Source organism: Nocardioides sp. FY1077 (assembly GCF_058681775.1).
Window position 1 is genome coordinate 228,399 of sequence record NZ_JBZWDB010000002.1, and the last position, 112,520, is coordinate 340,918.

The window sequence follows — 112,520 nt, forward strand, 5'->3', positions numbered from 1 at the left end:
AGCGGGGTGATCGTGAACAGCGAGGCGTTCTGCGCCGCGATGGTCGAGCCGTCGGGCTCGGCCGCCTTGACCTCGGCCGCCGACAGCGCGCCGTTGGCGCCGGGGACGTTGATCACCGGGAAGGAGCCGCCGAGCTCGTCGGCGAGGCCCTGCGAGACCTGGCGGCTGATCAGGTCGCTGGAGCCGCCGGGGTCGGCGCCGACGTACATCTCGACGGCACCCGAGGGGTACTCGCCGCCGTCGTCGCCGCCGGTGCTGGTCTCGACACCGCCGCAGGCGGTGAGGAGGAGGGCTGAGGCGGTAGCGGCAGCACCGAGTCGGGCCGTCGTCGCGAAGGTCGCCATGGGAATCACTCCTGGTCCGTGTGGGCCCGCCCCGCGAGCGGCGGTGTCCTGTGTGGGTCGTGGTGCCGGCCCTGTGGCCGGCGTCACTGACGGTACGAGCGGTTGACGATGCCTGTCCAAGAGGTATCAGGCATTGCTCCATGCAGCCAAGGCATCACCACCAGGCTACCGTGGTCGACATGAACGTGACCCTCGACCAGGTGCGCTGCTTCGTGGCGGTCGCCGAGGAGCTGCACTTCGGGCGGGCCGCGGAGCGCCTGGCCATGACGCAGCCCCCGCTCTCGCGCCAGATCCAGAAGCTCGAGCGGGTGGTGGGCGCCCAGCTGCTGGAGCGCGACAACCGCCGGGTGGCGCTCACCCGCGCCGGCGCGGCCTTCCTCGAGGACTGCTACCGCCTCACCGCGACCCTCGACGAGGCCGTCGCCCACGCCCGTCGGGTGGAGGGCGGCTGGGCCGGCACCCTCCACCTCGGCTTCACCGCGGTCTCGGCGATCGGCGTGCTCGGCCCGCTGCTGGGCCTGCTGGCCCGCGAGCTCCCGTCGGTGGAGGTGGTGCTGCACGAGCGCGTCACCGGCGGGCAGGTCGACGGCATCCGGCGCGGCGAGATCGACCTCGGACTGGCTCGACCTCCGTTCGACACCACCGTGCTGTCGTCGCGGGTGGTGGCCCGCGAGCCGCTGCGCGCCGTGGTGGCGCTCGACCACCCGCTGGCCGCGGCGCGCGGGCCGCTGGGTCCCGAGGACTTCGACGGGGTGCCGGTGATCGGCTACCACCCCACCACCGCGCGCTACTTCCACGAGATGACCGTGCGCTTCCTGGTCAACGGCCACTCCCGCATCGAGCAGCACGTGCAGCAGGTGCTGACCGCGGTGATCCTGGTGGCCGCCGGGCAGGGCGTGGCGTTCGTGCCGGCCAGCGCGGCGGCGCTGTCGGTGGAGGGCGTGGTGTTCAAGCCGCTGACCGGCCTCGGCGGCGGCCACCCCGACAGCGACCCCGCCCGCCCCGTGGAGCTGCACGCCATCTGGGCGCGCGGGCAGATGACGCCGATGCTGCGCCAGGTGCTGCACCTGGTGCAGCGCTCCGCCCAGGAGGTCGACGATGCTCTGGGGGAATGAGCGGATGCAGATAGAGCGTTGGACGGGCATCGACGGACCTGCCTAACGTGGCAGCGGGTCAGCGAGAGCCGCCGGCCCGCGCGAGAGGAACCACCGTGGCCCACGTGTCCCCCGACGAGCTCGCCCGCACCCTCGGGAGCGGGCTCCTGTCCTTCCCCGTCACCCACTTCCGCGAGGACGGCGAGCTCGACGAGCCCGCCTACCGCGAGCACCTCGAGTGGCTCAGCAGCCACCCCGTCGCCGCCCTCTTCGCCGCCGGCGGCACCGGGGAGGGCTTCTCCCTCACCGGGCAGGAGACCGACCGCGTCGTGCGCGCCGCCGTGCAGGCCGTCGACGGCTCCGTGCCGGTGCTGGCCCCCGCCACCGGCTCCACCGCCAACGCGGTGGCCCAGGCCAAGGCCGCCGAGGCTGCGGGCGCCGACGGCCTGCTGCTGATGCCGCCGTACCTCACCGAGGCCGGTCAGTCCGGTCTCGTCGACCACGTCTCCGCGGTCTGCGCGGCGACCTCGCTCGGCGTCGTGGTCTACAGCCGCGCCAACGCCGTGCTGCAGGCCGAGGCCGTGGAGCAGGCCTGCGAGCGCAACCCCACGCTGATCGGCTTCAAGGACGGCGTCGGCCGCATCGAGGACATGACCCGCACCTACGCCCGCAACGGCGACCGCCTGGTCTACATCGGCGGGCTGCCCACCGCCGAGATGTTCGCGCTGCCGCTGCTGCAGCTCGGCGTCACGACGTACTCCTCGGCGATCTTCAACTTCGTGCCCGAGTTCGCGCTGGCCTTCTACGACGCCGTGCGCGCCCAGGACCAGACCCGGGTCTACGGCATGCTGAATGAGTTCGTCATCCCCTACACCCAGCTGCGCGACCGCGAGCAGGGCTACGCCGTGTCGATCGTGAAGGCCGGCATGAAGGTGATCGGCCGGCCCGCCGGGCCGGTGCGCACCCCGCTGACCGACCTCACCGAGCTCGAGCTCGCCACCCTGACCGACCTGGTCAAGCGCATCGAAGGAGTCACCGCGTGACGTCTGCAGGCACCAGCCCCACCACCCCCCTCCCGGAGGTGCCCGCCTCGGTGCGCGGCGTCTCGTTCGTCGCCGGCGAGGAGGTCTCCGGCACCGGCGGCACCCTGCGCGCGCTGGCCGCGGCCAGCGGCGCTGAGATCGGCCCGGAGTTCGGGCTGCTCGACCTCGACCAGCTCGACCGCGCCGTGGCCGCCGCCGCCGAGGCCGCCGCGACCTACCGCGCCACCAGCCCCGAGGAGCGCGCCGCGCTGCTCACCGCGATGGCCGAGGAGATCGAGGCCGACCGCGCCGACCTGGTCGCCTGCGCCGTGGCCGAGAGCGGCCTGCCCGAGGGCCGCATCGCCGGCGAGGTGGGCCGCACCACCGGCCAGCTGCGCCTGTTCGCCGAGGTCGCCCGCCGCGGCGACCACCTCGGGGTGCGCCTCGACCCCGCCCTGCCCGACCGCACCCCGATGCCGCGCGCCGACCTGCGCCAGCGCTGGGTGCCGCTCGGCCCCGTCGCGGTCTTCGGCGCCAGCAACTTCCCGCTGGCCTTCTCCACCGCCGGCGGCGACACCGCCTCCGCGCTGGCCGCCGGCTGTCCCGTCGTGGTCAAGGGCCACCCGGCCCACCCCGGCACCGGCGAGCTCGTCGCCCGTGCGCTGACCCGCGCCGTGGCCCGCACCGGCCTGCCCGCCGGCACGTTCTCCTTCGTGCTCGGCGCCGGCAACGAGTTCGGCGCCGCGCTGGTGGCCGACCCCCGCATCAAGGCCGTCGGCTTCACCGGCTCGCGCGGCGGGGGCCTGGCGCTCGTCGACATCGCCCGGCGGCGCCGCGAGCCCATCCCGGTGTACGCCGAGATGTCGTCGGTCAACCCCGTCGTGCTGCTTCCCGGCGCGCTCGCCGCCGGCGACCCCGCCGCCCTGGCCGAGGCGTTCGTCGCCTCGCTGACCCTGGGCGCCGGCCAGTTCTGCACCAACCCCGGCCTGGCGCTGGTGCCGGCCGGCGAGGCCGGCGACGCGTTCGTGGCCGAGGCCGGACGCCGCATCGCCGCGGCCACCGGCCAGCCGATGCTCACCCCCGGCATCGCCGCGGCCTACGAGCAGGGCGTGTCCGACCTGGCCGGCGCCGACGGCGTCGAGCAGGTCGCCACCGGCAGCGCCGGCGGCCAGGGCGCCCCGGCGCCCGCGCTCAGCGTCGCCGCGTGGGGCCAGGCCGCCGAGGCCGCCGAGCAGGAGGTGTTCGGCGCGTCCGGCGTCGTCGTGCGCTGGGCCGACCTCGACGAGCTGCTCACCGTGCTGCGCGGCATCGAGGGCCAGCTCACCGCCACCGTCCACTACGACGCCGCCGACGCCGAGCACGCCCGGGCGCTGCTGCCGGTGCTGGAGGACCGCGTCGGCCGCATCCTGTTCAACGGCTGGCCCACGGGCGTCGAGGTGGGTCACGCGATGGTGCACGGCGGGCCCTACCCGGCCACCTCCGACGCGCGCACCACCTCGGTGGGCTCGCTGGCGATCGAGCGCTTCCAGCGCCCGGTCTGCTACCAGGACGTGCCGGCCGACCTGCTGCCGCCGGCCGTGGCCGACGCCAACCCGTGGGGCCTCGCGCGCCGCGTCGACGGCGTCCTGCAGCTCGGCGACCCCGCGTGAGCGCGCCCACCGTCGCCCGCATCGAGGTCGTGCCGGTGGCTGGCCACGACTCGATGCTGCTCAACCTGTCGGGCGCCCACGGGCCGTTCTTCACCCGCAACATCGCCCTGGTGACCGACTCCGAGGGCCGCACCGGCCTGGGGGAGGTGCCCGGGGGCGAGGCCATCGGGCGCACCATCGAGGACGCCGCCGGCGTGCTCGTCGGGCAGCCGGTCGCCCGGTTCCGCTCGCTGCTGCGCGAGGTGGCCGCCCGCTTCGCCGACCGCGACGCGGGCGGGCGCGGCCTGCAGACCTTCGACCTGCGCACCACCGTGCACGCGGTGACCGCGCTGGAGTCGGCGCTGCTCGACCTGCACGGCCAGGAGCTCGGCGTGCCCGTGGCCGAGCTGCTCGGCGAGGGCCAGCAGCGCGCCTCGGTGCCGATGCTGGGCTACCTGTTCTTCGTCGGCGACCCCGACCGCACCGACCTGGCGTACCTGCGCGAGCCCGACGGCGCCGACGACTGGGAGCGGCTGCGCCGCGAGGAGGCGATGACCCCCGAGGCCGTCGTGCGCCTCGCCGAGGCCACCGCCGAGCGCTACGGGTTCCGCGACTTCAAGCTCAAGGGCGGTGTGCTGCCCGGCGAGCAGGAGGTCGAGGTGGTGCGGGCGCTGGCCGCCCGCTTCCCCGACGCCCGGATCACCCTCGACCCCAACGGCGGCTGGCTGCTGCGCGAGGCCGTCGAGCTGTGCCGCGACCTCGGCGACGTGCTGGCGTACGCCGAGGACCCCTGCGGCGCCGAGGGCGGCTTCTCCGGTCGCGAGGTGATGGCGGAGTTCCGCCGGGCCACCGGCCTGCGCACCGCCACGAACATGATCGCCACCGACTGGCGCCAGCTGGCCCACGCCGTGCGCGAGCACGCCGTGGACATCCCGCTGGCCGACCCGCACTTCTGGACGATGGCGGGCTCGGTGCGCGTCGCGCAGCTGTGCTACGAGTTCGGCCTCACCTGGGGCTCGCACTCCAACAACCACTTCGACGTGTCGCTGGCGATGTTCACCCACGTCGGCGCCGCGGCGCCGGGTGAGATCACCGCGCTCGACACGCACTGGATCTGGCAGGACGGCCAGGGCCTGACCACCGCGCCGCCGCAGGTCGTCGACGGCGCCATCGCAGTGCCGACCGGCGGCGGCCTCGGCGTGGAGGTCGACCGCGACCGGCTCGCCGCGGCCCACGAGCTGTACGTCGAGCACGGCCTGGGCGCCCGCGACGACGCCGCGGCCATGCAGCACCTCGTGCCGGGATGGTCCTTCGACCCGAAGCGGCCCTGCCTGGTGCGGTGAGCCCGGTGCGGTGAGCCGGGCGAGGCCGGTTCGTAAGGGGTTGGTCGGTTCTGCCTGCTGAACCGGCCCGTCCAGACGTTCATGAATGTGGACATGGTTCTTGACTGTGTGTGACGTGCGCCATAGCGTCGGCGTCACCCCAGTCAAGGAGCCTCATGAACCTGCCTCCCAGGCCCGCCCGCCGTCGTGCCCCGGTGCGCCCGCGCCGCACGGCCGCCCGGTCGGCGACCGCGCTCACCGCGCTGGCCGTCGCGCTGCCCGCCCTGGGCGCCGTGGCGCCGGCGTCCGCAGCCGCGTCCGCCGCCCCCGGTGACGACGTCATCGCCTGGGCGGAGGTCGAGGACGGCGTGATCGCCGGCGGTCCCGGCTTCAACTCCGGCGACCACAGCAACTTCTCCGGCCGCGGCTCCTACACGTTCCGCGAGACCGGGATGTCGTCGACGATGAGCGTGACCGCGCCCGCGGCCGGCACCTACCCGGTCTACGTGCGCTACGCCGCCGGCCCGCTCGGCCCGGACGAGAACGTCACCCGGTCGATGGGTCTGCTCACCAACGGGGGCGCCCGCCAGCAGATGCAGCTGCCGATGACCAGCACCGACAACTGGGAGGCGTGGCGGTTCGTCCGCTACGACGTGACCCTCGACGAGGGGGCCAACACCGTGGCCCTGCAGTGCGACCGCAGCGTCGACTTCTGCCGGCTCAACTTCGACGCGATCCAGGTCGGCGGCACCGCCCCCGACCCGTGCGTCGCGACGCCGACCAGCCCCGGCTACCGCAGCCTGTTCGACGGCACGTTCGCGTCGTTCGACGGGTGGCGCAAGGCCGGCGCGGGCGGCTTCGGCCGGCAGACCGACTGCACCATCTCGACCTTCGGCGGGCGCGGCGCGGAGTGGCTCACCCAGCAGCAGACCGGCCCCTACACCCTCGAGCTCGACTGGCGCCGCGAGGCCGCCGACGACGACTCCGGCGTGCACCTCGCCTCGACCAGCCGCGGGGGCGCCGACCCGGTCGGTGGCCTCAGCGTCCGGATCGGCGACGACACCGGCGCGATCCGCACGGCGTCCGGCGCCACGCAGGCCGCCGACCAGGCCGCCGTCGCCGGGGCGCTGCGCCCGGTGGGGGAGTGGAACCGCTACTCGATCCGGCTGGCCGGCTCGCAGGTCACCGTCGCCCTCAACGGCACGACGGTCAACACGTTCAGCAGCCCCCAGGCCCTGCCCACCACCGGGTACGTCGGGCTGGAGAACCGCAGCGCCGGCGACCAGGTCGACTTCCGCGACATCCAGGTGATGGGCGAGGACGACCCCGGCACCCCGGGCGAGGGGACGCCGATCCGCTACGCCTTCGACGAGGGCACGGGCACCACCGCGGCCAACACCGGCGACGACCCCACCGTCGGGTCGGCCACGCTCCAGGGCGCCACGGGGTGGACCCAGGAGGGCCGGTTCGGCCCGGCCGTGTCGCTGCCCGGCGGCGGCGCGGAGACCGGCAACCACGTCAGGCTGCCCGACGACGTGCAGGCCGGCATGGACGACGAGTTCGCCGTGTCGGTGTGGGCCCGACCCGACGACCTGCCCAACTGGGTGACGCTGCTGCAGATCGGCAGCAGCACCGACACCTTCTTCCTGCTGCAGTCCTCGACCCAGGCCGCCGGCGCCACCGGCTTCGCCGCCACCTTCAAGGCGCCGGGCTCGGCGCAGGAGCGGCTGACCCTCGGGGCGGGCAACGACCTGCCGCTGGGGGAGTGGACGCACGTCGTCTACACCCACAGCGGCACGACCGGCCGGATCTACTTCGACGGCGAGCTGCAGGCCGAGCGCACCGACTTCACCCTCGACATGGGCGACGTCGGCGTGGGTGGCTCCACCACCGCCAACTTCGTCGGCGGCACCAGCTGGCCCGACCCTCGCTACGACGGCGCGGTCGACGAGCTGCGGATGTTCGACCGCACGCTGAGCGCGGCCGAGGTGGCCGAGCTGGCGCAGGGCCCGTCGGCGGGCACCGCCCCGGTCGGGGTGGCCGACGCGTACTCCACCGAGGAGGGCGAGACCCTCGCCGTCGCCGCCCCGGGCGTGCTGGGCAACGACACCGACGCCGAGGGCGACCCCCTCACCGCGACCGGCGCCACCCAGCCCGACCACGGCCAGGTGACCCTCGAGGCCGACGGGTCGTTCACCTACGTCCCCGACGCCGGGTTCGCCGGCACCGACACCTTCACCTACACCGCGACCGACGCCACCGGCTCCTCGGCGGCCACGACGGTGACCCTCACGGTCACCGAGGCGCAGGGCCCGCCCGCGACCACCGTGGTCACCGGGTCGACGCGGGCCGTCGCGCACGGCAGGCCCTCCACCGTGTCGGTGGGGGTCGCTCCCACCCGGGGCGACAGCACCGCCACGGGGACCGTCGAGGTGCTCGACGGGGACGAGGTGCTCGGCACCGCGACACTGGCGGGTGGCGGGGCCCCGGTCGCCCTGCCGGCGAAGGCGCTCGAGCCCGGCAGCCACACCCTGGGCCTGCGCTACCTCGGCGACGCCGACCACGCGGCCTCCACGGGGTCGATCACCCTGCAGGTGCTCAAGGCGACGCCGCGCACGACGGTGCGGGCGCCCGACCGGATCGCCCAGGGCCGGCGCGCGAAGGTCACGGTGGTCCTGCGGGCCGCGGGCAGCGTGCCGGTCACCGGCCGGGTCGAGCTGACCGTCACCGGCGGTGTCGCCGGCTCAAGGACCCTCAGCGGGAAGGTGCGCGCCGGCAAGGTCGCGTTCACCCTGCCCCGGGCCACCCGCACCGGCCGGATGACGGTCGAGGCGGCCTACCTCGGCAGCAGCCTCGTCAAGGCGGCGACGAAGCGGGTCACCGTCCAGGTCGTGCGCTGAGCGTCCCCACCTCGCAGCGACGACGCGGGCCCGGAGGACCCCCTCCGGGCCCGCGTCGTCGTCCCGTCCCGGCCGATCGGCCGCTGCTGGGCGGGTCTGGGAGGATGAGCCCATGAGTGAGGCCACCCCCACCCGCCCCCGGCAGGTGACGATCGCCGGCTGGCTCATCATCCTGGGCTCCGTCGTCGTCGTGCTGTCCGTCTTCGACCGCATCTCGGGCCTGAGCTCGGTCGAGACGCGTGAGGGCATCGAGCAGTTCCTGTCCACGCCGCCCGGCGACGGGCTGGGCCTCGGCACCGAGGACGTGCTCGAGGTGCTGCGCCTGGTCGCGATGCTCACCGGCGCCTGCGCCGCGGCGTGCGCCGTGCTCGGCTGGTGGGTGCTGCAGCGCTCCCGCTCCGCCCGCACGGTGCTGTCGGTGCTGGCCGTCCCGCTGTTCCTCGGCGGCACCGTCACCGGCGGCTTCATGTCGTCGCTGGTCGCCGCCGCCATCCTGATGCTGTGGCTGCAGCCGGCCCGCGACTGGTTCGCGGGCATCAGCCCCCGCCAGCGCGACGACGAGCGCGCCGCGGCCGAGCGCCTCGACGCCGCGTCCCGCCCTGCGTCGGTGGAGCAGCCGGTCGGTGCGGCGTGGCCGTACGCCCCGGTCACCCCGCCCGACCACGGCCAGCCCCGTCCCGACGGCGGGTCGGCGCCGGCGTACCCGCAGCAGCCGCAGGGCCCGACCCCGCCGCAGCAGCCCGGTCAGCAGGCCGGTCAGGGGCCTGCGCCGTTCTCGGGCTTCGGCGACGGTCCGGCCCGGCCGACCGGCGCCACGTCGTACGCCGGCGGGCGCCCGCCCGCGCCGGCCCGCCGTCCGGCCGCGGTGGTGTGGGCCTGCTCGCTCACCTGGGCGTTCAGCGCGCTGGCGATGGTCGGGATGCTGCTGACCGCGCTGGTCGTGGCCGCCACGCCCGACGCGCTCTTCGACGAGGTCTACCGGCAGAACCCGTCGCTGGCCGACGCCGACCTCGCCCGCGGCGACGTCACGACCGCGCTCTACGTGATGGCCGCGATCGTCGTGGTGTGGTCGGTGGCGGCCTGCGTGGTCGCCGCCCTGGCCTTCCGCGGCAGCCGGCCCGCCCGCACGGCGCTGATCGTGTCGGCCGCGGCGGCCGCGGTGGTCTACGTCGCCACCGCCCTCACCAGCCTGGTGATGGCGCTGCCGCTCGCGGCGTGCGTGGCCACCGTGGTGCTGCTGGTGCGCCCGGAGGTGCGGTCGTGGTACTCCGCCGTGGGGAAGGGCGACGGCGCCCCGCCCGTGCGACGATGACGCCATGAGCGACTCGTACCCCGGCCCCTCGGGCCCGGCGAACCCCTCGAACCCCTACGGCCAGCCCGGAGGCTCGGGCCAGCCCGCCCCCTACGGCCAGGGCGGCGGCTACGGCCAGTCCGACCCGTACGGCCAGAGCAACCCCTACGGCGGCGGCGCGTACGGCGGCTCCGGCCACGGCACGCCCGGCCACGACGCCGACAAGCGGCCCGGCCGCGTCACCATCGCCGCGATCATCTCCATCGTGCTCTCCGCGCTGGCGGCCCTCCTCTTCGGCCTCCTGACCATCGCGCTGGCGGTGGCCCGCGACGACGTGATCGACAGCATCGAGTCCGATCTGCGCAACCAGGCGGGCGCCCAGGACCTGTCGGCCGACGCGTTGGCCACGGCCGCGCTGGCGGTGTGCGCGGTGATCACGGTGTGGGCGCTGCTCGCCATCGTGTTCGCGGTGATGACGCTGCGCCGCTCGAAGGCCGGGCGCATCCTGCTGGTGATCTCCGCGGCGATCACGGTGGTCTTCAGCCTGATCAGCATCGGCGCGCTCTTCCCGGTGGTGACGCTGGCGGCCGGCATCGCGGTGATCGTGATGCTGTTCACCGGCGGGGCCAACGACTGGTTCGCCCGGCGCAGCCCGTCGGCGTCGTACTGACCCGACCGACCGATCGACGACCCTCCGGGCGGCCCTGCGGGGCCGCCCGGAGGCGTCTGCGGCTGCTGCGCCGACCGCCGCTCAGCGGGCGTGCAGGTCGGCGGCGGCCAGGCGGGCGACGCCCTGCTCGACCACCTCGGTGGTCTTGCAGAAGGCCCACCGCACCAGGTGGCGTCCCGCCTCGGGGTCGGCGTAGAAGCCCTGCAGCGGCACCGCCACCACCCCCGCCCGCTCGGGCAGCGCCAGGCACAGCTCGCGCCCGTCGCGCCAGCCCAGCCCGGCGGTGTCGGTGAGCGCGAAGTAGGTGCCCTCCGGAACCCGCGGGTCGAGCCCGACCGCACGCAGCCCCTCGCAGAGCAGGTCGCGTCGCGCCTGCAGGTCGAGCGCCAGGCGGGCCGGGAACTCGGGCTCCTCGTCGAGGGCGTGGGCCACCGCGGGCTGCAGCGGCGCGCCGGAGGTGAAGGTCAGCCACGTCTTCGCCGCCATCAGCGCGCCCACCAGCTCGGCCGGTCCGGTGGCCCAGCCGACCTTCCACCCGGTCAGCGAGTAGGACTTGCCGGCGCTCGACAGGGTCAGCGTGCGCTCGGCCATGCCGGGCAGCGTGGCCAGCGGCACGTGCTCGTGGTCGTCGAAGACGAGGTGCTCGTAGACCTCGTCGGTGACGACCACCAGGTCGTGGGCGACCGCCACGTCGGCCACCACCTGCAGCTCGGCGCGGGTCAGCACCGTGCCGGTCGGGTTGTGCGGGGAGTTCAGCAGCACGACGCGGGTGCAGGGCGTGACGGCCGCGCGCAGCGCCTCCGGGTCGAGGCGGAAGTCGGGCCCGCGCAGGGTGACCGGGCGCCGCACGGCCCCGGCCACCTGGATCATCGCGTCGTAGGAGTCGTACGACGGCTCCAGCACCACCACCTCCTCGCCCGGGTCCACCAGGCCCAGCAGCGCCGCCGCCACGCCCTCGGTGGCGCCGGTGGTCACCACCACCTCGGTGTCGGGGTCGAGCTCGATGCCGTAGTGGCGGGCCTGGTGGCGGGCGACGGCCCGGCGCAGCGCCGGTACGCCGGGGCCGGGGGCGTACTGGTTGGCGCCGCCCTCCAGCGCCCGCACCGCGCGCGCGATCACCTCGGGCGGGCCGTCGACGTCGGGGAAGCCCTGTCCCAGGTTGACCGACCCCGTGGCCACCGCCAGCGCCGACATCTCCGAGAACACCGTCGGGGGGATGCCGTGCAGCCGGCGGGCCAGACGCGGTCGTGACATGCCCGCCACGCTAGCCGTACGGCTCCTGCTCAGCGGGGTCACAGGCGCAGGCGGTTGAATGGACCCGTGACCACCTCTGCGACGACCGACCCCACCCTGGCCGCCGACGTCGACGCGTGCTGCCGGCTGCAGGGCACCTTCACGCTGCGCTCGGGGCAGAGCGCCACCGAGTACTTCGACAAGTACCTCTTCGAGTCCGACCCGGCGCTGCTGGCGCGGGTGGCCCGGCAGATGGTCGGCCTGCTGCCCGACGACACCGAGCTGCTCGGCGGCCTCGAGCTGGGCGGCGTGCCGATCGCGACGATGGTCAGCAGCCTCACCGGCCACCGGGCCCTGTTCGTGCGCAAGCAGGCCAAGGAGTACGGCACCTGCAAGCTGGCCGAGGGACCCGACGTGGCCGGGCGCCGCGTCACCCTCGTCGAGGACGTGATCACCACCGGCGGTGCCGTGCGCGACGCCACCCGCGCGCTGCGGGAGGCCGGCGCGGTCGTCGAGGTCGTGGTCTGCGCGATCGACCGCAGCCCCGCGGGCAGCGACCCGCTGGCCGACGTCGGCCTCGAGGTGCGCGCGGTGCTGACCAAGGCCGAGCTCGACGCCGTCCGCGGCTGACGCCCGACCGCCGTCTAGCCTGCGACCATGCTCCGCTCCTCCCTCGCCACCGTGCTGCTGCGCGCCGCCGACGACACCACCGCCGACCTGGGCGGGTTCGCCGGGTGGGCCGTCGACGTCATGGAGAAGCTCGGGGTGGTGGGCGCCGGCGTCCTGATCGCCCTGGAGAACCTCTTCCCGCCGCTGCCCAGCGAGATCGTGCTCCCGCTGGCCGGGTTCACCGCCAGCCGCGGCGACTTCGGCCTGGTGGAGGCGATCGTGGCCACCACCATCGGCTCGGTCGTGGGCGCGCTGGTGCTCTACGGCCTCGGCGCCGGGCTCGGCCGCGAGCGCGTCTTCCGGCTCTGGAAGTGGCTGCCGCTGGTCAACGAGGGCGACTTCGTCCGCACCGAGGAGTGGTTCGCCCGGCACGGCCGCAAGGCGGTGTTCCTCGGCCGCATGGTGCCGATCTTCCGCAGCCTGATCTCCCTCCCGGCCGGCGTGGAGCGGATGCCGCTGTGGCAGTTCCTCGCCCTGACCACGGCCGGCAGCCTGATCTGGAACACCGTCTTCGTGGTCGCGGGCTACCAGCTCGGCGAGCAGTGGCGCGAGGTGGAGCCGGTGGTGTCCTACCTGCAGTACGCCGTGATCGCCGCGGTCCTGTTCGGCGTGGCGTGGCTGGTCATCCGCCGGTTGCGAGCTCGTCGGGTCCCGACGTCGTGACCGGCGACTGGCCGGCCCCGTCGGTGCCGCGGGCGCTGCCCGTGCCGTGCGCGGCGTGCTGACGGCGCGAGTGCCACCACTCGTAGGCGATCGGCACCGCGGTGAAGGCCAGGATCGCGAAGATCGCGAGGTCGATGTTGTCCTCCAGCCACGGCACGCGAGTGCCGAGCACGTAGCCCAGCGTGCTGATCGACCACACCCACGCCGCACCGCCGACCAGGCTCCAGAAGTAGAACCGGCTGCGGGCCATGCCGGTGATGCCGGCCACCACGGTGATGTAGGTGCGCACGAACGCCACGAACCGGCCGATCACCAGCGCCTTGTTGCCGTGGGTGTCGAAGAAGGCCTCGGTGTGGTCGAGGTGCTTGCGCTTGATGATGCGCCCGTCGCGCTCGCGCAGCGGCGGCCCGAGGCGGCGTCCGATCTCGTAGCCGACCACGTTGCCGGTCCACGCGGCGGCCAGCAGCAGCCCCATCGCGATGGTCATCTCCACCGGTGGTGAGCCCGGGAAGAGGTCGAGCTCGCCGGTGGCGATGAAGATGCCGAGGGCGAAGAGCAGCGCGTCGCCGGGCAGGAACGGGAAGAGCAGCCCGCACTCGACGAAGATGATGGCGATGCTGAGCCAGAACAGGGTGCTGCCGAACTCCGAGAGGAGCCAGTGCGGGTCCATGAAGTCGATGCCCAGGAACATCGGCGACACGAGCGCGAGGATCGTCGTCACCGCGCAAGCGTACCGCCGACCTCCGACGGTGAAGAGGGCTCCTAGCCGGGGGCCCGGGGCGGGCTCGTGACCGGCGACGACGCGGGCGCCGAGGACCGCGACGAGGGGCGTGCCGAGGAGCGCGCCGAGCCGCCGCGGCGGGCGCCGTACGACCCGATGCCCCACGGCCCCGCGGAGGTCGGGGTGGGACCGTGGCCGGGGGAGTGGCCGAGCGGACCGGGCGCCGAGGTGTACGACGAGCAGCTGCTCGCCGAGGGCGACCGGCGCAACGTCGTCGACCGCTACCGCTACTGGTCGATGGCCGCGATCGTCGCCGACCTCGACACCCGCCGCCACGACTTCCACGTGGCGATCGAGAACTGGCAGCACGACTTCAACATCGGCACGATCGTGCGCACCGCCAACGCCTTCCTCGCCGCCGAGGTGCACATCGTCGGCAACCGGCGGTGGAACCGGCGCGGCGCGATGGTCACCGACCGCTACCAGCACGTGCGCCACCACGAGAGCGCCGCCGACCTGCGCGTCCACCTCGACGCGCTGCCGGGGGAGCCGGCCGGCGGGCGCGTGGCGCTGCTGGGCATCGACAACCTGCCCGGCTCGGCGCACCTCGAGACGATGGCCGTGCCGCGGCGGGTGTGCTTCCTGTTCGGTCAGGAGGGCCCGGGGCTCTCGGCCGCCGCGCGGGAGGCCTGCGACGGCACCTTCTCGATCGCGCAGTTCGGCTCCACCCGCTCGATCAACGCCTCCGCCGCGGCCGCCATCGCCATGCACGCGTGGGTGCGAGCGCACGCCGACCTCGGCGACGACCGGGCCTGGCGGGGCTGAGCTGCTCGACCGGCGCGGGTCAGCGGGCGCAGGAGCCGTCGTCGCAGCCCACCCGGCCGCGGCTCACGGTGGCCGCGAGGCCGAGGGTCCAGCAGGTGGGGCAGCCGCGCCACGCGACCACCGCCGGCACCGCCAGCAGCAGCCACCACGCGCTGCGCCCGGCCAGCGCGAGCGCCACGACCACCAGCACCAGGCCCAGCACGCCGCGCACGACGTGCTCGACCACCGAGCCGCTCGCGAACAGCTCGCCCACCGGGTCGCCCTCGCCGGCCTGGTCGGCCGTGGGCGGGCGGGTTGTCGTGGTCACCTCGCCAGCCTACGGGCGGGGGGTCTCGACACCCCTCGTCGCTGGCGCTCCTCGGCACTCGACCAACGGTGGCCGTTCGTTCGTTGGTCGAGTGGCGAGCGCCAGCGAGCGTATCGAGACCCCGGAACGAGTGACGGCCGTTCGTGGGTCCGGGGAGGTCTCGATACACCTCGTCGCTGGCGCTCCTCGGCACTCGACCAACGAGGGTTCCTCACCGGTCTGGTGCGGACTTCGTTGGTCGAGTAGCGAGCGCCAGCGAGCGTATCGAGACCCCGGCTCAGCGGGCGTGGCGCAGCACGTCCTGCACGACGCGGTGGTGCACGAGCTCCATCAGGATCTCGCGGGCCGGCAGGTCGCTCAGCAGGTAGGCGCGACCGAGCAGGCCGCCGGGGGAGAAGGTGACCGAGTTCTCCACGCGGCACACCGAGCCGTCGGGGCCGGCCAGCGGCACGACGGTGGTGCGCCAGGTGACCAGCCCGGGGGCGCGCACCTCGGCGTCCATGACCAGTCGGTGGCCGGCCCCGCCGTGGGGGCCGTGGGGGCCGGCCGCGACCACGCGCCAAAAGCCGGCGGTGTCGCCGGCGCGCAGCCGCGCGTGCTCCGGCACGGGCCAGCGGCGCCCGCGACCCAGGGTGAGCCGGTCGATGCCCCCGCGCACGGCGAACGGGCGGGCGTCGACGTACCAGCGCGGCTCGCCGCCGGCGGCGACCACCGCGGCCCACGCCTGCTCGGCGCCGAGGGGCAGGTCGCTGGCGCGGGCGCTGGTGTGGAGGGTGGTCCGGCGGCTCATGCCCCGAGGCTACGGCGGCGCCGTGAACACGTCCGGGCGCGGTGTCCGCCGCACGGTCTAGGGTGGGCCGGGTCGCCGTCAGACCCCCGTCCGAGGAGAGCCCGTGCCGATCGCCACCCCCGAGACCTACGCCCAGATGCTCGACACCGCCAAGGAGAAGGGGTTCGCCTTCCCGGCGATCAACGTGTCGTCGTCGCAGACGCTCAACGCGGCCCTCAAGGGCTTCGCCGACGCCGGCTCCGACGGCATCATCCAGGTCTCCACCGGAGGGGCGGAGTACCTCTCGGGCCCCTCGGTCAAGAACATGGTCACCGGCTCGGTCGCGTTCGCCGCCTACGCCGCCGAGGTGGCCAAGGCCTACCCCGTCAACATCGCGCTGCACACCGACCACTGCCCGAAGGACAAGCTCGACGGCTTCGTGCGTCCGCTGCTCGACATCTCCGCCGAGCGGGTCAAGGCCGGCCAGGCGCCGCTGTTCCAGTCCCACATGTGGGACGGGAGCGCCGTGCCGCTGGAGGAGAACCTCCGCATCGCCCAGGAGCTGCTGGCCAAGGCCGCCGCGGCCCACATCGTGCTCGAGGTCGAGATCGGTGTCGTCGGCGGCGAGGAGGACGGTGTCGACAACGCGATCAGCGAGCACCTCTACACCACCCCCGAGGACGCGCTGGCCACCCTCGACGCGCTCGGCAACGGCGAGAACGGGCGCTACCTCACCGCGCTGACCTTCGGCAACGTGCACGGCGTCTACAAGCCCGGCAACGTCACCCTGCGCCCCGAGATCCTGAAGGCCGCCCAGGCTGCGGTCGCCGAGCGCCTCGGCCTGCCGGCCGGCGCCAAGCCCTTCGACCTGGTCTTCCACGGCGGCTCCGGCTCCACCGCGGAGGAGATCAGCGCCGCCGTCGACTACGGCGTCATCAAGATGAACGTCGACACCGACACCCAGTACGCCTTCACCCGCCCCATCGCCGGGCACATGCTCGCCAACTTCGACGGCGTGCTGAAGATCGACGGCGAGGTCGGCAACAAGAAGACCTACGACCCCCGCGCCTGGGGCAAGGCCGGCGAGGCCGGCATGGCCACCCGCGTCGTGGAGGCCTGCGAGAACCTGCGCTCCTCCGGCAAGACCGTCGGCGCCTGACCCCGCGCCCGACCCCGCGCGTGACCCCGGGCGTGACCCCGCGCCCGACCCCGGGCGGGTGGGTGTGGCGGGCCGGGACACAATGCTGCCCATGAGCCCCGTGATCCCCGGACAGGACCTGATGGCCGGTCCGCCCCCCACCCACCTGCCGCCCGACCCCGCCACCGCCGAGCTCGCCGCGGGCGGGTCGCCGGCCGACGTCGTACGCCGCCACCCGGAGTCGCCCTCGGCGTGGGCCGCGCTCGCCACCGAGGCCGCCGCCTCGGACGCCGACGCGGTCACCGTCTACGCCTACTCGCGCGTCGGCTACCACCGCAGCCTCGACCTGCTGCGCCGCAACGGCTGGAAGGGCCACGGCCCGGTGCCGTGGGAGCACGAGCCCAACCGCGGCTTCCTGGTGTGCCTGTCGCTGCTGGCCAAGTCGGCCCGCGCCATCGGCGAGACCCCCGAGTGGGAGCGCTGCCGCGACTTCCTGCGCGACTCCAGCCCCACCGGCTACGCCGCCCTGATGGCCGACTGACCCGTCCGTCGCCCTCGGGGCGCTGCTCGCCCGCGCCCCTTTCGCCTCGCCCGTTGTCGGCTGGTCGGCGCGGCGGGCCGGACGTCATACGTTGCGTGGAGTCGCTTGCACGGTGCGTATGACGTCCGGCCCCGTTGGCGCCGTGAGGTGTGGCGCACTCGCTGCGCCGTGCGTCACAACGCGCGTCGCGTCTGCAGGTGACGCCCGAGCCGCGCGATTGCGCGCCCCGGGGCCGAATGGTGCCGAGGCCGACCTCGACCTCGAGGCTCTGCTGCCCGGCTCGCTGAGCACTGGGCCTACGACGGCAGCCTGACCACCCCGCCGTGCAGCGAGGGCGTGCGCTGGATGGTGCTCGACCAGCCGGTGCGGCTCGGCACCGACCAGATCGCCGCGCTCGAGTCGGCGTACGTCGACGACAACCGGCCCGTGCAGCAGGCCGGCGAGCGCGACGCGGAGGTGCTCAGCGCCTCCGTCGACTGAGCGGCGGGACGGACTAGGAGGCGGAAGCTGCCACTCGGTGGCCGAAATTTCAGCCACCCAGAGGCGGTTTCCCCGGCCGGCCGGGGAAACCGCCCCGGCCTCAGGCAGGCGGGGTGAGCAGGCTGCGGACGGTGTCGGCGCCGAGGGCGAGGAACAGCGTGGGCAGGCGCGGGCCGCGCTCGGCGTCGACCAGCAGCTGGTAGAGCAGCCGGAAGAAGGCCTTCTGGTCGGCCTTGACCTGGTCGGTCGGGGCGTCGTCGAGGCCGAGACCGCGGGCGAGCTTCGGCACGCCGTAGACCAGCGAGGTGGTGGCGTCGAGGTCGAGGTCGTCGGGCATCCGGTCGAGCAGCTGGCGCAGCCAGAGCTCCTCGTCGTCGCTGAGGCGGGCGAGCCGCTCGAGGTCGGGCTCGGTGCGCACGGTGGTGCGCTCGGTCTCCGGCACGTACTCCGCCATCCACGTCATCGCCCGGCCCAGCCGCGGCTCGAGGTCGGCCACGGTGTCGTGCTCGTGGCCCACGTCGCGCACGATGCGGCTGACCAGCTCGGCGCTGCCGGCGGTCACGTCGGCCACCGACGACAGCAGGCGGAACGGCACCACGACCCGCGGGGTCGGCAGCGTGCCGGCCGCGGCGGTGGCGGAGGCCCGCTCGAAGGCCAGCACCTGCGCGTCGCGCTTGGCGGGGTCGGCGGCCTTGCGGGCCAGGCCGTCCCACTCGTCGTACAGGCGCACGACCTCGGGGCCGAAGTCGACGGTGAAGGCCTGCTTGGGCTGGCGGCGCACGTAGAGCCAGCGCAGCACCGGGGCCTCCAGCACCTGCAGCGCGTCGGCCGCGGTCGGCACCCCGCCGCGCGAAGACGACAGCTTCACCTGGCCGCCGGCACCGACGAAGGAGTACCCGACGAACGACGGCGCGCGGCCGTCGTACAGCTTCACCAGCTCCTTGCCGACGGTGTACGACGACCCCGGGCTGGCGTGGTCGACGCCGCCCGGCTCGAAGTCGACGCCCTCGAACGCCCAGCGCATCGGCCAGTCGACCTTCCACACCAGCTTGCCCTCGTCCTGCGTGCGCAGGTTCGTGACGCCCTCGAAGGGGCACGCGGTGCAGGTGTAGGCGAGGTCGGTGGTGTCGTCGTCGTAGGAGGTGATGATGGTGGTGTCGCGCCCGCAGTCGCGGCAGTACGGCTTGTAGGGGAAGCGGGCCAGGTCGTTGGTGGCGCCGAGACCCGACGGTGCGGCGTCCTCGCCGTCGTTGGCGACCGAGTCGGCCAGCGCTGCGGCCTCCTCGTCGCTCTCCGCCGCCTCGGTGAGCGGGGCCTGCTTGGTGCGGTAGCGCGCCATCACGCTCTCGATGCGGTCGCGCTGCTCCACGGCCCGCAGCACCTGCGCGCGGTAGGTGCCGGCGCGGTACTGCTCGGTCTGCGAGACCTCCTCCATCTCCACGCCCAGCGCGCGCAGCGAGGCCACCAGCGGCTCCTTGAAGTGCTCGGCCCACGAGGGGTGGCACTGCCACGGGTCGGGCACGCCGGACAGGGGCCGCCCGATGTGGTCGGCCCACGACGGGTCGACCCCGGCCGGCACCTTGCGGAAGCGGTCGTAGTCGTCCCAGCTGTGCAGGTGGCGCACCGGCAGCCCACGGCGCCGGATCTCCTCGGTCACGAAGTGGACGGTGAGGAACTCGCGCAGGTTGCCCAGGTGCACCGGCCCCGACGGGCTGGCGCCCGACGCGCAGGTGATGACGCGGCCCGACTCGGGGGTCCAGCCGCCCTGCTCGGCGTGCCGGACGGCGTCGTCGGCGGCCCGGGTGACCCAGTCGACCGGGGACTGCTGCGCTCCGCCTCGTGGCATGGGATGGGGCTCCTGGGTGTGGCGGTGGGATCTGACGGGATGTGGCGGTGGGTGGGCCCGGAAGGCCTCGCGCCACGCTACCGGAGCGGCTCCCGGTGCCGTCCCGGCGCCGTCCCGGTGCTCGGCGGACCTCGCCCGGACCACGCCGCACCACGCCCGGCTTCGTCCGGCAGAGGGCGCCCGCTGACCTACGATGCACTGTGCCCCGCCCCGCCTCGTCCGTGCTGTCGGCCCTGGGGTACCCCCGGCCGGTCGCCCGGCTCCACCAGGAGCTCCTGCCGCACTCCGGGCGCGAGCTGGTGTCGGTGGCCGAGGCCCTGCAGCGCACCCCGGAGGACCTGCAGCGCGCGCTGCGCCCGCTGCTCGAGGACGACCTGGTGCGCCTCGAGGACGTGCGGGTCTTCGTGACCCACCCCTCCGAGGTCGTGGTGCGGCTGCTGCACGACCAGGCGAGCGCGGTGGCCCGCAGCCAGGCGCGGCTCGAGGGGCTGGCGGCCGCCGTCCCGTTCCTCGGCGCCAGCGCCGCCCGCCCGCCCGAGGGCGAGGTGCAGGAGGTCGGCCCGCTCGACGGCGAGGTGAGCAGCGGCGGCAACCCGGTGCCGCTGCTGACCTCGTTGATCCGTGACAGCACCGGCGACCTGCTGTGGCTGCGGCCCGACCAGTGGCGCCGCCCGGCCGAGGACTTCATGGGCGAGGTGGTGGGCCAGGTCGTGGCGCAGGGCCGCGCCTCGCGGGCCGTCTACCCGGTGCGGGCGCTCACCGAGGCGCGCGACACCCTCAACCACCGCGCCGAGCTCGGCGAGGTGATCCGCGTGCTGCCGGCGGTGCCGACCCGGATGTTCATCATCGGCACCACCCACGCCGTGCTGCCCGAGCCGCTGGGGTTCGTCGACGAGCCCCGCTCGCTTGTGCGCCAGCCCGGGCTGGTCGCGGCGCTCACCTTGTGGTTCGAGGCGCTGTGGGACCGCGCCGCGCCGGTGACCGCGCTGACCGGGGGCGTGGAGCCGCGTGCCGACCTGCAGCGCTTCCTCGTGCAGCAACTGGCCGCCGGGCAGCAGGACGAGCAGATCGCGCGCCGCCTCGGCCTCAGCCTGCGCACGGTGCGCCGCCGGGTCGCCGACCTGATGGCCGAGCTGGGGGCCGAGTCGCGCTTCCAGGCCGGCGTCGAGGCGGCCCGCCGCGGCTGGATCTGACCCGCGGCCCCGGCGCGTCGGGCTTCAGGTGCGTCGGGCTTCAGGTGCGTCGGGCTTCAGGTGCGGCGGGCTTCAGGTGCGGCGGGCTTCAGGTGCGGCGGGGCAGCACCATCGAGTAGGCGCCGCTCTCCACGTGCCAGGTGCGCTGGCGCTCGGGGCCGTAGATCTCGCCGTCGGCGCTGCAAAAGAACGGCTCGCCCGCGATCGAGACCGTCGAGCCCTTGAGCATCAGCACGTCGTCGCGCTCCTCGTGGGTGCCGCGCACCAGCTGCGCGACGTACCCCACCCGCGCCAGCGGCCCCACCGCGAGGGAGACCATCACGTCGAGCTGGCCGTCGGTGGTGACCGCCTCGGGGTTCAGGGAGGTGCCGCCGCCGACGTCGGAGCCGTTGCCGACCGCCACCATCAGCACCGGGCGGTCGAGGTCGACGACGCACTCGCCGTCCACCTCCACCCGCAGCCGCACGAACGGCGGCTTGTACGACGCCAGCGCGGCGCCGATCGGGTAGCCGAGCTTGCCGAGGTTGAGCCGGCCCACGCCGACCGCGCCGAGCCGGCTCTTCCAGCGCGAGGCCCGGCGGCTGGCCTGGGCCCCGGCGCCGGCGTGCACGTTGTTGACCACGATCTCGCCGACCTCGTCGACGATCAGGTCGACGCGGCGCACCTCGCCCTCCAGCAGCACCCGGGCGGCGTCCTCGATGTCGAGGGGAATGGAGTTGCCGCGGGCGAAGTCGTTGCCGGTGCCGAGCGGGAGCAGGCCGAGCACGGCGTCGTGCAGCTCGTTGCGCCGGTGCAGGGCCGCCACGACCGCGTGCATGCTGCCGTCGCCGCCGGCCACCACGATGCGTCGCGTGCCGGCGCGGTGGAGCACGCCGTTGAGCTCGCCGGGGTCGGCGGTGCCGGCGACCTCCACCGAGGTCTCCGCGCGCAGGACCTCCAGCGCCAGCTCGAGCGTCTCCTCGCCAGCGGGGCCGGCGTCGCTGTTGATGATGACGAGAAGGGGCTCCACGCCAGCGACAGTAGTGGAGGCGGGCCCCCGGCGGGGGCGGTACGCCGCCCCGTAGCCGGCCCCGCGGCCGGCCCCGCCGCTGCGGTAGCGTGTGCCCGCGAAAGCTCCGGTGCTCCCGTGCCCGGGGCCTTCTGCATTCCCGAGCAGTCCAGCACGCCTAGCAGCGGAAGTGAGCGAGCAGATGCCCGCGATCGCCATCATCGGTGCCCAGTGGGGTGACGAGGGGAAGGGCAAGGCCACCGACCTGCTCGGCTCCAGCGTCGACTACGTCGTGAAGTTCAACGGCGGCAACAACGCCGGGCACACCGTCGTCATCGGCCAGCCCGACGGCAGCGAGGAGAAGTACGCCCTCCACCTGCTGCCCAGCGGCATCCTGACCCCCGGCTGCACCCCGGTGATCGGCAACGGCGTGGTGATCGACCTCGGCGTGCTGTTCGAGGAGATCGACGGCCTCGAGGCCCGCGGCGTCGACACCAGCCGGCTCGTCGTCAGCGCCAGCGCCCACGTCATCGCCGACTACAACCGCACCGTCGACAAGGTCACCGAGCGCTTCCTCGGCTCGCGCCGCCTCGGCACCACCGGGCGCGGCATCGGCCCGACGTACGCCGACAAGATGAACCGCATCGGCATCCGCGTGCAGGACCTCTTCGACGAGAAGATCCTGCGCCAGAAGATCGAGGGCGCCCTGGAGCTGAAGAGCCAGGTGCTGACCAAGATCTACAACCGCCGCGCCCCCTCGGTCGACGAGACGCTGGAGGAGCTGCTGCAGTACGCCGAGCGCCTCGGCCCGATGGTCGCCGACACCGGCCTGCTGCTCAACCAGGCCCTCGACCGCGGCGAGACCGTGCTGCTCGAGGCCGGCCAGGCCACGCTGCTCGACGTCGACCACGGCACCTACCCGTTCGTCACGTCGTCCTCGGCCACCGCCGCCGGCGCCTGCACCGGCTCCGGCATCCCCCCGATGCGCATCGACCAGGTCGTCGGCATCGTGAAGGCCTACACGACCCGCGTCGGCGAGGGGCCGTTCCCCACCGAGCTGTTCGACGACTCCGGCGAGCACCTGCGCAAGGTCGGCGCCGAGTACGGCACCACCACCGGCCGTCCGCGTCGCTGCGGCTGGTACGACGCGGTGATCGCCCGCTACGCCGCCCGGGTCAACGGCGTCACCGACTTCGTGCTCACCAAGCTCGACGTGCTCACCGGCCTCGAGCAGGTGCCGGTGTGCGTCGCCTACGACGTCGGCGGCGTGCGCCACGACGAGATGCCGGTCAACCAGACCGACTTCCACCACGCCGTGCCGATCTACGAGTACCTGCCCGGCTGGTGGGAGGACCTCGGCGGCTGCCGCACCTTCGAGGACCTGCCGGCCAACGCGCAGGCGTACGTCAAGGCCGTCGAGGCCATGTCGGGTGCCCGGATCTCCGTGGTCGGCGTCGGGCCCTCGCGCGACGCCACCGTGGTGGTGCACCCACTGGTCTGAGCCGGCCGCGCTGGGGGTGCCGGGGGCCCCGGCGACGCCAGGGGCGGCCGGGGCTCAGTACTGGCGCTCGCCCTCGGTGACCCGGTCGGCGGCGGCGATCACGGGCTCGGCGTCGACGAGCCGCCAGGTCGCGGCCGTGAGGTCGGCGGAGCCGTCGGCCTGGTCGAGGACGACGGCGCGCGGCGCCTCGACGCCGTCGATCGCCACCACCTCGTCGTCGCCGTCACCGTCGACGTCGGAGACGACGGCGTGCGCGGCGTAGGTGTCGGAGCCGCGGGCGCCGCCGGCCAAGGACGTCTCGTCGCCGAGGCCGTCGTCCCACGACCACGCCGTCACCGACAGGTCGGTGCCGACGTGCACGAGCGTGTCGACGCCGTCACCGTCGAGGTCGGCGAGGCGGAAGCCGCCCGTGGCGAGCTGCAGGTCGTCGAGCACCAGCGCCTCGTCCACCTGCTCGAACCGGTCGCCCCGGGACAGGAAGCCCCGCAGCGCGGTGGCCTGGTCGAGGGTGTCGACCGCCACCAGGTCGTCGAGGCCGTCGCCGTCGAGGTCGCCGACCGCCCAGGTGGTGATCGACCGCCTGACCTTCTCGTCCTCGAGCCACGACGTCTCGCGCTGCCACCCGCCGTCCTCGGCGCTCAGCATCGTGGTCACCGCGACGGTGTCGTCGCGGCTGGTGGCCACCGCCAGGTCGTCGCGACCGTCGCCGTCGAAGTCGCCCAGGGCGGCGGTGCCGGTGCCGTAGTCGAAGGTGCCGACCTCGTCGGCCGCGGGCACCACCATCAGCGTGCTCGTGCGCGCCCCCTCGTCGGAGCCCGCGCCGGTCCCGGCGGCGGCACCCGGGGCGACCGCGACCCGCAGGCTCGACCGCTCACCGTCCACGGTCACCTGGTCGAGCACCCCGTCGCCGTCCACGTCGCCGACGACGGTGCGCGGGTTGACCTGCTCGACCCGCTCCGCGCCGACGAAGCCCGACCCGTCGGAGCGCTGCAGCCGGCCGCCGTCGAGGGCGAGCAGCAGCAGGTCGCCGAAGCCGTCGCCGTCGACGTCCCCGCGCACGGCGGGGTCGGTCAGGGCGGCCGCGGGCTCCCCGGTGGGGTCGGGTCCAGGGGGTGCGGGGTCGTCGCCGGCGGGTCGCAGCAGCACCGCCGCGGTGACCGCCCCGGCGCCCACGGCCACCCCCAGGCCGGCGGCGAGCAGGGTGCGCCCGCGGCGGCCGGAGCGCACGGGGGGCGGGGGGCGCAGCGCGGGGCCCGACCCGGTCGAGCGGGTGTCGCCGGCGAGGCGGCGCAGGTCCTCGCGCAGCTCCGCGGCGCTGGCGTGGCGGTGGGCGGGGTCCTTGGCCAGCGCCCGCGCGAGCACCGGGTCGAAGGCCGCCCGCGCCGGATGGCCCTCGGGCAGCTGCGGCACCGGGGCCGAGACGTGCGCCATCGCCACCTGCACGTCGCTGCCGGCGTACGGCGGGTGCCCCGTGAGCGCCTCGTGGAGGAGGCAGCCGACGGCGTACACGTCGCTGGCGGGGGTGGCGGGCTCGCCACGGGTGAGCTCGGGGGCGAGGTAGCTCCACGTGCCGGCCACGGCGCCGGGCGCGGTGAGGCCGCTCGACTCGGTGAGGGCGACCCCGAAGTCGCAGAGGTAGACGTGCGGGCGGTCGAGCCGGTCGTCGCGCAGCAGCACGTTGGCCGGCTTCACGTCGCGGTGCACCACCCCCACCGCGTGGGCGGCGACCAGGGCGTCGCAGACCTGCGCGACGACGGTGGCGGCCAGCTCGGGGCGCAGCGGACCGCCGGCGCCGATCAGGCGGCCGAGGTCACCGCCGGTGGCCAGCCGGGTCACCAGGTACGGCGACCCGGCGTGCTCCCCGTGCTCGTAGATCGAGATGACGTGGGGGGAGTCGAGGCGCGCCAGGACGGCGGCCTCGCGCTGGAAGCGCGCGTGGAACGACGCCGAGTCGGCGAGCGCCCCGCGCACGACCTTGATCGCCACCCGGCGACCCAGCCCGAGGTCGGTCGCGGCGAACACCTGGCCCATGCCGCCCACCCCGACCACGGCGTCGATGCGGTAGCCACCGAGCACGCTCCCGACCCGCAGCGGGCCGGACACCTCCGCCGTCACGGGACGGTCGGACCCATCACGTTCTGCTCCAGTCGGTAGGTCAGGTCGGCCTTCCACGTGGCCCACTCCTCGACCGCGCCGAACCGCTCGCCGTCGGAGCGCACGACCAGCACCTTCGCGGTGCGGTCGTCCTGGGGCCCGACGGCGAGGAGGTCGACCCTGCCGTCGCCGTCGACGTCGCTCAGCGTGAAGCGGGCCTGCAGGTCGCCGCCGTCGCCGGTGATGGAGTCGATGACGCCCGCCCCGACCGGTTGGCCGAGCTCGCCGTCCTCCACGTCGGTCACCGACACGTCGAAGTAGTCCCCGCCGGTGCCCGAGACCGAGACCAGCTCGTCGTCGCCGTCGCCGTCCACGTCGCCGGCCAGCGAGGCGATGTCGAAGGAGTCGGCGCTGCGGGTCGTGGTGCCGTCGTCGAACCCGTCGCCCGTGCCGAGGTAGAGCGTGCTGACCAGCTCGACGTCAGCGGCCGTGGGGTCGGTGCTGGTGCCGACCACCACGTCGAGCAGCCCGTCGCCGTCGTAGTCGCCGGCCTCGACGCTCGGCGTCAGGTCGACGCCGGGTCCTTCGACCTCCATCAGGGGCTCGGCCTCCCCGAACCCCTCCTCGCCCTTGCCGTGGGCCACGAAGAACTCGTAGGGCCGGTCGCGCTCCCACGCCATCAGGAGCAGGTCGTCCTGCTCGTCGCCGTCCACGTCGCCGACGTACGGCGTGATGTTGCGGGCGTCGCTGGGGCGGTCGATGTTGAACCCGAACTCACCGCCGGCGGCGAGCCCCGCAGCGACGTAGATGCGCCGCTCGCGGCCGGCCGGCACGTAGACCGACACCACCTCCGCGACGTCGTCGCCGTCCACGTCGGCGGGGGCGATGGTGCGCAGGGTCCGCTGGCCCACCGCGAACTGCCGGGGCTCGTTGCCGACGAGCTGCTCGCCGTCGGAGAGGAAGCTCTTCGAGAAGATGCTGTAGGTGGCGCCGTCGGCCACGGGGTAGATCGACACGGCGTCGCCGAGGCCGTCGCCGTCGATGTCGCCGGCGACCGGGCCCGTGACCTCCGGGTCGGCCCCGCCGGTCGCCCCGTCGGTCTCGCCGTCGGTGCTGCCCTCGGTGTCCCCGTCAGGGTCGTCGGCGCGCTCGGGGGACTCGTCGGTCCACGGGCTCGCCACCGCCAGGCCCACGCCGCCGCCGACCAGCGCCAGCACGAGCACGGCCAGCAGCGCGAGGACCAGCCTGCTCGGGCCGCGTCGGCCCTGTCCGCCGGACGAGCCGTGGGCGTGCGACCCGCCCGTCGACCCGCCCGAGCCGCCCGTCGAGCCACCGCGGGCGCCGGCGTGCGAGCCGCCGGAGGAGCCCCCGGCCGCAGCTGCCGCGGCTGCGGCTGCGGCTGCGCCCGACGGCGACGACGGCGCGGAGCCGGTGCGCGGCGCGTTCGCCGGCACCTGGCGCGGCCGCACGCCCGACGACGGGGTGCCGGCAGCGGCCAGCAGGTCCTGACGCATGCTCTCGGCGTCGGCGTAGCGCGAGGCGGGGTCCTTGGCCATCGAGCGCTGCAGGACCGCGTTGGCCCAGCGGGTGAACGCGTCGTCGCCCTCGAGCTGCGGCAGCGGCGCGTTCTGGTGGGCGATGGCGATCTCGACGTCGGAGCCGCCGTACGGCGCGACGCCGGTGAGCGCGGCCCAGAACAGGCAGCCCAGCGAGTACAGGTCGGAGGCCGCCGTGGCCTCGCGCCCCTCGCCGCACTCGGGGGAGAGGTAGCTCCAGGTGCCGGCCACCGCGCCGGGGGCGGTCATGTGGTCGGTGTCGGTGTCGGCGCGGGCGATGCCGAAGTCGCAGAGGTAGACGTGGAGGTCGGTGGCGGTGGCGTCGCGCAGCAGGACGTTGCTGGGCTTGATGTCGCGGTGCACCACGCCGGCGCGGTGGGCGTCGGCGAGCGCGTCGGCCACCTGGGCGCACAGGGTGGCGGCCAGCTGCGGCGGCATCGGGCCGCGGGCGCGCAGCTGGGCGCCGAGGTCGCCGCCGGCGACGTACTGGGTGGCGATGTAGGGGCAGCCCTGCTCCTCGCCGTGGTCGAAGATCTCGATGACGTGGGGGGAGGCCAGCCGGGCCAGCAGGGTGGCCTCGCGGTCGAAGCGGCGCAGGAACTCCTCGGACTCGCCGAGCTCGGCCGAGACCACCTTGAGCGCCACGCGCCGGTCGAGGCTCAGGTCGGTCGCGCCGAGCACGACCCCCATGCCGCCGTGCCCGATGTGGTCGTCGATGCGGTAGCGACCGAACTGGTCGCCCACGCGGGGGAGGTCTGCCATGGGCCCCTCCTTCCCCCCAGCGCCCCGGTCGAACCGCCCCGGGGCCACCCCGTGACCACCCCGTGACCACCCCGCCGCCCACCCCGCCGCCCACCCCGGCGAACCGCTCCGGCCGCGGGGGCCCGATCGCACTAGGCTCGTGGCCCGTGAGCCCCACCGAGCCGACCGCGCCCACGCCCCACCAGGGCGTCCCGTCCCCGGTGCCGACCGGGCCGCTGACCTGCCTGGTCGTCGGTCCCGGCGGACGTGAGCACGCCCTCGCCCGGGCGCTGGCCCAGGACGCCGGCGTCGCGGCGGTGCACGCCGCCCCCGGCAACCCCGGCACCGCCGCGGTCGCCACGCTGCACGACGTCGACGCCCTCGACGGGCAGGCCGTGGCCGACCTCGCGGTCGCGCTCGGCGCCGACCTCGTCGTCGTCGGACCGGAGGCGCCGCTCGTGGCGGGCGTGGCCGACGCCGTCCGCGCCCGCGGCATCGCGGTCTTCGGGCCGTCGCGGGCCGCGGCGGCGCTCGAGGGGTCGAAGGCGTTCGCCAAGGACGTGATGGCCGCGGCCGGCGTGCCGACCGCCGCCGCCCGCCTCTGCACGAGCCCCGACGAGGTCGCCGCGGCGCTCGACGCCTTCGGCGCGCCGTACGTCGTGAAGGACGACGGCCTGGCCGCCGGCAAGGGGGTGGTGGTCACCAGCGACCGCGACGAGGCCCTCGCCCACGCCGCCCAGTGCGAGCAGGTGCTCATCGAGGAGTACCTCGACGGCCCCGAGGTCTCGCTGTTCGCCCTGACCGACGGCACCACCGTCTACCCGCTCCAGCCCGCGCAGGACTTCAAGCGCATCGGCGACGGCGACGAGGGCCCCAACACCGGCGGCATGGGCGCCTACACGCCGCTGCCCTGGGCGCCCGACGACCTGGTCGACGACGTGCTCGCCACCGTGCTGCAGCCGACCGTCGACGAGATGGCCCGTCGCGGCACGCCGTTCTCCGGCCTCCTGTACGCCGGCCTCGCGCTCACCTCCCGCGGCACCCGCGTGGTGGAGTTCAATGCCCGCTTCGGCGACCCCGAGACCCAGCCGCTGCTCGCCCTGCTCGACTCCCCGCTCTCGCCGCTGCTGGTGGGCGCCGCCACCGGCACGCTGGCCGACGTGCCGCCGCCGTCGTGGCGCCCCGGCGCCGCTGTCGGCGTCGTCGTGGCCAGCCGGGGCTACCCGGAGTCGTCGTCGTCGGGCGACCTGATCACCGGCATCGACGCCGCCGAGGCCCTCGACGACGTGCACGTCGTGCAGGCCGGCACGGCCCTGCGCGACGGTGACCTGGTCACCGCCGGCGGGCGGGTCCTGGCCGTCGTCGCCACCGGCCCCGACCTCGCCGCCGCCCGCCGGGCGGCCTACCAGGGGGTCGCCGCGGTCGACTTCCCCGGCGCCCAGCACCGCACCGACATCGCCCTGCGCGCCGCCGAGGGCTGACCCGGGACCGTCGTCCGGCGTAGTACACGGAGGGGCACAGGTGTGCCCCTCGGTGCACCAGCGGGGAGGGGTCGGGGGGAGGGGCCGCCCCTTCACCGGTCGAGCAGAGCCGCCCCTCTCGTTGGTCGAGTAGGGCCCGCTAGGGCTCGTATCGAGACCCCGCTCCTTCGTTGGTCGAGCAGGCCCCGCCAGGGCTCGTATCGAGACCCTCTCGACCCACCGCCCGTCCACAGCAGCAGCCGACCCGCACCCGTCCACAGCCCAGCCACCACGACCCGCGCCCGGGTCGCCGGCGGCCTACGGTCGGCCGATGACGGCGACGACGACGGTGACCGGGCGTGAGGCCACGTTCCTGCTGGGCTCGGCGGGGCTGACCGCGCGCTCGGCCCGGCGGGTGCTCGACGCCGGGCTGGCGGGGCGGCCCCTGCGCACCAGCGCGGGCTGCTGGTACGACCGGCGTCGCGTGCTGGCGCTGCTCGACCGCCCCGAGCTCGCCGACGAGACGGTCGACGAGGCGTGCCCCGCGGGGGCGTTCGTGTCGCGGCGGGCGGTGGCGGTCGACCAGCCGTGGGGCGCCCTCGTCGGCGAGCTGTCCGGCGGCTGGCCCCTCTCGCTCTGGACCCGGCTTCTCCTCGGCCACCGCATCGCCCAGCACGGCCCGCTCCCGTTCGTCGCGACCGTGGCCGGCTACGTCGTGGCCGGCGCCGACCTCGTGGCGACCCGGGGCGAGCCGCCCGCACAGCCGTCTGGGGCCGTTCCCGAGCAGGTCGACGGACAGGTCGAGCAGCAGGTCGACGGACAGGTCGAGCAGGAGCCGAGGGCCGGGCGACGTCCGCCGTGGCCCACGACCCGGCTCGAGCTGTCGGCCCCGGGCGCGTGGTGGTCCACGTTCCGCGAGACGCGGCTGACGACGGGGCCCGGACCGGCCTGGGTGGTCTGGGGGTGGCGCCCGCTGGCCGCCCCGGGCAGCCGCGGCCGTGCGGGCGAGCCGGGCCGGCGCACCGTGGGAGGATGAGGCACGTGACCGTGACCGTGCCCAACGTCCTCGCCACCCGCTACGCCGCCGCCGACCTGGCCCAGATCTGGTCGCCCGAGCACAAGATCGTGCTCGAGCGCCGGCTGTGGATCGCGGTGCTGAAGGCGCAGCGCGACCTCGGCATCGACGTGCCCGACGGTGTGGTGGAGGCCTACGAGGCCGTCGTCGACCAGGTCGACCTCGCGTCGATCGCGGCCCGGGAACGGGTGACCCGCCACGACGTGAAGGCCCGCATCGAGGAGTTCTCGGCCCTCGCCGGTCACGAGCAGATCCACAAGGGCATGACCTCGCGCGACCTCACCGAGAACGTCGAGCAGCTGCAGCTCAAGCAGTCGCTCGAGCTGCTGCGCGACCGCGCGGTCGCCACCCTGGCCCGCCTCGCACGGCTGGCCGCCGAGCACCGGACGACCGTGATGGCCGGGCGATCGCACAACGTCGCGGCGCAGGCCACGACCCTGGGCAAGCGGTTCGCGACCGTGGCCGACGAGATGCTGATCGGCGTCGAGCGGGTCGAGGAGCTGCTCGCGCGCTACCCGCTGCGTGGCATCAAGGGCCCGATGGGCACCGCCCAGGACATGCTCGACCTCCTCGACGGCGACGCCACCAGGCTCGGCGAGCTCGAGCACCGCGTCGCCGCCCACCTCGGCTTCGACCGGGTGCTGTCGAGCGTCGGGCAGGTCTACCCCCGCTCCCTGGACTTCGACGTGCTCTCCGCGGTGGTGCAGCTGGTGGCGGGGCCCTCCAACCTCGCCACGACCATCCGCCTGATGGCCGGCAACGAGCTGGTCACCGAGGGCTTCAAGGAGGGTCAGGTCGGCTCGTCGGCGATGCCCCACAAGATGAACACCCGCTCCTGCGAGCGGGTCAACGGCCTCGCGGTGGTCACCCGCGGCTACCTCTCGATGGTCGGTGAGCTGGCCGGCGACCAGTGGAACGAGGGCGACGTCTCCTGCTCGGTGGTGCGCCGGGTCGCGCTGCCCGACGCGTTCTTCGCCGCCGACGGGCTGTTCCAGACCTTCCTCACCGTGCTCGACGAGTTCGGCGCGTTCCCGGCCGTCATCCAGCGCGAGCTCGACCGCTACCTGCCGTTCCTGGCCACCACCAAGGTGCTGATGGCGGCGGTGCGCAACGGCGTGGGCCGCGAGAGCGCCCACGAGGCCATCAAGGAGGCGGCGGTCGGCACGGCGCTCGACATGCGCCGCGGCCAGGCCGTCAACGACGTCTTCGACCGCCTCGCCGCCGACGAGCGGCTCGGGCTCACCACCGACCAGCTCGCCTCGCTGGTGGCCGAGCCGCTGACGTTCACCGGCGCGGCGGTGGAGCAGGTGGAGGTGGTGTGCCACCGGGTCGCCGAGCTCGTCGAGCGGCACCCGGCCGCGGCGGCGTACGCCCCCGGCGCCATCCTCTGAGCCGGGCCGCGTCGGTCAGCGGGCGGGGGCCGGGGTGGCAGCCGCCCGCTGCTCCAGCCGCAGGGCCCGCACGGCCAGCACCAGCGCCAGCGCGAGCAGCGCGACGCCGGTGAGCAGCGCGGCGCGCAGCCCCGCGCCGGGCGAGGCCGCGCCGTCGACGACCTGGTAGACCGTCATCAGCACCGCCGCCCCGATGGAGGCGCCGATGCGCTGGCCGGTCTGCAGGGCCCCGCCGGCGGCGCCGCCCATGCGCGGCGGCACGTCGGCCAGGGTGAGGGTGATGTTGGGCGAGACCACCGCGCCGCCGCCGAGCCCGGCGACCAGCAGCGCCGGCGCCGCGAACGCCACCAGCGCCGTGCCCTCGCGCCCGGGGGCGACCACGGCCAGCGCCACGACGCCCAGCATCGTCACGACCAGCGCCGCCACCGTGATGCGGCGCCCGACCGCGGAGATGAACCGGCCCACCAGGGGGGCGCTGGTGGCCGAGCCCAGGGCGAACGGCACGAGCAGCAGGCCGGCCATCAGCGGGGTGTAGTCGAGCCCCTCCTGCAGGTACACCGAGAGCACGAGCAGCAGCCCGGTGTAGCCGGTGAAGTAGAGCGTGCCGACCGACAGTCCGCTGGCGTAGCCGGGCAGCGTGCGCAGCAGGGCGACGTCGAGCAGCGGCGGGTGACCGCGACGCACGGTGCGCCGCTCCCAGTGCACGAAGCCCCACGCGAACAGGGGGACGCCGACCAGCAGCACCAGCGGCAGCCGGGCACCGCTCTCGAGGCTCACCACGGGGTAGAGCAGGCACAGCACGGTGGCGCCCAGCAGCAGGGCGCCCGGCAGGTCGATGCGGGTGTCGTCGGCGCGGTCGCGCACCTTGCGCGGCACCATCCGCACCACCGCCACGGCCGCCACGACACCGATCGGCACGTTGACCAGGAAGAGCAGCCGCCAGCCGTTCTCCTCACCGGCCAGGGCGATCAGCAGCCCGCCGACGACCGGCCCGGCCGCCGACGCGGTGGAGACGGTGAAGCCGAACAGGCCGAACGCGCGGCCCCGCTCGGCGCCGCGGAACAGCTGCTGGATGATGCCGGAGTTCTGCGGCGTGAGCAGCCCGGCGGTCGCCCCCTGCAGCAGCCGGGCCGCCACGACGGTCTCCGCGGTGGGGGCCAGGCCGACCGCGGCACTGGTGACCACGAAGCCGACCAGCCCGATGAGCATCAACCGGCGCCGGCCGTACGCGTCGCCGAGGCGCCCACCGGCGACCAGCACCAGCCCGAACGTGAGCGCGTAGCCCGACACGACCCACTGGATCGTGCCGGCCGAGGTGTCGAGGCCCTCCTGCATCGAGGGGATCGCGACGTTGACGATCGAGACGTCGAGCAGCGACATGAAGCCGACGACCAGCGACACCCCGAGGATGCGCCAGCGCCGCGGGTCGGGCTCGTAGGCGTCGGGGCTGGTCTCGTCGGAGCCGGCGTCCACGGACGACGGGTGCGGCACGACGTCGTCGGTCACGTCCCCACCCTGCCCGACCCGGCAAGGCGGGACGCGGTGGGGGCCGCCGGTGGATTTGCCGCCCCGCGGCCCACCCCCGGACCCTGGTGCCATGGGCAGCCCGGTCACCGTCTCGATCACCCGTCACGTCGACCCCGTCCGCGAGGCGGAGATGGCCAGCTGGCTGCAGGCCGGCACGGCGCTGGCGCAGCGGTTCCCGGGGTTCCTCGGCGCCGGGTGGGTGCGCCCGGAGCGCGACTCCGAGACCTGGCACATGCTCTACCGCTTCGCCGACACCGAGGCGCTGGCGTCGTGGGAGGACTCCCACCAGCGGCAGTGGTGGCGCGACTCGGCCGCGGGCCTCGGGGTGGTGGAGTCGCGCGTCGAGCGGCGTACCGGCATCGAGGGGTGGTTCGACGACCCCACCACCCGTGACGTCCGCGACCTGCGGGTGGCGCCGAGCCGGCCGCCGCGCTGGAAGCAGGCGACGGTGATCTTCATGGTCTTCTACCCCCTGAGCGTGCTGGCCAACTGGGCGGCGGGCCACACCGTCGCCGACGCCGTGCTGCCGCTGCGGGTGCTGGCGACCGTGCTGGTGATGACGCCCGTGATGACCTACGTGGCGCTGCCGTGGATGACCCGCCGGATGGAGTGGTGGCTGCAGGGCCGCCCGGCGCCCTGGCGCTGAGGCCCAGGGGCGGGGCCAGCCCTAGGGTCGGGACATGCCTACGCCGAGCGACCCCATTCCGAGCCCCGTGCGCGAGCCCCACGACGGCCGGCCGCACGTCGAGCCGCCCGTGGGGCCCGCCGTCGCCCCCGACGTCGACGACCGGGGCCTGCAGCTGAGCTGGCTCGACGCCCGCGACCAGCCCCAGCGGGCGTCGGCGGACACGGTCGCCCGCCTGCGCGAGGCCATCGGCGAGCCGCCCGCCGACCTGGCCCGCCGTGGCCCGGTCGTCTCCCGCCCCGGGCGCGACCTCGGCCTGGGGCGCGTCGAGGTGGCGTGCGAGGACGGCACCACCCGCACCGTCGACGGCGCGCTGCCCGACGACTTCCCGCTCGGCTACCACCGCCTGACCACCGCCGAGGGCGTGCAGCGCCGGCTCGTCGTGTCACCGGGGCGCTGCTGGACCCCCGACGAGCCCACCTGGGGCTGGGCCGTGCAGCTGTACGCCGCACGCTCGCGCGCCGGCTGGGGCATCGGCGACCTCGGTGACCTCGCCACCCTGCGGCGCTGGACCGAGGACCTCGGCGGCGGGCTGCTGGTGGTCAACCCGCTGCACGCCGTGGGCCCCTCGCTGCCGCAGGAGGCCAGCCCCTACCTCCCGGCCACCCGCCGCTTCCGCAACCCGCTGTACCTGCGGGTCGAGGACGTGCCCGGCTGGGACGACGCGCTGCTCGACGACCTGGGCCTGGTCGACGACCTCGCCGCGGCCCGCGCCAGCGCGCTCGTCGACCGCGACCTGGTCTGGCCGCTCAAGGAGGCCGCGCTGCGTGCCGTCCTCGACCGGCACGGCCCCGGTGACCGCGCGGCGTTCGAGGCCTGGCGTGCGCAGGAGGGCGCCGGCCTGGAGCGGTTCGCCGTGTGGAGCGTCGTGGCCGCCGAGCACGGCCCCGACTGGCACGCCTGGCCCGAGGAGCTGCGCGACCCCGCGGCCCCCGCGGTCGACGACCTGGCCGTCGAGCGTGCCGACGACGTCACGTTCCACGCCTGGCTGCAGTGGCTGCTCGACGAGCAGCTGCGCGCGGCCACGGGGGCGCTGACCGTCGTGCAGGACCTGCCGATCGGGGTCTCCGGCGGCGGCTCGGACGCCTGGGCGTGGCAGGGCGTGCTCGCCGACGGCGTCAGCGTGGGCGCCCCGCCCGACGCCCTCAACAGCAGCGGCCAGGACTGGGGCTCGCCGCCGCTGGTGCCGTGGCGGCTGCAGGAGGCCGACTACGAGCCGTTCGTGGAGGCGGTCCGGGCGACGCTGGCCGGCGCCGGCGGGCTGCGCGTCGACCACGTGATGGGCCTGTTCCGGCTGTGGTGGGTGCCCCAGGGCGCCTCGCCGACCGAGGGCGCCTACGTGCGCTACCCCAGCGACGACCTGCTCGACATCGTGGCGCTGGAGTCGCACCGCGCCGGCGCCGTGGTGGTCGGCGAGGACCTCGGCACGGTGGAGCCCGGGGTGCGCGAGGCGCTGGCCGAGCGCGACGTGCTCACCTACCGGGTGCTCTGGTTCGAGGACGACGAGCCCGACACGTGGCCGCGCAGCGCCCTGGCCACGGTGACCACCCACGACCTGCCGACCGTGGCCGGGCTGTGGTCGGGCAGCGACGTCGACGACCAGCTCGCCAGCAGCGACATGACCGAGGCCGACGTCCGCGGCGGCCGCGCCGAGCTGCTGGCGCGGCTGGTGGGCCACGACGGGCTCACCGCCGACGACGGCGCCGACCGGGCCGTCGCGGTGGCCTACGACCGGCTCGCCGAGGCGCCCTGCCTGATGCTGTCGCTGTCGCTGGAGGACGCGCTCGGCGAGGAGCGGCGCCCCAACGTGCCCGGGACCACCCGGCGCCCGAACTGGTGCCTGCCGCTGCCGCTGCCGGTGGAGGACCTCGTCGCCGGCGCCGCCGACCACCTCGCTCACCGGATGGGCCCGGCGCGCGGGCCCGGCGCCTCGGCGCCCCTACGCTGAGCCCGTGAGCGCCGCCGACGTCAACCTCCCGCCCGCACCCCTCCTCGACGGGGCGCGCCACGTGCACTCGGGCAAGGTGCGCGACCTCTACGAGCTGGAGCAGGGGGAGTGGGCCGGGCACTACCTGATGGTGGCCAGCGACCGCATCTCGATCTTCGACTTCGTGCTCGACTCCACGATCCCCGACAAGGGCGAGATCCTCACCCGGATGTCGCTGTGGTGGTTCGACCAGCTCGCCGACCTGGTGCCGCACCACGTGCTGTCCACCGACGTGCCCGAGGCGGTGCGGGGCAGGGCGGTGGTGTGCCGGCGCCTGGAGATGTACCCCGTGGAGTGCGTGGCGCGGGGCTACCTCACCGGCTCCGGGCTGGTCGACTACACCGCGACCGGCGAGGTGTGCGGGGTGCCGCTGCCGCCCGGCCTGGTCGACGGCAGCCGGCTGCCCGAGCCGGTGTTCACCCCGGCCACCAAGGCCGCCCTGGGCGACCACGACGAGAACGTCTCGTACGACGCCGTCGCCGCCACGGTGGGGGAGGGCCCGGCGCAGCGGCTGCGCGAGCTCACCCTGGCCGTCTACGACCGGGCGCACGTCCTGGCCCGCGAGCGCGGCATCCTGCTGGCCGACACCAAGCTGGAGTTCGGGGTGGTGCCCGGCGGCGACGGGTCGCCGGTGCTCGGCGACGAGGTGCTGACCCCCGACTCCTCCCGCTTCTGGCCGGCCGACGCCTGGCACCCGGGCCGCGCGCAGCCGTCGTACGACAAGCAGGTCGTGCGCAACTGGGCGCTGTCGCCCGAGGCGGGCTGGGACCGCGCCGCCGGCGGCCCCCCGCCCGCGCTCCCGCCCGAGGTCGTGGAGCGCACCCGCGCCCGCTACGTCGAGGCCTACGAGCTGCTCACCGGCGAGAGGTTCTGACGTGGCCGGGGGTGCGTCCGGCACGAGGGGCGGCACCGTGGTCTTCGACGTGCCGGTCGAGGTCGCCTTCGACTACCTCGTCGACCCGGTGCACCGCGCGGAGTGGCAGTCGAGCCTGCGCCGCGTCGAGGACGTCGACGGGGCGCCCCGGGTGGGGCAGACCTGGGTCGACGTGACCGTGCCGGGCCTGCGCCCGGCGATGCGCACCACCGAGCTGGTGCGCCCCGAGCGCTGGAGCGAGACCGGTACGTGGCGCTTCGTGCGCGCCGACCTGACCCTCACCTTCCGGGCCGCCGGCGTCGCGCGCTGCGAGGTGGCCTACCGCTTCCGCATCCACGCGCTCGGGCCCCTCGGGCTCGCCGCGACCGCCGTGTCGACCCCGGCGGTCGGGGCCGACCTGCGCCGGGCCGCGGACATCGTGTCGCGGCTGTCGTGACCGGTGAGTAGGTTGGCCTCCACCCACCACGTGACGGAGGCCATACGTGTACAACCTGTCCAGCCTGCTCGAGAGCAGCGCCCAGCAGTACGGCGAGCGCGACGCGATCATCTTCGGTGAGACCCGGCTGACCTACGCCCAGGTGAACGGTGCGGCCAACCAGGTCGCCAACCTCCTCGTCTCGCGGGGCATCGAGCCCGGCGACAAGGTGGCGCTGAGCTGCCCCAACCTGCCCTACTTCACGATCGTCTACTACGGCATCCTCAAGGCCGGCGCGACCGTGGTGCCGCTCAACGTGCTGCTGAAGGGCCGCGAGGTGGCCTACCACCTCGGCGACTCCGACGCGAAGGCGTACTTCTGCTTCCAGGGCACCCCCGACCTCGCGATCGGTGCGGAGGGCCACACCGGCTTCGAGCAGGCCGAGGGCTGCGAGCACTTCTTCATGATCACCGCCGACCCCGCCGCGGAGTCGCCGATCGAGGGCACCGAGACGATGGGCCGCGCGATGGCCCAGCAGCCGCCGACCTTCGAGAGCGTGGCCACCGACGAGGACGACACGGCCGTCATCCTCTACACCTCCGGCACCACCGGTCAGCCCAAGGGCGCCGAGCTGCGCCACCGCAACATGCGCGACAACGCGCTGTCGGGCGCCGACCTGTTCGGCGCCGACCCCGCGAAGCCCGACACCTACCTGTGCGTGCTGCCGCTGTTCCACTCCTTCGGCCAGACCGTAATCCAGAACGGCGCCTTCGCGTTCGGCGGCACCGTGGTGATGCTGCCTCGCTTCGAGGCCTCCGCCGCGCTGGGGCTGATGCTGAAGGAGCAGGTGACCTTCTTCGCCGGCGTCCCGACGATGTACTGGGGCCTGCTCGGCGCGCTCGAGGAGGGCGTCGACGTCTCCTCGATCGCCGCCAACCTGCGCGTCGCGGCCGCCGGCGGCTCGGCGCTGCCGGTGGAGGTGCACAAGCAGTTCGAGAAGAAGTTCGGCGTGACGATCCTGGAGGGCTACGGCCTCTCCGAGACCTCCCCGGTGGCCTCCTTCAGCCCGTACGGCGAGCCGGTGCGGGTCGGCTCGATCGGCCGGCCGATCCCCGGTGTCGAGATGAAGCTGGTCAAGCCCGAGGGCTGGGACGAGATCGACCCCGACCCCGACGCGGTCGGCGAGATCGCGATCAAGGGCCACAACATCATGAAGGGCTACTACGGCCGGGCCGACGCCACCGACGAGGTGCTCCAGGACGGCTGGTTCCGCTCCGGCGACCTCGGCCGCCGCGACGAGGACGGCTGGTACTACATCGTCGACCGGTCGAAGGACATGATCATCCGCGGTGGCTTCAACGTGTACCCCCGCGAGATCGAGGAGGTGCTGATGACCCACGAGGACGTCTCGCTGGCCGCGGTCATCGGCGTGCCGCACGAGAGCCACGGCGAGGAGATCAAGGCGTACGTCATCCTGAACGACGGCGCCACCACCACGCCCGAGCAGCTCGTGGCGTGGAGCAAGGAGCAGATGGCCGGCTACAAGTACCCCCGCCAGGTGGAGGTCGTGCCGTCGCTGCCGATGACCGCGACCGGCAAGATCCTCAAGCGCGAGCTGTCGTGACCCCGGCACCGGTCGGGGGCCTCGCGTGACCTCACGCGGGGCCCTCGGCCTGGCCCTGGCCGGCCTCATGGTCGCTCTCGGCGCGCTGTGGACCCTGCAGGGCCTCGGGTACGTCGGCGGCAGCGCCATGTCCGGCGACGACACCTGGGCCATCGTCGGCCCGATCGTCGCCGGCCTCGGCGTCGCCCTGCTCATCGTCGTCCTGCAGCGCCGCTGACCGTCGAACGGTGGTCGAGGAGCGAGCGGCCCCGAACGGTGGTTGAGGAGCGAGCGCCAGCGAGCGTCTCGAAACCACGCGCCCCGCTCGCCGGTCGAGCAAGGCGCGCGGCCTTCGTTGGTCGAGTAAGGCGCGCTAGCGCCTGTATCGAGACCCCCGGACCGCCCCGGCTCGCACGTCGACCGCACCCACCCCCGGGACCCGCGGCTCAGGCGAACGGGTCGGGCAGGCCACCGGGCAGCTCGGCGAGCAGCTCACGGGCCTGGGCGGCCGACTTGTGCTCGACCAGCACCTCGTAGCGGGTGGCGACGACCTGGGTGACGGAGGAGAAGTCGCGGCGACCGCCGGCGAGCGCGTAGCCCACCAGCGCCCAGATGACCCCGAAGAGCGCACCGAACAGCGCCGTCGACAGCAGCGTCACCAGGAGCGCCTCGTCGGTGAACAGGCTGAGGACGAGCCCCACGAACAGGCCGAACCACAGTCCCGACAGGATGCCGCCGAGGGCGACCCGGCCGGTGGTGAGCCGCCCGGTGATGCGCTCGATGCGCTTCAGGTCGGTGCCGACGATCATGCACTGCTCGACGGGGAACTTGTGGTCGGAGAGGTGGTCGACGGTGCGCTGCGCGGCGGCGTAGTCGTCGTAGACCGCCAGCGACTGCGGGAACTGCAGCTTCAGGGGCGAGGTGGGGGCGGTGCGGCCGGCGGAGGACATGCTCATGCGGTGAGTCTCGCCGCTGCGCCGCCGTTTTCCCAGGCCGCGCGGCCCGGGCGGGCGCATGCGCGGCGAGTTCTCACCCGACTCACAGGCACCTGTCAGGCCCCGACCACGTCGAGCGGTCACCGTGGGACGACATGGACCCCACCCCGCCCGACCACAGTCCCCACCCCGCGGGCCACCCCGCGCCCCGCCCCGCCGCGCGGCGCCGCCGTACGGTGCTGGCCACCGCGTCGCTGACCGCCTCGGCCACCGTGCTGGCCGCGCAGCTGGCGCTCGCGGCGCCGTCGGTCGACCCGGCGACGGCCGGCAGCCCGTGGGGCGACAGCCGGGTCGTGGACATCACGCCCCTCGACGACAGCGACACCGCTGCGTCGCCGTAGGATCGGGCCATGCCTCGAGTCGTCGTCGACGTGATGCCCAAGCCCGAGATCCTCGACCCCCAGGGCAAGGCGGTGCAGGGCGCGCTTCCCCGGCTCGGCTTCACCGGTGTGGTCGACGTGCGCCAGGGCAAGCGCTTCGAGCTCGAGATCGACGGCGAGGTGACCGAGGCCGTGCTGGCCGACGTGCACCGGATGGCCGAGACGCTGCTGTCCAACCCCGTCATCGAGAGCTACGCCGTGCGCGTCGAGGACGGTCAGCCCGCATGAGGGTCGGCGTCGTCACCTTCCCCGGCTCGCTGGACGACGTCGACGCCCAGCGCGCGCTGCGCCTCGGCGGCCAGGACGCCGTGGCGCTGTGGCACGGCGACCACGACCTGCGCGGCGTCGACGCGGTGGTGCTCCCCGGTGGCTTCTCCTACGGCGACTACCTGCGCTGCGGTGCCATCTCCCGCTTCTCCCCGGTGATGACCGAGGTGGTGGCCGCGGCCGAGCGCGGCATGCCCGTGCTCGGCATCTGCAACGGCTTCCAGGTGCTGTGCGAGTCGCACCTCCTGCCGGGCGCGCTGATCCGCAACCAGCGCCAGAAGTTCCTGTGCCTCGACCAGCGGCTGCGCATCGAGAACACCTCGACCGCCTGGACGTCGTCGTACGCCGAGGGTGCCGAGGTGACCATCGCGCTGAAGAACGGCGAGGGCGCGTTCGTCGCCGACGACGACACCCTCGACCGGCTCGACGGCGAGGGTCTCGTGGTGGCGCGCTACCTGGGGGAGAACCCCAACGGCTCGCTGCGCGACATCGCCGGCATCACCAACGCCCGCGGCAACGTCGTCGGCCTGATGCCCCACCCGGAGCACTCCGTGGAGGCGCTGACCGGCACCGGCACCGACGGCCTGGGGTTCTTCACCTCGCTGGCGGAGGCGGCGTTCGCGTGAGCCCGCTGCGGCTGTTCCGCACCGTCGCGGTCGCCGAGGCCGTCACCTGGGCGCTCCTGCTCGGCGGGATGTTCCTGAAGTACGTCACCGAGACCACCGAGCTCGGCGTGCGCATCGGCGGCATGCTGCACGGCGTCGTGTTCATCGCCTACGTGCTGACCACCGTGCTGGTCGCGGTCGACCAGCGGTGGTCGGCGAAGCGGCTGCTGGTCGGCGTGCTCGCCTCGATCCCGCCGTTCGCGACCGTGCTCTTCGACCTCTGGGCCGAGCGCCACGGAGCCCTCGGCACGTCGTGGCGGCTGCGCTCCGAGGCCGCCACCGGCCACGAGCGCCCGGTGGCCTGGCTCCTGCGCAACCCGCTGCGCGGCCTGGCGACCGGCCTCGTCGCCGTCGCCGTGCTCACCGGCGTCGCCCTCGTCGCCGGCCCGCCCGTCGGCTGACCGCCCGCGTCGCCAGGTCTCAACACGCTCGCTGGCGCTCGCTGCTCGACCAACGAAGACGTTCGGTGGTCGAGCGCCAGCCGCCCTCGGTGGTCGAGTGCCGACGCTTCGGTGGTCGAGTGCCGAGGAGCGCCAGCGACGAGGTGTATCGAGACCCCTCGCACCTGCCCGGGGTCTCGATACGGGCGCTGCGCGCCCTACTCGACCAACGAACAGGGCGCATCCTCGGTGATCGAGCAGGGCGCGGAGCCCTTCGAGACGCCCGCTGCGCTCGCTCCTCAGGGACCACGCCAGCGACGAGGTGAATCGAGACCTCGCGCCGCCGTTCCCGCGGCAGGGTGTTGCCGTTCTCTGACAGCCTCGGGGCATGACAGGTGTGGACGAAGAGATCGCCCGGGCCTACGCGGAGAACGGCGAGACGCCGGAGCTGCTCCTCGCCGTGGACCACGTCCTCACTGCCCGGGACGTCGACCGGGCGCGCGCCGCGTTCGAACGGGCGGGGGCGCGGGACTTTCTCGGGCGCGAGGCTGACGCCGTCCCGCTCTACCGCGAGGCGCTCGAACGGGGGCTGGGTGAGCCCGAGCGGCTCCGGTGCCTCGTCCAGCTGGGTTCGTCCTTGCGCAACGTCGGGGACGCGGAGGCCGCCGTGCGGGTGCTGCGGACGGCCCGGGCGGAGGCGCCGCCGGAGGCCACGGACTGGGTCGACGCCTTCCTGGCGCTGGCCCTGCACTCGGCGGGTGAGGCGGCGCAGGCGCTGTCGGTCGCCCTGGCCGCGCTCGCACCGCACCTCGGCGAGTACGGACCGGCGGTGGCGCGGTACGCCGACGAGCTTTGACGACCGGGCGGACACCCAGTCGCCCGGGGGTCTCGATACGGGCGCTGCGCGCCCCACTCGACCAACGAACAGGGCGCATCCTCGGTGGTCGAGTGCCGAGGAGCGCCAGCGACGAGGTGTATCGAGACCTCCGCGACCAACGAGGGCTGGGTCTCGATACGGGCGCTGCGCGCCCTACTCGACCAACGAACAGGGCGCATCCTCGGTGATCGAGCAGGGCGCGGAGCCCTTCGAGACGCTGGCTGCGCTCGCTCCTCAGGGACCACGCCAGCGACGAGGTGTGTCGAGCCCCAGCCGCCGGCGTCCGAGGTCGGTCAGGTGCGGGCGCCGGAGGCGACCTTCGCCCAGCCGGCCGGGTTGACCACGCCGCTGGACTGCTGGCCGGTGCGCGACTGCCAGTCCTTCACGGCCTTCTCGGTGGCGGCGTTGAAGACGCCGGTCACCACGACCCGTGCGGTGGGGGAGGCGGCGTTGAGCGCGCGCTGGAGGCGGCGGACGCCGGCGCCGGTGGAGCCGCGCTTGAGGGTGGCGTGCGGGCCGGCGGCGTGCAGCGACATCCAGGTGTCGCGGTACCAGCGACCGGTGACGGTGAGGTCGTTGCGGTTCTGCCAGCCACGCACGGCGGCCTCCAGCTTGGCGTTGTAGACGCCGCTGAGGACACCGTCGTACGCGCCCTCGTCCTTGAGCAGGCACTGCAGCGCCTTGACCTGGCCCTCGGGCGAGGAGGTGGTGCGGCCGTTGCGGGTGACCGGCGGCTGCAGCGGCACGTAGTCGGGCCAGTTGACCCGCACGCCCTCGCAGATGGTCTCCGGCTTCGCGGTGGAGCCCTTGCCGAGGTCGAGCCAGTTGCTGTCGATGTTGATGCGCACGCCGCCCCACACCTCGTCGTGGCCGCCGCGGTACTGCTTCACCCGGCCGCCGGGGCGCCAGCCCTGCTCGCTGATGTAGTCGGTGGAGGTGTTGGCGACGCCGTCCCAGCGGGCCACCCAGATGCGGTCGGGCAGCGTGAAGCGGGCGGGGCGGTTGATCCGGGCCTTGTCGAGCTCCTGGATCCCCGAGCCGGCCGAGGAGTAGACCCCGGAGACGTAGCCGAGGGCGTGGATGCGCTGGGTCCAGCCCGACAGGAAGCTCAGCGCCGACTCGCGACAGCGGGTGTCGGCGGCGTTGAAGCCCTCGAGGTCGTACCAGAGGGTGCTGCCCTCGCCGATGCCGAGCGCCTGCGCGTCGACGACGGTGCTGCTGGCCTCGGCGCGGCCCATGGCCAGCGCGGCGCCGTACAGGCCGCGGGGTCCCGGGTCGGGGTCGATCGTCTTGTCGTCGGCGTAGCGGGGGAAGCGCGGCTGGCAGGAGGCCTGCGGGCCGAGCGTGATCGGCAGCAGGCGCCAGCCCTTGTCGACCTGGTTGCTGATCCACGACGGGGTGAGGTTGGGCTGGCTGCGGCAGGCGCGCGAGTCGCCGGAGATGTAGATGCCGACCGCCGAGAACGGCGAGGTGCGCCACCACGTGTTCATGGTGCGCTGCGTGGGCGCCAGGCACTGGTCGAAGCCGTAGCCGGTGAAGCTGCCGGGGGTGACCACGCTGCCCTCGCGGTCTGCAGCCGAGGCCGTCGAGGACGCCGACGCGGCGCTCAGGTCGACCTGCGGTGCGCCGGCGGCGGTGGGGCCGGAGGTGGGGGCGAGGCCCGTGAGCGCGGCGACGGCGAGCACCCCGGACAGGGTGCCGCCGAGGGCGAGCCGACGGAGCCGGACGAGGGGACGGGGGGCCGAGGGGGTCATCACGTGCTCCAGAAGCCGGGGGGAAGGACAGCTCGTTCGGGGGACCCGACGGCGCGGTTCGGCGTCACCATAACCACACCAGTCACAGGGGTAACAGCCGTTCGACTGAACTACAGACGTGTAGTTCGCCGCGGCGTTTCCGCAGGCCAGCGACCTGCCGGCCGGTTCGCGGCGGTGGCCTGCGGCGTCCCCGGTCTCGGTCGGAGCCTGCTGGCGGGCACGGCGGGCGGGCGCCGGTAGATTGTCCGCCGTGCCAGGGACCCGCAGCAGCACTCTCGACACCGTCACCGTCGCCACCGCCGACCCCACCCGCGAGCAACCGTGGTCAGACCTCGGGCTCAAGGCCGACGAGTACGCCCGGATCCGCGAGATCCTCGGGCGCCGCCCCACGGCCAGCGAGCTGGCGATGTACAGCGTGATGTGGAGCGAGCACTGCTCCTACAAGTCCTCCAAGGTGCACCTCAAGCAGTTCTCCGAGATCCCCCAGGAGACGCCGGCCGGCCGGATGCTCGCCGGCATCGGCGAGAACGCCGGCGTCATCGACATCGGCCAGGGCTACGCCGTCACCTTCAAGGTCGAGTCGCACAACCACCCGTCGTACGTCGAGCCCTACCAGGGCGCGGCCACCGGCGTCGGTGGCATCGTCCGCGACATCCTCGCCATGGGCGCCCGGCCGGTCGCGGTGATGGACCCGCTGCGCTTCGGCCCGCTCGACGCCCCCGACACCCAGCGCGTGCTGCCGGGCATCGTGGCCGGCGTCGGCGGCTACGGCAACTGCCTCGGCCTGCCCAACATCGGCGGCGAGGTGGTCTTCGACGAGACCTACCTCGGCAACCCGCTGGTCAACGCGCTGTCGATCGGCGTGCTGCGCCACGAGGACCTCCACCTCGCCAAGGCCAGCGGCGTCGGCAACCAGGTGGTGCTCTACGGCGCCCGCACCGGCGGCGACGGCATCGGCGGGGTCTCCGTGCTCGCCTCGGAGACCTTCGACGCCCACGAGGACGGCCACAGCGGACCGGCCAAGCGGCCCAGCGTGCAGGTCGGCGACCCCTTCATGGAGAAGCTGCTCATCGAGTGCACCCTCGAGATCTTCGCTGCCGGCCTGGTCGCCGGCATCCAGGACCTCGGCGGGGCGGGGCTGTCGTGCGCGACCTCCGAGCTGGCCTCGGCCGGCGACGGCGGCATGCACGTCGAGCTCGACCGCGTGCCGCTGCGCGACTCCACGCTCTCGCCCGAGGAGATCCTCATGAGCGAGAGCCAGGAGCGGATGATGGCGGTCGTCGAGCCCGACGACGTCGCCGGCTTCATGGCGATCTGCGCCAAGTGGGACGTCGAGGCCGTGGTGGTCGGCGAGGTCACCGACACCGGCCGCCTGCACGTCGACTGGCACGGCGAGCGGGTCGTCGACGTGCCGCCGCGCTCGGTGGCGCACGACGGGCCGACGTACCACCGCCCGTACGCCCGCCCCTCGTGGCAGGACGCGCTGCAGGCCGACGCCGCCGAGGCGTTGCCCCGCCCCAGCACCCCCGAGGAGCTGCACGAGACGCTGCTGCGGATGGTCGCCAGCCCCAACCTCTGCGACAAGTCGTGGGTCACCGACCAGTACGACCGCTACGTGCGCGGCAACACCGTGCTGGCGCAGCCGTCGGACTCCGGCATGGTGCGCGTCGACGAGGAGACCGGCCTCGGCGTCGCGGTCTCCACCGACTGCAACGGCCGCTTCGCCAAGCTCGACCCGTACGCCGGCGCCCGGCTGGCCCTGGCCGAGTCCTACCGCAACGTCGCCACCGGCGGCGCGACGCCGCTGGCGATCTCCGACTGCCTGAACTTCGGCTCGCCGGAGGACCCCGACGTGATGTGGCAGTTCGCCGAGGCGTGCCGCGGGCTCAAGGACGGCTGCCTCGAGCTCGGCATCCCGGTCACCGGCGGCAACGTCAGCCTCTACAACCAGACCGGCGAGACCGCGATCCTGCCGACCCCGGTCGTTGCGGTGCTCGGCGTGATCGACGACGTCGCCACCCGCACGCCGTCGGCGTTCGAGGCGGCGGGCGAGCGGGTGCTGCTGCTGGGCGAGACCCGCGAGGAGCTCTCGGGCTCGGAGTGGGCCCACGTCGTGCACGGCCACCTCGGCGGGCTCCCGCCCACGGTCGACCTGGCCGCGGAGAAGTCGCTGGCCGAGCTGCTGCGCGCCGGCGTCGGCGTGCTGACCTCCGCCCACGACCTCTCCGACGGCGGCCTGGCCCAGGCCCTGGTCGAAGCGTCGCTGCGACACATGGTCGGGGCGACCGTGACCCTGCCCGGCGACCCGTTCGTCGCGCTCTTCGGCGAGTCGACGGCCCGCGTGCTGGTCACCGTGGCCGAGGGCGACGTCGACCGGCTCACCGAGCTGGCCGCGCGCCACGGCGTGCCGGTCACCGACCTCGGCACCACCGGCGGCGACACGCTCGTCGTGGCCGGCGCCTCGGGGCCGCTGTTCGACGCCGCGCTGCTCGAGCTGCGCAGCGCGTGGACCGCCACCCTGCCCGCCGCGATGGCGGGCCCCGCCGCGGACGTCGTGGCCGTCGCGACGGCCTGAGCCCGGTCACGGGTCTCGACGTCCCGCGTCGCGGGGGATGATGGGGGAGTGCCCGACGACCTGCCCGTGACCCGTGCCCTGGTGGTGCCGGGCGCGGAGCTGGCCGAGCGCTTCTCCCGGTCGTCGGGGCCCGGCGGCCAGGGGGTCAACACCGCCGACAGCCGCGTGGAGCTGTCGTACGACGTCGCTGCGTCGTCGCTGCCGCCGGCGACCCGCGACCGCGTGCTGGCCGCCCTGGCGGGGCGCCTGGTCGACGGGGTGCTCACCGTCGCCGCCAGCGAGCACCGCACCCAGCTGGCCAACCGGCGCGCCGCGCGCGAGCGCCTCGCCGACCTGCTGCGCCGTGCGGCCGCCCCGCCGCCCCCGCCGCGGCGCGCCACCCGCCCGACCCGGGGGTCGAAGGAGCGGCGGCTCTCGGCGAAGAAGCGGCGCAGCGACGTCAAGCGCGGCCGCGGCCGCGGTGGTGGCTGGGACTGACGGCCCGCCCACCCGGCGCCCGGCTCCGAACTACTGACGTGCTCCGTCGTACCGTGCTGTCCCTGCCCGCGCTCGGCGCGCTCGGGCTCCTCCTGTCGTCGTGCGCCGAGGACCAGGAGGGACTCGCACCCGTGGACCCCGAAGCGAGCGCACCCGCGCAGGGCCGGATGACGTACGGCGAGGGGCCGAGCCAGTTCGGCGACCTCTACCTCCCCGACGGTGACCCGCGCGGCGTCGTCGTGGTGGTCCACGGCGGCTTCTGGCGCACCGGCTACGGCCTCGACCTCGGCCAGCCGCTGGCCGAGAGCCTCGCCGCGGCCGGCTGGGCGGCCTGGAACCTGGAGTACCGCCGCGTCGGCAGCGGCGCCGACGGCGGGGGCGGGGTGCCGGAGACCCTCGACGACGTCGCCGCCGGCATCGACGCGCTGCGCCGTACCGGCCTCGACCTGTCCACCGTGGTCACCCTCGGCCACTCCGCCGGCGGCCACCTCGCCACCTGGGCGGCCTCCCGCGGCCGCACGCCGCGGTGGGCCGGCGGGGTGGAGGTCACCCACGTCATCTCCCAGGCCGGGGTCGTCGACCTCGTCGCCGCTGCGCAGCAGAACCTCGGGGACGGCGCCACGCAGGCCCTCCTCGGCGGCGAGCCCACCGCCGCGACCGCCGACGTCGACCCCCTCGCGCAGGTGCCGCTCGACGTGCCGGTGTGGTGCGTGCACGGCAGCGACGACACGATCGTGCCGCCGAGCCAGTCGCAGGCGTACGTCGACGCGGCCACCGCGGCCGGCGCCGCCGCCGAGCTGGTGCGGGTCGACGGCGACCACTTCGTCGTCATCGACCCCGACTCCGCCGCCTGGGCCACCACGCTGGAGATCCTCGACGGCATCGCCTGACCGGCCCGGCGCGTGAGGGGTGCGTAGGGTCGCCGGCGTGCACGTGCGGTGGAAGCTGGCGGTGGTCACCGGCGCCGGTCGCGGCGTCGGCCACGAGACCTGCCTGCGGCTGGGCCGCCTCGGCGCCGGCGTGCTGGTCGTGGACGCCGACGCGACCGCGGCCGGGCTCACCGCCGCGGCCGTACGTCGCAGCCGCGTGGGCGCGTGGCCGCTGCACGCCGACGTCGCCGACCCGCTCGAGGCGCGGCTCGTGGCCGGCCGGGCGCGCGACCTCGGGGGTGTCGACCTGCTCGTCACCGGCTCCACGTCGCTGGCCGAGCTGGTGCTCGACGGCGCCTCCGGCGCGCCGACGCCGCGGGGCGCCGAGGCGCTGCCCGGGGTGGTGCTGCTCGGCGGCCCTGGCCACGACCCGAGCGCCCCCGACGGCCCTGAGGGCCCCGCGGCTGGCCGGAGCTCGACCGGCTCGTGGCCCGGGCCGCGACGCCCGCGCGGGTCTGCGGGCTGCGGCTGCCCGACACCCTGGGGCCAACCGGCGGGGCGGGCGCGGCCGCCCTGCGGGTGGTCGACCTGCTGGTGTCGGGACCCCCCGGCACCGTCGTCGACCTGCGCTGACCGGCGCTGCCGGCGGACAGCGGGCCGCGTCAGGCGCGGCCGCCGCGGGGGGTGACCACGCGGGCGTCGGGGCCGCGGCCCGGCTGGCAGTGGGGGCACCACCAGGTCCGCCGGTTGGCCGGGTCGTCGGGCAGCTCGGGCACGACGAGCACGGTGGTGCCGCAGCGCAGGCAGGGCCGGCGGGCGCGGCCGGTGACCCAGTGGTCCTCGCCGCGGCGGCTGGTGCCGGTGGTGACCTGGTAGGCGCCCGGGACGAGCGCGGAGTGGCGCAGCGCGGTGGCGGCGCGGGACACCAACCGGTCGAGGTCGACGTCGCCGACCGGTGTCCAGGGGCTGGTGCCGGTGAGGAACGCGAGCTCGTTGACCCACAGGTTGCCCAGGCCGGCCATGCGGGTCTGGTCGAGCAGGGCGGAGACCAGCGGGGTCGCGGGGTCGGCGCGCAGCCGGCGCACCGCCTCGTCGGCGTCCCAGTCGTCGCGCAGCGGGTCGGGCCCGAGCCGGCCCACCAGGCGGTGCTCGTCGGCGGTGGCCACCAGGTCGAGCTGGTGCAGCCGCAGCCCCCAGGCGGTGGCCCCGCCCGTGGTCTCCAGGACGACGCGCACCTCCGGCATCAGCCGGGTCGGCAGCCGCTTGCCGGGTCGGGTCACGCTCCACTCGCCGTCCATCAGCAGGTGGGAGTGCAGGGTCACCGGGGTGTCGTCGCCGCCCGGTCGGCCCGAGAGCCGGGTGAGCAGGTGCTTGCCGTGGGTGGCGTGCTCGACCACCGTGCGCCCGGCGAGGTCACGCGTGGCCAGCCGCGGCACCCGCAGGTCGCTGCGCGCCAGCGCGTGCCCGAGCAGCGAGCGGTCGAGCCGCCGCGCGAGCTTGTGGACGCTGTCTCCCTCGGGCACGGGGTCGAGTCAACCGGGGCGGGGCAACTGGGAGGCGGAAACTGCCTCTGGGTGGCTGAAATTTCAGCCGCCCAGTTCCGGTTTCCCCGGCCGGCCGGGGAAACCGTCCGCGCCACCGCCGTCAGGCGAAGACGCCGTCGGGGAACACGCCGTTCTCGAGTGCCCGGCGCACCAGCGGACGGCCGAGCTCGGCCAGGCGCAGGGTGCCGTCCTCACCGAGGTGGTCCCAGGGGGCGGCGCCCATCTCGTTGGTGGCGGCCTCGACGGCCGAGCGCAGGGCGGCGCCGTCGTCGGTGAGCGCACCGTCGGGGGTCATCAGCCCGCGCGTGGCCAGCGAGCCGGCGGTGCCGGCCCACTCCTCCTCCGACCAGCCGCGGGTCGCCATCGCGGCCGGCACGGTGAAGCCGCGGCCGGTGGCGGTGTGGGTGACCAGCGACTCGATGCCGGTCAGGCCGGCGCCGAGCAGGGCGGCGACGTGACCGTCGCCGCGGTGCTCGCGCACCAGCGTCAGCGCGTGGAACAGCACGAGGTGGGGCTCGGTGGGCCAGGGGAGGTCGGCGTGGCCGGCGTGCAGCGGGCGGCCCGCCACGGTGCAGCCTGCGGCGGCGGTGCGGGCCAGCTCGGCGGCCTCGGCCACCTCCGCGGAGGCCAGCACGTCCTCGCCGAGCAGGCGCCGGTAGGCGGCGTCGACCCCGCGGTAGCGCGCCGCGGTGACGTCGTCGGGCGAGGCGGCCTCCCAGCACTCCGGCACGAACCGCGCCACCAGCGAGGGGTTGAACACGTAGAAGGTCGCCGCCACCGTGCCGGCCGACACCCGCCCCATCGGGGCCGCCCGCCCGGCGAAGTAGGCGCCGCGCCCGCGGCGCACGCCGAGCGCGGTGATCTCGGCCTCCACCTCGGGGGCGAAGTAGCACAGCGCGTGCAGGGTCTCGAGGGAGCGGGCGGCGCGGCCGGAGGTCTTCGGGTCCATGGGCACTGTCTACACGCCGGCGGCGTCGCGCGGGGCCACGAGCCCGCGGCGGCGGCACACCGGCGTCGGTAGGGTCGACGTCGTGCCCGACCGCCCTCCCCGCCGCCCGCCCGCGTCCCGGCGCACCGGGGAGCGCTGATGCCCACCCGCCTGCGTCGCGCCGACCCCGACGAGGTCGCCGCCGCCCTCGGGCGCCTGGCCGAGGTGGCCACGGCCGCCAGGGCGGGCGGGGACGAGCGTCCCGACCGCGCCGACCTGAAGATGCTGGTCAAGCACTACCTGGCCGTGCTGGAGCAGCGGGCGCCGGGCCACTCGGTCGAGGTGCGCGTGCCGCCGTACGCCGCGGTGCAGGTCATCCCCGGGGTGCGCCACACCCGCGGCACCCCGCCGGCGGTCGTGGAGACCGACGCCCTCACCTGGGTGGCCCTGGCCGCCGGCGAGCTGACCTGGGCCGACGCCGAGGCCGCCGGGCGGGTGAGCGCGAGCGGGCAGCGCGCCGACCTGGCGCCGTACCTGCCCCTCACCTGAGGGCGCGGGGCGGGCGCGGCGGTGGCCGGCAGTAGGTTGACCGGCATGACCCAGCCCGACCTGCTGACCGACTCCGCCGCCCTCCGTGCCCGCGTCGAGGAGCTGCTGCCCGCGATCCGGCGCGACCTCGAGGACCTGGTGCGCATCGAGTCGGTGAGCGCCGACCCCGCCCGCGCCGGCGAGGTGGCGCGCAGCGCCGAGGCCGTGGCCGAGCTGTTCCGCGCCGAGCGGTTCGACAGCGTCGACGTCGTCAGCGCCGAGGGCGGCGCCCCCGCGGTGATCGCCCACAAGGCCGGCCCCGAGGGCGCGCCGACGGTGCTGCTCTACGCCCACCACGACGTGCAGCCCGAGAACGACCACGCCGACTGGGACTCCCCGCCCTTCGAGCCCACCGAGCGCGACGGCCGGCTCTTCGCCCGCGGCGCGGCCGACGACAAGGCCGGCATCGCCGCCCACCTCGGCGCGCTGCGCGTCTTCGGCGACGACCTGCCGGTGAGCGTCACGATGTTCATCGAGGGTGAGGAGGAGGTCGGCTCCGACACGCTGCCCGCGCTGCTCGCCGAGCACAAGGAGCGCCTGCGCGCCGACGTGATCGTGATCGCCGACTCCGGCAACTGGGACATCGGGGTGCCAGCGCTGACCACCAGCCTGCGCGGGCTGGTGCGCGCCGACGTCGAGGTGCGCACGCTGACCCACGCGGTGCACTCCGGCATGTGGGGCGGGCTGGTGCCCGACGCGCTGATCACGCTGAGCCGGGTCGTCGCGAGCCTCCACGACGACGCCGGGGACGTCGCGATCGCGGGCCTGCGCTCGACCCCCGCGGCCGACGTGACCTACCCCGAGGAGCGCCTGCGCGCGGAGTCGGGCGCCGTGCCCGGCATCGAGTGGATCGGCACCGGCTCGGCCGTCGAGCGGCTCTGGACCAAGCCCTCGCTCAGCATCACCGGCCTCGACGCCCCCAAGGTCGACGGCGCCAGCAACACCCTCGTGCCGGCCGCGCGCGCCAAGATCAGCCTGCGCGTCGCCCCCGGCGACACCACCGAGAACGCGCTGGCCTGCCTGCGCGCCCACCTCGAGGCGCACACCCCGTGGGGCGCCGAGCTCACCCTCACCGTCGTCGACACCGGCGAGGCCACCCGCATCGACGCCACCGGCCCGGCCTACGACGCCGCCCGCGCGGCCTTCGCCGAGGCCTGGGACGGCACCGAGCCCATCGACATGGGCGTGGGCGGGTCGATCCCGTTCATCGCGGAGTTCCTCGAGGCGTTCCCGGAGGCCAGCGTGCTGGTCACCGGCGTCGAGGACCCCGACACCCGCGCCCACGGCGCCAACGAGGGCCTGCACCTCGCGGAGTTCGAGCGGGTCGTGCTGGCCGAGACGTTCCTGCTCGCCCGTCTGGGCTCCGCCTGAGCGACCAGCCGGGAGCCAGCCCGCCCCGGCCTAGCGTGCCCGGTGTGCACGACGACACGCTGGCCCTGCTGCGGGCCCACCGCGCCGCACGGCTGGAGCCGCTGACCGAGCGGCTGGTGGCGATCATCGAGGGCAGCAACCCGGGCTACCAGGCGCGCCGCGTCGTGCCGCACGACGACCTGTGGCGCTCCTGCCACGACAACATCGAGCGGGTGCTGGAGCTCCTCGTGGTCGGGCGCGGCGGCGACTCCGCCCACGACCCGGCCTACGACGCCGCCCGGGAGACCGGACGACGGCGCGCCGAGCAGGGCCTGCCGCTCGACGACGTGCTGCGGTCCTACCGCATGGGCGGGCGGATGATCTGGGACGACCTGCTCGCCCAAGCCGACCCCGACCAGGCCGACCCCGACCAGGCCCACCTCGACCGGGCCCCCCTCGACGAGGCCGACCCCGCTCAGGCGGGGCCGGCGCCGGCGGGGCCGGCGCTGGCCGGCGGAGAGCTGCGCGAGGTGGGCAGCCGGCTCTGGGAGGTCGTCGACGAGACCTCGGCGCAGGTGGCAGCGGCGTACCACGCCCACGAGCGGGCGGTGGTGCGCGCCGACGAGCAGCAGCGCGCCGAGCTGTGGGAGGGCCTGCTGAGCGGGCGCGCCCAGGAGCCGTCGTTCGCCTTCGAGGCCGCCCGCATCCTCGACCTGCCGGTCTCCGGCGACTTCCTCGTCGTGCTCGGCGACGGCGTCGACCCCGCGCGCGCCGAGGGCCTGCTCGCACCCCACGCCTCGGCCTGGGTGCGTCGCACCGGCGGGGTGGTGGGCCTGGTCGCGCTGCGGGAGGACTCGCCGGCCGAGGCGCTGGCCCGCCTCGAACGGGTGGCCGCCGGCACCGTCGGCCTGGGAGTCTCGGTGGTGGTCGCCGGCCTCGCCGGGGTGGCCGCCGGGTTCCGCCAGGCCTCCCTGGCCCTGCGCACGGTGGACGGCGACGGCACCGTGGCCACCTTCGACGCCCGGCTCCCCGAGGCGCTGCTGATGAGCTCGCCGGAGGTCGCCGCCCGGCTGGTGGCGGTGTGGCTGGGCCCGTTGCTCGCGCTCCCGCGCGCCGAGCTCGCTCCGCTGCTCGACACCCTCGAGGCGTGGGTGGCCAGCGGCGGGTCGCCCACGACCACGGCGCAGCAGGTGCACTGCCACCGCAACACCGTGCTCAACCGGATGCGGCGCGTGGCCGACCTGACCGGTGTGGAGGTGCTCACCGGCCCGCCGCCGATCGAGCTCGACCTGGCGCTGCGGGCGCTGCGCACCGGTCGCGGCTGACCTCGCCCCCGCTGCGGGAAGCCGGTGCGCCGGGTGTGCACCGTGCACAGTGCCGTGCGTCACATGGTGGGCAGGCAGCCACTGGTGACTGACAGTGCCGCCTGTCACTCTTGCGGTCTCGGGCGGCTTCATGGGGGAGCTCCCGGACCTGTGGGAGGACCGCATGACCGAGCTCCACGCCCAGCAGGGCGACGCCGGCGCCGCCGCCCCGGCCGCCCTGGGCCGCCGCCGCTTCATCGGCTACGTGATGGCCGGCACCACGCTCGTCGTGGCCGCCGACCTCGCCTCCACCCGCTCGCGCGCCGCCGGCGCGGTGCCCTCGGGACCGCAGCTGCCCGAGCTGTACGACCTCGAGGACCTGCAGACCGACTCCGCGCTGCCGACGTCGCAGCTGATCACGGTGACCATCAACACCGACGGCACCGCCAGCTTCGCGCTGCCCCGTGCCGAGGTCGGCCAGGGGGTGGTCACCTCCACGACGATGATCCTCGCCGAGGAGCTCGACCTGCCGATGAGCAAGGTCAAGGTCACGCTCGCCCCGGCCCGCCCCGAGCTGGTGTTCAACCAGCTCACCGGCGGCTCCAACACCACGTTCTCGACCTACACCCCGATCCGGGTGGCCGGCGCGATCGCCCGCCAGCAGCTCCTGGAGGCCGCGGCCCTCCTGTTCGGCACCACCGCCGACCGCCTCACCACCACCGGTGGCGTCATCAGCGACACCGCCGGCAACAGCGCGACGTACGGCGAGCTGAGCCTCGACGCCGCCAGCCAGGTGGTGAAGGCCGTGGAGGTCGTGCTGCGCCCCGAGGAGGAGTTCCGCCTCATCGGCACGCCGAAGAACCGCCTCGACGCCCGCGCGGCCGTGACGGGCAAGAAGGACTTCACCACCGACCTCGACGTGCCCGGCGCACTGCCGACCATGGTCTGCCGCGCCCCCGAGCACGGCGGCACCCCCGTGCAGGACGGGCTGCGCAACGCCTCGGCGGTCAGGGCGATGCCCGGCGTCACCCACGTCGTGCAGGTGAGCACCGGCATCGCCGTGCGCGCCAAGACGTTCGGCCAGTGCATCGACGCGATCCGCGCGATGGAGGTGGAGTGGAACCCCGGCACGGCCAGCGGGGAGAACGACGAGACCGTGCTCGCGGGCCTCAGGCGCGCCGAGCTGCCGCTGGTGGTGCCCGACGTGCCGGTGCTCGCGGAGCAGGTCGACACCGAGTTCGAGTTCATGTTCCGCAGCAGCGCCGCGCTGGAGCCCTACTGCGCGATCGCCGACGTCCGCGACGACGGCGCCGAGATCTGGGCCGGCCTCAAGGTGCCGATCCTGGCCCAGGAGAACATCGCGCTGATGCTGGGCCTGCCGATCCCGTCGGTGAAGGTCAACGTGATCACCGGCGGCGGGTCGTTCGGCCACAAGCTCTTCGGCGACCACGCCATCGAGGCCGCGGAGACCAGCCGGGCCATGGGCGTGCCGGTCAAGCTGATGTGGCACCGCGCCGACGAGCCGCGCCAGGGACGCCTGCACCCGATGTGCACGTCACGGGTGCGCGCCACGATGCTCGCCGGGCAGGTGCTCAGCTTCGAGCAGCGCCACACCAGCGTCGTCACCGACTTCAGCCACGGCCTCGGCGAGATCCTCACCTCCACCGCCGACGAGCTGCCCACCGAGGTCGGCCGCGCGCTGGGCGGGCTGACGTTCTCCCAGTCGATCTTCACCCTGACCCAGGAGCTGCCCTACGACTTCGGGGTGGTCACCCAGCTGCTCAACGAGACCGACGACCGCTTTCGCACCGGGTCGATGCGCAACATCTACTCACCCGACGTCGCCGTGGCCGCCGAGCTCACCATCGACCAGCTGGCGAAGAAGGCCGGCAAGGACCCGATGGACTTCCGCCTGGAGTTCCTCAAGAACGACCGGGTCAAGGCCGTGCTGCAGAAGGTGCGCCGCGAGGGCCAGTGGGGCCGGCCGCTGCCGAAGGGCGTCGCGCAGGGCGTGGCGATCCACAAGGAGTACAAGGGCGCCACCGCCGTGCTGGTCGAGATCGACACCCGCCCGGCCACCGTGCAGCGCGACCTGGGACCCGAGACCTACACCGGCCCGCGGGTGACCAAGGTGGTCGTCGCCGTCGACTGCGGCCTGGTGATCAACCCCCGCGGGGTCGAGGCGCAGATGCAGGGCGGGGTGATGGACGGCATCGCGATGACCCTCACCAGCTCGTGCCACCTGAAGAACGGCCGGTTCCTCGAGGCCAGCTGGGACAACTACTTCTACACCCGGCAGTGGAACGTGCCGCCGGAGGTCGAGGTGCACGTCATGGAGTCCGACTCGCGCACCCCCGGCGGGGTCGGCGAGGCCGCGGTGGGCTCCACCGCCGCCGCGGTGGCCTGCGCGTACGCCCGCGCCACCGGCCAGCTGCCGACGCGCTTCCCGATCAACCACGACGAGCCGATCGCCTTCAAGCCGAAGTCGTTCGTGCCGCCCGTGCCCCCCTCGCCCACCAACGGGCTCAAGCTCACCTACTGACCAGGAGCCCGACATGGCGAAGCAGACCTTCATCCTCAACGGCAAGCCGGTCACGGTGAACGTGAACGACGACGTGCGCGTGCTGTGGGTGCTGCGTGACCTGCTCGGGGTCACCGGCCCCAAGTACGGCTGCGGCATCAACGTGTGCAAGGCGTGCACCTCGCACGTGAACGGCCGGGCGTTCAACCCGTGCGCGGTGCGCGTCGGCGACCTGCGACCCAAGGACCGCGTCACCACCATCGAGGGCCTGGCCGACGGCGGTCGGCTGCACCCGATGCAGCAGGCGTGGATCGACCGCGACGTCGCCCAGTGCGGCTACTGCCAGCCCGGCCAGATCATGGCCGCGGTGGCGCTGGTGCGCAAGGTGCGTCGCGAGGGCCGCGCGATCAGCGAGCGCGACCTCGACACCATCCGCAACATCTGCCGCTGCGGCACCTACACCCGCATCCGTGAGGCCATCCTGCAGGGCGCCCGCGACATGTGAGCACGCACCCGGGTCAGGGTGCGGGCAGCGACAACCGGAACGTGCTGCCGCGACCCGGCGCGGAGTGCACCTCGATGCGGCCGTGGTGGGCCGCGGCGATGCGCGCGACGATCGCCAGGCCCAGCCCGGTGCCGGGCTGCGACAGCGCGGCGGGGTTGGTGGAGCGGAAGAACTCCTCGAAGAGCCGCTCCTGGTCGCCCGCCGAGATGCCGATGCCCTCGTCGGTGACCTCGGCGACGACCTGGGCCGCCCCGGAGTCGGTGAGTCCGCGGCGCAGCGTGAGGCACACCTGCCCACCGCGGGGGGTGTACTTGACGGCGTTGCTCACCAGGTTGGTGAGGGCGCGGTCGAGGTCCTCGGGGTCACCGGCGACCACCAGCCGCTCGGGCGGCGCAGCGAGGTCGTCGAGGTGCACGCCGCGGCGCTGCGCGTCGACCCGCACCAGGTCGAGGACGTCCTGGGCCACCTGCCGCAGGTCGACCGGCCGGGCGTCCACCTCGCGGTGGGGGTCGCCGACGCGGGAGAGCAGCAGCAGGTCGTCGACGATGCGCGCGAGTCGGGTCGTGCCGCGGCCCATCGCCTCCAGCGAGGCCCGGGTGCGCTGGGGGAGCTCGTCGAGGACCCCGAGCAGCTCGAGGTGGCCCATCACCGAGGTCAGCGGGCTCTTCAGCTCGTGCGAGACCGTGGCGATCAGGCGGCTCTTGTAGGCGTCCAGGGCCTGCAGCTCGCGCACCAGCTCGTGCTCGCGCTCGAAGCCGCGGGTGTTGAGCACCACCCGGCCCAGGTCGTGGCCGATGTCGAGGGCCGCGCCGACCTGGGCGTCGCTCCACTCCGGGCAGGCGACGCTGCGGGTGAGCACCAGGTTGCCGAGGCACTCGGGGCCGGCACCGATCGGCACGAAGAGGATCGAGCCCACCCCGATGGTCTCGAGGAACGCCACCACGGCCTGGTGGTCGGCGGCCGTGAGCTCGGCGTGGCCGGTGCGGGTGACGTCGACGACCTCGACGTGCTGACGGGTCCAGAACTCCCGGGCGGCCAGCTCGGCGACGCGCACCAGCCGCGGGGGCAGCACGACGTCGCTGCCGTCGTTGGCCATCAGCGCGCCGGCACCGGTGCCGGCGGAGCCGAACACCTGGATCCACATGCCGACGGCCCCGAAGCCCTCCGCCAGGGCGGTGCCGGTCTCGGCGAGGATCTGGTCGAGCCCCACGTGGGTGCTGGTGCGCCGCACCACCTCGCGCGCGGTCGTGGCCAGGCGCACCTGCTCCGCGAGCTCCTCGCGCTCGAGGGTGAGGGTGGCGGCGTGGGCGGCCTGGCGCACGTACTCCTCGAGCACGCGCAGCCGCTCGGGCCCCGGACGGCGTCCGTCGAGCGGCACGTCGATCGACATCAGCCCGATGATGCGCCCGTCGGTGCCGTGGAGCGGGGCGCACAGCAGGTCGAGGGGGTGCCAGGCGTCGGGCACGTCGAGCGGCACGATGTCGGGCACCCACCCGCCGACGCCGAAGTCGACGCCCAGCTCGGCCAGGCGGGTGTGCGGCACGAAGCGCAGGGAGCCCCAGGTCTCGGCGACCGCGAGCTCGGCGCCGAGGTCGGCCAGGGCGGTGCGGGTGCCGAGAAGGATCGCGGAGGCCTTGGCGTCGCCGGCGACCGCCACGACCTCCAGGAAGTCGGCGTCGCGCACCAGTGACACCGCGGCGACGCCGAAGCCGCCGATGCGGGTCACGCCGTCGGCGATCACCTGCAGGCTCTCGCTGACCACGGGGGGCGGGGGCAGCGCGGGCCGCGCCGGCCCGCCGTCGGCGCCGGTGGCGCTGCGGGTGGTGCCGGGGCCGCCCGTACCTCCGGCGTGACCGGCCGACGTGCCGCCGGGGCCGTTCGCCGAGCCGCCCGTCGCAGCGTTGGCGGGCCCGCTGGTGGGGCTGCCGGTGGGGCTGCCGGTGGGGTCGCGGCGCCCGGGGGTGCCGCCGCCGCCGCGCTCGGCGCGGGCCGCGCGGGCAGGGGAGGGCACGGAGGCACGGCGGCTGCGCAGGGCCATGGCGTCCCCTTCCTCGGCGGCGGGGGACGCCCGGAGCGGCAGGTCCTCCCGTTCTGTCGAGAGTAGGCCCCGGGTGTGCGTCCTGACCGCCGTTCTGCACAAGCGGGCGGGGCGTGGGGCCGGGTGCGGCCCCGCGCGGACCGCTGCTGCCCCCCGGTGGCCCTAGACTGGGGGTCGTGCCCTACATCAGCAGCGCGCGCAAGGGTGGGGACGGCCGTCTCACCACCGCTCTCGACCCGCAGGACCAGGGCCCCCAGGACGCCTGTGGCGTGTTCGGCGTGTGGGCCCCCGGGGAGGACGTCGCCAAGCTGACCTACTTCGGTCTCTACGCCCTGCAGCACCGCGGCCAGGAGTCGGCAGGCATCGCGGTCTCCAACGGCCGCCAGATCCTGGTGTACAAGGACATGGGCCTGGTCTCGCAGGTCTTCGACGAGACCACCCTCGACTCCCTCAAGGGCCACCTCGCCATCGGCCACTCGCGCTACTCCACCACCGGCGCCAGCACCTGGCAGAACGCCCAGCCGACGTTCCGCCCGACCGTCGACGGCTCGATCGCCCTGGGCCACAACGGCAACCTGATCAACTCCCACGAGCTGCGCGCGCTGGTCGACGCCCTGCCGGGCCCCGACGACGAGCTCGACCTGCACACCCGGCCCGTGGAGACCTCCACCAACGACACCGGCCTGGTCACCGCGCTGCTGGCCCACCACCCCGACACCTCGCTGGAGCAGCGGGCCCTCGAGGTGCTGCCGCAGCTGCGCGGGGCGTTCTGCCTGGTGTGGATGAACGAGGACACCCTCTACGCCGCCCGCGACCCCCAGGGCATCCGCCCGCTGGTGCTGGGCCGCCTCGACCGCGGCTGGGTGGTGGCCTCCGAGGACGCCGCGCTGGCCACCATCGGCGCCTCGGTGGTGCGCGAGGTCGAGCCCGGCGAGATGATCGTCATCGACCACAACGGGCTGCGCTCCCACCGCTTCGCCGAGACCGCCCGCAAGGGCTGCGTCTTCGAGTACGTCTACCTCGCCCGCCCCGACGCCACCATCGCGGGGCGCAGCGTGCACGAGTCGCGCGTCGAGATGGGCCGCCAGCTGGCCCGCGAGTTCCCGGTCGAGGCCGACCTGGTGATCCCGGTGCCGGAGTCGGGCACCCCGGCCGCCGCCGGGTACGCCGAGGAGAGCGGCATCCCGTTCGGCCAGGGGTTCGTGAAGAACGCCTACGTCGGGCGCACCTTCATCCAGCCCAGCCAGACCCTGCGCCAGCTCGGCATCCGCCTGAAGCTGAACGCGCTCGAGCACATGATCCGCGGCAAGCGCATCGTGGTGGTCGACGACTCGATCGTGCGCGGCAACACCCAGCGCGCGCAGGTGCGGATGCTGCGCGAGGCCGGCGCCCTCGAGGTGCACGTGCGGATCTCCTCACCGCCGGTGAAGTGGCCGTGCTTCTACGGCATCGACTTCGCCACCCGCGCCGAGCTCATCGCCAACGGCCTCTCGCCCGCCGAGATCGCCGCCAGCGTGGGCGCCGACACCCTCGGCTACATCTCGCTGGAGGGGATGGTCGAGTCGACCCGGCAGCCGCAGGACACCCTGTGCCAGGCCTGCTTCACCGGCGAGTACCCCGTGGAGCTGCCCGACGAGAGCCTGCTCGGCAAGCACCTGCTCGAGGCGACGCTGCAGTCCCCGACGCTGGGCAAGGCCCTGCCCGTCCTGAACAACCCCTGACCCCACCCCTCCACCGCAGGAGCCCGCGTGACCGAGTCCAACGCCTACGCCGAGGCGGGCGTCAACATCGAGGCGGCCGACAAGGCCATCGAGCTGATGAAGGTGTGGGTCGACAAGGCCCGCCGCCCCGAGGTGATCGGCGGGCTCGGCGGCTTCGCCGGGCTCTTCGACGCCTCCGCGCTCACCCGCTACGAGCGGCCCCTGCTGGCCACCTCCACCGACGGCGTCGGCACCAAGGTCGCGGTGGCCCAGGCGATGGACGTGCACGACACCATCGGCTTCGACCTCGTCGGCATGGTCGTCGACGACCTGGTCGTGTGCGGCGCGGAGCCGCTGTTCATGACCGACTACATCGCCACCGGCCGGGTGGTGCCCGAGCGGATCGCCGCGATCGTCAAGGGCATCGCCGAGGCCTGCCTGGAGGCCGGCTGCGCGCTCATCGGCGGTGAGACCGCCGAGCACCCCGGGCTGCTCGCGCCCGACGAGTACGACGTGGCCGGCGCCACCACCGGTGTCGTCGAGGCCGACCGGCTGCTCGGCCCCGGACGGGTGCGCCCCGGCGACGTCGTCCTGGCGATGGAGGCCAGCGGCCTGCACTCCAACGGCTACTCCCTCGTGCGCCACGTGCTGCTCGGCGCCCCGGCCGACGGCGGCGCCGGCTGGGCCCTCGACCGCGACGTGCCCGAGCTGGGCCGCACCCTCGGCGAGGAGCTGCTCACGCCCACGCGCATCTACGCCAAGCCCTGCCTCGCGCTGGCCGCGGCCACCGACGTGCACGCCATGTCGCACGTCACCGGCGGTGGCCTGGCCGCCAACCTGGAGCGGGTGATGCCCGAGGAGCTGGTGGCGGTGCTCGACCGCGCCACCTGGACCCCGCAGCCGGTCTTCGACCTGGTGCGCCGGGTCGGCTCGGTGTCGCAGGCCGACCTCGAGGCCACCTTGAACTGCGGCGTCGGCATGGTGGCGCTGCTGCCGGCCGCCGACGTCGACCGCGCCGTGGCGCTGCTGGCCGGGCACGGCGTGCGCGCGTGGGTGGCCGGTCACGTGCGCGCCAGCGACCAGGACGGCGGGCGCGTGCTGCTCACCGGGCAGCACCCCGGCTGGTGACCCCCGGCAGGGCCCCGCGGCGACCCGCGGGGGCTCGCAGGGGGGGGTTGGTGTGCGGGAACAGCCGACCAGCAGGTAGCGTTGGCGCCACGAGTATCCGAGAGACAGCCCGGGCGCCATCGGCCCCGGCCGAGCGTGCGAGGGGGCTGACCCTATGGGGCGCGGCCGAGCTAAGGCCAAGCAGACGAAGGTCGCCCGCGACCTGAAGTACCGCACTCACGAGACGGACTTCGGGGCGCTGGCGAGCGAGCTGCACGGCGAGAGTCATGAGGGCACCACCGACGACGTCGAGCCGGAAGTGCTCGAGAAGTGGTCGGACTACGTCGACCCGGAGCGCTGACCCCACCCGCTGCGGCCCGTCCGGGCCCGGCGGGACCCCGCCGCTGAGCGGCGGGGACCCTCCGGCCTAGGCGACCCAGATGCCGCGCAGGCGGCCGACCTCACGCACGCGAGCCTCGGCCAGCCGGTCGGCGGCCGCTGCGGGTGAGACCCCCTCGGCCGCGGCCAGCGCGAGCACCCGGCGCGTGGTCTCCCCGATGCCGTGCGCGCGCTCGCGTGCCCGCTCGAAGGAGAACCCGCGCGGGTCGAGCTCGTCGGCGACCTGGACCAGGCCGCCGGCGTTCACGCAGTAGTCGGGCGCGTAGACGACCCCGCGGTCGAGCAGCGACTTCTCGACGCCGGGGTGGGCGAGCTGGTTGTTGGCCGCACCGCACACCACGGTGGCGCGCAGCGTCTCCACGACCTCGTCGTCGACCGCACCACCGAGGGCGCAGGGGGCGTAGACGTCCAGCGGGCCGGCGACCAGCTCGGCGGTCGAGCCGAGCGCGCGCACGCCCGGGTGGGCGGCCAGCACGGCGTCCACGGCGGGTCTGTGCACGTCGGTGACGACCACGTCGGCGCCGTCGGCGACGAGCAGGTCGACGAGGTGACCGCCGACCTTGCCGACGCCGGCGACCCCGACGGTGCGTCCGGCGAGGTCGCTCGCGCCCCAGGCGTGCTCGGCGCAGGCGCGCATGCCCTGGAACACGCCGTACGCGGTGAGCACGGAGCTGTCGCCGGCGCCGCCGTGGGCGACGCTGCGTCCGGTGACGTGGTCGCACTCGCGGGCGACGTGGTCCATGTCGCCGGAGTCCGTGCCGACGTCGCAGGCGGTGCGGTAGCGCCCGCCGAGCGACTGCACGAACCGGCCGTAGGCCCGCAGCAGCGCCTCGGACTTCAGGGTGCGCGGGTCGCCGATGATCACGGCCTTGCCGCCACCGAGGTCGAGCCCGGCCAGCGCCGCCTTGTAGGTCATGCCCCGCGACAGGTCCAGCACGTCGCGCACGGCGTCGGCCGTCGTGGCGTAGGGGTGGAAGCGGGTGCCGCCCAGGGCCGGGCCCAGCGCGGTGGAGTGGATGGCCACGACGGCGCGCAGGCCGGTGGCGGGGTCGTTGGCGAACACGACCTGCTCGTGCTCGGCGCCGGCCTCGAAGACGTCGAGGGGGGCGGGCGGTCGGTCGGGAACGGGGACGGGCGTCTCGGGCATGGTGGTGCCGCTCTCTGCTGGGCCACGGGGTGGTGTGGCGTCGGGTGGGCGACCCGCAGGGGTGGCGCAGGTCACCCCCAGCCTAGGACCGGCCCGCCGCCCGGGCGAGCACGACGCGGCCGTGAGTGCCGTAGCCCGGCAGCGGCCCGCCGTGCGGCGTCCCGTCGAAGGTGACCATCAGCCAGTCGCCGCCCGTGTCGCCCGTGTCGCCGTCCAGGCGGACGAGGGTGGGCCACGGGATGTTCGTCGGGTACGGCGCGTCGAGCAGCCCGACGTCGTCGAGGTCGAGGTCGAGCACGGCGTGCTGGGCGCGCTGGCCGCGCCTGCCGTCGCGACCGTCGCTGACCAGCACCCGCCACTCGCCGTCGAGGCGCAGCAGGGTGGTGCCCTCGGTGGCCCGGCGCTGCGGCGAGGCGCCACGCAGCGTCAGGTCGTCGAGGGCGGGTCCGGCGGCCAGCGCGGGGTGGAAGTCGAAGAACCGCCGCGCCGACACGAAGCCCACCAGCCAGCCGTCGTCGACGCGCACGAGGTGGGGGTCCCAGGTGCCGACCGACGCCAGGCCGTCGACGGGCAGCGGCAGCGCGCGGGCGTCGAGCAGGTGGCGCCCGCTCAGCAGGTCGGTGCCGGGCGGCGGCTCGGCGAGCGTCACCGACACCCCTGCGTCGACCAGGTCGCGGTCGAAGTCGCCCCAGGTGCTGGTGGCGACCAGCCAGCGGCCGTCGTCGTGCACGAGGTGGGTGGCGTGGTCGCCGTACGCCCCGGGTCGCCGCGCCTCGGGCGGGCGGCGGAAGAACAGGTCGGCGCGGTGCTCGAGCGCGGGGCGCGCGGGGTCGAGCGCCCAGACCGAGGTGTGGGCGGTGTCGAAGAAGCCGGGGCCGGCGCTGGTGGCGGTCAGCAGCACCGGCCCGGGGCCGCCGTCCGACGCCGGGGGGCGGTACGGCGAGCCGTCGGCCCGGGTCACCAGCCGCAGGTCGCGCAGGCCGAGCTGCCCGAAGCCGCCGGCGCGCAGCCGGGCCGGGCCGGGGCCCGAGGCGCGGTGGCCGCTCACCAGCGCGGCCAGCCAGGCCTCGTCGCGCGGGTCGAGACCGTGGTCGGCGGCGAGGTCGACCCGCGCCCGCGCCGTCCAGGCCGCGCCGTCGCGGGTGAACGCGGTGAGGTGGGTGCCGGTGAGGGCGAGCGCGAGGGCCTGCGGGGGCGCGGGCGGACGGGCGTGGCGGCGGCTGCGGTGGGTGCGGCTCCCCGCGGCTGTGCTCACCTCGAGCGCCACCTCCCCGCCGTTCCAGGTGGCGCGCAGCCGGTCGACGCCGGAGGTCAGCTCCAGCACCAGGTCGCCGAGGTCGCCGAGGTCGCCCGGGCCGGCGAGCTCGGCCTCCACGGCGGCGTACGGCGCGGGGTGGGGGGTGGGGTGGTGCGACGAGGGGCCCGGGTCGGCCAGGTCGACGAGCACCGACCCCGGCGCCACGACGTCGACGGGGCGCAGCTGGGCCACCTCCTCGAACGGTGGCAGCGGGGAGCTCACGGCGCCACCTCCGGACCCAGGGGCGGTGTGGTGAGGGCCAGCGCGCCGAGGGCGTGGTAGGCGTCGGGCCGACCGGTCCAGGTGGTGGCCGACGGGCCCAGCCGCGGCGACAGCTCGTGGCGCCACGACCCGCGCTCGGCGTCGACGAACCACCGCTCGGCCAGGCGCCACCACGCCTCGCGCAGGGCCGGTGGTCGGGGGTCGTCGGGGAAGGCGCCGGCCAGGGCGTCGGCGGCGAGCAGCGCCTCGCACACCACCCAGTGGAAGCGCTCCTCGACCACCGGGCGGCCCGACCAGTCGACGGTGTAGACGAAGCCGGTGCGGCCGTCGTCGGTGTCGGCGGCCGCACGCGCGAACAGCCGCTGCGCCCAGGACAGCAGGTCGGGGTCGGGCGCGAGGTCGGCGGCGGCGCGGGCGTCGTGCAGCTGCACCAGCAGCCGCGCCCACTCGAACCCGTGGCCCGGTGTGGACCCGTAGGGGCGGAAGGGGTCGTCGGGGCGGTCGCGGCGGTGCTCGGGCAGCGGGGTCCACCGACCGTCGTGGTGCTCGACGACGCGCCAGTCGGTGGCGCCGGCGGGACCCACCAGCGCCCGCGCGACCGACGTGGCGCGCTCGAGCCACGCGGGGTCGCCGGTGGTGCGGGCCGCGGCCAGGAACGCCTCCACGGCGTGCATGTTGCTGTTGGCGCCGCGGTAGTCGTCGAGCACCGACCAGGCGGCGTCCCACTCCTCGCGGCAGCGTCCGGCGGCGTCGTCCCAGAAGCGGTCGAGCACCGTGGCGGCGGCGGCGTCGAGCAGCGCGGCCCCGCCCGGCACCCCGGCATCGGTGGCCGCGCACGCCGCGAGCAGCACGAACGCGTGCTCGTAGCAGGCCTTGGTGTCGTCGACCGGGCCGGCGGGGCCGGTGGCCCGCACGGTGCGCCACCAGCCGCCGTGCGCGGGGTCGGCGAACCCGCCCAGGGCCGCGACGCCGTGGGCGGCCAGCCGGGCCGCGTCGACGCCGGCGGGGGCGAGCCCGCGGGAGTGGGCCAGGGAGAAGACGTAGGTGCAGCGCGCGACGATCCACAGCTCGAGGGCGTCGCGCTCGAGCACGGCGCCGTCGTCGTCGAGCCAGCCGAAGCCGCGCTCCACCTCGGCGCCGGCGGTCACCACGAGCAGCCGGGCGGCCTGCTCACGGCGCCAGACGGGCGCGCCGACCGGTCGGGGATCGGGGGCCGGGGAGGTCACCCGACGAGGGTAGGGGAGCGGCGTCAGGCGAGGACGACGACCAGGCCGACCAGGCCAGGGATCGTGCCGAGCAGCAGCCACGGGCTCAGCGGCGAGCGCTTGTGGATGGCCAGCCCCGCGGCCACGGCCACCACGCCGAAGCCGGCGGCGATCACCGAGAGGCCGACGCGGGCGGCGACCTCGGACTCGTCGATGAAGAACGCCGAGATCAGCAGGCCCACCGAGAGGTGCAGGATGGTGGTCACGGCCAGAGCCGACATCACCCACTGCTGCACGGCGGTCAGCGCGCGCGCCGACGTCGGCGTCGGCGGGTGGGCGGGGTCGATCAGGTGCCGGGCCCGTCGCGGGGGCGGCGGCGTGGGGGAGGTCATGGCCCTGCCAGCCTACGGGCGGTCGGGCGGTCGGGTCGCCCGGGCGCCGTCCAGCTCGGCGGCCCGGCTGTCCTGGGGCACCACCACGTGCAGGGCGTTGCGCTCCACCTCGAACGTCGCGGGCGTCGTGGCGGCGATCTCGCCGTCGAGGTTCACCGGCAGCGGCTCGTCGGTGACCACCCGCACCCGCCGGGTCGTGAAGTGGTGGGCCAGGTGGTGCTCGAGGAACGCGCCGTCCTTGAGCAGCCGGGCGATGGAGACGTGGTCGCGCAGCCGGCCCTGCTCGACGGCGTACACGTCGAGCAGGTGGTCGTCGACCGAGGCGTTTGGCGCCACCGCGTTGCCGCCGCCGTAGTGGCGCCCGTTGCCCACCGCGACCTGCATCAGGTCGCGCAGCTCGACGTTCTCGTGGTCGCCGTCGGGGAACTCCAGGCGCGCGGCGAACGGGCGGTGGCCGCGGTAGGCGCGCAGCGTCGCGACGGGGTAGGCCACCGGTCCGAGCCGCCGCTTCAGCCGCGGGCTCAGCCGCTCGGTCACCCCCACCGACAGCCCGAGCGAGGCGACGTTGAGGAACGCGCGGCCGTCGACGCGGCCCAGGTCGACGTCGACCACCCGGCCGGTGGCGAGGTGGCCGACCGCCGCGGCGAGGTCGTCGGGGACCTCGAGGGTGCGGGCGAAGTCGTTGGCGGTGCCGAGCGGCAGCACGCCCAGCGCGGTGTCGGTGCCGGCCACCCGGCCGGCCGCACAGCTCACCGACCCGTCGCCGCCCCCGACCACCAGCAGCTCGGGCGAGTCGGCCAGCACGGCGTCCAGCGTGGACGCCAGCTCGCCGCCCGTGGCGACCGACAGCAGCCGCGCCTCCCCGAGACCCGCCCCGGCGAGCAGGCCGGGGAGCCGGGCATGGGCCGCGGCGCCGGTGCGGGCGCCGGTGTTGACGACGACGGTCGTGCGGGCGGGGTCGAGGAGCGGCATGGCACCGACGCTACGGCGTCGCGATGAGGTGCGGATGAGCCGATGCTGTGGGTGCCCTGTGTGCCTTGTGGCCAGTGCCCGGTGACTCGCGCCGACCGGCGTACCTGAGGGCGCGGACCCGCGGGGGGCGCTCACGCCCACGTGGTGCTCGCACTTGTCGGCCCGGACCCGCACTTGTCGGCCCACGCGACGGCCGACAGGTGCGGGTTTCACCAGCCGGCTGGTGAAACCCGCGGCGCGGCAAAGGCCGGACGCCGGGGACGCCGGGGCCTAGCCTGGCCCGCATGTCGTCGTCGGTGGTGCTGGTCGCCCCGTCGGCCGCGCCGCAGCCCGCGCACCCGGGGCCGGCCGACCGGCTGGCCGAGGTGGTGGTGGCCGCCGGTCACGTCGCCGAGTGGACCGCCGACCCCGACGTCGCGGCCGAGCTGGTGACCACGCTCGACCCGGCGGTGGTGGTCGTCGGTCCGGGGGTCGACGCGCTGACGTTCCTCACCCGGCTGCGGACGTGGTCGACGGTGCCCGTCGTGGTCGTCGTCGGCTCCGCCGCTGATCCCGACCCCGACCCCGACCCCGACGCCGACCCCGACGCCGACCCCGACGAGGGTGCCGCCCCGGGGTGCGACGACCAGGCGCAGGTCGCCCTGCTGGACGCCGGGGCCGACGACGTCGTCACGCTGGGGCGCGGCGTCGCGCTCGCCGGGGCCCGGCTGCGGGCGCTGGAGCGCCGCCGACTCGGGGGCGCCGGTGGCCGCCACCTGCACTGCGGTCGTCTGGCCGTCGACCTGGCGGAGCGCAGCGTGCGCCGCGACGGCGCGGAGGTGCGGCTGACCCCCACCGAGTGGCGGATCCTCGCGGCGCTGGCCGCGCGGCCCGGCGTCCTGATGACCCACCGCCGCCTGTTGGACGAGGCGTGGGGCACCCACCACGGCGACGAGACCCGGGACGCGCTGCGGGCGCACGTGCGCTCCCTGCGCGCGAAGCTCGGCGACGACGCCGCCGCGCCCACCTACATCCGCACCGAGAGCGGCACGGGCTACCGCTGGATCGCGGTGCCCACAGGGCCCACACCGCCGACAGCGCCGACAGCGCCGACGTCCACCGGCGACGCGCGCGGCTGAGGAGGGCCCGGCCTGGGGCCCGGGCTCAGCGGAAGCGGGGGAGGGCGACCCGCACCGTCGTGCCGAGGCCCGGCTCGGAGGTGACCGAGATGCGCCCGCCGTGGCCCTCGACGACCGAGCGGGCGATGGCCAGGCCCAGGCCCGTGCCCTGGGCGACGGCCTCCGTGGCCGCGTCGGCGCGGTAGAAGGGGTCGAAGACGCGGTCGCGCTCCCCGGCGGCGATGCCGATGCCGTCGTCGGTCACCTCGAGCACCACCAGCCCGTCCAGCCCGGACTCCCCGTCCAGCTCGTCGTGCCCGGACCGCACGGCGACGCAGACCTGCACGTGCCCGCCGTCGGGGGTGAACTTCACGGCGTTGGCCAGCAGGTCGACCACGACCCGTTCGAGCTGAGCGGCGTCACCGACGACGACCGCCGGGGTCGACGACTGCTGGTGGGTCAGCTCGACCGCGCGGGGCCCGACGACGTCGGTGACGCCCACGACGGCGCGGCGCACGACGTCGTCGAGGTCGAGCCGGTCGGCAGCCAGGGGCAGCGCACCGGACTCGAGGCGGGTGAGGTCGAGCAGGTTCTCGATCAGCCGCAGCAGGCGCCGGCCGTTGCGCTCGACGCGGTCGACCAGGCCCTGCTGGCGGGGGGTGAGGTCGCCCACGGCGCCTGAGCCGAGCACCTGGGTGAACCCGAGCACCGAGGTGAGGGGGGTGCGCAGCTCGTGGCTGACGCAGGCGACGAAGTCGTTCTTCATGCGGTCGAGCTCGGAGAGGCGCCCCACGGCGCGACGCTCGTGCTCCAGCGCGGCGCCGAGCGCCTCCTCGGTGCGGCGCCGCTCGGTGACGTCCTGTGCCACACCCACCAGGCCCACCACGGTGCCCCGGTGGTCGCGCAGCCGGTCGAGCATCAGGCTCACCGTGAGCCGACCGCCGTCGGCCCGCACCAGCGTCCAGTCGCCGTCGGCGGCGCCCCGGCACGACGCCAGGGCCAGGAGCAGCTCGTGGGTGGGCGGCACACCGAGGCGGGCGGCCTGGTCGGCCACCTCGGCGGGGTCGAACAGGGAGAGCAGGGTGACGTCGCCGACGACGTCACCGGTGGCTCCGGCGGCCGGCCACCCCAGCGCGGTGCGCGCGCCGCGGTTGCAGAAGGTGAGCCGGCCGGTCGCGTCGGCGCCGAGGATGACGGTGCCGGTGGTGGCGTCGAGCACCGTCTGCAGCTGCAGGGCCGTGCGGCGCTGCTCGGTGACGTCGAGGCCGGTCATCACCACGGTGGGGTCGGCGGTGGGGTGGCGCAGCAGCGCGAGGCTGGTCAGCACCACCTGCGGATCGTCGTCGACACCGCGCCACAGCACCTCCACGACCTGCGGCTCGGCGCCCGCGAGACAGCCGGCCAGGGCCCGTTCGAAGGCGGCGGCCTCGCCGGGGCACAGCAGGCCGGTGGCGGGGTGGCCGGTCAGGCAGCCGTCGGCGCGGCCGGTGGCCAGCTCGGTGGCCCGGTTGGCCTCCAGCACGCGACCGCTCGCGTCGAGGACCACCACGAGGGAGCCGACGCTGTCGAGGACGGCCTGGGTGCGGTCCCGTTCGTGGCTGAGCTCGGCCTGGGACGTGCGGACGTCGGTCAGGTCGACCAGCTGGGCCAGCACGTGCTCGCCGTCGACCGCGTCGGGCAGCCACGACAGCCCCAGGCGCACGCACCGCTCCGGGGCGGTGGGCAGCCACGCCTCGGCCTCCCAGCGCGACCAGCCGCCGGGACCCAGGCCGGCCACGGCGGCGTCCACGCGGGCCAGCTGCGACAGGGTGAGCCCCTGGGTCCAGGGCCGGCCGAGCAGCGCCTCCGGGGTGGTGTCGAGCAGGACCGCGGCGGTCGCGTTGGCCTCCACGACGACCAGCCCGTCGGGGCCGGGACGGAGCACCAGCACGCCGGTCAGCGAGTCGAGGACGCCGCGGCGCCACCGCTCCCGCTCGCCGTCGGCGAGGTGGAGGGCCTCGCCGCGCTGGGCCATCGCCACCACCACCGGGAGGGTGGCCAGCGCCAGGGCGACGACGAAGCCCTGGGCGAGCTCGCCGGCCAGCACGGCGCTGTCGCCCTCGCCCACCGGCCCGCGGCCGCCGCCGGTGAGCAGGGTGACCGCCGCCGCGGTGACCAGCAGCTGGGCGCACGCCACGGCGCCGGGCAGGCGCGCTGCGGCCCACACCAGCACCGGGACGGGCAGGATCGCCAGCGGCACGCCGTCGGTGCGGCCGAACGCGACGAGCACGGCCGCCGCGAGGAACGAGGTCTGCGCCGCGGTCTCGACGGTGCGCTGGCGCGTGGGCAGCGACCGGGGGTGGTCGACCAGCACCAGCCCGAGCGGGACCACCGCGAGCAGGGAGGCGGCATGGGTGAACAGCACCGTGCGGGCCGCAGCGAGCACCGCGGAGGTGTCGCCGGAGCTGACCACCGCGACGGCGCCGGCCGCCAGCAGCGCGGCGGTGGCCGCGCCGGCCGCGGTCGCGAGCAGCAGCCGCCCGAGGGCGTCGAAGGTGCGCAGGTGGGGACGGGACGGCTGGGCCCCGAGCACGGCTGCCGCGGCGATCGCCGACGCCACGTCGGCCACGGCGAGCAGCACCGCCAGGGTCGGCGGACGCCCGGCGAGCAGGCCTGCGGCCACCAGCACGACGACCACCGCGGTGGCCGCGGCGGGGCGGTGAGCACGCTCGACCAGCACCAGCAGGAGGGCGGCCGCGCCCGTCGCGGGCCACCACGCCGCGGCGTGCGACCCCTGGGGGGTCGAGGCCACGGCGACGACGGTGAGCGCGGCGGTCAGGGTCAGGGCCAGGGCCAGCACCGGGGTGGTCAGCGCGCGCGGCGCACGACGGCCCGCGCCCGGGGGGCGCGTGGTCGCCGCCGGTCGCGCCGCGGTGTCGATCACCTGTGCATCGTGGGCCAGTCCGCGGCACGGCACCGGGCCTACACAACATCTTCATGCCGCCCGGCGGCGGCCGTGGCGGGGGGCCGCGGCACCGGTCGGGGGCCGCCGCGACCGGACCCGTCGTCGCACGACCCGCCGGCCGTCCCGCTGCTCCGTGACAACTGTCAAGACAGCGGATCGCGTCGGCCGGGCGCGAGCGGCGCCGGCGTGGAATCAGTGCAGCCGGGCGAGCAGGTCGCCCGCCGTCCGCAGCTCGCTCAGGCGCCTCTCCCAGGTCGTGCCCAGCACGGTGAGCGTCGTGCCGGCCAGCCCGATGAGCACCCACTGGGGCGTCACCGCCGCCCACGGCGCCACCTCGGCGAGCACCAGCAGGCCGCCGACGGCGCCGCCCACCAGCAGCGGCGCGGCGGCGCGGAGGTGGGCGCCGAGGACCACCAGGACGAGGCAGGCCACGCCGAGCACCGCCGCCCGCAGCGAGACCACGTCGCCGCTGACGACGACGTGCAGCAGGGTGGGGGTCGTGGCCAGCAGCAGGCCGGCGCCCAGGGCCCGCCAGCTGGTGGTGGCGGGGTCGCGGTGCAGCCGGGCCGCGCCGAGCACCAGCAGGGCGATCGCCGCGGGCAGCGTGTAGGCCTCCGGGGCGCTCACGCCGGCGTCGGCGAGCCGCACCCAGGTGGCCGCGGTCAGCAGCAGCCCGCCGGCCCAGCCGGCCTCTCGCCGCGCCGGGTGCACCAGTGCGGTGGCCACCACGATCGCGCCGGCCAGCGTGAGGTGGAGCGCGAGGGCGGGGGCGAGGTCGGGCGCCACCTCCAGGCCGTGCACCGCACCGAGGGCGCCGGCGACCACTGCGGTGCCCTCGGCGTGGGGGCGGGGTCGCAGGAGCGCGACCAGGCCCACGGCGACGAGCAGCACCGGGCCGCGGGCGGCCGGGTCGGCCCCGGCCACCTCGAGCGCGGCCCACACCGCCCAGGCGGCGCCGCCGGCCACCACCACGTCGGCGGCGCGACGGACGCAGGGGAGCGCTCCGGGCGCCCCGGCGAGCGCGGCCAGCACGCTCGCCGTGGCCAGCGCTCCGCCCAGGACGGCGCTCGGCAGCGCCACCACCACGGCGCCGGTGAGGAGCACCAGCCCGGCGAGCACGGGTGCGGTCGCTCGTCGGCGCGCGGTCGCGACCAGGCCGGCCCCCGCGACGCCCGGCACCAGCGCCACCGCGGCCAGCGGGGCGCCGGCCAGCACCAGCCACCCGGTCACCGCCACCCCGACCACCCCGGCCACCCCGGCCAGCGCCGCCACCCCGGCCGCCTCGCGGGCGGCGGGAGCCGCGGCCAGGCGGAGGGTGACGACGCCGAGCAGGGCGGGCGCGAGCAGTGCCGGCAGCAGGAGCCACGGCGTCGTCGCGCCGGCGAGCACCGGCACCCGGACGTCGGCGTCGCGCGTCAGGGGGGCACCCACGGCGGCGAGGCCGGCGGCGGCCTCCGCCAGCCCGTGCAGCCCCACGACCACGAGCGGCGCGGCACCCAGCACTGCGGGGGCCAGCGCGGCCGCCCGCAGTGCAGTGCCGACCGCCCCCACCGCCCGGGTGCGCAGCACCGCAGCAGCGAGCGCGCCGGCGGCGACGACCACGGCCGTCACGGGCACGGACCGGTCGGCGCCCGCGTCGACCAGGGGCAGCACCCCCGCGAGCACGACCAGCGTCCCGGCCGCGGCCGCGCCGGGCAGGAGCACGACCCGGTCGCCGCGGGAGAGGAGCGCAGGCAGCAGGGCCGTGGCGGCGCCGAGCAGCAGGACCCGGCCGCCGCTACCGCCCCAGAGCCCGGCCGCGGTGACGGACCCGCCGACGGCGGCGAGCCCCAGCACCTCGGCCAGGGCGTCGCCCACCAGCACCAGCCAGGCCGCGGTGCCGCCCGCCAGGGCGACGACCGGGAGGGGGGTGGCCCGCAGCGGGCGGGCGAGCAGGGCGAGCGCGGCGTGCGCCGCGACCGCGGTGGCAGCCACCGGCCACAGTGCGTCGGTGGTCGTGGCGACCACCGCGCCGGTGGCGGCGACCGCCACCCCGAGCGTGGTCGCGAGCTGGGGGGCGAGCAGGGCGGTGCGGGGGGCGAGCAGGGCCAGGGCGGCGGCCACCAGCGCGACCCCGGTGACGACGAGCCCGCCGCCGGGGCCGCGGTCGCCGAGCCAGCCCGCGGACAGCGCACCGGCGACGTCGAGCGCCACCAGGCCGAGCGCCACGGTGGTCAGCGCCTCCGCGGCGAGCCGCAGCCCGCGGCGGGCCAGGTGGTGGCCCAGGAGCGCGGTGGCGCCGGTCAGCGCCACCAGGGTGGCCGTGCGGCCGCCGACGCCGAGCCACGACCAGGCCACCGCCAGGAACGTGAGCGCGGCGACCAGCAGGCAGAGGGCGCCGAGGCCCAGCAGCAGGCGCGGCACGGACGCCACGGAGAGACGGCCGGCGCGGCCGGCGCCGTCCGTGCGGTCCCCGCGGTCGGTGGCGGGGTGGCGGGGCAGGTCGGCCACGCCTGCGAAGGCCGGGAGCGGGCCGGCGTCGGCGCGCAGGACGACGAGCAGCCGGTCGGCCTCGCCGAGGGTGGCCAGCAGCGCGGTGGCGACCGGTCCGCGCAGCGGGAGGGCGCACCGGGGACAGGCCGCCGGGGCGGCGACGAGGTCGCTGCGGCAGTCGGGGCACCGCGTCGGGTCGGCGTAGGGAGACATGCCCCGACCCTCGCGTGGCACCGGCCCGGGCGGCAGCGTCGTCGTACTCCTCGGGCCTGAGTACGCGACCTCAGACCGGGCCAGCAGGCCGGGTGTGACGGGATCGGCCCTGTCGCCGAGGTGTTACCGACTGGTAGGCATGGGGCATGAGTCCTCAGACCGTCCTCGTCACCGGCGCCGCCGCCGGCATCGGCCGCGCCACCGCCCTCCGCTTCGCCCGGGAGGGCTGGACGGTGGGCGCCTACGACATCGACGCCGACGGCCTGGCCTCGCTGGCCACCGCCGTGGAGGCCCTCGGCACCGGCGGCCGGGTGGTGACCGGCCACCTCGACGTGCGCGACGCCGCCCAGTACGCCGAGCGGGTGGACGAGCTGGTGGCGCAGACCGGGCGCCTCGACGTGCTGGTCAACAACGCCGGCATCCTGCTGGCCGGGCAGTTCGCCGAGATGGACGTGACCGCCCACCACCGTGAGATCGACGTCAACGTCAAGGGCGTGGTCAACGGCCTGCACGCCGGCTTCGAGCCGCTGCGCGCGACCGCCGCCACCGCCGGCGTCGCCACCGTGGTCAACCTCGCCTCCGCCTCGGCCATCTACGGCCAGGCCGAGCTGGCCAACTACAGCGCCACCAAGTTCTTCCTGCGCGGCATCACCGAGGCCCTCGACCTCGAGTGGGGCCGCCACGGCGTGCGGGTGGTGGCGATGTGGCCGCTGTTCGTGCAGACCGCGATGACCCGCGACGTGCACACCGCCACCACGGACTCCCTGGGCGTCAACCTCGGCCCCGACGAGGTGGCGGTGGCCATCTGGGACGCCGTGCACCCCGCAGCGGCGCGGCGCCTGGTGCACCAGGTGCACTTCCCGGTGGGCCGCCAGACCAAGGCGATGGCGCTCGGTGCGCGCTTCTCCCCGGCGTGGCTGACCCGCCAGGTGAACAAGCACTTCGCCGGCGTCTGAGGGCGGCCGCTACGGTCGGCGTGAGCACACCACGCCCCGGGCGCCGACCGGCCGGGCACCGACCCTCCGGAGGACCTGTGACCGACCGCCGTCCCCGTGGACCCCGAGCACCCCGTGGACCCCGCGCCGTGGGCGCCGCCCTGGGCAGGGGCCGTGACCGGGTGACCGGCGTGCTGGGCCAGCGCTACCCCACGGTCGCGGTGACCGGGATGACCGGCGTCGGGAAGACCGAGCTGGTCGACCACCTGTGCGGCCGGCCCTCCGCCGACGGCACGCCCGAGGCGGGCTCGGCGGTGCTCGAGCGTCGGGTGCACCGCGGGTCGCGGCTGACCGGGTTCCGCTTCCGGGTCGTGCCCGGCGACAACGCCGCCACCCGCCTCGGCGCCCTCGACGAGGTGTTCCACGACGACCCGGTCGACGGCGTGCTGCACGTCGTCGCCGACGGCCACGCCACCGGACGTCGTCCGGCCGGCACCAGCGGCGCCGCCGTGGTGACCCGCGAGCAGCAGCTGGCCGCCGAGCTCGAGGACTGGACCGTCACCGCCCACCGCATCGCCGCGATGGCCGTGCGCCGCTCGCGCCCGACCTGGCTGGTCGTGGTGGTGACCAAGGTCGACCTGTTCGCCGAGTCGGTCGACGACGTGGTGCGCTCCTACTCCCCGGGCAGCGGCACGCCGTTCGGCGACCGCCTCGACGACCTGCGCTCCCTCGCCGGGGCCGCCAACCTGTCGGTCGACGTGCTGCCGGCGTGCAGCCACCTCGAGGACCTCGACGGCGCGGTCTCCACCGAGCAGCGCGACCGGTACCTGCGCGCGCTCGAGGCGCGCATGGCGCAGCTGTCCGGCCACGTCTGAGGCCACGGTCGTGTCGCGCCCGCCCCACGAGAACGTCGCGACCGTGCTCGTCGACCCCGGCGTGCTGCGCGAGCTCGAGCTCGACCTGATGGCGCTGGACCTGTGGGTGTGGCCGGTGGCGACCTCCCCGGTCCACCCCGACGGTCCCCGGGCGGCGTTCCAGGTGCGGCGCCGCCTGGTCGAGGCCCGCCGCGGCGCCTGGGACCTCGCGGCCGGCTGGACGCCGGTCCTGGTGTCCTTCGGCGCGAGCTGGTACGTCGACGACGACCCGCTGCCGTGGGCCGCCCACGTCGCGCTGTGGGAGGCGCTGGGCCGCCACGCCGACCACGTGCGCCACACGCGGCGCCTCGGCGGGGTGCCGCGGCTGCCCGTGGCGCGGGAGCGGACCTGCTGAGCGACCCCGACCACCCACCCGTCAGGATGGGATCGGCCGCCCCCCTGCGGGGTACCACCGCAGGGACCAGCACGACGACGGAGGAGGACGCGCGATGATCGGGCTCATCACAGGGCTGTGGGTGACGAACATGATCGTCGGCAGCTACCTGTTCTCGTTCACCCTCGGGGCCGGGCGCCCCGACAGCACGGCACGGGCCACCTCGCTGCACCCGGCCGTGGTGTTCACCCACGCCTCGCTGGCCTTCCTCGGCATCACCGTCTGGCTCGTCTACGTCTTCACCGGCGCGGAGGTCGCGGCGTGGCTGGCGCTCGCCGAGCTGCTCGTCGCCGCGGTGCTGGGCCACTCGCTGAGCCACCGCACCCTGCACAAGGACAAGGCGCCGGTCACCGTCGCTGCGGGCGCGATCCGCCACGACGCAGGCGACTGGGCCCGCGCCGAGGACCAGATGCCGCGCGCCGCGATCCACCTGCACGGCGGCATCGCCGCGCTGCTGATCGTCGGGGTCGCCCTGGTGGGCTTCGGCGTCCTCTGACCCGGCAGCCCTTCGTCGGCACCCGCGTCAGCAGCAGCGGCCCTGCGTCGAGGTCTCCCGGTGCTCGTCGCGGTGGCGCTCGAACGCCCGCCGGGTCATCGGCGCGGTGCCCTCGCGGGCGCAGCGCGCCAGGTAGGCGTCCCAGCGGCCCTCGCCGCTGAGCTCGCGGGCGTACCACCGCACGCCCGCCAGCGCCCGGCGCACGGCGCTCACCGTCGTCCGCCGGTGCCCGCGCCGGTCCCGACGCCCTCGGCCCGCTCGGCCTCCCAGGCCGCGACCGCGGCCTTCTCCTCGCGGGTGGCGAAGAAGTCCGACGGCGCCACCAGGCGCGAGGGCACGGCCGGCACCTCGGTGGTCGGCAGCGAGCCGGCACGCAGGGCACGCACCCAGATCACCGCGGCGTTGGCCACGATGACGATCACCAGCAGCGCGAAGCTGGCCTGCAGGACGCCGTTGACGGTGGAGTTGGTGATCACGGTGTCCATCTGCGAGGCGTCGGTGGCCGGCGCCAGCACCTCGCCGGCGTCGCGGGCCGTGCGGTAGCGGTCGGCCTGGGCGAGGTAGCCGATGGCGGGGTTGTCGGAGAACACCTTCTGGTAGCTGGCGGTCATCGTGGTGACCAGGTCCCAGGCCAGCGGCACCGCGGGCACCCACACCCAGCGGACCCACCCGTGCTTGAGGAACAGCGTCACGCACAGGGTCAGCGCGATCGCGGCGAGCAGCTGGTTGGCGATCCCGAACAGCGGGAAGAGCTGGTTGATGCCACCGAGCGGGTCGGTGACGCCGACGTAGAGCATGTAGCCCCAGCAGCCGACGACCGCCGCGGAGGAGATCCAGGCGGCGGGCTTCCACGAGGTGTCGGCGAACCGCGGCCACACGTTGCCGACGGTGTCCTGCAGCATGAAGCGGCCCACGCGGGTGCCGGCGTCCACGGCGGTCAGGATGAACAGCGCCTCGAACATGATCGCGAAGTGGTACCAGAACGCCGCCAGGCCACCGCCGAAGGCGTCGCTGAAGATCGTGGAGATGCCGAACGCCAGGGTCGGGGCGCCGCCGGTGCGGGAGACCAGGTCCTCCTCGACCGACGCGGTGGCGGCCTGCAGCTGCTCGGGGGTGAGGGAGAAGCCGAGGCCGTTGACGAAGGCGACGGCGCCCTCGACGGTGCCGCCGGTCACCGCGGCGGGGGCGTTGATGGAGAAGTAGAGGCCCTGGTCGATGACCGAGGCCGCGATGAGCGCGGAGATGGCCACGAACGACTCCATCAGCATGCCGCCGTACCCGATCATCCGCACCTGGCTCTCCTTGGCCAGCATCTTCGGCGTCGTGCCGGAGGCGATGAGCGCGTGGAAGCCCGACAGCGCCCCGCAGGCGATGGTGATGAACAGGAACGGGAACAGCTTGCCGGCGAAGACCGGGCCGTCGCCGCTGGTGGCGAAGGACGACACCGCGTCGTTGGCCAGCACCGGTCGGGCCAGCACCATGCCGACCGCGAGCAGCAGGATCACGCCGATCTTCATGAACGTGGAGAGGTAGTCGCGCGGGGTGAGCAGCATCCACACCGGCAGGATCGAGGCGACGAAGCCGTAGACCACCAGGGCGATGGTGAGCGTCTCGGGCGACAGGGTCAGGTCGTCGCCCAGCGCGGAGCCCTCCACGTAGCCGCCGCCGACGATGGCGAGCAGCAGCAGGACGACGCCGATGGCGGTCACCTCGAGCACCTGCCCGGGCCGCCAGAAGCGCAGGTAGAAGCCCATGAACAGCGCGATCGGGATCGTCAGGCCGATCGAGAACACGCCCCACGGCGACTCCGCCAGGGCGTTGACCACCACGAGCGCCAGCACCGCCAGGATGATGATCATGATCGCGAAGACCGCGACCAGGGCGGCGGTGCCGCCGATCACGCCGATCTCCTCGCGCACCATCTGGCCCAGGCTCTTGCCGTCGCGCCGCATCGACAGGAACAGCACCACCATGTCCTGCACGGCACCGGCCGCGATGACGCCGACGATGATCCAGACCGTGCCGGGCAGGTAGCCCATCTGCGCGGCCAGCACCGGGCCGACCAGCGGCCCGGCGCCGGCGATCGCGGCGAAGTGGTGGCCGAACAGCACCCGGCGGTCGGTGACCTCGAAGTCGGTGCCGTTCTCCAGCCGCTCGGCCGGCGTCGCGCGGGTGTCGTCGAGGCGCAGCACCCGTCGGGCGATGAAGCGGGAGTAGAAGCGGTAGGCGATCAGGTACGACGACAGCGCGGCGAAGAGCACCCACAGCGCGGAGACCGACTCCCCCCGGTGGAGCGCCAGCACGCTCCAGCACACCGCGCCCACCAGCGCCACCGCGACCCACAGCGCGATCGAGCGCGGCGACATGCGGCCGCCACCGCTGTGGGGGGAGGGGCCGTCGGGCGGACGGGTCGTGGTGGACGTGGCCATGGCGGGCTCCTCCGAGTCGGTGGTGACGGCGGTCACCGTACTCGCCCGTCCCCGGTTCCGGGAGTGCCGACAACGCGACCCCTTGGGGTGAGACATGGTGTCCCGCTCGGGGGTACCGGAGGTATGGGCAGCCCCGCTCCGCTCGCACCGGCTCCGTGCCGCTGCTGCCCGCGAGCCGCAACACAGAGGAGTCTCCATGGCTACCAGGAACACCGCGTCGTCGGCCACCGCCACGACCAACCACGACCACACCCGCCGCATCTCCACCGAGACGAAGGCGTCGGTCAAGACCACCGAGCTCATCGCCTACGTGCTGACCGTCATCGGCGTGCTGGTGGCCGCGGCCATCACCGACGTCTCCGACTTCGGCACCCAGGAGGCGTGGTTCTACGTCACGCTGCTGACCATCGGCTACATGGTGAGCCGCGGGCTGGCCAAGTCGGGCAGCCGCGACTACTACGACGACAACTCCGACCACTGATCCGGTGTTCTTCTTCTTCAGCAACCGGCTCGGCTGTCTCGGATCGCTGCTGCTGTCGGTCGTCGTGACCGTCGTCCTGCTGCTCGCGCTCTCGCGCTAGCCAGGACGCCGCGCACACCGGCCGCGCCCCCGTCACCTCCTGGTGGCGGGGGCGTCGCCACGTCCGGACACCTCCGCCCCCGGGCGCTCAGTGGCGCGGCAGCACGGCGGTCGCCGTACCGCGGTGCGCAGCGGCGGCCAGGGCGCCCGCGACGTCGGCGGCGACCCGCCAGTCCGGGTACGCCGCGCGGCTGACGACCACCCGCGACCACCGGGTCACGGTCACCCCCCGAGCGAGGTCGTCCCACGACGCGGTCGCCACGTCGAAGGTCCACACGCGCCCAGTCTCCCGCTCCGGCTCGCTAGCCTGCGCCCATGCCCACCCGCGCCGACATCGTCACCTTCCACGACCCGCCGGTGCCGCCCGGGCTGTCGCCGTGGGTGGCGGGGTCCGGCCCGGCACCGTCGGTGGAGGTCGTCGCGGCCGACCCCGCCTGGCCGGGCTGGTACGACGAGCTGGCCGCCCGGGTGCGCGGCGCCCTGGGCTGGCGGGTGCTGCTGCTGCAGCACGTCGGCTCGACCTCGGTGCCGGGGCTGGCCGCGAAGCCGGTGGTCGACGTCGACCTCGTCGTGGCCGACGCCGGCGACGAGGCGGCCTACGTGCCGGCGCTGGAGGCGGCGGGCTTCGAGCTGCGCGTGCGCGAGCCGTGGTGGTTCGAGCACCGCCTGCTGCGCGCCGCGCAGCCGCGCTGCCACCTGCACGTGTTCGGCCCCGAGAGCCCCGAGCCCGTCAAGCACCGGCTCTTCCGCGACTGGCTGCGCGCCACCCCCGCCGACCGCGACCTCTACGCCGCGACCAAGCGGGACGCCGCCGCGGCCGCGGTCGAGGCCGGTGAGGACTCGATGCAGTACAACGCGCGCAAGGAGCAGGTGGTGCGCGAGATCTACGTCCGCGCCTTCACCGCGGCGGGCCTGCTCGACGGGTCGTCCGCCGGGCCCGACGAGCCGCTCAGCCCAGCAGCGCGGTGAGCGTGGTGACCACGCCGTCCTCGGTGTTGGCGGGCGCGCGGTGGCGGGCGCGGGCGAGCACGTCGGGGTGGGCGTTGGCCATCGCGAACGACAGCTCGGCGGCGTCGAGCATCTCGAGGTCGTTGAGGTAGTCGCCGAACACCACGGTCTGCGCGGCGGAGACCCCGAGCGCCTCCTGCAGGCGGCGCACGGCGTGGCCCTTGTGCACGTCGGGCGGCATCACGTCGACCCAGTGGTGGCCCGAGACCACGACCTGGAGGGTCTCGCGGAAGCGGGCGAGCCCCGGGGCGGTGGTCGTCTCGGGGTCGCCGGAGGTGAACACCGCGACCTTGACCACGGCGTCGTCGACCTCGCGCAGGTCGTCGACCTGCACCAGGCTGGCGTAGTACGGCTCGACGTTGTCGAGGAACGCGCGGTCGGTGCGCTGCACGTAGGCGGCGCGCTTGCCGCACACCACCACGCCGAGGTCGACGCCGTCGGCGGCCAGCGCGTGGGCGACGGCCACCACGTCGGCGACGTCGGCGGGGTCGATCAGCGTCGAGCTGAGCTCCTCCTCGTCGCGCACGACGTAGCCGCCGTTCTCGGCGATGAACACCATGCCGGTGCGCACCCGCTCGAAGGTGCGCAGCAGCGTGGCGTACTGGCGTCCGCTGGCCGGGGCGAACACCACACCGCGCTCGCGCATGGTCTCCAGCAGGGGCCACAGCCCGTCGGGCACCTGCCCGGCGCCGTCGAGCAGGGTGCCGTCCATGTCGGCGACCACGAGGCGTACGCCGGTCGCGGGCGGGGCGGGGGGCGGTGGGGTCGCAGGCACGCCCCCAGGATGTCAGTGGCCGCGTCAGGCCGGGGGGTCGAGGTCGTCGACCGGCCGCTCGGCGTAGGAGCGGGCGACGTCGGCGGAGGTGTCGACGCACGGCGACGACACCACCAGCTCGGCGGCGGCCCGGCCCACGCTGAGGCTCAGCTCGAGGCCGTCGCGCGCGGCCTCCACGACGAGCAGCCCGCTGGCCTCGGCGGACGCCGCGTCGGGGGCGTCCTCGACCTCCCACCCGGCGTCGGTGAGCGCGTCGGGCACCCGAGCGGCGAGGTCGGCCAGCGGCCGCGGCGCGGCGCCGAGCACGGGCGTGCTGCGGTAGCGCACCCCCGACGGCGACGGCTCCATGCCGCAGGTGCGGTAGCCGGCGGCACCGCCGCTCACCTGGCTGCCGAGGGCGTCGGCGAGCCCCGGCAGCACGTCGTCGACGGCAGAGGCCACGTCGTCGGGTGCGGCGTCGAGGGCGGCCGCGGTCGCCTCCGGTGGGGCGCCCCCGGTGTCCCCGGTGTCGTCCCCGCCGGAGCCGTCGGGGCCGCCGCAGCCCGCGACGAGCAGCACGACCGCGCCGGCCAGCGCTGCTCGTGCCGAGGACGGGCGTCGGCGCGTCACAGCCAGCCTCGCGGGTCGACGTGGTCCCAGACGTCCTCGGCGAGCTCGCGCCCGCCCTCCCACACCTGTTCCGCGCCGCTGACGACCGACGAGCCGACCAGCACGTCGCTGAGCGACTGGTCGCCGGCGTCGCGCCCGTCGACGACGGTGGGGTCGCGACCGGCGACCACCGCGGCGATGTTGTCGAGCGACTCGTCCTCGAAGTAGGTGGAGTGGTTGGCGATCAGGTCCTGCACGCGGTAGGACCCGGGGTCGACCTCGAAGCGGGTGCCACCGAAGCTCTCCTGCGCGGGGTCGTGGCCCAGTGCGCCGATGCCGCCGCTGGCTCCGTGGCCGAGCAGGGACACGGGGTCGTAGTCGGCGGCGCCCACCCACACGTCGGCGTCGGTCAGGCCGGCGGCGGTCGCGGTGGGGGCACCGGGGCTGCCGAGCAGCACCACGTCGTCGGCGGCCGCGCCGTCCTGGGCGGCGTGCGCCACGGCCGTGGCGCCGTAGCTGTGGCCGACCAGCGTGACGTGGGCCGGGTCGCCCTGGTCGGTGGCGCGCAGGCCGGCGACGAAGTCGGCGAGGTGGTCACCGGCGGTGTCGGCGCCGGTGGGGGTCACCACCGACGACAGGTCCTCGAGCTCGTCGAGGTCGGTGAGGGAGTCGGCGCTGGGGGCGTCGTAGTCGAGCCACAGCACGGTGGCCACCGACCCGTTGCCCAGGTCGCGGGCCTCGCGGTGGAGGTCCTCGACGTTGTCGAGGCTGCCGGCCATGCCGCTGACCTCGCTGGTCGTGCCGGGCACGTACGTCGACACGTGGTCGGCGCGGTCGGGGTCGCCCAGGCTGAGCGCCACGCCGCCGTCGCCGGAGTGGGCGCCGGGGCGGTAGGCGATCAGGTGGGCCAGGTGGTCACCGGTGGCGAGGTCGACCTGCTCGCGGTACTCCTCCAGGGCGTCGCGCACGGCCGTGGCGTTGGCCATCGCGGTGCGCTCGTCCTCGGTGAGCTGGCCGTCGGCGTCGCGCTCGGCCCAGCGGTCGAGGTCGCTGTGCAGCCCGGCGCGGTTGGCCTCGTCGCGGTCGGCCACCGGCACGCCGTCGGTGTTGCCGACGAGCTCGGGGTGCTCGGTCATCAGCGCCTGCTGCTGCGCCGGGCTCAGCCCCTCCCACCAGCGGCGCACCGCCACGGGGTCGCCGGCGCGCTCCTCCAGCTCGCGACGCAGGGCCGCCGCCGAGGCGCGGCCGGGCGCGGCCGCGGCGTCGTCGCCCTCCCCGGTGGTGTCGACCGCGCGCAGTGCGGCGACGTAGGCGTCCTCGCAGGCCACGACGTCGTCCCACCAGCCGTCGATGTCGCGCACCAGGCGCGCGGCCCGCTCGCGCAGCAGCCGGGCGTGGTCCTGCAGCGGGGCCACGTCGGGGGCGCCCTCGGCGAGGGCGCGCAGCTCGGCGACGGCGTCGTTGAGCACCACCCGCTCGCCGTCGAGGTCGAGCCGGCGGGTCTCCAAGGCCAGCAGGCGGTCCTCGAAGGCGTCGGTGGCCACGACCGCGGCGTCGAGGGCGGCCTCGGCGGCGTCGAGACGGTGGCCGAGTACGGTCATCGCGTGCTCGGCGGCCTCCCGGGCGTCGCCCTCCCAGTCGGCCAGGGAGCCGCGGTCGGCCCAGGCCTGGGAGTCCTTCACCGAGGTGGTCACCGCCCGCAGGTCGATGGCGACGGCGCGCGCCCGCGCCGACGTCGACTGCATCTCCGGCGGCGGGCCGACCGGCGCCGGCAGCACGAGCACGGCCATCAGCGCGTCGTGATCGGTGCGTCGGCGTACGCCGCGGGCAGCAGCGCGCGCAGGGCGCCGGCCTCCGCGGCGTCGGTGGCCCGGGCGTCGTCGTCGACCAGGGCGAGGGCCTCGCTGTGGGCCTGGGCGGTGGTCGCCAGGTCCTTCACCTCGTCGACCCAGGCCTCGCGGAAGGCCTGCACCGCCGCCGACACCGTCGGGGCGAGCCCGCCGGTGGCGACGAGGTGGAGGCGGCGCCAGGCGCCGTCGAGCCCGTCGGCGACGCCGTCCCAGTCGTCGTGCGCCTGCTGCAGCACGCCGGGCGGCACGTGCAGCGTCACCGCCACGACCGCACCTCATCCAGCAGCGCGCGGCGGTCGTCGTCGGCGACGGGCAGCATGCCGGTGGCCACGGTGACGGCGGTGGCCGCGGCGCCGGTCTCGACCCGCAGGTCGACCATGCCCTGGGAGGCGGTGAGCAGCGGCGGCAGCTCGGGGGGACGCGCGCCGCGCTCGGCCACCACGCCCCAGCCGGCCCGCCCGAGGTGCTCGGCCAGCGCGGTCATCAGCGCCTCGCCGGCGTCGGGGCCCACGCCCCGCAGCGCCTTCTCCACCAGCAGCGCGGCCCGCGGGCCACGGCGGTGCCAGCGCACCACGGGGGCGTCGTCGGCGTCGGCACCGCCGGCCTCCACCAGGAACGGGCGCACCGACGTCCAGGTCGCCCAGGCCACGCGGGCGGCCTCGCGGGCCACCTCGCGCGGGACGCCGGGCTCACCGGACCCGCCGGGCCCGTCGGGGCTCGCCTCGTCGGTCGTGGGGGAGCCGTCGCGGCCACGGGGCGGGGGCAGCAGCACCAGGTCGACGTCGGGGTGGCGCTCGCGCACGCGCGACCAGAACGGGTCGGCCGCCACCACGGCGGGGTCGACGCGCCGCAGGACGGGCTCGCGGTCTCCGGGGGTCGAGGTCACCCGCCGCCCCTACCCGGGGCGCCGCCGCCCGAAACGGCCCGGTGCACCGGCTGTGGACCGGTGTCGGCAGGGGCCGGGCACGGGTCGAGTTGACGCCGCCGCGGCCGTGGCGTGTGATCTGCCTCACCGGGTGCGCGGACGTCGCGCCGGGCGAGGAGGACGGCGTGGACAAGGTGGTGGCGTCGGCGGCCGACGCGGTGGCGGACGTCGCGTCCGGCTCGCGGCTCGCCGTGGGCGGCTTCGGGCTGTGCGGCATCCCGTCGGTGCTCATCGAGGCAGTGCTCGAGCGCGGCGTCGACGAACTCGAGGCGGTGTCGAACAACTGCGGCGTCGACGACTGGGGCCTGGGCCGGCTGCTCGCCGCCCGGCGGCTGCGCCGGGTCGTGGCGTCGTACGTCGGGGAGAACCGCGAGTTCGCCCGGCAGTACCTCTCCGGCGAGCTCGAGGTGGAGCTGACCCCGCAGGGCACGCTCGCCGAGCGGATGCGCGCCGGAGGGTCGGGCATCGCCGCGTTCTTCACCGCCACCGGCGTCGGCACCCAGGTCGCCGACGGCGGCCTGCCCTGGCGCTACGACGCCGCCGGTGAGGTCGTGGTGGCCTCGCCGGCCAAGCAGACCCAGGTCTTCGAGACCGCCACGGGACCGCAGGAGTTCGTGCTCGAGCACGCGGTCGTCGCCGACGTCGCGCTGGTGCGGGCCTGGCGCGGCGACCGGCACGGCAACCTCGTCTACCGCGCCTCGGCGCGCAACTTCAACCCGCTCGCCGCGATGTGCGGACGGGTGACGATCGCGGAGGTGGAGGAGCTCGTCGAGCCCGGCGAGCTCGACCCCGACCACGTGCACACCCCCGGGGTGTTCGTGCAGCGCGTCGTCGCGCTCACCCCCGAGCAGGCCGCCGACAAGCGCATCGAGCGGCGCACCGTGCGCCCGAGGGAGACCGTGGCATGAGCTGGACACGTGAGCAGATGGCCGCCCGGGCCGCCGCCGAGCTGGCCGACGGCATGTACGTCAACCTCGGCATCGGGCTGCCGACCATGGTGCCGGCGTTCGTCCCTGACGACGTGGAGCTGGTGCTGCAGTCGGAGAACGGCATCCTCGGCGTCGGCGACCACCCCCTCGACGGCGAGGAGGACGCCGACCTGGTCAACGCCGGCAAGGAGACGGTGACCGTGCGGCGCGGGGCGTCGTACTTCGACTCCGCCACGTCGTTCGCGATGATCCGCGGCGGCAAGGTGGACGCCGCGATCCTCGGCGCCATGCAGGTCAGCCGCGCCGGCGACATCGCCAACTGGATGGTGCCGGGGAAGATGGTCAAGGGCATGGGCGGGGCGATGGATCTCGTGCACGGCGCCCGCCGGGTGGTGGTGCTGATGGAGCACCTCGCCCGCGACGGGTCCTACAAGCTGGTCGAGGAGTGCTCGCTGCCCTACACCGGTCGCGGCGTCGTGCAGCGCGTGATCACCGACCTCGCGGTCGTCGACGTGGAGCCCGACGGGCTGCACCTGCGCGAGCTGGCGCCCGGTGTCAGTGCCGACGAGGTGCGGGAGAAGACCGAGCCCGAGCTGCTGGGCTGACCGCGCCGGTCAGCCCCGGTCAGCCCCCGGTCAGCGCAGGCCGAGCACCCGGATCGTGCGGGTGGCCATCCGGGCCTCGCCGAGCGCGTTGGGGTGCACCACGACGGGGTTGGTGCCGAGCACGGCGGGCTCCACCCAGCGGGTGCCGACGCCCTGGCAGGCGTCGTGGCCCTCGGAGACCCGGTTCAGGTTCACGTACGTCGCACCGGTGGCCTCGGCCGCGCGCCGCACGGCGCGGTTGAGGACGGCCTGCACGCCGCGGACGTAGGCCACGTCGCCGTCGGCGATCGGCATCTGCGGGTAGCAGCCCTCGGTGCGCGGCATGATCCACGGGTAGCCCAGGATCGCGACCCGTGCGTTCGGGGCCTGGCGCCGCACCTTGCGCAGCGCGCCGACCAGCGACGGGTAGGTGACCTCGCGGACGGTGTCGGCGAACGACGAGCCGTACTGGTCGCGGCACGGGGAGCCCTGGCCCAGCGACGCCACGCCGAGCGTGCCGCACTGCAGGATCGTGCCGATGAAGACGTTGCTGTCGTTGCCGCCGATGGTCATCGTGACCAGGCGGGTGCGCCCGTCGAGCGCCTCGAGCTGCGGGGGCACGCCGGGGTACTGCTCCTCGGTGTACGACGAGGTGTCGGCGCCACCGCAGGTGACGTCGGTGAGCCGGGCGCCGAGGCGCTCGGCGACGAGGTGGGGGTAGTTCAGGCTCGAGCGCAGGCACTGCGGCGGTGCGGCGGGGTCGAGCGGCAGCACGCCGGACGCCGCGCTGTAGGAGTCGCCCAGCGCGACGTAGCGCAGGCCGCGCCCCTCCCGGGCCTCGCTCGTGCTCGCGCTGCCGACGGTGCCGACGCTGCCGACGCTGCCGGTGGACGACGTGCTCGCGCCGGCGGGAGCGCCCACGGCGCTGAGGCCGGCGGTGGTGGTGAGCACGGCCGCGGCGAGGGCGGCGGCGAGGCGACGAGGCATGGGATCTCCCGGGAAGGTGGTGGCGCGTGTGGTGTGACCCTAGGCACACCCGGGTCGGGCGACCACCCCCGCCCGGGTGCCGGCGGGCTCAGCCGACCCGCACGGCCGTCACCACCGCGTCGTCGTCCAGCACGCCCGGCGAGCCCGTGTCGGGGGCGTCGACCTGCAGGGTGAGCCGGTCGTCGCGGTAGTCCATCGTCTGCAGGACGCCGGGGCGCGCCACCCGCACGCGCCAGCCGGCGGCCCGGGCCTGCGCGGCGGCGTCGGCCACGCCGAGGCCCACCAGGCGTCGGTGGTCGAAGGGCTCGCCGCGGCCGGTCGTCGCACTCATGGTGCTCCTCGTCGTCGGGCAGGTCGCTCGTGGGGATCCGGTCTCCTGTGAGCACGATGCCAGGCACCGCCCGCGGGTGCTCGCCGGGTGGTCGCCGGACTGGTCTACTGGCCGTCCCGGACCGGCGGCCCACCGCCGTCCGACACCGAGGAGGCCCGATGTCCGACCCCACCGAGCCGGTGCTGCTCACCCGTGACGACGCGGTGGCCACCGTGACCCTCCACCGCCCGGAGCGCCGCAACGCCCTCGACCTGGCCACCAAGCGGGCGCTGCTGACCGCCCTCCGGGACGTCGCCGCCGACGACGGCGTGCGCGCGGTCGTGCTGACCGGCTCCGGCCCGGCGTTCTGCGTGGGCCAGGACCTCGCCGAGCACGCCGCCGCGCTGCGCGAGGACCCCGCGGCCGCCCTCGACACCGTCGACGAGCACTACGCGCCGGTCGTCACGGCGCTGGCCACGATGCCGAAGCCGGTGGTCGCCGCCGTGGGCGGTGCCTGCGTGGGGGCCGGGCTTGGCCTGGCGCTGGCGTGCGACCTGCGGGTGCTGTCGTCGCGGGCCACCTTCGCCACCGCGTTCACCGCCATCGGCCTCACCTGCGACTCCGGCCTCGCCGCCACCCTGGTCGCTGCCGTCGGGCAGGCGCGCGCCGCCGAGCTGGTGCTGCTCGGCACGTCGTTCGACGCCGAGCAGGCCGTGTCCTGGGGCGTCACGGGCACCGTCGTCGAGCCCGACGACGTCGGCGACACCGCGCACACGCTGGCCACCCGCCTGGCCGCCGGTCCCACCCGTGCCTACGCCGAGTCGAAGGCGCTGCTCGCGCTGGCAGCCGGGGGAGCGGGCCTCGCCGAGGTGCTGGCCGCCGAGTCGGCCGCCCAGCACCGCCTCGGCACCACCGCCGACCACCAGGGCGCGGTGGCGGCGTTCCTCGCCAAGCAGCGGCCCACCTTCACCGGCCGCTGAGCCGAGCTGCGGGGGTTTCGAGACGCTCGCTGGCGCTCGCTCCCGACCACCGGGGGTCGCTCGCTGGCGCTCGCTCGTCCACCACCGGCGGGCCGGCTGGCATGCTTCGGTGCGGGGAGCACCCGCCGACGAGCCCGGAGGAGAGTCGTGAGCACACCGCCCGTCCCGCCGGGACGTCCCGGGCCGCGACGCTCGACCACGGCCCGCGTGGGCATCGGCCTGCTGCTGGGACTGCTGGGCTTCGCCACGGTGGTGCAGGTCGACAACTTCGCCGAGCCCGACGCGCTCTCCTCCTACCGCGAGTCCGACCTGGTGCGGCTCTACTCCGGGCTGCAGGCCGCGACGGCGCGCCAGCAGGGCCGGGTCGAGGCGCTCCAGCGCGAGCAGCAGGGCCTGGAGGCCGACCTGGCCGAGGAGCGCCGGCTGCTCGCGGAGGCGGCCGACGGCGCCGAGGACCTGGCGCTGGTGGCCGGCACGGTGCCGGTGACGGGCCCCGGCATCTCCGTGGTCATCGAGGACCCCGGCGCCGTCGTGACGACCACCGCGATGGTGGGACTGGTCTTCGACCTGCGCTCCGCCGCGGCGGAGGCCATCGCGGTCAACGGCGTGCGGATCACGCTGTCCTCGTCGTTCGACGGCGGGCCCGGCGCCCTCGTGGTCGACGGCACGCCGATCGAGGCGCCCTACCGGCTCGACGTGGTCGGCGTGCCCGCCACGGTCACCGGCGCGATGACCTTCCGCGGCGGCTCCAGCGTGGCGCTGCAGGAGGCGGGCGCGGTGGTGACCACGACCCCCCGGGTCGGCCTGCGCCTCCCGGCGGCCGAGGAGCAGCCGGCGCTGGAGTACGCCGAGCCGGTGTCCTGACCGCTCCCCGACCCGGGGCCGGCGGTCAGCGCCGCGGGAACTGCAGCCCCGGTGTGGTGCGGTCGGCCTCCATCACGATCGTGTCGCCGTGGGTGCCGTACCCGAGCAGCTGCTCGTAGGGCTGACGGCTGTTGAAGGTGACCAGCAGCCACCGGGTGCGACCCGCGCGCAGCGGCACGGGGAAGACCATCGGCCACGGGATGTTCGTGGGGTGGGGGGCGTCGAGCAGGCCCACCTGCTCCATCTCCAGGTCGTAGACGGGGTACTGCCCGCGGATGTCCTCGGGCGAGGCGTCGCCGTTGCTGGCCAGCAGGTACCACTCGTCACCGAACTTCTGCAGCACGGTGCCCTCGGTCTCGTTCTTCGAGGCGTCGGCGCCGACGAGCTCGAGGTCGGTGAAGTCGGCTCCACGGGGGCTGCGCGCCAGCGCCGGGTAGAAGTCGAAGAACCGGCGCGCGTTGACGAACGCGACGTACCAGCGCCCGCGGATGCGCACGACGTGCGGGTCCCACTGGCCCACGGCCTCGCTGGGCAGGTCGGTGGTCGGCAGCGCCAGGGGCCGGGTGCGCAGCACGTGCACGCCGGAGAGCAGGTCGCGCCGCGACGGCACCGTGACGTAGTTGACCTCGACGCCGTCGAAGCTGAAGTCGCCCCACGTGGAGTTGGTGACGATCCAACGGTCGTTCGCCTCGTCGAGCACGAGGTGGCCGGCGTGGTCACCGAGCACGGCGTCCAGGCCCTCGCGCTGGAAGAACAGGTTGGCCACCTGCTCCAGGTCGAACGTGCGCAGGTCGAGGGTCCACACGCCCCAGTGGGCGGTCTCGAAGAACGCCAGGCCGGCCTGGGTGAAGGTGAAGTAGGCCTTGCCGTCCTTCAGGTACGGCGTGCCGTCGGCGCGGGTGACCAGGTGGGGGTCGCGCAGCCCCAGCTCGCCGAAGTAGCCGGCCTCCACCGAGGCCAGCTCGGTGGTGCCCGACCCCGAGCGCGCCCCGAACCCGTTGCGGTAGCGGGCGAGCTCGCTGGGCCGGCGCAGGTCGAGGAGCCCGTCGAGGCGCCCCTGCACGATCGGCACCGGGCCGGTGCCGTCGTCGAGGAACGCCACCACCGTGCTGCTGGTGAGGGCGAAGCCCAGCGAGAACGGTGCGGTCTGCGCCGCGACCTCCGCCGTGGCCAGCGTGGTGACGGCGCCGCCGACGGTGACGTCGAGGCCCACGGTGCTCGTGGCGGCGTCGTACCACGCCAGCACGTGGTCCTGGCCGCCCGCGACCAGGCCGGCGTCCACCCGGTCGACCTCAGGGTCCTGCGCCATCGAGGCGACCTGCACCACCACGGCGGCGAACGGCGCGACCTGGGCGGTGCGCGAGCGCAGCAGGGTCGCGTGGGGCCCGGGGCCGAGGTGGAGGCGACCGTCACGGCGCCGCACGGTGCCGGGGGTGCCGTCGGGGGAGACCACGTCGTATGCGGGAGCCGGGCCGCCGGCGAAGCGGTCGCGCAGCTCGACGAACCGGTCGGCGACCAGGTGGGTCTGCCGCTGCTGGCGGCGCACGTCGAACGTGAGGTCCATCGGCTCGAGGTCGGCCGACGGGGCCAGCCGGGCGGCACCCGCGGCACCCGCGGCACCCGCGGCGCCAGCGGGCAGGGCGGCGCCGGCCGCGCCGAGGGCGCCGGCCAGGCCGGCCGCGCGGAACAGCGAGCGGCGGTCGAGGGTGGGCGCGCCCGGCGCCGCGGAGGCCTCGGGCGTAGGGGGGACGGACGGGTGCATGACGGCTCCTCGGGGCGTGTGCGGGCCCGGACGCCGCGCACTGGTGGTGTGACCGTCATCACTGTCGCAGTGTGCGGGTCTGAGTTCAAGACGCACGAGGCCGCACTTTCCCGGGGTCGGCACTGCGCGAGCCTGCGCGAGTCCGAGCGGTTGTGTGCGGATGAGCGCGGTCGACCATCCCGACGGCGGGCCCGGCTCAGCGCCCGACGTACGCCGCCAGGTGCTCGCCGGTCAGCGTGGAGCGCGCCGCGACCAGGTCGGCGGGGGTGCCCTCGAAGACCACCCGGCCGCCGTCGTGCCCGGCGCCGGGGCCGAGGTCGACGATCCAGTCGGCGTGGGCCATCACCGCCTGGTGGTGCTCGATCACCAGCACCGAGCGCCCCGCGTCCACGAGCCGGTCGAGCAGGCCGAGCAGGTGCTCGACGTCGGCGAGGTGGAGCCCGGTGGTGGGCTCGTCGAGCACGTAGACGTCGCCCTTCTCGCCCATCTGGCTGGCGAGCTTGAGCCGCTGCCGCTCACCGCCCGAGAGCGTGGTGAGGGGCTGGCCGAGGGTGAGGTAGCCCAGCCCGACGTCGTCGAGGCGGTCGAGCACCTTGTGCGCGGCCGGGGTGCGGGCCTCGCCCTCGGCGAAGAACCGCGCCGCCTCGGTCACCGACATCGCGAGCACGTCGGCGATGCTCTGCCCGCCCAGCGTGTACTCGAGCACCGAGGCCTGGAAGCGGCGGCCCTCGCACTCCTCGCAGGGCGACTCGACGGTGGCCATCACCCCGAGCTCGGTGAAGATCACGCCGGCGCCCTTGCACGCCGGGCAGGCCCCCTCGGAGTTGGAGCTGAACAGCGCCGGCTTCACGCCGTTGGCCTTCGCGAAGGCCTTGCGGATCGGGTCGAGCATGCCGGTGTAGGTGGCGGGGTTGCTGCGCCGCGACCCGCGGATCGCGCCCTGGTCGATCACCACGACCCCGTCGCGCCCGGCCACCGACCCGTGCACCAGCGAGCTCTTGCCGGAGCCGGCCACGCCGGTGACCACGCACAGCACGCCGAGCGGGAGGTCCACGTCGACGCCGCGCAGGTTGTGGCTGTCGGCGCCGCGCACCTCCAGGACGCCGGTGCGCGCGCGCAGCGTCTCCTTGAGCGAGGCCCGGTCGTCGAGGTGGCGCCCGGTGAGGGTGTCGCTGGTGCGCAGGCCCTCGACGTCGCCCTGGTAGACGATCTCGCCGCCGTGGCTGCCGGCGCGCGGACCCAGGTCGACGGCGTGGTCGGCGATGACGATGGTCTCGGGCTTGTGCTCGACGACCAGCACGGTGTTGCCCTTGTCGCGCAGCCGCAGCAGCAGCTGGTTCATCCGCTCGATGTCGTGGGGGTGCAGGCCGATGGTGGGCTCGTCGAAGACGTAGGTGACGTCGGTCAGCGAGGACCCGAGGTGGCGGATCATCTTCGTGCGCTGGGCCTCGCCGCCCGACAGCGTGCCGGCCGGCCGGTCGAGGGAGAGGTAGCCCAGCCCGATGTCGGCGAACGAGTCGAGCAGGTGCTGCAGCCCGGCCACCAGCGGGGCCACCCCGGGCTCGTCGAGCTCGCGCACCCACGCCGCGAGGTCGGTGATCTGCATGCGGCACAGGTCGGCGATGGAGCGGCCGCGGATCTTCGACGACAGCGCCTCCCGGCTCAGCCGGGTGCCGTCGCAGTCGGGACACGTGGCGAACGCGACCGCGCGCTCCACGAACCGGCGCACGTGGGGCTGCAGGGCGTCGACGTCCTTCGACAGCATCGACTTCTGGATGCGGGGGACGAGCCCCTCGTAGGTGAGGTTGATGCCCTCGACCTTGATCTTGGTCGGCGGGGCGTACAGGAGCTTCTCGCGCTCCTTCGCCGTGAACGACCCGATCGGCTTGTCCATCGGCAGCCCGGCACCGGCGAAGATCCGCCCGTACCAGCCGTCCATGCTGTAGCCGGGCACGGTGAGCGCGCCGTCGGTGAGCGAGAGCGTGTCGTCGTACAGCGCGGTGAGGTCGATGTCGCTGACCGCGCCCATGCCCTCGCAGCGCGGGCACATGCCGCCCTGGTAGACCGCGTCGCGCACCACCGCCTTCTCCTCGCGCCCGGCCTTCTCGGTGGTCATCACGCCGCTCGCGGTGCGCGTCGGCACGTTGAAGGCGAACGCCGTCGGCGGCCCGACGTGGGGGTCGCCGAGCCGGCTGAACAGGATGCGCAGCATTGCGTTGGCGTCGGTGGCGGTGCCGACGGTGGAGCGCGGGTTGGCCCCCATCCGCTCCTGGTCGACGATGATCGCGGTGGTCAGGCCCTCGAGGAGGTCGACCTCGGGCCGCGACAGCGACGGCATGAAGCCCTGGACGAACGCGCTGTAGGTCTCGTTGATCATCCGCTGCGACTCCGCGGCGATCGTGCCGAACACCAGCGAGCTCTTGCCCGAGCCGGAGACCCCGGTGAAGACCGTGAGCCGGCGCTTCGGGATGTCGACCGAGACGTCCTTGAGGTTGTTGACCCGCGCGCCGTGCACGCGGATGAGGTCGTGGGCGTCGGCGGCGTGCGGAGCGGTCATCGGGTCTCCCGGGGCGGCAGGTGCGTGGGTCGTCGGGGACGCCGACGACCGGTCGGCCGCAGCATCCCAGACCACACCGACCGCCGGGAGGCGCGCGACTCATCGGCGGCGGCCGGCGCTGGGACGACGAACGGCCCCCGCGGTCTCCCGCGAGGGCCGTTCGTGCGACGGTCCGAGGACCGGTCGTGCTCGTGGGCAGGGGCGGGGTCGAACCGCCGACCTTCCACTTTTCAGGCGGACGCTCGTACCGACTGAGCTACCTGCCCGAGCGAGCAGCACCCTACAGGAGTCGCCGGGGCCCCACGAATCGCCCGCACCCGGCGCCGGGGAGGACCGGAGCGAGGCTCGCTAGCATGGGCGCGCTCGGCGCAGGTCGCCGCGCGGGAAGGGAGCCCGGTGCAGGAGTCGCTGCCGCTCGACCCGGCGGAGGAGGAGGCCTACCGGCTGCTCGTCGGCCTGGCGCAGGCCCGCCCCGAGCAGCTCGCCGAGGTGGCCGCACTGCCGTTGGAGGCCGCCGACGAGGTGCTGCGCCGGCTGCAGGCCAAGGGGCTGGTGGTCGGTCAGGGCGACGGGCCGGTCTACCGCCCGCTGCCGCCCGACGTCGCGCTCGGCACCACCCTGCTGCGGCGCCAGGAGTCGCTGGAGGCGGCTCGCGGGATGGTCGCGGCGCTGAGCGAGGAGTACCGCGCCGGCGCTCGCCGCCGCGACGCCCACCACGTCGTGGAGGTGGTGATCGGTGCCGCCGCGCTGCGCGAGCGCCTGCGCACCCTGCAGGACTCCGCACGCGAGGAGATCCTGTGGTTCTGCCGGGCCAACCCGCTGGCCATGCAGGGCTCCGACAACACCGAGGAGCGCGACGCGCTGGCCCGGGGCGTGCGCTACCGCGCGGTCTACGAGCGTGCCCTGCTCGAGCAGCCCGGTGAGCTCGCCAGCGTGCTCGAGGGCGTGGGGTGGGGTGAGGAGGCGAGGGTGGCGCCGTCGCTGCCGGTGCGGCTGGCGGTGGTCGACCGCCGTACGGCGATCTGCCCGCTCACCCACGACCAGGAGCGGGGCATCGGTGAGCCGACCGCCGCCGTGATCGGCGGCGGCCAGCTCCTCGACGCCCTGCTCGACCTGTTCGAGGGCCACTGGGAGCGGGCCAGCCCGCTCGCGGTCGACGGCCCGCCGTCGGCGGTGCGGGGCGTGCCCGGCGATGCGGTCGGCGAGGCCGAGCGGCTGCTGCTCTCCCTGCTCGTCGCGGGGGTGCCCGACAAGTCGATCGTCACCCAGCTCGGCATCAGCCGGCGCACCGTGCAGCGCCGGCTCGACCGGTTGATGGGGCTCGCCGGCGTCGACACCCGCACCGCGCTCGCCTACCAGGCGGCGCGGCGCGGGTGGGTGTGACCCCGCTCCGGGCGGCCGGGGGCCCTCAGCGTCGGCTGTAGGCCCGCACCACCTCCTGCTCCACCGTCGAGGACCCGTCGGTGGCGCTGATCCGCAGCGAGACCGGACCCCGCCCGGCCGGCACCCGGGCGACGTGGCCGCTGCCGGCCCGGCGCACGCTCACGCGCTGCCAGGTCGCCCCGTCGTCGTACGACACCCGCGCCGACACCGACGCACCGCTGACCGTGGCGCCCTCCTGGTCGCCCACCCGGAGCCGCAGGGTGTGCGCGGCGCGGGGTGCGCGGCCGTGGGCGTCGGTGGCCACGCCGTAGGAGACCTGGAGCAGGTCGAGCGGGACGGTGGTGCCGTCGGCGGGGCGGGCGGAGTCGAAGGTCCACGCCGTCGACGTCCGGGTGCCGCGCCGCCACTCGCGCTCCTCGCGGGCGACGTCGAGCACGAGCCGGTAGGTCGCCGCGCTGCTCGGCACGTCGACGGTGGTGCGGGCGTGCGGCAGCTCGGCGAGCAGGTCGCCGTCGCGGTAGAGCCTGGCGCCGGTGGTCGCGTCGGCCACCGAGTAGTGGCCCTCGGCGTCGACGAACTCCGGCACGGCCAGCCGGAGGACGTCACCGGTGCGGTCGGACGGCGCCTGCGGCACCGCTGCGGGCCGCACCACCGGTGCCGACCACGACTCGTCGGACGCGCCGGGGTCGTAGGTGCGGGTGGGGCCGGTCAGCCCGCCGGTCACCCGGCCGGTGAACGACGTCTGCCAGCGGTGCAGCACCTGGTGGCGCCACAGCGTGTCGCCGGAGGAGACCCACTCGACGCGGGTGCTGGGCGTCGCCACGGTGCGCTCGGTGTCGTTCCAGGCGTAGGTCATCCAGGGACGCCAGCCGAAGCGCTGCTCCTTGGCCCAGGGGAAGCCGCCGTTGTCGACGTACGTCGTGGCGACGCGGTGGCTGTTGGCGCGGCTGACCTCGTGCACGATGCCGTCGGGGACGGCACCTGCGGACACCTGGACGACGTCGTAGAGGTAGGGGCTGCTGCGCGTGGTCTCCAGCACCACCTCGGGCCGGTCGCCGGGGCGGCCGGCCCGGGCCAGCTCGACCAGACGGGCGCCGTCGACCGCGGTGGTGACCATCGCCGGGAGCGGACCCCGGTCGATGGTGGGGTAGAAGACGGTCCGGATGGTGCTCTCGGTGGGACGTACCAGCACCACCGCCGCGGCGCCGGCGTCGGCGGCCGCCTGCACCTGGTCGGCCTCGGCGTCGCGCAGGGGCGCGTCGAGCACGACCACGCGGCCGCGCGCCCCCCTCATCGCCGAGCCGGGGGCCACCAGCTCGAGCCGACCGGGCCCGTCGAGCAGCGGCGACTCCGGGAGCAGGCTCGCCTGGGGGCGGAACCCTGCGCCCGGCACCCGCAGCAGCGCGCCCGGGCGCACCAGCTGCCAGCGGGAGGAGAACTCGAACTCCCCGTCGCGCACCGGCTCGGTCGGCGTGACCCATGGCTCGGTGCGGGCGAACGACATGACGCCGTGCGTCACCTCACGGCCGTTGGCGTAGGCCCGGTGGGTGTACCAGCTGATCACCGACTCCTGCTCGGCGACCTGCGGGGTGCGGATCTCGACGGGGCGGGTCTCGCGGGCGTCGAGCACGATCGAGGTGTCGCCGGTGACCGTCACGTTCGGGTCGATGATCGTGCCGGTGCGCTCGGCCTGCGCATTGGCGTAGTCCTCGATGATGCCCTGCACGAGGTAGTCCCCCTCCTCGACCTCGAGGGTGGCGACCTCGCCGTCGCCGAGGTAGCCGAGGTACTCGGTGCCGGGGTGGTCGCCGTAGATCGTCAGCGCGGGCACGAAGGTGTCGCCGCCGTCGAAGCCGACGGCGGAGATCGTCAGGGTGTGGGTGGGGCCGCGCCGCACCGCGCCCAGCGCCGTGCGCACGACGACGTCGCCGGCACCGGTGCCGGTCAGGGCGCCGCTCCAGCGGCCCCGGTCGAGCCGGTCGGCGTCCAGGGCCACCGTCACGTCCGCCGATCCTCCGGCCGGCACCGTGACCTGCGCCGGAGCGGTGAAGCCCTCGGTGGTGGCGCCCGGGTCGTCGAGGTTCTCGGCGTCGACGGCCAGGTCGAGCACGAGCGGCTCCTCGCCGCTGTTGCGGTAGGTGACCGTGCGCTCGGTGACCGCGTCGGGGTCGCCCTCGGCCTGCAGCGCGAAGTCGGCCACGCCGGTGCCGGTGACCTCCTGGGCGACCGCCCGGGTCAGGTCGACCCGTCCGGCGCCCTGCTCGTAGACACCCAGCTCGGGGTTGGGCCGGGCCGTGCTGACCAGCGCGTCCTTGAGCTGCTGCCCCGACCAGTCGGGGTGCTGCTGGGCCAGGAGCGCGGCCGCCCCCGCGACGTGCGGGGTGGCCATCGAGGTGCCCGACGCCGCCGTGTAGAGGGCGTCGACGGGGGAGTCCATCGCCGTGCCGGCCGCCCGCGCCGCGACGATCGCGACGCCGGGTGCGCTGATCTCCGGCTTGAGCCCGCCGTCACCGACGCGCGGGCCCCGGCTCGAGAAGGGCGCCAGCGACTCGTCGCGGTCGACCGCGGCCACCGACAGCGCCGCGGGGGCGGTGCCGGGCGTGGAGACGGCCTCGTCGGCGCCCTCGTTGCCCGCGGCCACCACGAAGAGGGCGCCGCTGCGCTCCGAGAGCGCCTGCAGCGACAGGCTGAGCGGGTCGGTGCCGTCGGAGGCGCCCCCGCCGAGGCTCATGTTCACGACCGCGGCGCCCTCGGCGACGGCCCACTCCATGCCGGCGATGATCCCGGAGTCGTAGCCGAAGCCGTCGTCCCCGAGCACCTTGGCGACCAGCAGGTCGGCCTCGGGGGCCACCCCGCGGTGGGTGCCGTCGCCACCCGCGCCGCTGCTGGCGACGGTGGCGGCGACGTGGGTGCCGTGGCCGAACAGGTCGGCGGTGCCGGTCGCGCTGCCGGTGAAGTCACGGGCGGCCTGCACCTGCCCGACGAGGTCGGGGTGCTCGGCGTCGACGCCGGTGTCGAGCACCGCCACCTCCACGCCCTCGCCGCGGTAGCCCGCGGCCCAGGCGTCCGGTGCCCCGACCTGCGCGACGCTGCGGTCGAGGGTGGCCTCGGCGCGCCCGTCGAGCCACACGTGCTCGATGCCACCGACCAGCCGGTCGGCGGCCGCGGGGTCCTCGGGGGTGCGTGCCACCGCCGCCGGGCCGGGAGTCAGCGAGCGCCACACCTCGCCCAGGGCGACGACGTCGGCGGCCAGGGCCGCCCCGTCGATGCTGGGCAGGGCGCGGGTGCGGCTCGCCCCGTCCACGGTGCGCGTGGCGGCCCGGGTGCCGTCGGCCCAGGCGACGAGCAGGGGCAGCGCGTCGAGGGCGGCGTACCCCTCGTCGAGGAGCGTGCTGACCTCGAACAGCTCCTCGTCGAGGACGCCGGAGGCCAGGAACGGCACGGCGTCGCTCGGCACGACCTGCAGCTCGCCGTCGACCTCGGTGGTCTGGAAGGTGACGCGGTCGCGGCCCTTGCCCGGGATGACCGAGGCGGTGCGACGCCCGTCGCCGGCGTCGGTGACCGTCACGGTGTCGCCGGTGACGAGGGTGATCCGTCGCACCTCGCCACCGAGCGCCGCCGCCCCGCCTGCCGCAGCGCCCGCGCCAGCAGCGCCTGCGCCCGCAGCGCCCGCGCCAGCAGCGCCTGCGCCACCGGGGGCGCCGTACGACGGGCCGCCGGGAGCGGCGCCGACGGGCGCCTGGCCGGCCAGGCCGAGGGCCAGTGCTGCGGCGCCGACGGCGAGCACGGCCCGGGTGGTCGGACGGGCCGGCCCGGCGCCGGGCGACCGGCCGGGCGACCGGCCGGGTGACGACGGGGTGGACGGGGGCACGGGGTGGGGCATGGGGTCCTCCTGGCCTGCGGCTGGCGACGGGGGCCGTCGCAGCGGTGGCGTCAGTGTGGTGCGCGCTGCGACCGCGCGGGGCCCGACGCCGTGCCCGGGATGCGCCATGGCGCACACGCGCCACCTGCCGGTGACCGACCTCACCGGGCAGCACGCGCTCGGCCCACGTGGTGCTCGCCACCGCCCCGGTCGCCTGAGGTCGGCGACCCCGGCTCCGCCTTGGTGGCCGTCGACCGGCACCCCTAGACTCGCCGGTGCCTGGCCCCCATCGTCTAGCGGCCTAGGACGTCGCCCTTTCACGGCGGTAGCACGGGTTCGAATCCCGTTGGGGGTACCACCACCGGTCCGGCCGGACACCGATTCGGTGCCTCCGACACCGGTGGGTTATGGTTCCATCGCTCCTGCAACGGAGCGCCTGGCCCCGTAGCGCAGTTGGTTAGCGCGCCGCCCTGTCACGGCGGAGGCCGCGGGTTCGAGTCCCGTCGGGGTCGCCCTCACGCACAGCCCCGGACCGTCATGGTCCGGGGCTGTCGTCGTCCCCGGACCACGGCACCCCGACCCGACCCCGTGGTCGCGGGTGGCACGATGCCGCTGTGCCCGTCGAGATGGACCCCCAGCGCTTCGACGCCCTCGTGGACGCCGCGCTCGACGAGATCCCCGACGAGCTCGCGGCGCTGGTGAGCAACGTGGTGGTGCTGGTGGAGCAGGAGCCGCCGGAGGGCGAGCCGCGCGACCTGCTCGGCCTCTACGACGGTGTCGCGCTCACCGACCGCGACTCCTCGGTGCTGGGCGGGCTGCCGGACCGCATCTTCGTCTTCCGCGGCCCGCTGCTCGACATGTGCGACAGCGAGGAGGAGCTGGTGGAGGAGGTGCGGATCACCGTGGTGCACGAGGTGGCCCACCACTTCGGCATCGACGACGACCGCCTCCACGAGCTCGGCTGGGCCTGACCGCCGCCGCTGCCGCGTCCGGGCGCCGCGGTCAGGCCGTCAGCGCGTACCCCAGCGCCGCCGCCGCGAGGCCGCCGAGCAGGGTCAGTGCGGCGTACGCCACCCCGGCGACCCCCAGACGACGGGTCTGCACGGCGAACGACGAGTACGTCGTCAACCCGCCGCAGAACCCGGTGCCGAGCAGCGCGACCAGGTGGCCCGAGAGCGCCAGGGGCGTGAGCAGGCCGAGCAGGAGCGAGCCGAGGAGGTTGACCAGCAGCGTGCCGGCGGGCCGGCGGCCGTCGAGGTGGTGGGCCGCCAGGTAGCGCAGGGGAGCGCCGACGCCGGCACCCAGCGCGACCAGCGCGATCTCCGCGCCGCTCACCCGGCGGCCTCGGGGGCGCCCGGGCGGCGACCGGCCCAGGCGTCGACCAGCGCCACCGCGGCCAGCGCGACCGCCAGCGTCGCGACGACGTAGGCGCCGGCCAGCGCGGGGTGGTCGGCGGCGAGCAGCGAGCGGGTCTGCTCCGAGGCGGCCGACAGCGTCGTGAAGCCCCCCAGCAGCCCGGGGCCGAGGGCGGCGCCCAGCCCGGCGCTGCGCCGTACGGCGGGCAGCGCCGGCAGCAGCGCCAGCACGGCCGAGCCGACGACGTTGATCGCGAACGTGGTCCAGGGGAACGCCGCCACGGCGGCGTCGGGGAACACTGTGAGCAGGGCGTGGCGCAGCGCGGCGCCGGCCGCGCCCCCCACCGCCACCAGGGCGAGCAGCCGGGGCCCGGGCCCCGGTCGGGTCACGAGACGCTGGAGCGGCGGGCCGGGGCGCCCTGCCAGGACGTCGGCGCGGCGCCGGCGGCCTGGCGGACGAACTCACCGAGGTACCACTGCTGGAAGCGCCGCTGCTCGTCGCTGCGCGCCAGCGCGAGCAGCCGCTGCTCGCGGCAGAAGGCGTCGGCCATGTCGAGCATCTCGATGAACCGCTGGGTGCGCTGCGAGCCCGAGCGCGACACCTCCAGCTCGAGGTCGACGACGGAGCGGTCGGCGCGCTCTCCGTCGACGGCACGCTCCACCCCGGGCGCGGTCGGCCCGGCGCGCAGCTGGCGCTCCATCTCGCCGAAGACGTCGGAGAGGTGCTTGGCCACGGGGTAGTCGTCCTCGTGGGCCAGCGCGAGCAGGCGCACCTCGCGGCGCAGCTCGCGGAAGTGGCGCTGGAACGCGGTGTAGAGGTCGACCGGCACGCCGCGCACGTGCACGACCAGCGGGTCGGCCGGCGTCGGGGGCTCGTCGCCGGTGCCGGTGACCACGCCCGGGACGCCGCGCTCCTCGGCGAACTCCGCGGCCGGCTCGAACCACACCGTCTTGCCGTCGGTCTCGATCTCGGCGCCCCAGGCCACGGCGCAGCGCGCCACGATCGCCAGCCCGCGCCCGAAGGTCAGCGGGAGGTCGTCCAGGTCGTCGCCCAGGACGTCGTCGCCGTCCTGGTCGGCCGGCGGCTCCTCGTCGGGCAGCAGCGGCCGCTCCGAGGAGGTGTCGTGCACCTCGACCCGGGGGTGCTCGCGGGTGCCGCGCACCCGCACGTCGATCGGGCCCTCGGCGTGCAGCAGCGCGTTGGTGACCAGCTCGGAGACGGCCAGCTCGGCGCACTCGGCCAGCTCGGGACGGCCCACGTCCCGGCACGTGCCGACCACCCAGCGGCGTGCCTCCTGCACGCCCCGGGGGCCGGGTTCCAGCGAGAGTGCGGGCCGGTTCAGCGGCACGGGCGTCTCCAGCTCTGCAGGGCGGACGGGTGGACGGGAAGACGGCGGCACGCCGGCCGTCGTCCCCGGGCGGTTACCCCCGGGTTCGGCACAGCAAACCTGGCTCGTTGAAAACCGACGTACCCGGGGGTGCGGCCCCGGCCACGCCACCCCCCTGGGTGCTGTGACCGACCAGACGATGACGGAGATTGGAGAAGACCCGTCCCACGCGGGAGAATGGACGACGAACGCCCCCGGCACGAGACGTCGCGCCCGGCAGCCACCAGAGAGGTCCGACATGGCAGCCAGCACCGCAGCCCACTCGCCCACCACCGACAACCCCTCCGCCTCGCACCGGGTGGTCGTTATCGGCTCGGGCTTCGGCGGCCTCTTCGGCACCAAGGCCCTGCGCCGCTCCGACGTGCAGATCACCATGGTCGCCAAGACCACCCACCACCTGTTCCAGCCGCTGCTCTACCAGGTCGCGACCGGCATCCTGTCCGAGGGCGAGATCGCCCCGCCCACGCGCGAGATCCTCAACCGCCAGGACAACACCCAGGTGCTGCTCGGCGAGGTCACCGACATCGACCTGGAGGCCCGCACGGTCACCTCGCAGGTCCTGGGCCGGCCCACCGTCACCGCCTACGACTCGCTGATCGTCGCCGCCGGCGCCGGGCAGTCCTACTTCGGCAACGACCACTTCGCCGAGTTCGCCCCCGGCATGAAGAGCATCGACGACGCCCTCGAGCTGCGCGGGCGCATCTTCGGCGCCTTCGAGATGGCCGAGCTCGGCGCCCAGCGCGGCGAGAACGTCGACCACCTGCTGACCTTCGTCGTCGTCGGCGCTGGGCCCACCGGTGTGGAGATGGCCGGCCAGATCGCCGAGCTCGCCCAGCGCACGCTGCGCCGCGACTTCAAGGCCATCGAGACCCGCAGCGCCCGTGTGATCCTGGCCGACGCCGCGCCGCAGGTGCTGCCGCCGTTCGGCGCCAAGCTCGGCGAGAAGACCAAGAAGGAGCTCGAGAAGCTCGGTGTCGAGGTGATGCTCGGTGCGATGGTCACCGACGTCGACGAGCGCGGCCTCGAGGTCAAGTACAAGGACGGCCGCACCGAGCGGATCGACGCCGTGACCAAGATCTGGGCCGCCGGCGTGCAGGGCAGCCCGCTGGGCAAGACACTCTCGGAGCAGACCGGCGCCCCGCTCGACCGCGCCGGGCGGATCAGCGTCAACCCCGACCTGACGCTGCCGGGCCACCCGGAGGTCTTCGTCGTCGGCGACATGATCAAGCTCGACAACCTGCCGGGCGTGGCCCAGGTGGCGATCCAGGGCGCGAAGTACGCCGCCAAGGAGATCGACAACCGGGTCAAGGGCAAGCCCTCGCAGCCGCCGTTCAAGTACTTCGACAAGGGCTCGATGGCCACCATCAGCCGCTTCCGCGCGGTCGCGATGATCGGCAACGTCCGGCTCTCCGGCTTCATCGCCTGGGTGATGTGGCTGGCCGTGCACCTCGTCTACATCACCGGGTTCAAGAACCGGATCACCGCGGTGCTGCACTGGTTCGTGTCGTTCCTGGGCCGGGGCCGCTCCGAGCGCACCGCCACCGAGCAGCAGATCTTCGGGCGCAACGCGCTCAGCAGGCTGCGCGGCGGGGCCACCGACCTGGTCTCCGCACCCGGCTCCTACGAGGCCTCCCGCGACATGCTGGAGACCACCCGGCGCGCCGAGCTGGAGGCGCAGGCCGAGGAGGAGTCGCGGCTCACCGACGCCGGTCAGCGCGGCGTGAAGACCGGCGAGCGCGTCTGACGCGCGGGACCCCGGGGTGACCCGACTGGTGCGCCCCGACGTCCGGCTCTGGGCCGGCTGGGCCGCGGCGCTCGCCGACTTCGGTGACGAGCGGCCGGCGGGCTCGGGGGAGTGGGCGGTGCCGGAGCCGGCCCGCCGCGACCTCACCCCGGCCGGTTGCCGGGTGTGGGTCGACGCCGTCACCGCGCTGGCCGACCCCGCAGCGGAGCCGGGCGCGGGTCCGCAGGGGCCGTGGGTGCGTTCCGACGCCCTGTGGATGCTCGACGACGACGACGTGCTGGTCGGCTTCCTCGACCTGCGCCACGAGCTCACGCCGTGGCTGCGCGACGTCGGCGGCCACGTCGGCTACTCCGTGCGGCCCGCCCACCGCCGCCGCGGCCACGCCGGTCGCGCGCTGCGCCTGGCCGTCGTCCGCGCGGCGGGGCTCGGCCTGCCGAGGGTGCTGGTGACCTGCGACGTCGACAACCTCGCCTCCGCGCGCACCATCGAGGGCGCCGGCGGCGAGCTGGAGGACGTGCGGCAGGGCAAGCGCCGCTACTGGATCGCGACCGGCGAGACCGGCGAGGGGGCCCGATGACGACGAGCGGCGACCGGCCCGCGGGGCCCGTGCTCACCGCCGAGGAGCTCGCCGGCGTGGCCCGGGTGATGGCCGGCGCGGGCACCGAGCCGGCCGGGCCGCTGCGCTCCCGGCTCCTGGCCGGCGGTCGCTCCAACCTCACCTTCCGCCTCGACGACGGCGAGCGCAGCTGGGTGCTGCGCACGCCGCCGCGCGCGGGCCGCACCCCGTCGGCGCACGACGTGGCCCGCGAGCACCGGGTGACCCGGGCGCTCGGGGCCACCGACGTGCCGGTGCCGCGAGCGGTGGCCCTGTGGGAGGACGAGACGCTGCTCGGCGGGCCCTTCGCGGTCGCCGACCACGTGCCCGGCCACAGCGTGCAGTCGGCCGACGACCTCGCCGCGCTCGACGACGACCGGGTCGCTGCGGCGGTCGACGAGCTGGTGCGGGTGCTCGCCGCGCTGCACGCCGTCGACCACGTCGCCGTGGGGCTGGAGCGCCTCGGTCGCCCCGACGGGTACGCCGAGCGGCAGCTGCGCCGGTGGTCGGGGCAGTGGGACCTCGTCGGCGCGCACCTGCCGCCCGAGGTGCGGGCCGCGGCCGAGCGGCTCACCGCCCGGGTGGCCGGCGACCTGCCCCGCCAGCGCTCCACCGCGGTGGTGCACGGCGACTACCGCATCGACAACACGCTGCTCCACCTCCCCGACGGCGGCGGCGCCCGGGTGGCGGCGGTGGTCGACTGGGAGCTGTGCACGATCGGTGATCCCGTGGCCGACGTCGCCCTGATGGGCGTCTACCACCATCCCGCGTTCGACGACGTGCTCGGCTTCCCGAGCGCGTGGACCCAGGCCCGGGTGCCCGACGCGGCCGGGCTCGCGGCGGCGTACGAGCGGGCCGGCGGGGCGCCGCTGGTCGACCTCGACGCCCACCTGGCGCTGGCCTTCTACAAGCTCGCGGTGATCGCGGCCGGCATCGACCACCGCCACCGCGCGAGCGGAGGCGGCGACCCCGTCAGTGCGGGCCGGGCCGTCGGGCCGCTGCTCGAGGCGGGACTCGCCGTCGGCCGGTGAGCACCCGCCCGCTGCAGCGGCGGGTCAGCGGCGGGTCAGCGGCGGGCGAGCAGGCTGTCGTCGAGGTGGTCGAGCAGGTCGCGCGGGCTGTCGTAGACCGCGACGGCGCCGGCGTCGAGCAGCTCGGTGGTGCTGATGCCGCCCGTGCGCACGGCCAGGCACCGCAGCCCGGCGCGGGCGGCGGCCTCCACGTCCCAGGTCGCGTCGCCGACGGCCACCGCGTGCGGCGACGGCACGGCCTCCAGGGCCAGCTGCATCAGGTCGGGGGAGGGCTTGCTGGCGCCGGCGTCGGCGCCGGAGACCACGGCGCTGAGCAGGCCGCCGGCACCGTCGAGCAGGGCGAGCAGCTGCTCGGTCTGCTCCTTGACCCCCGAGCTGGCCAGCACGACGGTGAGGCCGCGGTCGTGTAGCGCGGTGACCAGCTCGGCCGCGCCGTCGGTGGCGCTGACCTCGTGCAGGTGGCGCTCCACGTGGGCGTCGTGGCCCTCGCGCACGCGGTCGCCGACGGAGCGCTCGGCGGCGTCGCCCGCGACGTGGGCGACCAGGCGGTCGCCGCCCATGCCGATCGCGCGGTGCAGCACGTGGGAGGCGACGTCGAGGCCGACCTCGGCGAACGCGCGGCGCCACGCCACGACGTGCAGGTAGACCGAGTCGACGAGGGTGCCGTCGAGGTCGAGGACCACGGTGTCGATGGGTGCGGTGTCGCTCACGGGGGCTCCTCGGCCGGGTGCGGTGGGTGCGCCCCACGCTGCCACGCCGTGAGCACGGGGCCCCTCACCCCCAGGGGCCCGGCGCGGGGCCCGGCCGCCACCGGGCAGCGGCCGGAGGCGTTAACCTGTGCCGAGCCCCCTCGACGGCGCGACGCAGGGTCGCGCCCCACGACGGGGTCGGGAGGCCGGCCCGCGTGAGCACGACCCCGTCAGAGCGAGGCCAGGGCCCCGATCCCCGTCGGCAGCTGCCCGGGCTGCGCGCCGAGATCGACGTGCGCCGCACCCGCCTGCAGCAGGAGCTCGAGCAGCGCTCGGCCAGCAGCCGTGAGGCCCAGCGGGCCCGGCAGGACCTGGTCTCGGCCCTCGAGGCGTACGCCGCGGCGCTGGAGTCGGCCCGGCTGCCGATGCCCTACCGGCTGCACGCCGAGCTGCGGCTGCAGCGCGGCCTCGAGCGCGGCTGACCCGACCCGTCGCGCGACTGGTCAGGGTGCGGCGGCGCGCAGCTTGTCGAGCAGCGGGCGGGCGGCCTCGGCGAGGAACCGGTCCTGGCCCTCGTCGCCGACCTGCACCAGCGCGACGTCGGTGAAGCCGGCGTCCCAGAACGCGCCGACGGCGTCCACGATCTTGTCGAGGTCGGGGCCGCACGGGATGCTCTCGGCGACGTCGGCCTCGGTGACGAACTGGGTGGCGCCGGCGAAGCCCGCGGTGGTGGGCAGGTCGGCGTTGACCTTCCACCCGCCGGCGAACCAGCGGAACTGCTCGTGGGCCCGCGTGGTGGCGGCGGCCTCGTCGGGGTCCCAGCAGATCGGCAGCTGGCCGATCGCCCGGGCGCCGTCGCCGATGCGGGTGGCGCCGTCGGTGCCGTTCCAGGTGTCCACCAGCTCGGCGAGCGGGTCGGTGGCGATCAGGTCGTCGGCGATCGGGGCGAAGTGGGCGATGCCCTTCTCCCCGGCCACGGCCAGTGCCAGCCGCACCCGCTCGGACTCCTCGGAAAGGTCCCAGACCCGGGCGCCGTCGACCGAGAAGTGCTCGCCGTGGAAGGTCAGCAGCTCACCGGACAGCAGCCGGCGGATGATCTCGACGGCCTCCACCAGCATCTCCTGGCGACGCGCCACCGGCGGCCAGCCGCGACCGACGGTGTGCTCGTTGAGGTTCTCGCCGCTGCCGAGGCCGAGGGTGAACCGGCCCTGTGACAGCAAGCCCATCGTCGCGGCCTTCTGCGCCACCACGGCCGGGTGGTAGCGCATCGTGGGGCAGGTGATGTAGGTCATCAGCTCGACGCGCGAGGTGACCTGGCTGACCGCGCCGAGCACGCTCCAGGCGTACGACGCGTGGCCCTGCTCGGTGAGCCAGGGCGAGTAGTGGTCGCTCGAGACCTCGAAGTCGAAGCCGGCCTCCTCGGCGGCGGCGGCGTAGCCGACCAGCTGTCGTGGCCCGCTCTGCTCGGTCATGAGGGTGTAGCCGATGCGGGACACAGGAGCCTCCGGAGGGCGGTGGTGGCGGTCGTCCCCGCCACGCTAGGGCGGGGGCGGACGGCGCCCACCCACCCGCCGGGGTGGCAGGACCCGGTCCGACCGACTGCCCCGGGGGGGGAGGCAGTGATCGGACCGGGAGTCAGTGGGGGTGGTGCGGTGGGTCAGGAGGCGGAGACGTCGACCAGGCCGGCGCGGGCCGGCTCCAGTCCGAGGCCGTGGCGCAGGCCCCAGGCGACGGCCTGGGTGCGGCGCTCCACGTCGATCTTGCGGTAGGCGCCGCGGATGTAGGTCTTGACCGAGTTGATGCTCAGGTAGAGCTGCTTGCCGATCTCCACGTTGGTGTGGCCCTGGGTGACCAGCGACAGGATCTCGGCCTCGCGGGGGGTCAGCCCGGCCTTCGCGCCGCGGGGGTGCGCGCCGAGGACGGCGTGCGGCGTGCGGTCGAGCGGTCGGTTGCGGTGGGAGGCCACGGCGGTGCGGCGCATCGCTGTCTCGATGCCCGCGACGAGCTCCTCGGCGCCCAGGGTCTTGGAGAGCCGCACCTGGCCGCGGGAGGCGCCCGGGCCGGCGTCGCGCCAGCTGAAGATGACCGCGCGGGCGTCGCCCTCGGTCGCCAGGCGGCGCACCAGCGTCTGCCCGGCCTGCGAGAGCCTGACCGGCTCGTAGAGGACGACGTCCACCTCGCTCGGGGCGGCCAGGGCGGTGTCGATGTCGACCACCGCGACGCGTCCGGCGTGCGGCGCCAGCAGGGCGCGCAGGCCGGCGTCGACCAGCGGGTGGTCGTCGACGAGGGCGACCACCAGGGGCCGCGCGAGGGGCACGACGCGCATGCCCCGGGCCTCGGTCGTCGGCCGGGACGGGTGCTGGCTCTTCTGCTGCGGGTTCTCGCTCATTGGTCTGCCGCTCCTGGGGTCTCGGGCGTCGCCCGATGAAACTTGAACACGATGTGTAGAACCATATTCCAAACTTAGACAACGTGTGTCAACATCTGTGGTGACAGCAGTTGACGAGGAGATGTTGTGGACACCCATCAGCACCAGGCCCGGCGGCGGCGCGCCCTCCGGCGACCGGCGAGCGCGCCCGACGTCCGATGCGAGCAGTCGGTCGACGCGTTGCTGCGCCGCGTGGCCTGCGGCGACCGCGCGGCGTTCGCGCGGCTCTACGACCGCACCGCCGCGGTCGTGCACGGCGCGGCACACGCCCTGTCGGAGCAGCCGGACGCCGACGCCGCCCACGACCTGCTGTGCGACACCTTCACCGAGGTCTGGGCGCAGGCGCCGCGCTACGCCGACTCGGCGGCCGGTCGGCGCCGCGACCCGTGGGGCTTCCTGCTGGCCACGCTCGCCGCCCTGGCCGTCTCACGTCCGGCCGCCGCTCGCCCGCCCGTCTCCCGGCGGGCCGCGAGCGCGTCGGTCGACCTGTCCACGACCTCGGCGCCGGGGGACGCCTCGTGAGCGAGACCGCCCACCGGGTGAACGACGGGCTCAGCGTCAGCGAGCTCGCCGAGCGCACGGGCGTCAGCGCGCCCACGCTGCGCGCCTGGGAGAGCCGCTTCGGCTTCCCCGTTCCGGAGCGCAGGCCCAGTGGCCACCGCCGCTACGCCGAGTCGGTGGTGCGCACGATCGAGGTGGTGATGGCGCGCCGTGCCGCCGGCCTCACGCTCGCCGCGGCCATCGAGGAGGCCCAGAGGGAGACGCCGGGCTCCACCGCCCGGCCGCAGTCGGTGTTCGCCACCCTGCGCGCCACCCACCCCCACATCCCGGTGCAGCGGCTGGGCAAGTCGACGCTGCTGGCGCTGACCTGGGCCATCGAGGACGAGTTCTGCGCGGTCGCCGACCGTCCTCACCTGTTCGCCACCTTCCAGCAGGCCCAGCACTACACCGGGGCCCGCCGGCGCTGGGACGACCTGGCGCGGCTGTCACGCTCGGCGTTCGTGTACGCCGACTTCCCCGACATCGAGCCGGACGAGCCCGGCACCCCTGGTGCGTCCGGCGGCCCGGTGGCCGCCGGACCCACCCGGGTGCGGCTCGACCAGCGCTCGCCGTTGCTGCGGGAGTGGGCGCTGGTGTGCGACTCCCAGGAGCTGCCGGCGGTGCTCAGCGCCTGGGAGCTTCCCGGGCAGGACACGGTGGCCGACCGCGACCGGATGTTCGAGTGCGTGCTGTCCTTCGACCCCACCGCGGTGCGGGAGGCCTCGCGCTGCTGCCTGGCCGTGGCCGCCGAGCACGACACCCCGGGCACCGCCGCCGTGCGCACCGAGCTGGAGGAGGCGCCGATGGCCGACCCCACCGACCTCACCTCGGTGAGCGCGCTGGTCGCGCGCCTGCTCGGCTACGTGGACCGGTTCTCGGCGCGCTGACCCGACCCGACCTACCGGTCGACCCCTGACTGCGACGGCCCCCGGCGCGCCTCCCCCCGGGAGCGCCGGGGGTCAGCCGCGTCCGGCGCCGGCGTCCCCGCCGGGGCTGGTCTCGATCACGGCCTCGGCCAGCTCGACCAGGTCGATCCCGGTACGACGGGCGGCGTCGTCGAGACGCAGGTGGGCCTCCGCGGCGTCGATCTGGAGGCTCAGCGCCAGCAGGTGGGCGGCGCGGTCGACGGTGGTGCGCTCGCGCAGCACCGTCGGGGCCCGCTCGGCCTCGGCGCGGGTGCTGAAGGACAGGTCGGCGTTGGTCACCGCACCGGGCGCCCAGGCGCCGAACACCTCGGCGAGCTCGCCGTGGTGGTCGTCGAAGGCGTCGACGGTGGCGGCGTACAGGTTGACGGTGCCGGTCGCGTGCTCGCCGTCCATGATCGGCAGGGTCAGCGTGCTGACGATGCCGTGCGCCGCCGTGGCGCGGGAGAAGAACGCCCAGGAGGCCTCGTCGAGCGGGTCGCCGTTCTTGAACACCACCGGTCGCTCGGCGTCGAGCGAGCTCACGCACGGCCCGCCGGCGACGTACTGGAGGCCGTCGAGCCGTGCGATCTCCTCGCGCGACGACACGTAGGTCAGCACCACGCCCTCCTGGTCGCGCAGGGCGACGCTCACCCCGACGCACGTCGGCACGAGCGCCTGCACCCGGTCGGCGGAGTGCGTCATCCGGCCCAGCACGTCGGGTCCCGCGAACGGTCCGAACGCGGTCGCGGCGGCACGGGTCTGGGGGATCGGCTCCATGAGGTCCCGGTACCCGCTCGTCGTAGGAGGTACACCCCACCTTCGGGGTGGGTGGGGCACGAGTTCACGGCCCCCACCTCGGCACGAGTCCCGCCGTTCACCTCGGCGTAGGCCGGCTGCCTATCGTCCGCAGCCGTGACGCGTCTCGAGCCGACCCCCCTGCCGACCGCGGTCGACGGTCCCTCGTGGCGGGCGCGGGTCGGTGGGCCGGCCGGGGCGGTGCTCGCCGCAACGGCCGCCCTGGTGGTGCTGCTGGTCGCCGCGGCCCTGGTGCAGGTGCACACGGGGTTCGTCGACCTGGAGGTCTACCGGTACGGCGGGCAGACGCTGCTGGCCGGCGACCACCTCTACACCGCGGCCGAGCCGGCGACCGGGCTGCCGTTCACCTACCCGCCGTTCGCGGCGCTGCTGATGACCGTGCTGGTGCCGCTGCCGCTGCCGGTGGCCGCCGCGGCCTGGGCCGCCCTCAGCGTGCTGGCCCTCGGGCTCGTCGTGCACCGCACCTCGCCCGGCACCGGGGCGTGGGCGCTGGTCGGCGTCACCGCCGCGGCGGTGCTCCTGGAGCCGGTGCGGGAGAACCTGCTGTTCGGCCAGGTCAACCTGCTGGTGATGGCGGCCGTCACCGTCGACCTGCTCGGGCCGCGCCGTCGCTGGTCGGGCGTGCTGGTGGGGCTGGTGGCGGCGGTGAAGCTGACGCCCCTGGTCTTCGTGGTGCTGCTGGTGGTGGTCGGGCGTCGCGCCGACGCCGGGCGGGCCGTGGCCACGGTCCTGGCCACGATCGCCCTCGGCGCGCTGGTCGCCCCGCGCTCCTCGCTCGACTACTGGACCCACGTGCTCTGGGACCCCGCCCGCCCCGGCAGCCCCGCCTTCGTCAGCAACCAGTCGGTGAGCGGGGTGCTCGCCCGGCTGTCCGGCGGCGAGGCGCCCACGCTGCTGTGGCTCGCGCTGGCGGGGTCGGTGTCGGTGGCGACGCTGCTGGTCGGCTGCGCGTGGTGGCGCCGCGGCGCCCACGACGTCGGGCTGTGCCTGGGTGCGCTGGCCATGCTGCTGGCCTCGCCGATCACCTGGTCGCACCACTGGGTCTGGGCCGTGCCTGTCGCGCTCGTGCTCTGGCGCCGCGGCCTCCGCGTCGCGGCGGGCGCCTGGACGGCGCTGTTCGCGCTGGCCCCGATGTGGTGGCTGCCCCACCGCGGCGACCTCGAGCTCACCTGGTCGCCGTGGCAGCACGTCGTCGGCAACGCCTACGTGCTGGCCGCGGTGGCGCTCACCGCCGCGGCCGCGCTGGCCCTGCGCCGACCCTCACACGAGCACCATGCCTAGCACCGCTTGCCCGGCCACCCCGGCGACGAAGGCCGGGAGCAGCCACCGCGCGAGGGCGGGGTACTGACGTCGGTGCCAGCCCAGGCCGACCGCGAGCGCCAGGGCGATGGCACCGAACAGCCAAGCGGCGGAGGTGTAGCCCAGCTGGAAGTGGTACAGGACCACGGCCTCACTCGCGTACGCCGCGACCAGCAGCGCCGCACCCACGCCGGCAGGAGCCGAACGCCGCCAGACGTGGCCCGCTGCCCCGAAGACCGGGCCGCCCACGACTGCACACAGCGACCACAGGACGACGTACGTCGTCGAGACACCGAAGCCGCGCAGGTCTGCGGTGACGTAGTAGGCGACGACCTCGAGCAGCGTTGCGGCGACCCCCAGCACCACGGCGGTCGAGAGCCGTGACTGCAGCGCGCCCGCGACGAAGGCGGTCGTCAGCCACGGGCTCGCGGCGTTGACGAGCGCCAACCAGGGGTAGTCCAGGTGCGCTTGCAGGAGCGAGGTGAGCACACCGACGGTGACTCCCAGGGCAAGGGCGAGGAGCACCGGGCCGAGGTGGCGTGGTCGTGGCAAGGGGGACTCCTGGGATCAGGTGCGGACTCGGGGTGGGCCCCGTGGGACTCGAACCCACAACCAAGAGATTAAAAGTCTCCTGCTCTGCCCATTGAGCTAGAGGCCCCCGCGTCGCTCGGGCGACGGGCGGGGGCAAGTATCGCGCACCGGCACGTCGTCCTCGCCGGGTGTCCCGGTGCGCCCCGCGCGCCACGAGGAGCACCTCGACGTCACGCCCGCGTCGCACAACCTTCACGGGCCGTCGTCCACGAAGTGGGGCGTGGGTCGACCGCTCCCAGGCCCGACCGGGTAGTGTCGCGGTCAGCAACAGGTGCAAGTTCCTGCTGGTC

General features: G+C 75.2%; 104 protein-coding genes and 4 tRNA genes (1 of these 108 only partly in view). 63 read left to right on the forward strand and 45 right to left on the reverse strand.

Annotation, left to right across the window (positions count from 1 at the left end; genetic code table 11):
• Positions 1-344, reverse strand: the 5' portion of a protein-coding gene (locus AC4OR8_RS06010; protein ID WP_492164630.1) for a Bug family tripartite tricarboxylate transporter substrate binding protein. The gene continues 655 nt to the left of window position 1, outside the view; the window shows 344 of its 999 coding nt (coding positions 1-344); the start codon lies at positions 342-344; the stop codon falls past the left edge of the window.
• A gap of 179 nt (positions 345-523) precedes the next feature.
• On the opposite strand from AC4OR8_RS06010, the gene AC4OR8_RS06015 reads away from it, so the two are divergent.
• The 7 genes from AC4OR8_RS06015 (at position 524) to AC4OR8_RS06045 (ending at position 10,271) form a co-directional block, all read left to right on the forward strand.
• Entirely contained in the window at positions 524-1,459 is a 936-nt protein-coding gene (locus tag AC4OR8_RS06015) for a LysR family transcriptional regulator (protein ID WP_492164631.1), read from the forward strand.
• A 95-nt stretch (positions 1,460-1,554) separates the two neighbouring features.
• Positions 1,555-2,481, forward strand: a complete 927-nt coding sequence (gene kdgD / locus AC4OR8_RS06020; RefSeq protein ID WP_492164632.1) for a 5-dehydro-4-deoxyglucarate dehydratase — start codon at positions 1,555-1,557, stop codon at positions 2,479-2,481.
• Positions 2,478-4,109, forward strand: coding sequence for an aldehyde dehydrogenase (NADP(+)) (locus AC4OR8_RS06025; RefSeq protein ID WP_492164633.1), 1,632 nt, complete (start codon positions 2,478-2,480; stop codon positions 4,107-4,109). Before kdgD ends, AC4OR8_RS06025 begins: the two co-directional genes overlap by 4 nt.
• On the forward strand, positions 4,106-5,431 hold the full coding sequence (locus AC4OR8_RS06030) for an enolase C-terminal domain-like protein (protein ID WP_492164634.1): 1,326 nt from the start codon (positions 4,106-4,108) through the stop codon (positions 5,429-5,431). Before AC4OR8_RS06025 ends, AC4OR8_RS06030 begins: the two co-directional genes overlap by 4 nt.
• Positions 5,432-5,586: 155 nt before the next feature.
• Complete coding sequence (locus AC4OR8_RS06035) at positions 5,587-8,310, forward strand: LamG-like jellyroll fold domain-containing protein (RefSeq protein ID WP_492164635.1); 2,724 nt, start codon at positions 5,587-5,589, stop codon at positions 8,308-8,310.
• Positions 8,311-8,422: 112 nt separating this feature from the next.
• Positions 8,423-9,622 carry a hypothetical protein gene (locus tag AC4OR8_RS06040; RefSeq protein WP_492164636.1) on the forward strand — a complete coding sequence of 400 codons (1,200 nt, stop codon included), beginning with the start codon at positions 8,423-8,425 and terminating at the stop codon, positions 9,620-9,622.
• 4 nt (positions 9,623-9,626) lie between these two features.
• Complete coding sequence (locus AC4OR8_RS06045) at positions 9,627-10,271, forward strand: hypothetical protein (RefSeq protein WP_492164637.1); 645 nt, start codon at positions 9,627-9,629, stop codon at positions 10,269-10,271.
• Between the two features lie 81 nt (positions 10,272-10,352).
• On the opposite strand, the gene AC4OR8_RS06050 is transcribed toward AC4OR8_RS06045, so the two are convergent.
• A complete protein-coding gene (locus AC4OR8_RS06050; protein ID WP_492164638.1) occupies positions 10,353-11,525 on the reverse strand; it encodes a pyridoxal phosphate-dependent aminotransferase in 1,173 nt (390 codons plus the stop codon).
• A gap of 66 nt (positions 11,526-11,591) precedes the next feature.
• Between AC4OR8_RS06050 and pyrE the strand changes: the two genes are divergently transcribed.
• Both pyrE and AC4OR8_RS06060 read left to right on the forward strand, forming a co-directional pair.
• Entirely contained in the window at positions 11,592-12,134 is a 543-nt protein-coding gene (gene pyrE, locus AC4OR8_RS06055) for an orotate phosphoribosyltransferase (RefSeq protein ID WP_492164639.1), read from the forward strand.
• Positions 12,135-12,161: 27 nt separating this feature from the next.
• Positions 12,162-12,836 (forward strand): DedA family protein, encoded by a 675-nt coding sequence (locus AC4OR8_RS06060; RefSeq protein ID WP_492164640.1) that lies wholly within the window; start codon positions 12,162-12,164, stop codon positions 12,834-12,836.
• On the opposite strand, the gene AC4OR8_RS06065 is transcribed toward AC4OR8_RS06060, so the two are convergent.
• Entirely contained in the window at positions 12,796-13,557 is a 762-nt protein-coding gene (locus AC4OR8_RS06065) for a DedA family protein (protein ID WP_492164641.1), read from the reverse strand. The two genes, AC4OR8_RS06060 and AC4OR8_RS06065, sit on opposite strands and share 41 nt — an antisense overlap.
• 156 nt (positions 13,558-13,713) lie before the next feature.
• Here AC4OR8_RS06065 and AC4OR8_RS06070 point away from each other — a divergent pair, with 156 nt between their 5' ends.
• Complete coding sequence (locus AC4OR8_RS06070; RefSeq protein WP_492165307.1) at positions 13,714-14,382, forward strand: TrmH family RNA methyltransferase; 669 nt, start codon at positions 13,714-13,716, stop codon at positions 14,380-14,382.
• Positions 14,383-14,401: 19 nt separating this feature from the next.
• Here the strand turns inward: AC4OR8_RS06070 and AC4OR8_RS06075 are convergent, their stop codons facing one another.
• Both AC4OR8_RS06075 and AC4OR8_RS06080 read right to left on the reverse strand, forming a co-directional pair.
• Positions 14,402-14,689 carry a hypothetical protein gene (locus AC4OR8_RS06075; protein WP_492164642.1) on the reverse strand — a complete coding sequence of 96 codons (288 nt, stop codon included), beginning with the start codon at positions 14,687-14,689 and terminating at the stop codon, positions 14,402-14,404.
• A gap of 277 nt (positions 14,690-14,966) precedes the next feature.
• Positions 14,967-15,479, reverse strand: a complete 513-nt coding sequence (locus tag AC4OR8_RS06080; RefSeq protein ID WP_492164643.1) for a DUF2867 domain-containing protein — start codon at positions 15,477-15,479, stop codon at positions 14,967-14,969.
• A 103-nt stretch (positions 15,480-15,582) separates the two neighbouring features.
• Here AC4OR8_RS06080 and fbaA point away from each other — a divergent pair, with 103 nt between their 5' ends.
• From fbaA to AC4OR8_RS06095, 3 genes are all read left to right on the forward strand, one after another.
• Positions 15,583-16,617, forward strand: a complete 1,035-nt coding sequence (gene fbaA / locus AC4OR8_RS06085; RefSeq protein WP_492164644.1) for a class II fructose-bisphosphate aldolase — start codon at positions 15,583-15,585, stop codon at positions 16,615-16,617.
• A 91-nt stretch (positions 16,618-16,708) separates the two neighbouring features.
• Complete coding sequence (locus tag AC4OR8_RS06090) at positions 16,709-17,137, forward strand: DUF3151 domain-containing protein (protein WP_492164645.1); 429 nt, start codon at positions 16,709-16,711, stop codon at positions 17,135-17,137.
• Between the two features lie 216 nt (positions 17,138-17,353).
• The gene (locus AC4OR8_RS06095) at positions 17,354-17,617 is read left to right on the forward strand and encodes a carbonic anhydrase family protein (RefSeq protein ID WP_492165308.1); all 264 of its coding nucleotides are present in this window, start codon (positions 17,354-17,356) and stop codon (positions 17,615-17,617) included.
• A gap of 100 nt (positions 17,618-17,717) precedes the next feature.
• On the opposite strand, the gene lysS is transcribed toward AC4OR8_RS06095, so the two are convergent.
• On the reverse strand, positions 17,718-19,463 hold the full coding sequence (gene lysS / locus AC4OR8_RS06100; protein WP_492164646.1) for a lysine--tRNA ligase: 1,746 nt from the start codon (positions 19,461-19,463) through the stop codon (positions 17,718-17,720).
• 200 nt (positions 19,464-19,663) lie between these two features.
• Between lysS and AC4OR8_RS06105 the strand changes: the two genes are divergently transcribed.
• The gene (locus AC4OR8_RS06105) at positions 19,664-20,656 is read left to right on the forward strand and encodes a helix-turn-helix transcriptional regulator (RefSeq protein WP_492164647.1); all 993 of its coding nucleotides are present in this window, start codon (positions 19,664-19,666) and stop codon (positions 20,654-20,656) included.
• 88 nt (positions 20,657-20,744) lie between these two features.
• On the opposite strand, the gene AC4OR8_RS06110 is transcribed toward AC4OR8_RS06105, so the two are convergent.
• Positions 20,745-21,665, reverse strand: coding sequence for a diacylglycerol/lipid kinase family protein (locus AC4OR8_RS06110; RefSeq protein WP_492164648.1), 921 nt, complete (start codon positions 21,663-21,665; stop codon positions 20,745-20,747).
• A gap of 169 nt (positions 21,666-21,834) precedes the next feature.
• Between AC4OR8_RS06110 and AC4OR8_RS06115 the strand changes: the two genes are divergently transcribed.
• The gene (locus AC4OR8_RS06115; RefSeq protein WP_492164649.1) at positions 21,835-23,145 is read left to right on the forward strand and encodes an adenylosuccinate synthase; all 1,311 of its coding nucleotides are present in this window, start codon (positions 21,835-21,837) and stop codon (positions 23,143-23,145) included.
• Positions 23,146-23,199: 54 nt separating this feature from the next.
• Here AC4OR8_RS06115 and AC4OR8_RS06120 read toward each other — a convergent pair whose 3' ends face one another.
• Positions 23,200-25,260 carry a serine/threonine-protein kinase gene (locus tag AC4OR8_RS06120; protein WP_492164650.1) on the reverse strand — a complete coding sequence of 687 codons (2,061 nt, stop codon included), beginning with the start codon at positions 25,258-25,260 and terminating at the stop codon, positions 23,200-23,202.
• Entirely contained in the window at positions 25,257-27,557 is a 2,301-nt protein-coding gene (locus AC4OR8_RS06125) for a protein kinase domain-containing protein (protein ID WP_492164651.1), read from the reverse strand. The genes AC4OR8_RS06120 and AC4OR8_RS06125 overlap by 4 nt, the downstream gene beginning before the upstream one ends.
• Positions 27,558-27,772: 215 nt before the next feature.
• On the opposite strand from AC4OR8_RS06125, the gene purD reads away from it, so the two are divergent.
• From purD to purB, 3 genes are all read left to right on the forward strand, one after another.
• Positions 27,773-29,017: a phosphoribosylamine--glycine ligase gene (gene purD, locus AC4OR8_RS06130; RefSeq protein WP_492165309.1), complete on the forward strand. Its 1,245-nt coding sequence runs from the start codon at positions 27,773-27,775 to the stop codon at positions 29,015-29,017.
• A gap of 310 nt (positions 29,018-29,327) precedes the next feature.
• A complete protein-coding gene (locus tag AC4OR8_RS06135) occupies positions 29,328-30,032 on the forward strand; it encodes a hypothetical protein (protein WP_492164652.1) in 705 nt (234 codons plus the stop codon).
• A gap of 11 nt (positions 30,033-30,043) precedes the next feature.
• On the forward strand, positions 30,044-31,462 hold the full coding sequence (gene purB, locus AC4OR8_RS06140; protein ID WP_492165310.1) for an adenylosuccinate lyase: 1,419 nt from the start codon (positions 30,044-30,046) through the stop codon (positions 31,460-31,462).
• 15 nt (positions 31,463-31,477) lie between these two features.
• Here purB and AC4OR8_RS06145 read toward each other — a convergent pair whose 3' ends face one another.
• On the reverse strand, positions 31,478-32,968 hold the full coding sequence (locus AC4OR8_RS06145; protein ID WP_492164653.1) for an MFS transporter: 1,491 nt from the start codon (positions 32,966-32,968) through the stop codon (positions 31,478-31,480).
• A gap of 91 nt (positions 32,969-33,059) precedes the next feature.
• On the opposite strand from AC4OR8_RS06145, the gene AC4OR8_RS06150 reads away from it, so the two are divergent.
• From AC4OR8_RS06150 to AC4OR8_RS06175, 6 genes are read left to right on the forward strand one after another with little or no spacing between them, the layout of a single operon-like run.
• On the forward strand, positions 33,060-33,635 hold the full coding sequence (locus tag AC4OR8_RS06150) for an antibiotic biosynthesis monooxygenase (protein ID WP_492164654.1): 576 nt from the start codon (positions 33,060-33,062) through the stop codon (positions 33,633-33,635).
• Between the two features lie 34 nt (positions 33,636-33,669).
• Positions 33,670-35,622: a 4-alpha-glucanotransferase gene (gene malQ / locus AC4OR8_RS06155; protein WP_492164655.1), complete on the forward strand. Its 1,953-nt coding sequence runs from the start codon at positions 33,670-33,672 to the stop codon at positions 35,620-35,622.
• 4 nt (positions 35,623-35,626) lie between these two features.
• The gene (locus AC4OR8_RS06160; protein ID WP_492164656.1) at positions 35,627-36,535 is read left to right on the forward strand and encodes a phosphoribosylaminoimidazolesuccinocarboxamide synthase; all 909 of its coding nucleotides are present in this window, start codon (positions 35,627-35,629) and stop codon (positions 36,533-36,535) included.
• A 1-nt stretch (position 36,536) separates the two neighbouring features.
• Positions 36,537-36,971 carry an SRPBCC family protein gene (locus tag AC4OR8_RS06165; protein WP_492164657.1) on the forward strand — a complete coding sequence of 145 codons (435 nt, stop codon included), beginning with the start codon at positions 36,537-36,539 and terminating at the stop codon, positions 36,969-36,971.
• A 46-nt stretch (positions 36,972-37,017) separates the two neighbouring features.
• On the forward strand, positions 37,018-38,574 hold the full coding sequence (locus AC4OR8_RS06170) for a long-chain-fatty-acid--CoA ligase (RefSeq protein ID WP_492164658.1): 1,557 nt from the start codon (positions 37,018-37,020) through the stop codon (positions 38,572-38,574).
• Between the two features lie 25 nt (positions 38,575-38,599).
• Positions 38,600-38,791 carry a hypothetical protein gene (locus AC4OR8_RS06175; RefSeq protein WP_492164659.1) on the forward strand — a complete coding sequence of 64 codons (192 nt, stop codon included), beginning with the start codon at positions 38,600-38,602 and terminating at the stop codon, positions 38,789-38,791.
• Between the two features lie 208 nt (positions 38,792-38,999).
• Here AC4OR8_RS06175 and AC4OR8_RS06180 read toward each other — a convergent pair whose 3' ends face one another.
• Positions 39,000-39,503: a YflT domain-containing protein gene (locus AC4OR8_RS06180; protein ID WP_492165311.1), complete on the reverse strand. Its 504-nt coding sequence runs from the start codon at positions 39,501-39,503 to the stop codon at positions 39,000-39,002.
• A 140-nt stretch (positions 39,504-39,643) separates the two neighbouring features.
• Here AC4OR8_RS06180 and AC4OR8_RS06185 point away from each other — a divergent pair, with 140 nt between their 5' ends.
• From AC4OR8_RS06185 to AC4OR8_RS06205, 5 genes are all read left to right on the forward strand, one after another.
• Positions 39,644-39,889 (forward strand): hypothetical protein, encoded by a 246-nt coding sequence (locus AC4OR8_RS06185; RefSeq protein ID WP_492164660.1) that lies wholly within the window; start codon positions 39,644-39,646, stop codon positions 39,887-39,889.
• A 9-nt stretch (positions 39,890-39,898) separates the two neighbouring features.
• Complete coding sequence (gene purS / locus AC4OR8_RS06190; RefSeq protein ID WP_492164661.1) at positions 39,899-40,156, forward strand: phosphoribosylformylglycinamidine synthase subunit PurS; 258 nt, start codon at positions 39,899-39,901, stop codon at positions 40,154-40,156.
• Positions 40,153-40,821: a phosphoribosylformylglycinamidine synthase subunit PurQ gene (purQ, locus tag AC4OR8_RS06195; RefSeq protein WP_492164662.1), complete on the forward strand. Its 669-nt coding sequence runs from the start codon at positions 40,153-40,155 to the stop codon at positions 40,819-40,821. The genes purS and purQ overlap by 4 nt, the downstream gene beginning before the upstream one ends.
• Positions 40,818-41,261, forward strand: coding sequence for a DUF3817 domain-containing protein (locus AC4OR8_RS06200; RefSeq protein WP_492164663.1), 444 nt, complete (start codon positions 40,818-40,820; stop codon positions 41,259-41,261). The genes purQ and AC4OR8_RS06200 overlap by 4 nt, the downstream gene beginning before the upstream one ends.
• A 367-nt stretch (positions 41,262-41,628) precedes the next feature.
• On the forward strand, positions 41,629-42,096 hold the full coding sequence (locus AC4OR8_RS06205; RefSeq protein ID WP_492164664.1) for a tetratricopeptide repeat protein: 468 nt from the start codon (positions 41,629-41,631) through the stop codon (positions 42,094-42,096).
• 314 nt (positions 42,097-42,410) lie between these two features.
• Here AC4OR8_RS06205 and AC4OR8_RS06210 read toward each other — a convergent pair whose 3' ends face one another.
• Entirely contained in the window at positions 42,411-43,871 is a 1,461-nt protein-coding gene (locus tag AC4OR8_RS06210) for a glycoside hydrolase domain-containing protein (protein WP_492164665.1), read from the reverse strand.
• Positions 43,872-44,121: 250 nt separating this feature from the next.
• Between AC4OR8_RS06210 and purL the strand changes: the two genes are divergently transcribed.
• From purL to AC4OR8_RS06230, 4 genes are read left to right on the forward strand one after another with little or no spacing between them, the layout of a single operon-like run.
• A complete protein-coding gene (gene purL / locus AC4OR8_RS06215) occupies positions 44,122-46,446 on the forward strand; it encodes a phosphoribosylformylglycinamidine synthase subunit PurL (RefSeq protein WP_492164666.1) in 2,325 nt (774 codons plus the stop codon).
• A 48-nt stretch (positions 46,447-46,494) separates the two neighbouring features.
• On the forward strand, positions 46,495-46,923 hold the full coding sequence (gene arfB / locus AC4OR8_RS06220) for an alternative ribosome rescue aminoacyl-tRNA hydrolase ArfB (protein ID WP_492164667.1): 429 nt from the start codon (positions 46,495-46,497) through the stop codon (positions 46,921-46,923).
• A 53-nt stretch (positions 46,924-46,976) separates the two neighbouring features.
• A complete protein-coding gene (locus AC4OR8_RS06225; protein WP_492164668.1) occupies positions 46,977-47,813 on the forward strand; it encodes an alpha/beta hydrolase family protein in 837 nt (278 codons plus the stop codon).
• 37 nt (positions 47,814-47,850) lie between these two features.
• Positions 47,851-48,480: an SDR family NAD(P)-dependent oxidoreductase gene (locus tag AC4OR8_RS06230; protein ID WP_492164669.1), complete on the forward strand. Its 630-nt coding sequence runs from the start codon at positions 47,851-47,853 to the stop codon at positions 48,478-48,480.
• Here the strand turns inward: AC4OR8_RS06230 and AC4OR8_RS06235 are convergent.
• Positions 48,455-49,315: a DNA-formamidopyrimidine glycosylase family protein gene (locus AC4OR8_RS06235; RefSeq protein WP_492164670.1), complete on the reverse strand. Its 861-nt coding sequence runs from the start codon at positions 49,313-49,315 to the stop codon at positions 48,455-48,457. The genes AC4OR8_RS06230 and AC4OR8_RS06235 overlap by 26 nt on opposite strands.
• 121 nt (positions 49,316-49,436) lie before the next feature.
• Positions 49,437-50,285, reverse strand: a complete 849-nt coding sequence (locus AC4OR8_RS06240) for an SCO6745 family protein (RefSeq protein WP_492164671.1) — start codon at positions 50,283-50,285, stop codon at positions 49,437-49,439.
• Between the two features lie 138 nt (positions 50,286-50,423).
• On the opposite strand from AC4OR8_RS06240, the gene AC4OR8_RS06245 reads away from it, so the two are divergent.
• The 5 genes from AC4OR8_RS06245 to AC4OR8_RS06265 all read left to right on the forward strand — a co-directional run bounded on the left by AC4OR8_RS06245 (position 50,424) and on the right by AC4OR8_RS06265 (position 56,532).
• On the forward strand, positions 50,424-50,813 hold the full coding sequence (locus tag AC4OR8_RS06245) for a sterol carrier family protein (RefSeq protein WP_492164672.1): 390 nt from the start codon (positions 50,424-50,426) through the stop codon (positions 50,811-50,813).
• Positions 50,814-50,858: 45 nt separating this feature from the next.
• Entirely contained in the window at positions 50,859-52,223 is a 1,365-nt protein-coding gene (locus tag AC4OR8_RS06250) for a dipeptidase (protein WP_492164673.1), read from the forward strand.
• 44 nt (positions 52,224-52,267) lie between these two features.
• The gene (locus tag AC4OR8_RS06255) at positions 52,268-53,527 is read left to right on the forward strand and encodes a PucR family transcriptional regulator (protein ID WP_492164674.1); all 1,260 of its coding nucleotides are present in this window, start codon (positions 52,268-52,270) and stop codon (positions 53,525-53,527) included.
• A 163-nt stretch (positions 53,528-53,690) separates the two neighbouring features.
• Positions 53,691-56,048 carry a molybdopterin cofactor-binding domain-containing protein gene (locus tag AC4OR8_RS06260; protein WP_492164675.1) on the forward strand — a complete coding sequence of 786 codons (2,358 nt, stop codon included), beginning with the start codon at positions 53,691-53,693 and terminating at the stop codon, positions 56,046-56,048.
• A 13-nt stretch (positions 56,049-56,061) separates the two neighbouring features.
• On the forward strand, positions 56,062-56,532 hold the full coding sequence (locus AC4OR8_RS06265; protein WP_492164676.1) for a (2Fe-2S)-binding protein: 471 nt from the start codon (positions 56,062-56,064) through the stop codon (positions 56,530-56,532).
• A gap of 13 nt (positions 56,533-56,545) precedes the next feature.
• Here AC4OR8_RS06265 and AC4OR8_RS06270 read toward each other — a convergent pair whose 3' ends face one another.
• The gene (locus AC4OR8_RS06270) at positions 56,546-58,570 is read right to left on the reverse strand and encodes a sensor histidine kinase (RefSeq protein ID WP_492164677.1); all 2,025 of its coding nucleotides are present in this window, start codon (positions 58,568-58,570) and stop codon (positions 56,546-56,548) included.
• Positions 58,571-58,746: 176 nt separating this feature from the next.
• Between AC4OR8_RS06270 and purF the strand changes: the two genes are divergently transcribed.
• From purF to AC4OR8_RS06285, 3 genes are all read left to right on the forward strand, one after another.
• The gene (purF, locus tag AC4OR8_RS06275) at positions 58,747-60,291 is read left to right on the forward strand and encodes an amidophosphoribosyltransferase (RefSeq protein WP_492164678.1); all 1,545 of its coding nucleotides are present in this window, start codon (positions 58,747-58,749) and stop codon (positions 60,289-60,291) included.
• Positions 60,292-60,318: 27 nt separating this feature from the next.
• A complete protein-coding gene (purM, locus tag AC4OR8_RS06280; protein ID WP_492164679.1) occupies positions 60,319-61,398 on the forward strand; it encodes a phosphoribosylformylglycinamidine cyclo-ligase in 1,080 nt (359 codons plus the stop codon).
• A gap of 154 nt (positions 61,399-61,552) precedes the next feature.
• Positions 61,553-61,738, forward strand: a complete 186-nt coding sequence (locus AC4OR8_RS06285; protein ID WP_492164680.1) for a DUF3073 domain-containing protein — start codon at positions 61,553-61,555, stop codon at positions 61,736-61,738.
• Between the two features lie 66 nt (positions 61,739-61,804).
• On the opposite strand, the gene AC4OR8_RS06290 is transcribed toward AC4OR8_RS06285, so the two are convergent.
• The 5 genes from AC4OR8_RS06290 to AC4OR8_RS06310 all read right to left on the reverse strand — a co-directional run bounded on the left by AC4OR8_RS06290 (position 61,805) and on the right by AC4OR8_RS06310 (position 67,011).
• Positions 61,805-62,923, reverse strand: a complete 1,119-nt coding sequence (locus AC4OR8_RS06290; protein ID WP_492164681.1) for a Glu/Leu/Phe/Val family dehydrogenase — start codon at positions 62,921-62,923, stop codon at positions 61,805-61,807.
• An 82-nt stretch (positions 62,924-63,005) separates the two neighbouring features.
• Positions 63,006-64,442, reverse strand: a complete 1,437-nt coding sequence (locus tag AC4OR8_RS06295) for a hypothetical protein (RefSeq protein WP_492164682.1) — start codon at positions 64,440-64,442, stop codon at positions 63,006-63,008.
• The gene (locus tag AC4OR8_RS06300) at positions 64,439-65,668 is read right to left on the reverse strand and encodes an AGE family epimerase/isomerase (protein WP_492164683.1); all 1,230 of its coding nucleotides are present in this window, start codon (positions 65,666-65,668) and stop codon (positions 64,439-64,441) included. The genes AC4OR8_RS06295 and AC4OR8_RS06300 overlap by 4 nt, the downstream gene beginning before the upstream one ends.
• 23 nt (positions 65,669-65,691) lie before the next feature.
• Positions 65,692-66,039 carry a hypothetical protein gene (locus AC4OR8_RS06305; protein WP_492164684.1) on the reverse strand — a complete coding sequence of 116 codons (348 nt, stop codon included), beginning with the start codon at positions 66,037-66,039 and terminating at the stop codon, positions 65,692-65,694.
• 12 nt (positions 66,040-66,051) lie between these two features.
• Positions 66,052-67,011, reverse strand: coding sequence for a lipid kinase (locus AC4OR8_RS06310; RefSeq protein ID WP_492164685.1), 960 nt, complete (start codon positions 67,009-67,011; stop codon positions 66,052-66,054).
• Between the two features lie 284 nt (positions 67,012-67,295).
• On the opposite strand from AC4OR8_RS06310, the gene AC4OR8_RS06315 reads away from it, so the two are divergent.
• Complete coding sequence (locus AC4OR8_RS06315) at positions 67,296-68,129, forward strand: winged helix-turn-helix domain-containing protein (protein WP_492164686.1); 834 nt, start codon at positions 67,296-67,298, stop codon at positions 68,127-68,129.
• A 25-nt stretch (positions 68,130-68,154) separates the two neighbouring features.
• Here the strand turns inward: AC4OR8_RS06315 and AC4OR8_RS06320 are convergent, their stop codons facing one another.
• Both AC4OR8_RS06320 and AC4OR8_RS06325 read right to left on the reverse strand, forming a co-directional pair.
• Positions 68,155-71,031, reverse strand: a complete 2,877-nt coding sequence (locus AC4OR8_RS06320; RefSeq protein ID WP_492164687.1) for an ATP-binding protein — start codon at positions 71,029-71,031, stop codon at positions 68,155-68,157.
• 213 nt (positions 71,032-71,244) lie between these two features.
• Complete coding sequence (locus AC4OR8_RS06325; protein WP_492164688.1) at positions 71,245-73,737, reverse strand: SCO7613 C-terminal domain-containing membrane protein; 2,493 nt, start codon at positions 73,735-73,737, stop codon at positions 71,245-71,247.
• 146 nt (positions 73,738-73,883) lie between these two features.
• Between AC4OR8_RS06325 and AC4OR8_RS06330 the strand changes: the two genes are divergently transcribed.
• The 4 genes from AC4OR8_RS06330 to AC4OR8_RS06345 all read left to right on the forward strand — a co-directional run bounded on the left by AC4OR8_RS06330 (position 73,884) and on the right by AC4OR8_RS06345 (position 76,476).
• Entirely contained in the window at positions 73,884-74,693 is an 810-nt protein-coding gene (locus AC4OR8_RS06330) for an SDR family oxidoreductase (RefSeq protein ID WP_492164689.1), read from the forward strand.
• Positions 74,694-74,821: 128 nt separating this feature from the next.
• Positions 74,822-75,547 carry a hypothetical protein gene (locus tag AC4OR8_RS06335; protein ID WP_492164690.1) on the forward strand — a complete coding sequence of 242 codons (726 nt, stop codon included), beginning with the start codon at positions 74,822-74,824 and terminating at the stop codon, positions 75,545-75,547.
• A gap of 10 nt (positions 75,548-75,557) precedes the next feature.
• The gene (locus AC4OR8_RS06340; RefSeq protein WP_492164691.1) at positions 75,558-75,941 is read left to right on the forward strand and encodes a hypothetical protein; all 384 of its coding nucleotides are present in this window, start codon (positions 75,558-75,560) and stop codon (positions 75,939-75,941) included.
• A 94-nt stretch (positions 75,942-76,035) separates the two neighbouring features.
• The gene (locus tag AC4OR8_RS06345; RefSeq protein ID WP_492164692.1) at positions 76,036-76,476 is read left to right on the forward strand and encodes a hypothetical protein; all 441 of its coding nucleotides are present in this window, start codon (positions 76,036-76,038) and stop codon (positions 76,474-76,476) included.
• A 27-nt stretch (positions 76,477-76,503) separates the two neighbouring features.
• Here the strand turns inward: AC4OR8_RS06345 and AC4OR8_RS06350 are convergent, their stop codons facing one another.
• Positions 76,504-76,689: a YbdD/YjiX family protein gene (locus AC4OR8_RS06350; protein ID WP_492164693.1), complete on the reverse strand. Its 186-nt coding sequence runs from the start codon at positions 76,687-76,689 to the stop codon at positions 76,504-76,506.
• Positions 76,686-78,905, reverse strand: coding sequence for a carbon starvation CstA family protein (locus AC4OR8_RS06355; RefSeq protein ID WP_492164694.1), 2,220 nt, complete (start codon positions 78,903-78,905; stop codon positions 76,686-76,688). The genes AC4OR8_RS06350 and AC4OR8_RS06355 overlap by 4 nt, the downstream gene beginning before the upstream one ends.
• Before the next feature lie 196 nt (positions 78,906-79,101).
• On the opposite strand from AC4OR8_RS06355, the gene AC4OR8_RS06360 reads away from it, so the two are divergent.
• Complete coding sequence (locus AC4OR8_RS06360; protein ID WP_492164695.1) at positions 79,102-79,386, forward strand: hypothetical protein; 285 nt, start codon at positions 79,102-79,104, stop codon at positions 79,384-79,386.
• 187 nt (positions 79,387-79,573) lie between these two features.
• Here the strand turns inward: AC4OR8_RS06360 and AC4OR8_RS06365 are convergent, their stop codons facing one another.
• Entirely contained in the window at positions 79,574-79,762 is a 189-nt protein-coding gene (locus tag AC4OR8_RS06365; protein ID WP_492164696.1) for a hypothetical protein, read from the reverse strand.
• 38 nt (positions 79,763-79,800) lie between these two features.
• On the opposite strand from AC4OR8_RS06365, the gene AC4OR8_RS06370 reads away from it, so the two are divergent.
• Positions 79,801-80,454, forward strand: a complete 654-nt coding sequence (locus AC4OR8_RS06370) for a GrpB family protein (RefSeq protein ID WP_492164697.1) — start codon at positions 79,801-79,803, stop codon at positions 80,452-80,454.
• Here AC4OR8_RS06370 and AC4OR8_RS06375 read toward each other — a convergent pair.
• From AC4OR8_RS06375 to AC4OR8_RS06395, 5 genes are read right to left on the reverse strand one after another with little or no spacing between them, the layout of a single operon-like run.
• The gene (locus tag AC4OR8_RS06375; RefSeq protein WP_492164698.1) at positions 80,435-81,268 is read right to left on the reverse strand and encodes a Cof-type HAD-IIB family hydrolase; all 834 of its coding nucleotides are present in this window, start codon (positions 81,266-81,268) and stop codon (positions 80,435-80,437) included. The two genes, AC4OR8_RS06370 and AC4OR8_RS06375, sit on opposite strands and share 20 nt — an antisense overlap.
• 24 nt (positions 81,269-81,292) lie before the next feature.
• Complete coding sequence (locus tag AC4OR8_RS06380) at positions 81,293-81,877, reverse strand: hypothetical protein (protein ID WP_492164699.1); 585 nt, start codon at positions 81,875-81,877, stop codon at positions 81,293-81,295.
• Complete coding sequence (locus tag AC4OR8_RS06385; protein ID WP_492164700.1) at positions 81,874-83,646, reverse strand: alpha/beta hydrolase; 1,773 nt, start codon at positions 83,644-83,646, stop codon at positions 81,874-81,876. The genes AC4OR8_RS06380 and AC4OR8_RS06385 overlap by 4 nt, the downstream gene beginning before the upstream one ends.
• Positions 83,646-83,972 (reverse strand): hypothetical protein, encoded by a 327-nt coding sequence (locus tag AC4OR8_RS06390; protein ID WP_492164701.1) that lies wholly within the window; start codon positions 83,970-83,972, stop codon positions 83,646-83,648. The genes AC4OR8_RS06385 and AC4OR8_RS06390 overlap by 1 nt, the downstream gene beginning before the upstream one ends.
• On the reverse strand, positions 83,963-84,592 hold the full coding sequence (locus AC4OR8_RS06395) for a hypothetical protein (RefSeq protein WP_492164702.1): 630 nt from the start codon (positions 84,590-84,592) through the stop codon (positions 83,963-83,965). Before AC4OR8_RS06395 ends, AC4OR8_RS06390 begins: the two co-directional genes overlap by 10 nt.
• A gap of 164 nt (positions 84,593-84,756) precedes the next feature.
• On the opposite strand from AC4OR8_RS06395, the gene AC4OR8_RS06400 reads away from it, so the two are divergent.
• Positions 84,757-85,539, forward strand: coding sequence for a CoA transferase subunit A (locus tag AC4OR8_RS06400; protein ID WP_492164703.1), 783 nt, complete (start codon positions 84,757-84,759; stop codon positions 85,537-85,539).
• Positions 85,536-86,165 carry a 3-oxoacid CoA-transferase subunit B gene (locus tag AC4OR8_RS06405; protein ID WP_492164704.1) on the forward strand — a complete coding sequence of 210 codons (630 nt, stop codon included), beginning with the start codon at positions 85,536-85,538 and terminating at the stop codon, positions 86,163-86,165. The genes AC4OR8_RS06400 and AC4OR8_RS06405 overlap by 4 nt, the downstream gene beginning before the upstream one ends.
• Positions 86,166-86,195: 30 nt before the next feature.
• Here AC4OR8_RS06405 and AC4OR8_RS06410 read toward each other — a convergent pair whose 3' ends face one another.
• Both AC4OR8_RS06410 and AC4OR8_RS06415 read right to left on the reverse strand, forming a co-directional pair.
• On the reverse strand, positions 86,196-87,131 hold the full coding sequence (locus AC4OR8_RS06410) for an SGNH/GDSL hydrolase family protein (protein ID WP_492164705.1): 936 nt from the start codon (positions 87,129-87,131) through the stop codon (positions 86,196-86,198).
• Positions 87,132-87,219: 88 nt separating this feature from the next.
• A complete protein-coding gene (locus AC4OR8_RS06415; protein WP_492164706.1) occupies positions 87,220-87,462 on the reverse strand; it encodes a hypothetical protein in 243 nt (80 codons plus the stop codon).
• Positions 87,463-87,620: 158 nt separating this feature from the next.
• On the opposite strand from AC4OR8_RS06415, the gene AC4OR8_RS06420 reads away from it, so the two are divergent.
• Together AC4OR8_RS06420 and AC4OR8_RS06425 are read left to right on the forward strand one after the other, a co-directional pair.
• Positions 87,621-88,421: an enoyl-CoA hydratase/isomerase family protein gene (locus AC4OR8_RS06420; RefSeq protein ID WP_492164707.1), complete on the forward strand. Its 801-nt coding sequence runs from the start codon at positions 87,621-87,623 to the stop codon at positions 88,419-88,421.
• A gap of 147 nt (positions 88,422-88,568) precedes the next feature.
• On the forward strand, positions 88,569-89,285 hold the full coding sequence (locus AC4OR8_RS06425) for a DUF881 domain-containing protein (RefSeq protein ID WP_492164708.1): 717 nt from the start codon (positions 88,569-88,571) through the stop codon (positions 89,283-89,285).
• 25 nt (positions 89,286-89,310) lie between these two features.
• Here AC4OR8_RS06425 and AC4OR8_RS06430 read toward each other — a convergent pair whose 3' ends face one another.
• From AC4OR8_RS06430 to AC4OR8_RS06440, 3 genes are all read right to left on the reverse strand, one after another.
• On the reverse strand, positions 89,311-91,047 hold the full coding sequence (locus AC4OR8_RS06430; protein WP_492164709.1) for a hypothetical protein: 1,737 nt from the start codon (positions 91,045-91,047) through the stop codon (positions 89,311-89,313).
• A 196-nt stretch (positions 91,048-91,243) separates the two neighbouring features.
• Entirely contained in the window at positions 91,244-93,604 is a 2,361-nt protein-coding gene (locus AC4OR8_RS06435; RefSeq protein WP_492164710.1) for an ATP-binding cassette domain-containing protein, read from the reverse strand.
• A 192-nt stretch (positions 93,605-93,796) separates the two neighbouring features.
• A tRNA-Phe gene (locus tag AC4OR8_RS06440) sits at positions 93,797-93,870 on the reverse strand.
• A 130-nt stretch (positions 93,871-94,000) separates the two neighbouring features.
• Between AC4OR8_RS06440 and AC4OR8_RS06445 the strand changes: the two genes are divergently transcribed.
• On the forward strand, positions 94,001-94,987 hold the full coding sequence (locus AC4OR8_RS06445) for a helix-turn-helix domain-containing protein (RefSeq protein WP_492164711.1): 987 nt from the start codon (positions 94,001-94,003) through the stop codon (positions 94,985-94,987).
• A gap of 25 nt (positions 94,988-95,012) precedes the next feature.
• On the opposite strand, the gene AC4OR8_RS06450 is transcribed toward AC4OR8_RS06445, so the two are convergent.
• A complete protein-coding gene (locus AC4OR8_RS06450) occupies positions 95,013-98,870 on the reverse strand; it encodes a S8 family serine peptidase (RefSeq protein ID WP_492164712.1) in 3,858 nt (1,285 codons plus the stop codon).
• Between the two features lie 261 nt (positions 98,871-99,131).
• On the opposite strand from AC4OR8_RS06450, the gene AC4OR8_RS06455 reads away from it, so the two are divergent.
• The 3 genes from AC4OR8_RS06455 (at position 99,132) to AC4OR8_RS06465 (ending at position 99,820) form a co-directional block, all read left to right on the forward strand.
• Positions 99,132-99,207, forward strand: a tRNA-Glu gene (locus AC4OR8_RS06455).
• Between the two features lie 80 nt (positions 99,208-99,287).
• Positions 99,288-99,361, forward strand: a tRNA-Asp gene (locus AC4OR8_RS06460).
• Between the two features lie 102 nt (positions 99,362-99,463).
• On the forward strand, positions 99,464-99,820 hold the full coding sequence (locus tag AC4OR8_RS06465; RefSeq protein ID WP_492164713.1) for a metallopeptidase family protein: 357 nt from the start codon (positions 99,464-99,466) through the stop codon (positions 99,818-99,820).
• Positions 99,821-99,851: 31 nt separating this feature from the next.
• Here the strand turns inward: AC4OR8_RS06465 and AC4OR8_RS06470 are convergent, their stop codons facing one another.
• Genes AC4OR8_RS06470 through AC4OR8_RS06480 form a run of 3 tightly spaced genes read right to left on the reverse strand, consistent with a single transcriptional unit; the run spans position 99,852 to position 101,604 of the window.
• Positions 99,852-100,184, reverse strand: a complete 333-nt coding sequence (locus AC4OR8_RS06470) for a CrcB family protein (RefSeq protein ID WP_492164714.1) — start codon at positions 100,182-100,184, stop codon at positions 99,852-99,854.
• The gene (locus AC4OR8_RS06475) at positions 100,181-100,594 is read right to left on the reverse strand and encodes a fluoride efflux transporter FluC (protein WP_492164715.1); all 414 of its coding nucleotides are present in this window, start codon (positions 100,592-100,594) and stop codon (positions 100,181-100,183) included. Before AC4OR8_RS06475 ends, AC4OR8_RS06470 begins: the two co-directional genes overlap by 4 nt.
• Positions 100,591-101,604 (reverse strand): ATP-binding protein, encoded by a 1,014-nt coding sequence (locus AC4OR8_RS06480; RefSeq protein WP_492164716.1) that lies wholly within the window; start codon positions 101,602-101,604, stop codon positions 100,591-100,593. The genes AC4OR8_RS06475 and AC4OR8_RS06480 overlap by 4 nt, the downstream gene beginning before the upstream one ends.
• 226 nt (positions 101,605-101,830) lie before the next feature.
• Here AC4OR8_RS06480 and AC4OR8_RS06485 point away from each other — a divergent pair, with 226 nt between their 5' ends.
• The 3 genes from AC4OR8_RS06485 to AC4OR8_RS06495 are packed head-to-tail and all read left to right on the forward strand — an operon-like array spanning position 101,831 to position 104,962.
• Complete coding sequence (locus tag AC4OR8_RS06485; RefSeq protein ID WP_492164717.1) at positions 101,831-103,336, forward strand: NAD(P)/FAD-dependent oxidoreductase; 1,506 nt, start codon at positions 101,831-101,833, stop codon at positions 103,334-103,336.
• Positions 103,337-103,352: 16 nt separating this feature from the next.
• Positions 103,353-103,913, forward strand: coding sequence for a GNAT family N-acetyltransferase (locus tag AC4OR8_RS06490; RefSeq protein ID WP_492164718.1), 561 nt, complete (start codon positions 103,353-103,355; stop codon positions 103,911-103,913).
• Positions 103,910-104,962: a phosphotransferase family protein gene (locus tag AC4OR8_RS06495; RefSeq protein WP_492164719.1), complete on the forward strand. Its 1,053-nt coding sequence runs from the start codon at positions 103,910-103,912 to the stop codon at positions 104,960-104,962. Before AC4OR8_RS06490 ends, AC4OR8_RS06495 begins: the two co-directional genes overlap by 4 nt.
• A 35-nt stretch (positions 104,963-104,997) precedes the next feature.
• Here AC4OR8_RS06495 and AC4OR8_RS06500 read toward each other — a convergent pair whose 3' ends face one another.
• Positions 104,998-105,672 carry an HAD family hydrolase gene (locus AC4OR8_RS06500; protein ID WP_492164720.1) on the reverse strand — a complete coding sequence of 225 codons (675 nt, stop codon included), beginning with the start codon at positions 105,670-105,672 and terminating at the stop codon, positions 104,998-105,000.
• Between the two features lie 194 nt (positions 105,673-105,866).
• Here AC4OR8_RS06500 and AC4OR8_RS06505 point away from each other — a divergent pair, with 194 nt between their 5' ends.
• Positions 105,867-106,133 carry a hypothetical protein gene (locus AC4OR8_RS06505; protein WP_492164721.1) on the forward strand — a complete coding sequence of 89 codons (267 nt, stop codon included), beginning with the start codon at positions 105,867-105,869 and terminating at the stop codon, positions 106,131-106,133.
• Positions 106,134-106,154: 21 nt separating this feature from the next.
• Here the strand turns inward: AC4OR8_RS06505 and AC4OR8_RS06510 are convergent, their stop codons facing one another.
• On the reverse strand, positions 106,155-107,147 hold the full coding sequence (locus tag AC4OR8_RS06510) for a TIGR03557 family F420-dependent LLM class oxidoreductase (RefSeq protein WP_492164722.1): 993 nt from the start codon (positions 107,145-107,147) through the stop codon (positions 106,155-106,157).
• Positions 107,148-107,308: 161 nt separating this feature from the next.
• Positions 107,309-108,040: a helix-turn-helix transcriptional regulator gene (locus AC4OR8_RS06515; RefSeq protein ID WP_492164723.1), complete on the reverse strand. Its 732-nt coding sequence runs from the start codon at positions 108,038-108,040 to the stop codon at positions 107,309-107,311.
• 126 nt (positions 108,041-108,166) lie between these two features.
• Here AC4OR8_RS06515 and AC4OR8_RS06520 point away from each other — a divergent pair, with 126 nt between their 5' ends.
• Entirely contained in the window at positions 108,167-108,601 is a 435-nt protein-coding gene (locus tag AC4OR8_RS06520; RefSeq protein ID WP_492164724.1) for a hypothetical protein, read from the forward strand.
• Positions 108,598-109,506 carry a DICT sensory domain-containing protein gene (locus AC4OR8_RS06525; RefSeq protein ID WP_492164725.1) on the forward strand — a complete coding sequence of 303 codons (909 nt, stop codon included), beginning with the start codon at positions 108,598-108,600 and terminating at the stop codon, positions 109,504-109,506. Before AC4OR8_RS06520 ends, AC4OR8_RS06525 begins: the two co-directional genes overlap by 4 nt.
• Before the next feature lie 72 nt (positions 109,507-109,578).
• Here AC4OR8_RS06525 and AC4OR8_RS06530 read toward each other — a convergent pair whose 3' ends face one another.
• Positions 109,579-110,301: a GAF and ANTAR domain-containing protein gene (locus tag AC4OR8_RS06530; RefSeq protein WP_492164726.1), complete on the reverse strand. Its 723-nt coding sequence runs from the start codon at positions 110,299-110,301 to the stop codon at positions 109,579-109,581.
• A 135-nt stretch (positions 110,302-110,436) separates the two neighbouring features.
• Here AC4OR8_RS06530 and AC4OR8_RS06535 point away from each other — a divergent pair, with 135 nt between their 5' ends.
• Positions 110,437-111,621, forward strand: coding sequence for a glycosyltransferase 87 family protein (locus AC4OR8_RS06535; protein WP_492164727.1), 1,185 nt, complete (start codon positions 110,437-110,439; stop codon positions 111,619-111,621).
• Here AC4OR8_RS06535 and AC4OR8_RS06540 read toward each other — a convergent pair.
• Positions 111,601-112,191, reverse strand: coding sequence for a DUF6518 family protein (locus AC4OR8_RS06540; protein WP_492164728.1), 591 nt, complete (start codon positions 112,189-112,191; stop codon positions 111,601-111,603). The two genes, AC4OR8_RS06535 and AC4OR8_RS06540, sit on opposite strands and share 21 nt — an antisense overlap.
• Positions 112,192-112,224: 33 nt before the next feature.
• Positions 112,225-112,297, reverse strand: a tRNA-Lys gene (locus tag AC4OR8_RS06545).
• Positions 112,298-112,520: the final 223 nt, after the last annotated feature.

What these genes read in the sequence shown, in the direction of transcription:
- AC4OR8_RS06360 (WP_492164695.1), top strand. Translation starts at nt 79,102, where the DNA reads ATGGCTACCAGGAACACCGCGTCGTCGGCCACCGCCACGACCAACCAC.
- AC4OR8_RS06150 (WP_492164654.1), top strand. Translation starts at nt 33,060, where the DNA reads ATGGGCAGCCCGGTCACCGTCTCGATCACCCGTCACGTCGACCCCGTC.
- AC4OR8_RS06290 (WP_492164681.1), bottom strand. Translation starts at nt 62,923, where the DNA reads ATGCCCGAGACGCCCGTCCCCGTTCCCGACCGACCGCCCGCCCCCCTC.
- AC4OR8_RS06250 (WP_492164673.1), top strand. Translation starts at nt 50,859, where the DNA reads ATGACCCAGCCCGACCTGCTGACCGACTCCGCCGCCCTCCGTGCCCGC.
- AC4OR8_RS06405 (WP_492164704.1), top strand. Translation starts at nt 85,536, where the DNA reads ATGAGCTGGACACGTGAGCAGATGGCCGCCCGGGCCGCCGCCGAGCTG.
- AC4OR8_RS06345 (WP_492164692.1), top strand. Translation starts at nt 76,036, where the DNA reads ATGATCGGGCTCATCACAGGGCTGTGGGTGACGAACATGATCGTCGGC.
- AC4OR8_RS06415 (WP_492164706.1), bottom strand. Translation starts at nt 87,462, where the DNA reads ATGAGTGCGACGACCGGCCGCGGCGAGCCCTTCGACCACCGACGCCTG.
- AC4OR8_RS06205 (WP_492164664.1), top strand. Translation starts at nt 41,629, where the DNA reads ATGACAGGTGTGGACGAAGAGATCGCCCGGGCCTACGCGGAGAACGGC.
- AC4OR8_RS06495 (WP_492164719.1), top strand. Translation starts at nt 103,910, where the DNA reads ATGACGACGAGCGGCGACCGGCCCGCGGGGCCCGTGCTCACCGCCGAG.
- AC4OR8_RS06325 (WP_492164688.1), bottom strand. Translation starts at nt 73,737, where the DNA reads ATGTCTCCCTACGCCGACCCGACGCGGTGCCCCGACTGCCGCAGCGAC.
- purQ (WP_492164662.1), top strand. Translation starts at nt 40,153, where the DNA reads ATGAGGGTCGGCGTCGTCACCTTCCCCGGCTCGCTGGACGACGTCGAC.
- AC4OR8_RS06045 (WP_492164637.1), top strand. Translation starts at nt 9,627, where the DNA reads ATGAGCGACTCGTACCCCGGCCCCTCGGGCCCGGCGAACCCCTCGAAC.
- AC4OR8_RS06530 (WP_492164726.1), bottom strand. Translation starts at nt 110,301, where the DNA reads ATGGAGCCGATCCCCCAGACCCGTGCCGCCGCGACCGCGTTCGGACCG.
- AC4OR8_RS06410 (WP_492164705.1), bottom strand. Translation starts at nt 87,131, where the DNA reads ATGCCTCGTCGCCTCGCCGCCGCCCTCGCCGCGGCCGTGCTCACCACC.
- AC4OR8_RS06450 (WP_492164712.1), bottom strand. Translation starts at nt 98,870, where the DNA reads ATGCCCCACCCCGTGCCCCCGTCCACCCCGTCGTCACCCGGCCGGTCG.
- AC4OR8_RS06515 (WP_492164723.1), bottom strand. Translation starts at nt 108,040, where the DNA reads ATGAGCGAGAACCCGCAGCAGAAGAGCCAGCACCCGTCCCGGCCGACG.
- AC4OR8_RS06050 (WP_492164638.1), bottom strand. Translation starts at nt 11,525, where the DNA reads ATGTCACGACCGCGTCTGGCCCGCCGGCTGCACGGCATCCCCCCGACG.
- AC4OR8_RS06060 (WP_492164640.1), top strand. Translation starts at nt 12,162, where the DNA reads ATGCTCCGCTCCTCCCTCGCCACCGTGCTGCTGCGCGCCGCCGACGAC.
- AC4OR8_RS06265 (WP_492164676.1), top strand. Translation starts at nt 56,062, where the DNA reads ATGGCGAAGCAGACCTTCATCCTCAACGGCAAGCCGGTCACGGTGAAC.
- AC4OR8_RS06385 (WP_492164700.1), bottom strand. Translation starts at nt 83,646, where the DNA reads ATGGCCGTGCTCGTGCTGCCGGCGCCGGTCGGCCCGCCGCCGGAGATG.
- AC4OR8_RS06285 (WP_492164680.1), top strand. Translation starts at nt 61,553, where the DNA reads ATGGGGCGCGGCCGAGCTAAGGCCAAGCAGACGAAGGTCGCCCGCGAC.
- AC4OR8_RS06070 (WP_492165307.1), top strand. Translation starts at nt 13,714, where the DNA reads ATGCCCCACGGCCCCGCGGAGGTCGGGGTGGGACCGTGGCCGGGGGAG.
- lysS (WP_492164646.1), bottom strand. Translation starts at nt 19,463, where the DNA reads ATGCCACGAGGCGGAGCGCAGCAGTCCCCGGTCGACTGGGTCACCCGG.
- AC4OR8_RS06355 (WP_492164694.1), bottom strand. Translation starts at nt 78,905, where the DNA reads ATGGCCACGTCCACCACGACCCGTCCGCCCGACGGCCCCTCCCCCCAC.
- AC4OR8_RS06420 (WP_492164707.1), top strand. Translation starts at nt 87,621, where the DNA reads ATGTCCGACCCCACCGAGCCGGTGCTGCTCACCCGTGACGACGCGGTG.
- malQ (WP_492164655.1), top strand. Translation starts at nt 33,670, where the DNA reads ATGCCTACGCCGAGCGACCCCATTCCGAGCCCCGTGCGCGAGCCCCAC.
- AC4OR8_RS06330 (WP_492164689.1), top strand. Translation starts at nt 73,884, where the DNA reads ATGAGTCCTCAGACCGTCCTCGTCACCGGCGCCGCCGCCGGCATCGGC.
- AC4OR8_RS06310 (WP_492164685.1), bottom strand. Translation starts at nt 67,011, where the DNA reads ATGCCGCTCCTCGACCCCGCCCGCACGACCGTCGTCGTCAACACCGGC.
- AC4OR8_RS06370 (WP_492164697.1), top strand. Translation starts at nt 79,801, where the DNA reads ATGCCCACCCGCGCCGACATCGTCACCTTCCACGACCCGCCGGTGCCG.
- AC4OR8_RS06260 (WP_492164675.1), top strand. Translation starts at nt 53,691, where the DNA reads ATGACCGAGCTCCACGCCCAGCAGGGCGACGCCGGCGCCGCCGCCCCG.
- AC4OR8_RS06245 (WP_492164672.1), top strand. Translation starts at nt 50,424, where the DNA reads ATGCCCACCCGCCTGCGTCGCGCCGACCCCGACGAGGTCGCCGCCGCC.
- AC4OR8_RS06270 (WP_492164677.1), bottom strand. Translation starts at nt 58,570, where the DNA reads ATGGCCCTGCGCAGCCGCCGTGCCTCCGTGCCCTCCCCTGCCCGCGCG.
- AC4OR8_RS06080 (WP_492164643.1), bottom strand. Translation starts at nt 15,479, where the DNA reads ATGAGCCGCCGGACCACCCTCCACACCAGCGCCCGCGCCAGCGACCTG.
- AC4OR8_RS06180 (WP_492165311.1), bottom strand. Translation starts at nt 39,503, where the DNA reads ATGTCCTCCGCCGGCCGCACCGCCCCCACCTCGCCCCTGAAGCTGCAG.
- AC4OR8_RS06035 (WP_492164635.1), top strand. Translation starts at nt 5,587, where the DNA reads ATGAACCTGCCTCCCAGGCCCGCCCGCCGTCGTGCCCCGGTGCGCCCG.
- AC4OR8_RS06135 (WP_492164652.1), top strand. Translation starts at nt 29,328, where the DNA reads ATGACGGCGACGACGACGGTGACCGGGCGTGAGGCCACGTTCCTGCTG.
- AC4OR8_RS06435 (WP_492164710.1), bottom strand. Translation starts at nt 93,604, where the DNA reads ATGACCGCTCCGCACGCCGCCGACGCCCACGACCTCATCCGCGTGCAC.
- AC4OR8_RS06315 (WP_492164686.1), top strand. Translation starts at nt 67,296, where the DNA reads ATGTCGTCGTCGGTGGTGCTGGTCGCCCCGTCGGCCGCGCCGCAGCCC.
- AC4OR8_RS06485 (WP_492164717.1), top strand. Translation starts at nt 101,831, where the DNA reads ATGGCAGCCAGCACCGCAGCCCACTCGCCCACCACCGACAACCCCTCC.
- AC4OR8_RS06040 (WP_492164636.1), top strand. Translation starts at nt 8,423, where the DNA reads ATGAGTGAGGCCACCCCCACCCGCCCCCGGCAGGTGACGATCGCCGGC.
- AC4OR8_RS06015 (WP_492164631.1), top strand. Translation starts at nt 524, where the DNA reads ATGAACGTGACCCTCGACCAGGTGCGCTGCTTCGTGGCGGTCGCCGAG.
- AC4OR8_RS06125 (WP_492164651.1), bottom strand. Translation starts at nt 27,557, where the DNA reads ATGGCAGACCTCCCCCGCGTGGGCGACCAGTTCGGTCGCTACCGCATC.
- AC4OR8_RS06305 (WP_492164684.1), bottom strand. Translation starts at nt 66,039, where the DNA reads ATGACCTCCCCCACGCCGCCGCCCCCGCGACGGGCCCGGCACCTGATC.
- AC4OR8_RS06090 (WP_492164645.1), top strand. Translation starts at nt 16,709, where the DNA reads ATGAGCCCCGTGATCCCCGGACAGGACCTGATGGCCGGTCCGCCCCCC.
- purS (WP_492164661.1), top strand. Translation starts at nt 39,899, where the DNA reads ATGCCTCGAGTCGTCGTCGACGTGATGCCCAAGCCCGAGATCCTCGAC.
- AC4OR8_RS06210 (WP_492164665.1), bottom strand. Translation starts at nt 43,871, where the DNA reads ATGACCCCCTCGGCCCCCCGTCCCCTCGTCCGGCTCCGTCGGCTCGCC.
- AC4OR8_RS06240 (WP_492164671.1), bottom strand. Translation starts at nt 50,285, where the DNA reads ATGGACCCGAAGACCTCCGGCCGCGCCGCCCGCTCCCTCGAGACCCTG.
- AC4OR8_RS06185 (WP_492164660.1), top strand. Translation starts at nt 39,644, where the DNA reads ATGGACCCCACCCCGCCCGACCACAGTCCCCACCCCGCGGGCCACCCC.
- AC4OR8_RS06430 (WP_492164709.1), bottom strand. Translation starts at nt 91,047, where the DNA reads ATGCACCCGTCCGTCCCCCCTACGCCCGAGGCCTCCGCGGCGCCGGGC.